Source organism: uncultured Roseobacter sp. (genome assembly GCF_947488185.1).
In the GTDB taxonomy this organism is placed as follows: domain Bacteria; phylum Pseudomonadota; class Alphaproteobacteria; order Rhodobacterales; family Rhodobacteraceae; genus Roseobacter.
This window is the reverse complement of the sequence record NZ_CANKYM010000006.1, coordinates 1-114,270: the sequence shown is the minus strand read 5'-3', so window position 1 is coordinate 114,270 and position 114,270 is coordinate 1. Positions and strand designations below refer to the sequence as shown.

The following is a 114,270-nucleotide window of genomic DNA, read 5'->3' as shown; positions in this document are numbered from 1 at the left end:
ACGGTCCGGTTGAAGGTCCCTGATTGGCGCAACCTCGCCTGCCGTTCGGTGCGCGCGACCAGCGCCTCGATCCGTTCAGGGCAGGGGGCCATTGCCTTGTTCGCGCTCTGGCCGTTGCAGGCGCGGGGGCAACCCTGGCAACCGCTTGCCCCGTGACGGCCCGCAAAGACCGTGGGTGTCGTGGCGCCATCCAACTCGGGCAAGGCGATCAGCATCGTTGTTTCGATCGGTCCCAAACCCTGCGCCGACGCGGACCATTGCTCAAGCGTCTGGAACTCCAACGGATGGGCGGCGATGTAGGGCACATCAAGCGCGGTCAGTACCTCGATTGCGGCGGCATTGTCATTATAGGCCGGTCCCCCCACGAGGCTGAACCCGGTTAGTGATACCAGCGCGTCGATCCGCACCTCCGCGCCTTCGCGGAAATAGGCCTCGATGGCGGGCCGACCGTCCAGCCCTCCGGCAAACCCTGCCAGAACCCGGATGCCGCGGGTTTCGAAGGCCCTGATGACCGCATCGTAATGTGCCGTGTCTGACGACAGCACGTAAGACCGCATCATCAGTAACCCCACAGTCATCGTGGCCCCTTTGGGCGCGGGCAGGTGAGCCGCATCCGTGGTGATCCGACCCGGCAAATCTGGGTGATAGAGCCCTGCATCGGGGTATTCGATGGGGGCTGCGGCCTCGGGCGCAGGGGTCCAACCGGTCCCTTGCGCGTAACGGTTCACCAAGAAGCGAACCATCGCCTCGACGTTATCGTCCGACCCGCCGAGCCAGTATTGCATGGTCAGGAACCAAGCGCGCAGATCCTGGCTCTTGCCGGGTATGTACTTTAGGATCTTGGGCAGACGCCGCAGCAGCGCCATTTTCTGCGCGCCGGAAGAACTCGAAGGTTTGGACGAGCCGCGCAGCCGTTTCATCAGCTTCATGGTGCCCGACTGCGGCGCCATCATGTCGAGCGATCCCATGCGCGTCAGCTTCACAATCGCTGCATCGGCGATAACGCCGATCATCGCATCACACTGGTCGCGGCGGGCCTGCAGACTGGGCAGGATGCGCGAGATATGTTCTTCGAGGAACAGCAGATTAGCGACGATGATGTCGCCGGTCTCAACGGCCTCCTTTGCGGCCTCGAAAGCCCCGGGCGTCTCACCCCATTCGGCAGCGGCATGCACCGAGACGGAAAGGCCCGGATAGTCGAGGCTCAGCCGGTCCATCGCGCGCAGGGCGGGACCTGCCGCGTGGCTGTCCAGCGTCAGGATCACGACGCGGTAGCCGGGCAGACGCCCGTTTATGGCCCGGTCATCGCGCATAATGGGCTTTGGCCTCGTAAAGCGTGTCGATGCTGATCTCTGAAACCCCACGTTCGGTGGCAAAACTCTCGGTGTTGCGCCGCGCCTTGCCGCGTACGAAGAAGGGGATCTTTTTCAATTCGCGCTCTGCATCGTCCAACCAGATGACGTTCGCGCCCTGCTTCTTCTGGCTTGAAATATCCCGGGGGGAAAGCGCAGCTTGGGGAGCTGGCCCCCCCTCCACATCGGGTTTCGGCGCGTGACCGCCGTGATGCGAAGGTCCTGCGGCATCATGGAACTCGAAATCATCGCGGAACATATGCAGCAGGTGTTCTTCCAACCCCATTACCAGCGGGTGCACCCAGGTGTCGAAGATCACATTCGCGCCTTCGATCCCCATCTGGGGAGAGTAGCGCGCAGGGAAATCCTGCACATGCACCGGCGCGGAGATGACGGCGCAGGGGATGCCCAGACGCTTACCGATGTGACGTTCCATCTGCGTGCCGAGGATCATTTCGGGCTGCAGCGCCTCGATTACGCGCTCCACTTCGAGATAGTCGTCGGTGATCAGCGCCTCGACACCGTAGTTCTTGGCCAGCGCCCGGATGGGTCGCGCCATTTCGCGGTTGTAGCAACCAAGGCCCACCACCTCGAAGCCCATCTCATCCCGCGCGATGCGGGCGGCGGCGGCCACATGGGTGCCGTCGCCAAAGAGGAAGACACGCTTGCCGGTGAGGTACGTACTGTCGACGGATTTCGAATACCACGGCAGGCGCAGGCGGCTGTCATCCAGATAGGGCTTCACGCCGGTGATTTCGGCCACTTCCTTGACGAAATCGCGGGTGGCACCAACGCCGATGGGCACGACCTTGGTGTAGGGCTGATTAAGCTCCCGCTCCATCCAGCGCGCGGCGGAGTCGGCGGTCTCGGGGTACATCAGAACATTGAAATGCGCAGCGCCCATGCGGGCGATGTCGGAGGGCGCGGCCGTCATCGGGGCCACCACGTTCACGCTGATGCCCATATCGGAGAGAAGCGAGGTCATCTCGGTGATGTCGTCGCGGTGGCGAAAGCCGAGCGCAGTCGGGCCGATCAGATTGCAGCTGATCTGGGTGGTACGATCCATAGGCTTCGCCAGCCTGCGTATGATTTGGAAGAAAGTCTCATCCGCGCCAAAGTTCTCTTTGCGCTGGTAGCTTGGCAGTTCCAAAGGGATCACCGGCACGGGGATATCCATCGTTTCAGCCATGCCCCCGGGGTCGTCCTGGATGAGTTCGGCGGTGCAGGAGGCGCCGACGATCAGCGCTTCCGGTTGAAACCGTGCATAGGCGTCCTGCAGCGAGGTCTTGAAGAGGTTGGCCGTGTCGGAGCCCAGATCGCGGGCCTGGAAGCTCGTGTAGGTGACGGGCGGGCGGTGGTCGCGGCGTTCGATCATCGTGAAGAGCAGGTCGGCATAGGTGTCGCCCTGCGGGGCGTGCAGGACATAGTGCAGACCGGTCATGCCGGTGGCGACACGCATGGCGCCGACATGGGGCGGACCCTCATATGTCCAGACGGTGAGCTTCATGGTTGGCGGTGCTTTTGCATATTTTTGGAACAATGAAGGCTCATTCGGCGGCCTCCAGTCTCAGCAGGTTGGCGCGGCGCACCGGACGGGAAAATAGCCCCGCCAGATCGCCTGCCTGTTCGTAGAAATGCACCGGGGTGAAGACCAGTTCGATGGCCCATTTGGTGGCAAGGCCGTCAGCCTCCAGCGGATTGGCAAGACCAAGGCCGCAGACCGTTAGATCGGGGCGGGCGGAGCGGCAGCGGTCGAGCTGCAGGTCGACGTCTTGTCCTTCGGAAAGGGTCGGGCCTTGGGCGAGCATGTCCAGATCGGGGCCGACGATGCCCTTGTGGATGAAGGGCGCGCCAACTTCTATCGCCTCCATGCCGCATTCACGGGTCAGGAAACGGGCCAGCGGGATTTCCAGCTGGCTGTCGGGAAAGAAGAAGATGGATTTGCCGCGCAGCACCTCGGACGCCTGTGCGATTGCTTTGCGGGCGCGGGCGCGGGGCGCTGCGGTGACACGCTCGAAGGTTTCCGCGTCGATATCGAATTCATCGGCGATGGCGCGCAGCCATGCGGTTGTGCCTTCCTCGCCAAAGGGGAAGGGGGCCGGCAGGTGGTGCGCACCGCGTCGTTCCAGCGCTGCGTGCGTGTCGCCCAGGAACGGTTGTGTCAGCGCGAAGACCGTATTTTCCCCAAGCTTGAGGGCCGTGTCGGCGCGCGAGGCAGGCAGAACCTTGATTGGGCCGATGCCCATCTGGGTTAACAGGGAGACGGCCTGTTCTTCAACTACATCGGGCAAGGCACCAACCAGAAGCAATTGCCGTTCGGAGGTCTCCGGTAGGACTGGTACCATCGACGCCAGGCAGGCATCCTCGCCTTGGGTAAAGGTCGTCTCAATGCCGGAACCGGAGAAATTCAGCACCCGGACCGAGGGAGCGTATTTTTCCGTCATGCGTTCGGCGGCGCGGCTGAGGTCGAGCTTGATGACCTCTGAGGGGCAGGAACCGACAAGGAACAGCTGTTTGATGTCGGTGCGGCGGGCCAGCAGTTGATCGACAACTTTGTCGAGTTCGGTCTGCGCATCTGCGAGCCCTGCAAGGTCGGTCTCTTCGAGAATCGCCGTTCCAAACCGTGGTTCGGCAAAAATCATCACACCTGCCGCAGATTGCAGCAGATGCGCGCAGGTCCGGCTGCCGATGACGAGAAAAAAGGCATCCTGCATCTTGCGGTGCAGCCAGATGATGCCGGTCAGGCCGCAAAAGACTTCCCGCTGGCCGCGCTGTTTCAGAATCGGTTCACTGCGGCAACCACCAGATGTTGGAAGGCGTGGGACCTCGGTCATGCGGTGAGTTCCTGCGCTGGATTTTGGGAGATCTGGGCCTGCAATCTCGCCGCCCGGAGCTTGAGCACGAACTGGGTCGCATTGATCACGTAGGCCGCATAGGCGGCCAGGGCCAACAGCATCAGCGGGACCGGGGCCAGGGCCGCGGAAAACAGTGTCCAGAGGTAGGTCGTGTGAAGGGCGATAACGGCGAAGGAAAAGATGTCTTCCCAGAAGAACGCGTCCGCGAAAAGATATTGACCGAAAACGATTTTCTCCCAAATCGCACCAGTGATCATGATCAGGTACAAAAGGGCTGTTTTCAGCAGGATCGAGACCGTTGCGATTTCATAGCCGAGTCCCGTCCAAAGATAGCGCAGGACGAGGACCAGAGAGATCAGAAAAACCACGAATTGAAGAGGTGCGAGAATGCCCTGGATCAGGGTCCATACGGTTTGGTCGCGGCGGGCGCGTTCTTCGGCAGTATAGAGCCCTGTTGGAGCGGATTTTCGAGCCTTGTGGCTGTCCATCGCGCGGATGACCTCCCTCGATTTATACCCTCAACGGTAGCGGCAATGCCGGAAAAGTGTCAACTGAAACTTACACTGCCAAGTGCTGTAGTTTACACGGTGGACTGGCTCGTTTGTGCTGAAAATCAGTGCAATACTCAGTAACATCGAGGTATGAGCCTCCTGGGGCGCCCAATTTTGCCAGGGAATACGGGCAGAATCTGTCAATTTGATTTGACATTATGGCGGTCACGACAGAAGCTTGACGCAGTCATCGACTCCACGCGGGCCTGTGTCCGTGAGCGCTATGTCCGGAGTCGGCCAAGGTGGTGCCATGTCGCAGGATGATCTATCACAGACGCGTGGCCTTCAACGCAACCGGCCGGAATACGTCGGGACACTTGCGACAAAGGTCATTTCCGTATTGCGCGACCGTCAGGTTGTGTGTCGCGACGGGGTGCGCCAGTTTGTGCTGGATCATCTGGTGCGCGCCATTCTCTCGCGCACCGTATTCGACGCCGGGTTGCTGCTGGAGGAGATGCGCGGCCATCGGCTCAGCGTCGACGCGATCATTGACCTTTATATTCCACACGCGGCCTGCGTTCTGGGGCAAAGCTGGGTTGATGATGATATCAGTTTTGCGGACGTCACGGTTGGCGCGCTGCGATTGCAATCGCTGTTGGGCGAGGCGTCGCGTCAGACCCTGATCGACCTGCCGACCGATGAAACGCGTTTGCAGGTTCTGGTTGTCCTGCCGCAGGGCGAACAGCATTTCCTGGGTATAAACGTCGTCGCGGCGCAGCTGCGTCGTATGGGCTGCGAGGTCTCGGTGTCCTTTGATGAGACGCTCGGCAGCCTTAGCGCCCGCGTCCTCAAGGAGCTTCCCGATCTCGTGATGATGTCCTGCGCGCGGCGTGAAACCCTTGAAACTGTCGTTGAGACAGTGCAAGTAATCCGCGCGGCAACCAAGAAGAGTCCCGTCATTGCGCTTGGCGGCGCGGTTCTGGACGAGGCCGATGATCTGAAGAAAGTAACGGGCGTAGATATCGTGACCAAGACTGCCAAAGACGCCGTTGCCTTCTGTACCAAAAGTGGCCGGATGCCGAACAGGAAATGACAACCGGCGCCAATACGTTCTGGAGCAGTGGCGCTGTGCCGCTGATCGAGCCTGAATTCCTGAGTAGCATTCTGGGAGCAGCCTCTGACATCGCGCTGGTGGTGTCCGCGGAGGGGGTGATCCTGTCGGTTGTGCTGAATACCCACAGCGAATCCTTTGGCAATCTCAAACATTGGGAAGGCCGGCCGGTTGTCCAGTTTCTGACCCGCGAGACAGCGCCGAAGTTCGAGGCAGCACATGCCGCTTATCTGGACGGGGAGGTGCCGACCAAGCCGCTTGAGCTGAACCACAGCGACAATGCGGTCTGGCAGTATCCCGTCCGCTATACTTTCCACCGGTTTGGTCAGGAGAACGCGGCCCTGTTGCTGGGCCGTGATCTGCGCCCGATCGCCGAGACACAGCAACAGCTGGTGCAAGCGCAGATCGCGCTGGAGCAGGGGTACGAGGCGCGCCGTGAGTTTGATGCGCGGTTCCGTGTCCTTCTGGCCAATACCGATCAGGCGATTGCCTTCGTCTCGGTTCAGTCAGGCCGGGTGGATGACGCCAATGAAGCGGCGGCGTCTCTTCTGGGTCTGAAGCTGGACTCGCTGAAAGGCAGTGCCTTTGCGCAGCAGTTTGCCGACCGCTCTACAGTAGAGCTGACCGAAAGCCTGATGAATGCCACCCTGGCGGAAGAAGGCGGCAAGGTCACATTGCGCGCCCAGCGGGGCGGCCGTGCGTTGACTGTGCGTCCCGTCATCTTCCGCGCGGGCGGTCAGCGTGTTCTGCTCTGCCGGATCGAGGAGCAGAACGAAAAGGTAAAATCCTCTGATGCGGCGGCCACACAAGCCCTGTCGCTTTTCCGGTCGGGCAGCGACGCGATGTTGTTCATGACTGGCAAGGGCGTGATTGTGTCGGTGAACGAGAGCTTTCTCAATATCATAGGAGCCGCGCATCTGTCGGATGTCGTCGGACGCAGTTTTGCGGATTTCCTGGGGCGCGGTCAGATCGATCTGGGTGTCCTGACGGACCAGCCTCAGCGGTCCGGGCAGATGCGTATCTACGCCACCAAGCTGATCAACGATCTGGGGACACGGCTGTCGGTCGAGATCTCCGCGTCACACCTGGAGGAAACGGGTGAGGCTGTGATCGGCTGTGTCATTCGCGACGTGAGCCATGTGGAGGCCGGGCGCCAGCCCATAGGTGGCGGGTCTGCGCAGATGCCCGCAGAGCCTGCGCGCAATGTGATGGAGCTGGTGGGCTCCGCCTCGCTCAAGGACATCGTGGCCGAGACGACGGATGTCGTTGAAAAAATGTGTATCGAAACCGCGGTCGAATTGACCAGCAACAACCGTGTGGCGGCGGCGGAAATGCTGGGCCTGTCGCGCCAGAGCCTCTACGTGAAGCTGCGGAAATACGGGCTGCTCAGCAAGAACAGCTGAGCAACAACTCTCCCACCTGGTTCCTCTTGCGCCGACTCAAAGTGTCAGCCATAGTTTACACATGTCTGTCACTCAGGTCATACAGTCGCGCCGTTTTCCTGACCCTGCAGCGACGCTGCGATTGATCAAACCCATCACGTGGTTCCCGCCGATGTGGGCCTACCTGTGCGGGGTGATATCCTCTGGCGTGTCGCCGTCCGGGCAATGGTGGCTGGTGATCCTCGGGGTAATCCTCGCGGGCCCGATTGTCTGCGGCATGAGCCAGGCGGCAAACGATTGGTGCGACCGCCACGTCGACGCCATCAACGAGCCCGACAGGCCAATCCCCTCGGGGCGCATTCCGGGCCGCTGGGGCCTGTGGATCGCGTTGGCGATGTCGGTGCTGTCCCTGATCGTCGGTTGGCAATTCGGGCCTTGGGGTTTTGGGGCCACCATCGTCGGCGTGCTCGCGGCCTGGGCCTATTCAGCAGAGCCGGTGCGGTTGAAGCGTTCCGGTATCCTGGGGCCGGGGCTGGTGGGCCTGAGCTACGAAACCCTGCCCTGGTTCACCGGTGCCGCCATTCTGAGCGCAGGGGCGCCGAGCCTTTATGTCATCAGCGTGGCCCTGCTCTATGGCATCGGGGCGCATGGGATCATGACACTGAACGATTTCAAGGCGCTGGAGGGGGACCGGCAAACCGGCGTGAACTCCCTGCCGGTGACCCTCGGCCCGGAAAGGGCGGCCAAGGTGGCCTGCACCGTGATGGCCGTGCCGCAGATGGTGGTCGTTGCCTTGCTGTTCCTCTGGGACAAGCCCTTGCATGCTCTCGGTGTCGCCGCCGTGTTGGGCGTGCAGTTCTGGGCGATGACCGTAATGTTCAAAGACCCCAAGGCCAAGGCGCCTTGGTACAACGGCACCGGTGTTCTGCTCTATGTCAGCGGCATGATGATCACCGCCTTTGCCGTCCGGGGTCTGATATGAGGCTGAGCTGGCTCTCCATCGTGCGGTTGGGTCTGGTGCAGATGTGTCTGGGCGCGATTGTTGTGCTCACCACCTCGACCCTGAACCGCCTGATGGTGGTGGAACTGGCCCTGCCTGCGGTGATGCCGGGCCTTTTGGTCGCCTTGCACTACGGCATTCAGATCACGCGCCCGAACTGGGGGTTTCTGTCGGACACAGGTGGCAACCGGACCCGATGGATCATCCTCGGGATGGCGGCGCTGGCGGCCGGTGCCATGCTTGCGGCCTATGGGGTTGTCGTGTTGGAGGCGCAGTTTGCTCTGGGGCTGGTGCTGTCGATCCTCGCCTATGCGTTGATTGGTCTCGGCGTCGGGGCCTCGGGCACGTCTCTCTTGGCTCTGCTTGCAACAGCCACTGCGCCCACCCGGCGCGCGGCGGCGGCAACGATCACATGGCTAATGATGATCGCAGGGATCGCGGTGACCGCTGGCGTTGTGGGCGTGCAGCTTGATCCCTATTCATCCGGGTTGCTGTTGCGGATCGTGGCCTGCGTCACCGGGGGCGCCTTTGTCCTGACGTGCCTGGCTGTCTGGGGTGTCGAAGCCCGTGTGGATGCCGCCCCCGAAGCGGCACATGTGCCCTTCCGCGAAGGGCTGGCGGAGATCTGGGCGGAGCGTAAGGCGCGCAATTTCACCTTCTTCGTCTTCCTGTCGATGACAGCCTATTTCATGCAGGAACTGATCCTGGAACCCTACGCCGGATTGGTTTTTGACTACAGCCCCGGTCAGTCAACCACGCTGTCAGGGGCGCAAAACGGCGGCGTGTTTCTGGGCATGGTGGTCGTGGGTGTCATGGCCACGGGGTTCAAACTGGGCAGCCTGCGCGCCTGGGTGATAGGCGGCTGCCTTGGATCGGCAGCAATGCTGGGCGCCTTGACCATGCTGGGGCAGCTCGGTGCCGGGGCGCCTTTGACGCCTGCCGTGGTGGGTCTTGGATTTTTTAACGGCGTTTTTGCCGTCGGGGCGATCGGGTCGATGATGGCCCTGGCCGGGCAGGGCCGGCACGCGCGGGAAGGCACGCGCATGGGGCTCTGGGGCGCGGCACAGGCTTTGGCCGCAGGCTTCGGTGGGCTGATGGGTGCGGCGCTGGTGGATGTGATGCGCGCCGGTCTGGGCCGGGACGCCACGGCCTTCGGTACGGTTTTTCTGATCGAGGCGGCGCTTTTCGTGGCCGCCGCATATATGGCGCTGCGGGTGATGGACCGACCCGCCGTGCGGCATGAGGTTCTGGTTCCGGGAGAATGAGCCATGTATGATGTGTTTGTCGTGGGCGGTGGGCCTTCCGGGGCGACGGCCGCGCTGGATCTGGTCAACTCTGGCCACAAGGTCGCCCTGCTGGACCGCGAAGGGCGGATCAAGCCTTGCGGCGGCGCCATCCCGCCGCGCCTGATGCAGGATTTCGACATCGCGGACGACCAGCTTGTGGCCAAGGTCAACACGGCGCGGATGATCTCCCCCACGGGGCGGCATGTGGATATTCCGATTGAAAACGGGTTTGTCGGCATGGTTGACCGCAAGGATTTCGATCCATTCCTGCGCGCGCGGGCGTCGGCAGCCGGGGCCAAGGTTCTGAGCGGCACCTTTGTACGGATCGAGCGCGAGGATGCGGGTGTATTCGTTGTCTACCGGGACCGCACCTCGGGCGAGGAGACGCGCGTGCAGACCCGGCTGGTGATCGGCGCGGATGGCGCGCGGTCCAAGGTGGGGCGGGCGGAAGTGCCGGGCGGCGATACGATCCCCTACGTGCTGGCCTACCACGAGATCATCAAGGCCCCCGCCAAGTCGGAGCTTTACGACCCGGTGCGCTGTGATGTGATTTACGACGGCGACATTTCCCCGGACTTCTACGGCTGGATTTTCCCGCACGGCGACAGCGCCAGTGTGGGCATGGGGACCGAAATTTCCTCCGTTGATCTCAAACAGTCCACCGCAGCGTTGCGCGCCAGTGCTGGTTTGGCAGACTGCGAGACACTGCGGCGGGAAGGCGCGCCCATCCCGCTGAAACCGCTCGACCGTTGGGACAATGGCCGCGATGTGGTGCTTGCAGGGGATGCGGCGGGGGTGGTCGCGCCGTCATCTGGCGAAGGCATTTACTACGCGATGGTCGGGGGCAGGGTGGCCGCCACGGCCTGCGCGGCAACCCTGGCCTCCGGGCGGGTGAGGGATTTACGCCTGGCGCGCAGCCTCTTCATGAAGGAGCACAAGACGGTGTTCCGCGTCCTTGGTTCCATGCAGAACGCCTATTACCGCAGTGACGAACGCCGCGAACGTTTTGTCTCGCTCTGCCATGACATCGACGTGCAGCGTCTGACCTTCGAGGCCTATATGAACAAGCGTCTGGTGCGTGCGCGACCCTTGGCGCATCTGAAAATCGGCCTCAAGAACCTTGCGCACCTGAGCGGACTTGTGGCACCGACGCGCGTATGACGATCATGATCCCGGCCTGGGTCAATGGCACGCTCACACCGGTGGAAAAACTCGAAGCGCACGTCAAGGGACTGCGCCACAAAGCTGTATCGGTCTTTGTGCTGAACGGGGATGCCGTGCTGATGCAGCAGCGCGCCATGGGGAAGTACCACACGCCGGGGCTTTGGGCGAACACCTGTTGCACGCACCCCGAATGGGACGAAGCGCCTTTGGACTGCGCCATGCGGCGGCTGGACGAAGAGATCGGCGTGACGGGCCTTGCCCCGCAGCACCGCCATCATCTGGAATACCGCGCGGATGTAGGCGGCGGGCTGACCGAGCATGAGGTGGTGGATGTCTTTGTGGCGCAGGCGCCCGCTGACCTAAAGATCACCCCAAACCCGGATGAGGTCATGGCGGTGTCTTGGATGCCATTTGGTGCGCTGCGTGCCGAGGTCGAGGCAACGCCGGAGAAGTTCACACCCTGGCTGCGGATTTACCTGCGTGAGCATGGGGAAACCATCTTTGGTGATCTTGCGATCGTCTCCGTGCCCTGAATTCGAAACGTTTCCAGACTGCATCAGCCCGCATTGAGCATCCTGCGTGCCGTGTATTCGTCACGGGACCTGTTAGACTCTGCAGTCTATGATCAGGTTCAATTAATCGTTCCAGCTAAATCAGACGGGTTGCAAAGCCATTCCAGAATCCCGACAGTCCGAGGATAATCGCGCAAAGCGCGTATCCGGGTCGGTCTTTAACTGTGCGGGCCCATTGTAAGGGACAGATCGTATGAACCAAGCCAAGGGACCGCGCTCCGGGCTGATTGTGCGCACCATGCGCATCTGGTCGGGGCTTTTCTTGCTGATCTTCGTGACCAGCCATTTGCTGAACCTTAGCCTCGGTGTGATCTCACTGGAGGCTATGGACGCGGCCCGCCCCTACCTGTCCGAAATCTGGGCATCCCCGATGCTAGGCCCACTGTTGCTCAGCGCCCTTGTGATCCATTTCTTTCTTGGGCTATGGGCGATCTATCGACGCCCCACCCTGCGCACAAACCCCCAGGATCTTGTACAGCTCCTCTCCGGTGTGATCGTTGTGCCGCTGCTGGCCACCCACGCGATTGGGGTTGCCTCCCTGAAAATCAACGGCGTGACCTTTGACTACGCCGCGGCCACACGGTTTTTCTGGCTCGCGCAGCCCCAGATTGGATTGCTGCAGGTTGTCCTGCTCTCCGTCGTCTGGGTGCATGGCTGTGCCGGTCTCTTTACCTGGCTGCGATCCAAGGAAAGCATGCGCAACATGTTGGGCTGGATCTATCCCATCGCTGTGGCGGTCCCGGTTCTGGCCCTGCTTGGATTTGCGGAAGCCGGGCGCGGGGTGCTGGTAGACGCGCAAGCCGCGCAACGGGCCAGCACGCAGGCCTATTCTGCCCCGACCGTAACGGCTGACGCACCGCGGCCCGCAGCCCCGGCGGTGCAAAGGGTGGCCTATCAGACCGTAAAGACTGCAACCAGCCAGGTGATCTGGTGGTCCCTCGCTCTGGCCGCGCTGACCTTTGTCGCCAGGTCCGTGAAACTCGCGCTCCAACCGACCCAGGTGGTTCTGTTAAAACATGGTGATGCCCAGCCCATCACCACCCAATCGAATTTGAGTATTCTGGACAGTTTCAAGCAGAACCATCAACCCCATGCCAGTCTGTGCGAGGGGCGCGGGCGGTGCGGGACATGTGCGGTGCGCATCGTCTCGTCGGAATTTCCCCTGCCGGAGCCCACGGCGCTGGAGATGAAAACGCTGCGCCGCATCGGCGCTGCGGAAGATGTGCGCCTTGCCTGCCAGCTGACACCCTCGGGCGGATTTCTGGAAGTCGATCCGCTGTATCCGGCAGATTACAGTTTCAAGGACCGGGATTTCGAACAACCGGACCCGGTCACCGCGCCTGCAGAGGCTCCGGCGTGATGGGCCTTCTGCGGATCAGGGCATGGCTTGCGGCCATCCTTCTGATACTGTCGGCCGCGCTGGCCACTGCACAGGACGCGGCACCCGCCATCGATGCCCCCTCTGCAAACGACCTGCATGAATTTACGCGGCTGCTCGCGGATGACCGTATTCAGAACTGGCTGCAGGAACAGGCAAATGACGCCGAAGCTGCCGCGCCGCAGAATATCAAATCCATTCGCGAGCAGTTGGCGGAGGCCACGGATCATGTCGGCGCGCGCGTCGCCGATCTGAGCGCGGCCTGGGCCAGTTTCAGTGAGGCACCTGAGGTCATCGCTCAGAAGTGGCGCGAACAGCTGACGCCCGACCGGCGGGTGCGCAGTCTGACCTTTGCGCTGATCTTTCTGTTCTTCGGCGCCGGGCTGGAGTGGCTGTCGCGGCAATACACCAACCCGCTGCGACGGCGGATCGAGTTCAGCACCTTCAAACGCCCCAGAGAGCGGCTCTTTGCGGCGCTGACCCGGACGGCGCTGGCCTTTGTCGGTCTGACGATGTTTGCCATCGGTAGCATCGGGGCCTTCTCCACCATCGACTGGCCGCCGCTGCTGCGCACATTGATCCTTGCCGCGCTGGTGGGGATCCTCATCGTCCGGGCGATCAATTCGCTGACCAAGCTTTTCCTTGCCCCGCGTGTGCCACAACTGCGGCTCTTGCCCGTGGGGGATAAAATGGCGCGGGTTACCGGGCAGGCCATCATGCTCTTTTCCGCGATGGTCGTCTTTGCCGTCTCGCTGATCGACGTCTTTGATCAGCTCACAACATCGGATGTGAAGGGCGGCATGGCGCCGGAAACGCTCTCTGTGGCGGTGCTCTTTGCCGTTCTGTTGTTGGTGGCTGCACTGCTGCTGATTGCCATCTGTTTTGGGCAAGCCAGGAAGCATTCCGATGCCCTTTCCGACCGGTCCATGGCCCGCTGGCGCATTCATCTCAGTCTGTTGAGTGCGCTGGTCTTTGTCACATGGCTCTTTGATGTGCGGGCCCTGATGTGGACGGTACTCAGCATTGGTCTGGCCATTCCGATCCTCAAGCTGTTGCGGGCTTGGACGGATATGACCTTTGACCAGGTCATCGCGGATTTCCGGGCAAAGGCGGAGAATGCAACGCCGCCCGCGCCATCGGAGCCAGCGGACACCACCATCGAAGAGGACGAGCTGGTCGAGCCCGCGCCCATCGTCGACCCCTACGAGACCTACCGGCCCATTGCCCAGAGGCTGATCCGCTTTGCCATGTTCATCGCCCTTGGGCTGACGCTGGCGCTGATCTGGAATGCGGGCATTTTCGAGAATTCGGAAAACCCCACCGTTGCGCAGCGGCTGTTTTCCATCCTGATCGACAGCGCGGCGGCGGTGCTGATTGCCGATCTGATCTGGACCTGGGGCAAATCGTCGATTGATCGCCGCTTGGCCGCCTACAAACCCCCCGAGGACGGGCAGGCCCCGGGGCCAGAGGCGCGTATGGCGACCCTGCTGCCGCTCTTGCGTGTCGTGCTGATGGTCACATTGCTCAGCATGGTGGTGATGTCGGTCCTGTCCTCGATGGGGGTCAACATTGCGCCGATCCTCGCGGGGGCCAGTGTCATGGGCATTGCCATCGGCTTTGGCGCGCAGTCGCTGGTCAAGGATGTGGTGTCCGGCATCTTTTTCCTCGTCGATGATGCGTTTCGCGTCGGCGAATATGTCGAGATCGACCAGCTGCGGGGCACGGTGGAGAACATCTCTATCCGCTCTCTGCAGATCCGGCACCATCGCGGCGCGGTGCACACGCTGCCCTTTGGTGAGCTGAAGTCCATGACCAACTATTCGCGCGACTGGGTGATCATGAAACTGGAGTTCCGCGTGCCCTTCGACACGGACCTGCAGCTGGTCAAGAAGATCGTCAAGAAGGTCGGGGCCGAGCTGAAGGCCAACGAGCATTATGGCGATAGTATTCTGGACACGCTGAAATCGCAGGGCGTGCGGCGGATGGAAGAGTTCAACATGGTCGTGGGTGTGAAATTCATGACCCGTCCGGGTGAGCAATGGCTGGTGCGGCGCGATGCCTATCAGAAGGTGCGCGATGCTTTCGAGGCCAATGGCATCCGCATGGCCGAGCGCAACGTGAAGGTCGAGATCGCGGGTGACCAGCCGCTGACGGAAGAAGAGCGCAAGGCTGTCACCGCTGCCGCCCAGGATGCCATTACCCAGCCCGTGGCACCGGGCGTTGTCCCGGATGAGCCCTAGGTGGCTTTGCAAGGTCCTGCCTTTACCGGGATGTTTGGCCGGGTAGGGGGCTGCAAGGTGCGCGCCTAGTCAGGGCAGGTAAAGGATCCCATCTGCGCTCTTACGATCGGCCCGGCCCATTCCAGCGGCATTCCTATCGTGTCCGCAAAACCTGCCAGCACGTTGGACAGAACGTCCGTCATCTCCGTGGCGGAGGGCTGAGCGAAATCCAAAGTGTCGCCCGTTGTGTGGGCGGTTTCGAGGTTCAATCCGGTCACGCTGTCACGGCAGCTGAAATCAATATCTCCCATCTCGATGCGCCCCTGCGATGCGGGATTGGTCAGCGTAAACTGGATGGTCTGCTCCGTCGGTGACGCCACGATCTGCCAGCGCGTTTGATCGTTTTCAACGTCCTCCAGCGCGGCAAAGGCATCCGTCGATCCGGAGTGGGTGGCGTGTGCCGCCAGGACAAACCGGTTCAGGCTGCTTGGTTCCTGCATTTTCGGGGTTGGTATTGGGGTGCTGCCGCCGAACCCCTCAAAGCTCGCCAGTCCGGCAATAAGATCGTCATAGTCCGAGTTGGTCAGTGCCGGAACGGGCATATCACGCCCCAGGTGAGCCGTCATTCCGTTGCGTGTCGGTGTGAGTGCTGCCGTCGCACCGGTGGCGTCTGCAACGAAGTAGTGGATCGGGACCATCGCCTGCACGGGGGCCTCTCGTGCAAGGGTTACGGCCTCTTCGACCGATACTGCGCAGTCCAGCAGCAATTGGATCAACTCCAGTTCATTCAGGATATCCGCACCCTCTGTCGGGGGAAACGCGGCGGCGTCGTTCCACATCAGCGAGACGAACAGCCCTGCGGTATTCATGCCCGCCGTCGGCATGCCAAATCCCATCTGATTGAAAGTGACGCTACCATGCTCGGTGGGCCAGCGCGCCGTACTGTCTTCCATGATGGACGTGCGGGTCCCACCCTGGGGGTTCACAAAGACATAACCCGCTCCGGTCGCCGAGGTGTCATAGCTATAGGCAATCACCCTCAATCCGGCGGGGCCGAGCGCCATGGTTGAACAGGCCAGCACCGCAGGCGCCACCACAGATGTGATCGCGGCCAGCGACCAAGCGGAATGTCTCTTGCCGAGCAATTCCTGAATTCGAAAAACCATGTTACGATCCTCTCTATCTGTCGGTTACAGTCCTGTGCCCGACGGGATGACGCATCGATTGACGCACACTCAAGCGGAGTTTCGTGAAATGCCTGCAGGGATCGCGAACAACACCCTCAGGGCGGTTTTCGCAGAGGCGGTTGCCGAGCTTTTTGGTACACGCAGGCGAGTTTGCGTCCTGGTTCTGATCGCCTTGTTGACGGGTCTTGTGGGACCCTTCGGGACGGATATGCATTTTCTTGAGGTGCAGCGATATCTCTACTGGGCGCTGATCGTTTTTGGCACGGCGATCCCGGTACAGTTGGTGTTTTTTTTCGTGGAACGGGCGCGCCGCCGCATGGGCTGGCCTGCTGTGATCTGGGTGCCCGTGGCGTCCCTGGTCGCGGCGGTCCCCGCGATGGCGGTCGTCAATGCCATCGCCTGTGTCTTTGGGTCCTGCATCGGCAGGGCAGGGATGGCCGAGCTATACGTGCAATGCGCCGTTGTCATCCTGTCCATCGGCACAATGATCAAACTCCTGTCGCCAGCAGATGCCGCGCCGATACCGGCGGCACCAGAGCCCATGCTGCTGCGCCGCCTGCCCGGTGCACGGCGCGGTCGGCTGATCCGCCTGGCAGCGCAGGATCATTACGTCGAGGTTATCACGGATCAGGGCCGCAGCCTTGTCGGCATGCGTTTCAAGGATGCCATTGAAGAAACCGGAGCGGAAGCGGGCGTGCAAGTGCATCGCTCCCACTGGGTTGCGCGCGCAGCGGTTGTTGCCCGACGAAATGTGGATGGCAGGGCGGTGTTGGAACTGACCGATGGCAGCCTTGTCCCCCTTGGGCGGACATTCCGCCAGAAGGCGTCCGAGGCCGGGGTTCTGTTCTGAGGCCACGGCGCGGTTGTCAGATCGCTGTGAACCGGCCGTCCCAGAATTCGCTGGACGCGCGGACCCACACGGTGCCGTCCGCATCATCATAGATCACGACAGCACTGCGATCTGCCTCCAGGATACCTTCAGACAGCACGCGGTAGAGCCCGCCTTTGCGGTGCCGATGTGTCGGTGTCCAGCTTGCATCGGGTTCTCGGCGAGCGGGGGGAGCCGTCCCCCACCAGCCGCTCAATATCCGACCGCTGATCTGCAGTACGCGTCGTATCATGTTCTGCCCCATCACCTGATTACGTCGAGAGAATAGACCCCGTGACGGCATTGGGGCGGAAGGTCGTGCACCCCTTGCAGCCGCTATCATAAGCCTTCATGTAGACGCCCTTGAAAAGCTCAAAAGGCATATCCACCGGGCAATTCACGGTCTTCGAAATGCCGCTGTCCACCCAGGCCTGTGCGGCCGCCTGCATGGCCACATGATCTGCCGGCTCGAGGTCCATCGCGGTCACGAAAGCCTCGGGCAGCGCGGCGCCCTCCCCGAAAATACGGCGGTGCAGCCAGATGGCGTAGTCTTCGACCGCTTCCAGCGACTTGCTGCCATCGGGATTGCTGAACAGCCGCTGGTAGGAGGCGGAAAAGATCGGCTCGATCCCGGAGGAGACGTTGCCCGCGTACATCGATGTGGTGCCTGTGGGCGCGATCGTGGTCAGCAGGCCGTTGCGTAGCCCATTGCGCATGATCGCCTGTCGGACGTCCGGGTCAAGCTTGCGGATGTTTTCGTGTTTCTGGTGCCGCGTACTGTCGAAGAGCGGGAAGCTGCCCCGCTCTGCCGCGAGCTTTGACGAGGCAAGGTAGGCCGCGTTTTGCAGGGTGCGCATCCACTTCGACAGTGTCTCGGCCGCCTGTTCAGAGCCGTAGCGCAGGCCGAGCATCATCAGCGCGTCCGCGACCCCGGTGACGCCAATGCCGATGCGGCGTTTGGCTTGCGCTTCGTCTTTTTGCGCCTCGACCGCGAACCGCGACACATCAATCGCGTTGTCCAGCATCCGAACGGCGACCTTGGCCAGGCGCTTCAACTCGTCAAAGTCCATCGTGGCCCCGGGCTGAAACGGGGAGCGCACCAGCCGCGCCAGGTTGATCGAGGCCAGCGGACAGGTCCCGTTCGGCGGCAGTGGCTGTTCCGCGCAGGAGTTGGTCGAGGAGATGCTTTCAAGGTAGTTGAGCGGGTTGAGCGTGTTGATCCGATCAATGAACAGGACACCGGGTTCCGCCGTTTCATAGTTCGTCGTCAGGATCTTGTCCCAAAGTTCCCGTGCCTTTACCTGCCGCAATGTCCAGCCATTCCAGGTCAGGTTCCAGTCGTCATTCCTGCGTACGGCCTGCATGAAGTCATCGGTGATCATGACAGAGAGGTTGAAGTTTCGCAGTTCTGCAGAGGCTTCCTTGGCCGAGATGAAGGCCTCGATGTCCGGGTGGTCACAGCGCAGCGTCGCCATCATCGCGCCGCGCCCCATGCCGCTGACCACCATCTTGCAGACCGAATTGCAGATATCCATAGCCGCAAGCGGCCCCGCCGCAGGGCAATCCAGACCCGCGACCCCGGTGCCCTTGGGGCGCAGGGTCGAGAAATCGAAACCGATGCCGCCGCCCATCTTCATTGTCAGCGCCGCCTGTTTGGCCGTGTCCATGATGCCTTCGACTGAATCGGGAATTTCCTGCATGACAAAGGTATTGGATAGCGTCACGTCGCGCGCGGTCCCGCACCCTGAAAGGATCCGCCCGCCCGGTAACAGTTTGTAGGATGCCATGGCATCGTAGAATTGTGATGCAACAGCCTGCCGGTCAGATGGCTTTTCATTCTCCGCCAGCCCGTGGGCGACCCGTTTCCATGTGTCAGAAACCGTTTGATCCACAACGCGCCCCTGAGAGCGATACTGGTACTTGGCGCTCCAGATACGATGCGCGATTGGATTTTCCGAGCTGTTGTTTTGCGGAACAAGATTGGTTTCTCTTAGCATTTTCGACATCCCCTTTTCTGGGGAGGACGCATAGCGAAGAGTTTGATTCAAAGTGTTAAGATCGGGTGGAAAGTTAACACATGGTAAACAAGATAGATCAAATCTGCGATAGTTTGAGGATGCTGCTCACTCTGGCATCACCTAGCCGGAAATCTTAACGATCTGAGGGCGGATTAACGTTTTTGTCACGCGTGCGAAGTGACTGCTGCCGCCGATTTTCAGGTTGCGCTTGGCCGTGAGACCGCGCCGTGTTTGAGAAAATGAGGCTGACCACGTCAGCAACTCGAAATTCTTGAGCGGTCGGAACTTGTCAAAATTTGAAAGGTATTGTCGGGAGAAACACCGGCGCCCAACCATCCTGTTCAAGGCGGGTTAACACTTGCGAAATATTAGTCTTGGGTGGTCAATTTCAATGATGGGTGTCTTCATGATCAAACTCTATGCATGCTTGGGATCGGGCAATTGCTTTAAGCCCTGGCTGGCGCTTCACCAGCTTCAAACCCCGTTTGAGCTTCGTCTGGTGGATGTTCTGGCGGGTGAGCAAAAGACCGACTGGTTTCTGGAGATCAATCCAAATGGCGTTGTCCCCTTTATGGTGACGGAGGACGGCCGCGGATTGGGTGAAAGCAATGCAATGCTCTGGTACTTGGCCGAAGGAACGCACCTGATGCCGCAGGACAAGACTGAGCGTGCACAGGCGCTGCAATGGATGTACTTCGAGCAGTCCAAGCTGGAGCCTTTCATTTCACCGGCCCGCTTTTTTACGACGATACTGCCGCAGGAAAGCAAAAATCGTTCCGCCGATATTGAAAACTGGCAAAATGCCGCTGCCCCGGGTCTTGCGCGCTTGGACGAACACCTGCGTGAGTTTCAGTTCATGGTGGGGTCTGGATACTCGGTCGCTGATATCGGGGTCTTTGGATACGTCCATGTTTTGGAGGAAGCTGGTCTTTCGATGGGCGACTACCCAAACATCGCTCGCTGGATCGGGGATGTAAGCGCGACCAAGGGGTTCCGACCCCTTGGGAAACTTGGAGTCCAGGAGGGTAAGGCCGCCTGATCTGATTTCAGAGGTAATCCCAGATGCACGCGAAGAAAGCGAAATCAGAAGGGGACATCAGCAACACTGACCATCTGGCCAGTGACGCGCATGCCGTTCTTGATCTATTTTCGGGGGCGCGGAATCTGTCGACCCCGGTCTGGGTTTATGATGTCGACAACTGCCGGGTCGTCTATGCGAATGCGCAGGCCTGTAAAATGTGGCAGGCAGAGAGCGAAGAAGACCTGTGTTCGCGAGATATGTCCAAGGGCATGTCCTCCACAGTCGCCAAAAGACTGAAGCAATACCAGACCGATTTCATCGAGCGCCAGACAACGTTCCGCGAAATGTGGACGCTCTATCCCAATGGCGAACCGGTAAGTTCCAGCGTCGCATTTCGTGGCTTTCGCCTGCTAGACGGTCGGATGGCCATGCAGTGCGAAGTCCTTGAGCGGGCCAGCGATGAACCGGACAATCTGCGCAGCGCCGAAGCGCTGCTGCACACGGATGTAAAGATCGCCCTTTTCGAACTCGATGGTCCGGCGCTCTATATGAACCCTGCAGCTCGCAACTCGATTGGCGGACCATCCAAGAGTTTCCAGCAACTCTTCGTCGATTCAAAAGACTATCACGTCATGATGTTCGAACTGGATGGCTCCGGCGAACATCGTATGGTCGCCAGGGTAACGACAGCATCAGGCAAACATTGGTTCGATTTATCCGCGAAACTATGCAGCGATGCAGTTACCGGCCAACCGGCGGTTTTGCTGACAGCCTTCGATGTGAGCGAGTTGAAAATTGCGCGAGACAAGGCACGCTACCTTGCGGACCGCGACCAGTTGACGGGGTGCTATAACCGGGCGTTCATGCACCGGCTTGTAGAAGATCTCGCCAACGCCAGTGAAGTGCGATGTACGCTGCTTTACTTTGACGTAGACCGGTTCAAGAACGTCAACGACACATTCGGGCATGAAGCTGGCGACAACGTGTTGCGAGAGCTTGCCCTGCGCGCGCAACAGGTGATTGGCCCGGAGGATATCGTGGTGCGTCTCGGTGGTGATGAATTCGCCATTCTGCTTTACGAAGATGCGGATTACGTTCACGTCCACCAAAAAGCAAAGGTTCTGTTCTGCAATCTATCGGGTCCTGTCAGATGTGGCGCAACCAGCATTGACGTCAATGTCAGCATGGGAATTGCTGATTTTACTCCAGCGCAAACAGACTTTGAGTCTGCGCTGCGCCAGGCCGATATTGCGCTTTATCATTCCAAGCGCGAAGGGCGGAACAGATACACGATTTACACAAGTGAAATGGGTGCGGCCGCGCTAGACCGGGCCAGGTTCAAAACAGAAATTGAGTCCGCATTAAAGCAGCGTGATTTTGTTTTGCACTATCAACCCAGAATCGATCTTCGATCAGGCAATGTTGTTTCAATGGAAGGCCTGGTGCGTTGGAAGCACCCTGAAAAAGGTATTGTCGGCCCCGATAACTTTATCCCGATCTGTGAGGAAACGGGGCTGATCGACAGTCTTGGGCAACAAGTCTTGGAGATTGGATTCGAGCAAGCAATGAAATGGCAGGATGCAGGTGAATACATGCATCTTTCCCTCAATATTTCTCCCCGCCAATTCGCTGACGAGCGGCTTACGGACATGTTGGCATCTTTTGCAAGAAAGCCCGGATTCCCGACCGACAGAATTGAGCTGGAAATCACTGAAAACGTTTTGATCGGCGATTTGGACGACATCGCGTCCAAACTGAAAACGATCACGGATATGGGGTACCAGATTGCCATTGATGATTTCGGAACCGGATACTCCAACCTATCATATATTTCCCGAATTCCACTCAGTTGCATCAAGATCGATCAGTCGTTTGTCAGTCAGCTGCCAAAATCGGGCCCTATCATTCGTTTGATCCTCTCCCTTGGCAAGCAGATAGGCGCAACAATCGTTGCCGAGGGTGTCGAAACGCAGGATCAGTATGATTGGCTGTCGCGTCACCATTGCGATCAGATTCAGGGATTTTTCATCGCGCGCCCAGCTCCACTAAATGAACTCGGTGGTGACACCAGCTAATGCTGTGAAGGGGTGCAAACAATTGCAGGTTGGATGCCAAACTCTGTATGCCGTCAGGATCAATCAGGGCCAATCCCGCTGGCAAATACTGCGCATATTTCGTGAAGGATGAATGGTCGATATTGAAAGCGCGATGTTGGTTCCTGTGACTGGTGCAGCACGTCACAAACCGCGAATGTATCTTAAGCTGTCGTCCAGCAGAATTGCATTGGCCGCACTGCCTACGACAAATCGGCCTGCTGTACCGGGTTGAGGCAAGACTTGCGCAGGAAACAACGTCGCCATGGCAAAGGCCCTTTCTTTCGGTATCCCCATGTTTTCGACAAGTATGGAAAGGGCGTGAGAAAGCTCCAGATCAGCCCCGGCAAGGGTACCGTCTTCCAGCGTCAATTGGCCGTTCTGCCGCAGAATGCGCCTTCCGTTCAGTTTGAGTTCAGTGATGTCGGAACCGACCGTGGACATCGCATCGGTAACAAGAAAGATGTTCCCGGGTCCCTGCTTTGACGAAAGGGCGACACGCATGCTGGCCTGATGGACATGGATGTCGTCTGCGATCATTCCGGCCGAAATGGTCGACGTGTTCAATGCGGCTCCAACCAATCCTGGCTCCCGGTTGCCCATCTGACTCATGGCGTTAAAGAGATGTGTGACGCAGCGTGCGCCTGCTTCAAACGCGGCTTCCGCTTCTGTCATGGTACAATCAGTGTGGCCCAAAGACACAATTACCCCGGCTTCGGAGAGCCGTGCGATCTGGTTGCAAGTCACGTTTTCAGGGGCAACGGTCAGCATAACATTCGCCAGGCGCTTTGCTGTTTCCACAAGAAAGGCTTCGTCGCTATCGGTCATCGGACGTATCAATTCCGGATCATGCGCGCCTTTCCGAGCCACGGATAAATGTGGACCTTCCAGGTGGATACCGATGATCCCGGGCATTTTATGCTCAATGGCGGCCTCGACGGCCTCGACCGCGGCACGTGTACGCGACGGCGTATCTGTAATCAGGGTCGGCAGGAGCGCGCGCGTCCCCGTGGTTGCATGCGCCTGTGCAATTGCTCTTAGGCCGTCGACTGAGGTTTCATCGTTGAACATCACCCCGCCGCCGCCGTTTGCCTGTAAATCCACAAACCCTGGCAGGATTGTTCCGCCGGAAAGCTCCTCAATACCGAACGCGGCGGGAACGCTTTCGGCGGGGACAATTCCGCAAAAAACGTCACCATCCAGCAGAAAAGCTTTTCCTTCATGAAGCTGCTTTCCGTCAAAAATATCCGCCCCTGTCAGCGCCCGGTTCATCAAATTGTTTCCGTTACTTTCTTGAGATGCCGTGGCTCATCTGGATTTATCCCGCGGGAGAGGGCCACCTGTTCGACCATCGCGTAGAATGAAACGATGAGAGAGATGGGATCAAGCAAAGGATGCGCAGTGCGTACGCAGGGTAAGCTGGCGGCATGAGTGGCTTGGTCAGATGTTACGAAAACCGACGCGCCCTTGCCCGCAATTTGGTCGGCCACTTCCACAAGGGAGGTTTCGGCCTGATCAGCTGCGGTCAGAGCGATGACGGGAAATTCTTGGTCAACGATGGAGACCGGGCCGTGCAGTACTTCTGCTGATGAGTAGGATTCTGCATGCAACTGGCACGTTTCTTTGAACTTGAGGGCCGCTTCGTTCGAGATGGCCAGCACTGGTCCGCGCCCGAGGCAGAAAAGCGATTGTCGTGATGTAATCTCTGCACCCAATGCGCCCCAGTCCATCTGGGTTGCATGTTCCAGCATCTCTGGCAGGGCGTGAAGGGCTTGCAACAGTATCGTGTCTTTCTGCCATTCAGCCAATAGCCATATCGCGGAGACAGCAGAGGTCACAAAGGTTTTTGTCGCCGCCACGCTGAGTTCCGCGCCGGCATGCAGATCGATAGTGTGAGTGCTTACTCTGGCAAGGTCGCTGTCCGTGTGATTGGTGAGGGCAATACTCAGCGCACTCTGACTGGTCGCCATCATGGCCAATCGAACGATATCGGGACTTTTACCCGATTGTGACACTGCAAGGCATGCACACCGTGAAAGCGAAAGCTCACGGTCGTAAATTGAGGATACCGACGGACCAACGGAAGCAACCGGAATACCGGCTACAAGCTCGCAGGCATATTTGAAATAGGTCGCTGCATGATCGGAAGATCCTCGTGCAACCGAAATCATGAAGAGAGGATCAGCCGCGCGCAGCGCGTTTGCCGCAGCCTCTATGGAGGACGCCCCTTTTGTCAGGAGTGCATCAACCGCAGCGGGGATTTCAAGAACCTCCCGTCGCATATGTGTTTGGGCAGACATTGTTATTCCTTGGATAGCCTGAGTTCGGCGACAAAATTGTAGGAATCGCCGCGATAGATCGATTGCGTGAATTCCGCGACGCGCCCGGAGGCAAGGTAGGAGGTACGTTCAATCCGCAGGCCCGCGTCCCCCGGCAAAACGGCGAGTAGTTCAGCATCCGCCGGCGCAAGATTGATCGCAGAAATTTTCTGGAGCGCCCGAACCGGTCGATGCCCGTCCAGCTCCAGCGTTTCATAAAGCGAGGTCTCGACGGCCAGCGGATTGGGCAGGATATCCGTGGGCAGCGAGGCGCGTTCAATCGCGATGGGTTCGCCATCCGCCATGCGCAATCGCGTAATACGCGCCACGGAGTCCTCCGATGACAGGCCCAGTGAGGTCATTTCATCCGGCGACGGCATGAAGAGGCCGCGCTCCAGCCAACGGGAGGTCGAGGCCTTGCCGCGCCGCTCCATATCCTCGGAGAAAGACGTCAGTCGGGACAATTTCTGTTCGATCCGCTCAGGTTTGGAGGAGATGAAAGAGCCGGAGCCCTGTCTCTGAACAATGGTGCCGTCTTCAGCCAGGGACTGGATCGCCTTGCGCACGGTCACGCGTGAGAAATCCGTGATGGAGGCTATTTCGCGTTCGGGGGGCAGGGGGCTGCCCGGCGGCAGAATGCCCTTGGACACGCCCTCGCTCAGACGCTGACGCAGTTGAACGTACCTTGGGCCGCCGTCATGGCGAAACCAATTCGCGGGCTCGAGGAAGTCGGCAACGCTCATGACACCTCACCCATGCTGTGCAGATGCTGCTGCGCCAAGTGTAGCGCGCCGTCCAGCGCGGAGCCGGCGGGTGGATGGATGTGCTTTCTGAACCCGGTGTCGATATAGGGTTCGTAGTGCGGGCCGACCCCACCTGCGAGACAGAGTTTATCGCCGTTCTTCAGACCCACCGTCGCGATGCAGGTGTTCAGATAGTCTGCGCCCCATTGCATCAGGGTCAGCGCGTTTGGATCACGCTGCCGGGCGGCCTCAACCACCAGAGGCGCAAAGCTGGCATAATCACCCGGCGCGGCGTCTTTGGTGAATTGCACAATCTCGTTCGGTGCGTCGTTGAAATGCGCCAGAAGGGCGGCGGTGAGGCCCGAATGCTCCACAAGCCCGTCCTGTGCAAGCATCGTGCGGCGCAAGGCGTTGTGGCCCAGCCACCCACCGGATGCCTGGTCGGCCAGATCGTGACCCCAGCCTCCGAAATATCGCACCGCATGGCCGGATTTCGACGCGACGATTGTCCCGGTGCCGATGGCTGCCAGTATCCCGTCGTCCTCCCTCAGCGCGCCGATGAGGGAGGTTATCCGATCATCTGTCACGGTGGTCTTTCTGAAAGGCATCGCAGCGGCAACCGACGCCGCATCCGAGGCATCCATCACGCCAGCCAGCCCCAAATGTGAAATGCAATTCCCTTGCCACCCGTCCGCGAGCCCCGCATTTGATCCAGCGGCCTGCAGGGCGGACAGGATGTTCCTCAGCGTTGCGTCCGGGTCGGTTGCAAAGTTTGCCGGGCCGCCGGGCGCTTCGCTTATCCGCGTGCCGTTCGGATCGGCAACGACAACCCGGCAGCCGGTTCCGCCGCCGTCCACGCCCGCCAGGAAATGTGCAGAGAATATGCTCATGAGATACCTATATCATACCTTTTAGCAGATACAACATCCAATTAGAAACCAAATAACGCGGATAGTGCCGAATTTTTACCCAAATATTAATAAGTGAAGAAATTGGTAGACAAAAGGTATTACTTAGGTATTGTATCTGGAAATCTGGGGAGTCGAACGTGCAAACTGATAGGTCTCAATGCAGTCGCGGCGCAGCAATAGATCAATTGTCTGACCGTGATGCGATGTCTGCAATGCTGACGTCGCATATTGCCGCTCTGGAGGCGGCGCGGTCAGCGATTGCCGAAATCTCCGCCGCCAGTGCTCTGGTCGCGCGCGCCGTTGCGGCCGGAGGGACAGTGCACTACGCCGCCGCTGGAAGCTCGGGGCTGATGGCCTTCGCAGACGCGTGCGAGCTGCCGGGCACGTTTCAAATCCCGCCGGGTCAAATAGGCATCCATATGGCCGGGGGGGTGCCCACGGAGGGCATGATGCCAGGCAGTACGGAGGACGACCGCGAGGACGCAGTTCGCGCGGCCCGTGCGGTTGATGAAAAAGATGTCGCGATCGTCGTGAGTGCGAGCGGCACAACGCCCTATGCGCTTGGCTTCGCCAATGCTGCTCGCGCAAGGGGAGCGTCCGTCATCGGGATTGCAAATGCCGCAAATACCGCGCTGCTGGAGGCGTCAGACATCGCGATTTCGCTCAACACCGCGCCAGAGGTGGTCGAAGGTTCCACGCGGTTGGCGGCAGGGACGGCGCAAAAGGCTGTCCTGAATATGATTTCTACGCAGGTCGGCGTGCTGCTCGGACATGTGCATGATGGCCTGATGATCAATCTGAACCCCGACAATATCAAGCTTCGCCAGCGGGCCACTGACATCGTTTCCCGCATTGCCGGCGTTGCCGCCGATGACGCGGGTCGCGCCCTGAGACGGACGGGGTACAATGCAAAACTTGCGACACTTGTCGCTGCCGGGGCAGACTTGAGCGAAGCGCAGGCTCTGTTGGCCCGCAACAATGGTCACCTGCGCGCATGTCTGCACCACGTCACACCAAAGACAAAAAACGAGAACAAGACTTCAATCCAAGGGAGAAACCAATGAAAACCAATATATTAAAGGGTGTTCTGCTGGCAACCACGCTGCTGGGTGCCACCGCGGCCACCGCACAACAGGCGGAGCTGACCATCGAGAGCTGGCGCAATGATGATCTCGCGATCTGGCAGGATAAGATCATTCCGGCCTTCGAGGCCGAGCACCCGGACATCAAGGTGAAATTCAGGCCCTCTGCGCCCGCCGAATACAACGCCGTGCTTAACTCCAAGCTGGACGCGGGCTCTGCCGGTGACATTATCACCTGCCGTCCTTTCGACGCCTCGCTGGCGCTCTATGAGGCCGGTCATCTGGCCGATCTGAGCGGCATGGAGGGCATGTCGAATTTTTCCGACGTGGCGAAATCGGGCTGGTCCACGGATGATGGCAGCGCCACCTATTGCGTGCCGATGGCCTCGGTGATCCACGGTTTCATCTACAACAAGGACGCCTTTGAAGAGGTTGGAGTTGCGGTGCCGCAGACCGAAGAGGAATTCTTCGCGGCCCTGGAGGCGTTCAAGGAGGATGGCACCTACATCCCGATGGCTATGGGCACGAATGACCAGTGGGAAGCGGCGACCATGGGATACAACAACATCGGTCCGAACTACTGGAAGGGCGAAGAGGGGCGGAATGCCCTGATCGCCGGAGACCAGAAGCTTACAGATGAAGGCTGGGTCGCGCCCTATCGTCAGTTGGCCAAATGGGGCGACTATATGGGTGACGGCTATGAGGCGCAGACCTACCCCGATAGCCAGAACATCTTTACGCTAGGGCGCGCGGCGATCTATCCGGCGGGCAGCTGGGAAATCTCCGGCTTCAACGCCCAGGCGGATTTCGAGATGGGTGCCTTCAACCCTCCCGTCCAGAATGCGGGCGATACCTGCTACATCTCCGATCACACGGATATTGGCATTGGTATGAACGCGGCGACGGACAGCCCCGAGGCGGCCAAAACCTTCCTCAACTGGGTTGCCTCGTCGGAGTTCTCCACCATCTTCGCCAATGCGTTGCCGGGTTTCTTCCCGCTGTCGAACGCCGCCGTAGAGCTCGAAGACCCGCTGGCACAGGAGTTCATCTCCTGGCGTGACACATGTGAAAGCTCGATCCGGTCGACTTATCAGATCCTGTCGCGCGGCACGCCGAACCTTGAGAACGAAACCTGGAACGCTTCCGTTGCGGTGATCAAGGGGGATGAAAGCCCCGAAGACGCCGGCAAACGTCTGCAGGACGGGCTGGCCAGCTGGTACGCGCCGCAGCAGTAACGCGCGCGGCCAAGAAACTCCGGGCGACGTGAGCGCGCCCGGAGACCCATAGTATTCTCCCCACATCGCCCAGGAGACGGCCCATGGCTGCGCCTTCAAAGCAAAAAAACAGATGGCATATTGCCGTTTTTCTGGCGCCCGCCGTGCTGGTCTATACGGCGGTGATGATCTATCCGCTCTTCAATACGTTGCGGTTGTCGCTCTATTCCGAGATCGATCAGGAGCGCATCTGGGTCGGGCTGCAGAACTTTCGCACGCTCTTTGGGGATGCAATCTGGTCAGAGCAGTTTTGGAATGCGCTGGCCAATAACGGATGGTTCTTTGTCATCCACATGCTGGTGCAAAACCCGATCGGTGTTGCGCTGGCTGCGATCCTGTCGTCACCCCGGCTGCGGTTCTCGGCGTTTTACCGCTCGGCGATCTTCATCCCGACCATCCTGTCCTTTGTCATCGTCGGCTTTGCCTGGAAACTGATCCTGTCGCCGATCTGGGGCATTGCGCCGGGCATGCTGGATGCGATTGGGCTGAAGTTTCTCTACCAGCCTTGGCTGGGCAAGGAGGAATACGCGCTGACAACGCTGAGCCTGGTGTCCGTCTGGCAATATGTGGGCATCCCGATGATGCTGATCTATGCCGCGCTTCTGTCGATCCCGGATGAAATCCTTGAGGCGGGGGAATGTGACGGGATTACCGGCATGGCGGCGTTCTGGAAAATCAAACTGCCGCTCATCCTGCCCTCCATCGGGATCATTTCGGTGCTGACCTTCGTGGCGAATTTCAACGCCTTTGATCTGATCTATGCCGCGCAGGGCGCGCTCGCCGGGCCGGATTTCAGCACGGATATTCTGGGCACCTTCATGTACCGCACCTTCTTTGGGTTTCAGTTGCAGCTGGGCGATCCGCATATGGGATCCACCATCGCGTCGGCCATGTTCGGGATCATCCTGATCGGTGTCTGCATTTACCTCTTCGGCATCCAGCGCCGCCTGCGCAACTACCAGTTCTAGGGGTGAGACGATGACCCAGACCCGACGCATCCCCGGCACCGCCATAGCGGCCCATGCCGTTCTGATCACCTACACGATCATCGCGCTGTTTCCGGTTTTCGTGATCCTGATCAACAGCTTCAAGACACGCCGCGCGATTTTTCGGGACCCGTTGGGCCTGCCGACTGAGGAGACGTTTTCGCTCATCGGCTACCAGACCGTGTTCAAGCAGGGGGATTTCTTTCTCTACTTCCAGAACTCCATGATCGTCACGGTGGTCTCTCTGACGCTCATCCTGCTTTTCGGGGCCATGGCGGCCTTTGCGCTGGCGGAATACCGGTTCAAGGGCAACACGCCGATGGGCCTCTATCTGGCGCTGGGGATCATGATCCCTATCCGGATCGGGACCGTGGCCATCCTCGAGATGATGGTATCGACCGGGCTGGTGAACACCCTCGTGGCGCTGATCCTTGTCTACACGGCGCAAGGCCTGCCGCTGGCGGTCTTCATCCTCAGTGAGTTCATGAAAGGTGTTTCCGACGACCTCAAGAACGCAGGTCGGATTGACGGGTTGTCGGAGTACAAAATCTTCTTCCGGCTTGTGCTGCCCCTGGTGCGCCCGGCCATGGCCACCGTCGCGGTCTTCAACATGATCCCGATCTGGAACGACCTGTGGTTCCCGCTAATCCTTGCGCCCGCCGAGGAAGTGAAAACCCTGACCCTCGGCAGTCAGGTCTTTATCGGGCAGTTCGTGACCGACTGGAACGCGGTGCTGTCGGCGCTGTCGATGGCGATCCTGCCGGTGATGGTGCTCTACGTGATCTTCTCGCGCCAGCTCATCCGCGGCATCACATCGGGGGCGGTCAAATGAAGGTTCTCATCGCAGGATTGGGCAATATGGGCCGCAGCCACGCGCTGGCGCATCATGCATTGGCGCATACGGAGATTGTTGGCCTCGTGAACCGATCTGACGTCAGCTTGCCGGATGCGTTGCAAACCTATCCGATCTATTCGGATTTCGACAGCGCCTTGACCAAGACACACCCCGATCTTGTCGTCATTGCGACCTATACCGACACGCATGCGGACTATGCCATTGGGGCAATGAAAGCGGGCGCGCATGTCTTTGTCGAAAAGCCACTGGCGATGCAGGCCGACGATGCGCAACGTGTCGTGGACACCGCAAAGCGCCTGAACCGCAAGCTTGGCGTCGGCTACATCCTGCGGCACCACCCCAGCTGGGTGCGCCTGATCGAAGAGGCGCGCGCCTTCGGCGGACCGTACGTGTTCCGGCTCAATCTAAACCAGCAATCGGACGGCCCGACCTGGGACACCCACAAGGCGCTGATGGAAACGACCTCTCCGCTGGTGGATTGTGGCGTGCATTATGTCGACGTGATGTGCCAGATCACCGATGCGCAGCCCATACGTGTTCAGGGTATCGGCCTGCGGCTGAGCGATGAAATTGCGGAAGACATGTACAACTACGGGCAGCTTCAGGTTGTTTTCGACGATGGGTCCGTGGGTTGGTACGAGGCGGGGTGGGGTCCGATGATGTCAGAAACCGCCTTCTTTGTGAAAGACGTGGTCAGCCCGCACGGCGCAGTCTCCATCACCGATGGTAACAAGGGCGCGTCGGACGATATTGACGGGCACACCAAAGTGGGAGGGCTGCTGGTGCATCGCCCGCAAGGCGATACACTGATCGACCTGCCCGATGAACCCGGCCATCAGGCGCTTTGTGATACGGAACAGGCATGGATCGTGAATGCGATCCGAAACGACATTGATCTGACACGCCATATGAATGACGCGGTGCAATCGCTCCGCATTTGCCTGGCTGCGGATGAGAGCATCCGGACCGGCAAACCCATCTACCTCGGAGACAGCGCATGACGGCTTTGAAACTGGAAAACGTGAACAAGTTCTTTGGCTCGGTGCATGTGTTGAAAGACATCAACCTGACCGTCGAGGACGGTGAATTCGTTGTCTTTGTCGGTCCGTCGGGATGCGGGAAATCAACCCTGCTGCGGGTGATCGCGGGGCTGGAGGATGCGTCCTCTGGCACGGTCACCATCGGCGATGATGTCGTGAATACCGTGCCCCCGGCCAAGCGTGGCATCGCAATGGTCTTTCAATCCTACGCGCTCTATCCGCATCTGACGGTCAAGGACAATATGGGGCTGGGGCTGAAGCAGGAAGGCCAACCCAGGGCGGTGGTGGAAGAACGGGTGTCCAAAGCCAGCAAGATGCTGGACCTCGAAGAATACGCCACGCGCAGACCTGCGGAACTTAGTGGGGGGCAGCGCCAGAGGGTGGCCATCGGTCGCGCGATCGTACGGGATCCGAAACTGTTCCTGTTCGATGAACCGCTGTCCAATCTGGATGCCGCACTGCGGATGAACACCCGCGTCGAGATCGCGGAGCTGCACCGCACATTGTCGGCCTCCATGATCTACGTGACCCATGATCAGATCGAGGCGATGACGCTCGCCGATAAAATCGTGGTGCTGCGGGATGGGCGCGTCGAGCAGGTGGGCACCCCGATGGAACTGTACAACAATCCCGCCAATCGGTTTGTTGCCAGTTTCCTTGGATCACCATCGATGAATTTTCTGGAGCGTTCAGTGCCGGATGTCCCTGACGGGCAGACCATCGGCATCCGGCCAGAGCATCTTCGTCTTGCGCAATCGGGGCGGATTTCTGGCATGGTTACTCATGTGGAGCGCCTGGGTGGCGATACCAATCTATTGGTGAATACTGATCAGGGCGAAACGGTCACCGTCCGACTCTTCGGGCAGGACCCGACAGAAGTGGGCGATGTCGTCAGACTGGAGTTTGCAGAGGACAACGCGTTTTACTTTAACGAGGCGCAGGAACGGATTTTTGAGGCGGCGGCCTGACAGGGGTTCTCCAGGGCATTTCTGGAGAACTGCGGCGCTTGACGTTGTTACATGCCCGGAATGGTCTTTGGGCTGTACGCAGAAAACTAATAGCACTTTATGGAGAAGTTGCGCTTGCAAACGGCACGCAACTTCCCTGTCATACGTCGTTCATAATGTGAATTATGTATAATTTATGCCTATTGACAGTTAAGCGTCAAAGAGATGCGGTGATCCCGCCGTCGACAAAAACTGTGGTGCCATTCACAAAGGAAGACGCATCCGAAGCCAGAAAAATGCAGGTGCCCACAAGTTCTTCTACTTTGCCCCAGCGTCCTGCCGGGGTTCGTTTTTCAAGCCAGGCGGAGAACTCGGGATCGGCTACCAGCGCTGCGTTGAGCGGTGTGTCAAAGTAGCCCGGTGCCAGACCGTTGCACTGCAGCCCGTATTTCGCCCAATCCGTGGCCATGCCCTTGGTAAGATTGGCAACCGCACCTTTGGTCATCGTGTAAGGCGCAATGCCGGGCCGTGCGAGGGCCGTTTGTACCGAGGCGATATTGATGATCTTGCCGCGCCCGCGGTCGATCATGTGGCGGGCACAGGCCTGGCCGACGTGGAAGACGCTGGCGATATTGGTCTGCATCAGCCGTTCGAAGGCATCTGCAGGGAAGTCCTCTAGCGGCGTGCGGTGCTGCATTCCGGCGTTGTTCACCAGAATGTCGATAGCACCATGTTCCGCCTCGAACCCGTCCACGGCGGTGCGCACGGCGTCATGATCGGTCGCGTCAAAGGGCAAGGTGCTGACAGATCCACCCAACTCGGCAGCGGCGGCATCGAGCTTGGTGACATCACGCCCGTTGAGGACGATGTCAGCTCCGGCAGCCTGCAGTCCTTTTGCAAGAGCAAAACCGATACCCTGCGAAGAGCCCGTAATCAGGGCACGACGCCCGCTCAGGTCAAAAAGGTTCACGCTCATGGGGTCTCTCTTTATGCTCGACGTCAATTTCAAAGCTGTTTATGTTACCGGTAACGCACGAAGTCAAGCAAGGCTGCGAAGTGCGAGGTACTATTGTGGAGAGGGAAAGATGAAATCTCTGGTTATTCACGCCCCGCGCGATCTGCGGATCGAAGACGGGCCTGACGAAACGCCCGGACCCGGTGAGGTTCAGATCGCCATTGCGGCGGGCGGGATTTGCGGATCTGACCTGCATTACTACCAGCATGGCGGGTTCGGCACGGTTCGCATCAAGGAGCCGATGATCCTGGGTCACGAGGTTTCCGGCCATATCACTGCCTTGGGGGCGGATGTGACAGGGTTGCGTGTTGGTCAGCTTGTGGCGGTCTCCCCCTCCCGGCCCTGCGGAGCTTGCAAATATTGTCAGGAAGGCACGCACAACCACTGTCTGAACATGCGCTTCTATGGGTCCGCCATGCCGTTCCCTCATATTCAGGGTGCGTTCCGGCAGGTCCTCGTCGCCAATCAGCGGCAGTGCGCGCCGGCCGATGGATTGACGGCCGGGGAAGCCGCGATGGCTGAGCCGCTGGCGGTCTGTCTGCACGGGGCGCGGCAGGCGGGCGAACTGTTGGGCAAACGGGTGTTGGTGACGGGATGCGGGCCAATCGGGCTGTTGTGCATTCTCGCTGCGCGGCGTGCCGGTGCGGCGGAGATTGTGGCAACGGATCTCACCGATTTCACCCTGAAAATGGCGGCGGAGAACGGGGCGGACCGGGTCATCAACGCGCAAAAGGAACCTGACGCGTTGAAGTCATACGAGGCGGACAAGGGCACCTTCGACGTGCTTTTCGAATGCACGGGCGCGGCCCCTGCCCTGATCGGCGGAATTGCCGCCCTGCGCCCGCGTGGCGTGATCGTGCAGCTTGGTTTGGGTGGGGACATGACCTTGCCGGTGCAGGCCATCACCGCAAAAGAATTGCGCCTGTGCGGTTCGTTCCGGTTCCACGAAGAGTTTTTCACTGGTGTGGAGCTGATGCGCAAAGGATTGATCAATGTGAAACCGCTGATCACACAGACGCTGGATCTGGCAGATGCTGTCAAAGCCTTTGAACTGGCCAGCGACCGTACGCAGGCCATGAAAGCGCAGATCGCTTTTGCTTAGACAAACAGAAAGCGCGTCACTGGCCTCTTTTGCGTCGACGCGCAGGTGATACCGTCAACAAGATAACTTGGGGGAGCAAATAACAGTGTCATTCTTTGAAGTGCACGACCCGGTCTTCGGGCAATACGTCATGGGCAATGCGCCGGTGAAACAGCTGGCAACAGGCTTCGATTGGGTCGAAGGACCGGTCTGGTTCGGGGATGCGGGCTGCCTGCTTTTCTCCGACATTCCCAACAATCGCATCCTGCGCTGGACGCCCGAAGGGGGGATCACAACCTACCGCGCGCCGTCGCATTACGCCAATGGTCATACGCGTGATAAACAAGGGCGGCTGATTTCCTGTGAACATGGCATGCGCCGCGTCACCCGGACCGAACTGGACGGGCGTATCACCGTGATCGCCGACAGCTACAACGGCAAGCCGTTGAATTCCCCGAACGATGTGATTGTGAAATCAGACGGCTCAATCTGGTTCAGCGATCCGCATTACGGGATCATGACGAATTACGAAGGGTTCGCCAGCGAACAGGAAAACCCCTGCGTCGTCTATCGGGCTGATCCTGACACCGGTGCGCTGGATGTCGTGGTGGAGGATATGAATTGCCCCAACGGGCTAGCCTTCTCGCCTGACGAAGCGCTTTTGTATGTGGCCGACACCGGCCGGATGTTCTCGGATGATGCACAGCACATTCGGGTTTACGATGTGAGTGATGACGGGGTCGCAAACGGGCGGCATTTCCACACGATTGATCCGGGTGCCGCTGACGGCATTCGCGTGGATACAGATGGCAACCTGTGGTCCTCGGCTGCTGACGGGGTGCATTGCATCGCACCGGACGGTCGGCTTCTCGGCAAGATCTTCGTGCCGGAACTGGTGTCCAACATCTGCTTTGGCGGTCGGGCGAAACATCAGCTTTACATCACCGCGACGACAAGCGTCTATCGTGTCACCTTGAACCGGGCCGGAGTACAGTTTCCATGAGCAGTGAGATCGGCCTGATTGGCCTTGGGACGATGGGATCGGCGCTGGCGCTGAACATCGCCGAGAAGGGTTTTGACATCGCGGTCTGGAACCGTACGGCACAAGTCACGCAGGATTTCCATGCGGAGGCGGGGGAACTTGCCCCCCGGATCACGCCCACCGAGACGCTCGAAGACTTCGTTGCCGCCTTGGCGACGCCGCGTGCGATCATCCTGATGGTGCCTGCGGGCGAGATCGTTGACGCGCAGATCGCGGCGCTGCGCCCCTTGCTGGACGCAGATGACCTGATCATCGATGCCGGGAATGCGAATTTCCACGATACCAACCGGCGGATGCGGGATGCCTTCGGGCCGTTCCTCGGCGTTGGCGTGTCGGGCGGCGAGGAAGGCGCGCGCCACGGCCCCTCAATCATGGGCGGCGGCAAGCGCGAGGACTGGGACCGTGTGGCCCATATTCTGGAGGCCATCAGCGCCAAATACGAAGGCACACCCTGTGCCACCTGGATGGGTGAAGAAGGCGCCGGCCACTTCGTGAAAGCCGTGCACAATGGCATCGAATATGCGGATATGCAGATGATTGCCGAAACCTACGGCGTGCTACGCGATGGCATGGGCTATGATGCGCCCGCCGTTGGCAAGGTCTTTGATCGCTGGAACGAAGGCCCCCTCCGGTCTTATCTGGTGGAGATTTCCGGCAAGGTCGCAGGCACGATAGATCCGGCCACGGGCGGCCCACTTCTGGACGTGATCGTGGATGCCGCGGGGCAAAAAGGCACCGGGCGCTGGACCGTGATCGAGGCGCAGCACCTTGCCGCCCCGATCCCCGCAATCGAGGCTGCCGTGGTTGCCCGCAACCTGTCATCGCGACGGGACACGCGGGCCTCGGGTGAGGCGCTCTTTGGCGCCGCCCCCAAGGCAATAGCCAAGGGCACGGTCAGCGAGGATGCGCTGGAACAGGCGTTGATCTGCGGCAAGATCCTCTGTTACGCGCAGGGTTTTACCATGATCTCCGCCGCGTCCGAGGCCTTTGGCTGGAAGCTGCCCCTGCCCGATATCGCCCGCGTCTGGCGGGAAGGCTGCATCATCCGCTCCGACATGCTGAACGACATGGCAGATGCGCTGACGGATAATCCGGCGCAAAACCTGATGTTTGCGCCCTATTTCGCGGATCAGTTGACGCAAACCCATGACGCCCTGCGTCAGGTCGTGGCCCAGGCCGCCCTGCATGGCATCGCAGCGCCTGCGCTTGGATCAGGTCTGGCCTATTTCGACGCCATGCGCACCGCACGCGGAACGGCGAACATGATCCAGGGCCAGCGTGATTTCTTTGGTCTGCATGGCTTTGCCCGGCTGGATGACGGCAGCACGGATCAACATGGACCATGGGCGGGGTAGCACCACCCTTGGCAGAAGCTCTTTGCGGCATATGTCTTTGTGGAAAAAGCGTGTAAATTCAGATCATGACCGCCCCTGCCGCGCCGATTCCCCGCAACGATTTAATTGTCTGCCCCCATTGCGATGCAGCCTACACGCTTGCCCGTCCGGGGCATGGTGAGAGGGCGGTGTGCTACCGGTGCCATACGGTGCTGATCATGCCGCGGCGCAAGGCGGGCCTGCAGATCATTGCCCTCTCGGTGGCGATCGTGATCCTGATCACGGCGGCTGCGATCTTTCCGTTCCTGTCGATTGCCGTGGCGGGCGCGCATAATTCGGTGTCGATCCTCGATGCCGCCCTTGCCTTCAGCGATGGGCCGCTGGTTGTGCTGTCGCTGGCAACGGCGGCGCTGATCATCTTCGTACCCTTGGCGCGTGTGTTGCTGTCTCTCTACGTGCTGGTGCCGATCGTCATGGACAGGCCCCCTGCCCCACAGGCGGCACAGGCTTTCCGTCTGGCCGAGGCGCTGCGGCCCTGGTCCATGGCGGAAATTTTCGCCATCGGCTGTGCGGTGGCTCTGGTCAAGGTCAGCGATCTGGCCGATGTAAGCTTTGGACCGGCCTTCTGGATGTTCGCGATTCTGGTCGTGCTTGTGGTGGTTCAGGATAATTTCTTGTGCAGGTGGTCGGTATGGAACGCGCTGAGCAAACCCGCGAAGTCATAAGCGCCCGCGATCTTGGGGTCGTCGCCTGTACCCGATGTCTTCAGGTCTGGCCGCAGGGGGTGCAGACCTGTGCGCGGTGCGGGCACAAACTGGTGCAGCGCGATCTGAAAAGCCTGCAACGGGTCTGGGCGCTGTGGATCATCGGGTTCATGTGCTACATCCCCGCCAACATTTACCCGATGCTACGCACCCGCACGCTGTTTCACGTGCAGGAGGACACCATCGTCGGGGGTGCCATCGAATTGATGCACCACGGCAGCATCGGCGTCGCCGCGATCATTCTGATCGCCAGCGTGGTCATCCCTCTGGCCAAGTTCATGGCGATTGCTTTCCTCGCAATTTCTGTCACGCGGCCCTCGACCGTTTCGCAAAACCAGCGCCAGCTGCTCTATGAAGTGGTGGAGTACATTGGGCGGTGGTCGATGATTGATATCTTCGTGGTTGCGATCCTGTCGTCCCTGGTGCAACTCAAGGTTCTGGTCGCCATCAATCCCGGTCTCGCCAGCCTTTTTTTTGCGCTCTCTGTCATTTTCACTATGCTCTCGGCACAGGCGTTTGACAGCCGCATGATCTGGGATGCGCAGCAGCAGGGCAAAGGACAAAAACAAGAATGAATGATGCACCTGCCCCCGTGCCGATTGATCCCGCACGCGAGAGTTTTCTGGGCCGCGCTTCCATCGTCTGGGTCATTCCGCTGATCGCCCTGGTCATCGCCTTGGCCGTTGCCTGGCAGTCCTACAATGACCGGGGACCTTTGATTGCTGTGCAGTTCGAGAATGGCGCAGGTATCGCTTCCGGTCAGACGGAATTGAGGTTTCGCGACGTGACGGTCGGCGTTGTGGAAACCATGAGCTTTGCCGAAGGTCTGGACGGGGTGATCGCCCAAATCCGGCTCGAAAAGGAAATCGCAGAGTTTGTTGATGCCGGCGCGTCTTTCTGGGTGGTCCGGCCCGAGCTGTCGGTGCAGGGCGTCTCAGGTCTCGACACGGTCTTGAGTGGTATTTTCATCGAAGGATCGTGGGACAGCGAAGTGGGCCCGACACGGACCCAGTTCAAGGGTCTTGAAACCGCGCCGCTCTTTCAACCCGGCAAGGATGGGTTGCAGCTTGCTCTGCGCACCACACCTGGCGGATCGCTGACCGACAATGCGCCCATCCTTTTTCGGGGCATCGAAGTGGGTCGCGTTGGCCCGGCTCGGATTTCCCGAGAGGGTAGTTTCGCCATTGCCGAGGCTATCATTTACGAACCACACGGTCGGTTGATCACCCGCGCCACGCGGTTTTGGGACACCTCCGGGTTCAGCGTCTCGCTGGGACCGGCTGGGGCGGAGGTGGACTTCTCCTCCATTGCGTCGCTGGTCGGCGGCGGACTGACTTTCGATACATTTGTCTCGGGCGGCGGGCGCGTCTCTGATGGCACCGTGTTCGAGGTCTACCCTGATCAGATCAGTGCGCGCAACAGCGTGTTCAATGCCTCCGAAACCGAACGGCTCGAACTGCGGGTCATCTTTGACGAGAATATCTCCGGTCTGGCCATCGGTGCGCCGGTGGAGTGGAGCGGTCTGCGTATCGGTTCTGTTGAAAGCCTGTCAGGCATCGTGGATGCGGATGCCTTCGGGGACAACCGGGTGCGTCTGGATGTGGTGATCGGTATACAGCCGGCACGGTTGGGGCTGCAGGGAGAGATCAACCCGGAGCGTGCTCTTGATTTTCTAAGTACCCGTGTCGGCGAAGGTCTGCGGGCCCGTCTTGCCACGGGCAGCCTGCTCACCGGCGGCCTCAAGGTGGAACTGGTCGAGGTGGAAGAGCCCGAGCCCGCCGCGATCATCGTGTCGCCTGACGAAATCGCCACGTTGCCGTCGACGGACAGCGAAATATCCGATGCTACGGCCACAGTTGAGGGCGTGTTCACACGTATCAACAGCCTGCCGATCGAAGAGCTGCTCAACAGCGCGATCGGGTTCATGCAAAGTGCCGAGGCGTTTGTGTCCAGTGAGGCCCTGCGCGAAACGCCGCAGGAGGTGCGCGCGCTGCTGGGGGACATGCGCGGGATTGTCGCCTCGGAAGATGTGCAGAACATCCCTGTGACGCTCAATGCAGCCCTGAGCAGAATTGAGGCGATCCTTGCCCAGATCGAAGAAGGTCAGGCTGTGGAGCGCGTCGTGGCGGCCATTGACGCCGCGACTGAAGCGGCGGGATCGGTCAATGCCTCCGTCGTGGGCGTGCCGGAATTGATCGACAATCTGAGCAGCGTGGCGGCGAAAGCGGAAGCAATGCCGCTGGAGGAACTGACTGAACAGCTGACCGAACTTCTTGGTTCTGCGGATGCTATTCTCAGTACATCCGCCGCGCAGGATTTGCCGGCGTCGCTCGGCGCGGCGCTGGACGAACTCAATGCAACGCTGGCCGAATTGCGCGAAGGTGGGGCCGTGCGCAATGTGAATGCCACCCTGTCCTCGGCCCGCGAAGCGGCGGACGCGGTTGCCTTGTCGAGCAGGGACCTGCCCGCGCTTGTTGAACGGATCACGGAAGTCTTTGATCAGGCCAGTCGCACCATCGAAGGATACAACAAAGGCGATGTCATCAGCCGTGATGCACAGGCCGCGCTGCGCGATATCTCTCAGGCTGCCGATGCGCTCACCTCGCTTGCACGGCTGCTAGAGCGCAATCCCAGCGCATTGATCAGGGGACGATGAACATGAAGATGAAACGACCAATTTGGGCCCTTTGTGTCCTGGGCGCCCTTGCGGCCTGCGGGGCTGCCCCCGACAGATACATCGTTCCAAGCCCCGAGGCGGCGGATCGTCAACGCATTGCGTTCCGCGCGGTGGAAATCCGCGAGATCTCATTGCCTGCATATGCTGCCTCGGATGAGATTTCGCTGCAGGGTCTGGATGGACGAGTGACGAGCGACGGAGCTGTTCTCTGGGCAGACACGCCGGAGCGGGCCGTGGCTCTCGAACTTGCCCGGCATCTTGCGCGTCTGAGCGGCGCGCGCGTGGCCTCGGCACCCTGGCCATTCGAGAGCTTTCCGGATGTGCGGCTGGAACTGCGGTTTGAAAGCCTTGTCGCAAATGATGCGGGGCAGTTTGTGGCAACCGGCCAATACTTCGTCGCGGTCACTGACGGCAGGCGCGAACGGTCCGGAGTGTTCGATCTGGCGGTCGCCTTTGATCCGGCGGGCGGTCCCCAGGCCATTGCCGCCGCACGGGGACAGATCATCCTCGATCTTGCGCGCTTCGTGGCGGTCAACGGATTGAGGTGATTTGGTTGTGGCGTGGTCATCTGTCCGGGCTGGGCATCTAAACAGGTGGATAGAAGGGTAGTCAAAGCATATGCCTCCCCTTCTAAAAGGTCGGCCGCTGCGCATGTTCGTGTTGGATTACGGGCTGTTCCAGGTGCATGCCAACGGACGGATCATCGGGATTTGTGGGTATCTTATCAAGACAGATGCGGATGAGACTGTGCTGATCGATACCGGTTTTCCGGCGAAATATGCGGATGATGCCGAGACCGCGAGCATCGAGGATGATTTGACCGGTTTTGGTCGCGTTTTGTCGATCACACCTGACAATCTTGCGCCTGACCAAGTGGCGTTGACGGGCACTGATCCTGCCGACATCACGCTGATGATCCAGAGCCATACGCATATTGATCACATCGGCTTTCTGCACGGTTTTCCGGGCGTGCCCCTTGTCATCGCCGCAGCGGAACGGGCCCTGCCCCGCCCGCTCTACTGGGCCGGGAAACAGGTCATTGAGTGGCCAGAGCGCGACTACATCGAGTTGAGCGGTGATACGGAAATTGGGCCGGGGTTTCATGCCTATCTGGTGCCCGGCCACACCCCGGGGCAACTGGCTTTCCTCGTCGATTTGCCAAAGACAGGCGCGGTTTTGCTGACGTCTGACGCCATCAGCCGCCCGGCAGAAATCGACGAGGGTTTTGAAGGCGCCTGGGACGCGGCGCGCGCCATCGAAAGCGGTGCGCGGCTGATGCGGATTGCCGAAGAGACCAAGGCGATGGTGATCTATGGTCACTGCCCTGTGCAATGGCCTGGCTTGAAAAAGGCGCCGGAGTGGTACCGCTAGGCGACCAGCAGGATCAGACCGGGCCAATCAGCGGCGGCTGCGCATTCAATGCGGCCACATCAAACCCGGCCAGCGATTTGTACTTGGCAGAATGTGCCGCAAGCTCGGCGCGGGGGACCACTGTTTCGATATCGTCAAACTCTCCGCCGCACCGGTCCTCTACCAGCTGCAGGATCGCATCCGGCCCTGCGCCCCGATTGGCCAATGTGACACCTGTGGTGCGGGGGCGTATCGCAGCCTCATAGGCAAGGAGCGCCTTTTCGGCAACGCCATGTTCCTTGAGACAGGCCCCCAAGGTGCGCGCGTCAATGATCGCCTGGCTCGCGCCATTGGAGCCGACCGGATAGGTCGGGTGCGCGGCATCACCCATCAGGGTGACAGGCCCCAGGGTCCAGCGATCGACCGGGTCAAGGTCCACCATAGGGTATTCGTAGACCGCTTCCGCGCCCCTGATCAGGGCGGGGACATCCAGCCATTCGAAACGCCACGCCTCGAAAGCGGGCAAGAACTCCGCAAGATTTGCCTGCCGGTTCCAGTCTTCTTTGCGCCATCCTTGTGCCGGATCAATCCGCAGCTCCGCAATCCAGTTGATCGTCGCCTGGCCGGTATCGGGGGTCGGCGACGTGATTGGATAAGCAACGAAGCGCTGGCTGTCATGGCCGGCCAAGATCATGTCGGCACCGCCCAGAAAGGGCCCCGCCTGTGTCGTGCCGCGCCAGAGCACCGCCCCGCCCCAGATCGGCGGACCTTCCACTGGGTACATCTGGTGCCGAAGCGCCGAGTGAATGCCATCCGCCGCGACGATCAGCCGGGCCTTGGTGGCAACTGGCCCGTCGACCGTTTCCATATGCAACCGCGCCGCCGAAAAGCCCGTGGCGCGATGACCGGTCACAACGCAATCGATCCCTGCGCGCGCGACAAGCGTGTAATAAAGGAGCATCTGCAGGTGACCCCGGTGCACCGAAAACTGCGGCCAATGGTACCCGGCGGCGGTGCCCCTTGGCTCGGTCCAGATCTCTCGACCGGTTTTGCTATAAAATCCAAGGCTTTGTGTGGCGACACCAATCCGCGCCAGATCATCTTCCAGCCCCAGATCGATCAATTCCCGCACCGCATTGGGTTGGAGGTTGATCCCGACACCCATGGGCTTGAGGCGCCGCACGGCCTCGTAAATCCGAAAGGGCACGCCGATCTGGTGCAGCGTCAGCCCAAGGGTCAGTCCCGCAATACCCGCACCAGCAATCGCGACGGTCATGTCAGCGCGCCCTCGTCCCGCATCCGGGCGCGTGTTTTCGCGTCGTACCCAAGGGCGCCGAGGATATCATCCGTGTCGCCACCCACGGCACGCGGGCTTGTCGGTCTGGTGGCCTGCGTTCTGCTGAAACGAGGCGCCGGACTGGCCTGCGTGACGCCGTCTTCCTCGTAAAATACGTCCCGCGCGACGTTCTGGGGATGTGCTGCTGCCTCGGAGAAATTGAGAACCGGTGCGGCGCAGGCGTCGCTGCCTTCTAGGAATGCCATCCATTCATCGCGCGACTTGCGTTTGAAAACCTCGGCAAAGACGGTGCTTTGCGCGGGCCAATGCGCCGTATCGTTTTGCGCCACCCCGTCCGGAACGGGCAGCCCCGCCTTGGCCACGAGTTCGGCAAAGAACTGCGGCTCCAGCGCGCCAACCGAGATGTATTTGCCATCGGCACAGACATAGCACCGATAGAACGGCGCCGCCCCATCGAGCCAGTTCGCCCCGCGCGCGTTCTGCCAGGTGCCCCGCGCCAGCATGCCATGTATCAAGCCCATCATCGCCGGTACTCCATCGACCATGGCGGCGTCCACGACCTGTCCCTTGCCAGAGACGCCGCGTTCAATGACAGCCGACAAGATACCCAGCAGCAGGAACATCGTGCCACCGCCAAAATCCGCCACCAGATTGAGCGGCGGTACGGGGGGCTGATCAGCAGGACCAATGGCATGCAAGGCGCCCGTCATGGCAAGATAGTTGATGTCGTGCCCGGCGATTTCCGCCCATGGCCCCGTCTGACCCCAACCCGTCATGCGCCCGTAGATAAGCCTCTCTGGGCAGTCTGACGGCCCCAGACCCAGACGTTCCATCACCCCGGGTCTGAACCCTTCGATCAGGATGTCCGCCTGGCTGAGAAGGGCTTTCGCCACCGCCAGGCCATCCGCGGATTTGAGGTTCAGCGCAACGCTGCGTTTACCGCGGCGGTTGATGTCGGTGGGGTCTGCCGGGGCGGATTTCCGGTCGATCGTGATGACATCCGCGCCGAGATCAGCCAGCAACTGGCCTGCCAGAGGCGCAGGACCAAGTCCTGAGAATTCGATGACCTGCAAGCTTGCCAGCGGGCCCGTCATGACACACCTTTATTCGGCCATGTGGCATGCCACCCGCGCGCCGCGTATTTCGCGCATCTCGGGGCGCTTCTGACTGCAGATGTCCGCGGCGAGAGGGCATCGCGGATGGTACGCACAGCCTGTTGGCGGGTTGATTGGATCGGGGATTTCGCCTGTGGGCGGTGGGACATCCCGGCCAAAGCTGTCGAGCTGCGGTGCCGCCGCCAGAAGCATCTGGCTGTAGGGATGTTTGGGATCGTCAAACAGCGCATCCGGGTCCGCCTCTTCAACCAGACGGCCGAGATAGAGTACGCCGATCCGGTCGGCCATATGCTGCACCACGGTCAGATCGTGGCTGATGAAAAGATAGGTCAGCCCAAAGCTGTCCTTCAGATCGCTCATCAGGTTCAGCACCTGCGCCTGAACGGAAACATCCAGCGCCGAGGTCGGCTCGTCACAGACGATCAGCTTGGGCTCGGAGGCAAGGGCCCGAGCAATACAGATACGCTGCCGCTGGCCGCCGGAGAACTCATGCGGAAATTTGCCCGCATCCCGGGCGGAAAGCCCCACCTGTTCCAGCAGCTTTTCGGCCATGCCGTCGGTATTGCCGCCCCGTGCGGCCACCGGTTCCACGATGATGTCGCGCACCCGCCAGCGCGGATTGAGCGAGGCAAAGGGGTCCTGGAAAATCATCTGGATGTCGCGGCGTACGGCATCGATTTTCGCTACATCGCTCTCGCGTGCAAGGTCGGTGCCGCGGATTTCAACGGCGCCCGAGCTTGGCCCGAGCAGCCCCACCAGCATCTTGCCAATGGTCGACTTGCCCGATCCGCTCTCGCCAACCAATGCGTAGACGCTGCGTTCGGCAATCTCGAAACTGACGTCCGACACGGCCGTCAGATATGATTTCTCCCGCCGCTCCACCACACGGTTCAGCCAGGGTTTCGACACGTCAAAGATGCGGGTCAGGTTACGAACATCGACAAGCGCCATCAGGCTACGGCCTCCCGCGTCATGGGGAAGAGACAAGCTGCGCGACCTGCCCCATCTTCGATCCGGGGACCCGGGGAGATGCGACAGGCGTCCTGCACACGCGGACAGCGCGGGTGAAAGGCACAGCCTTCGGGTAACGCGTCCAGACGCGGCATCGCGCCGGGGATCTGGTGCAAACGGTCCTTGCCGCGCGAGGCCAGCGGAGTCGAACCCATCAGCCCGTCGGTGTAGGGATGATGCGGTGCTGTCAGCACATCGCGCACCGGCCCAAGTTCCGCCAGCTGCCCGGCATACATGACGGCCACGCGGTCGGCGGCTTCGGCAATGACGCCCATATCATGCGTGATCAGCATGACGGCTGTGCCTCGTTCGCGGCAGAGTTTCTTGAGCAGGGCGATAATCTGCGCTTGCACGGACACATCCAGCGCCGTCGTCGGTTCGTCCGCGATGATGAGGGAAGGCTCGGCACAGAGCGCAAGAGCGATCACAACCCGCTGGCGCATACCGCCGGAGAACTCATGCGGATAACTGGCCACACGTTCCGCCGCACCCGGAATGCCCACCTCTTCCAGCGCCGCGACGGCCCGCCTATCGGCCTCGGCCCGGCTGATGTCTAGATGCGCCAACATGGTTTCGGTCAGCTGATCACCAATCCGCAGGAGCGGGTTCAGCGAGGTCAGCGGGTCCTGAAACACCATGCCGATCTCCTTGCCCCTGAGCCTGCGCATGGCATCACCTGTGAGGTGATCAATCCGGGCGCCGTTTACCCAAATCTCACCTTCAGCGATATGCGCAGGCGGGTTCAACAACCCGATCACCGCATTGCCCGCCATGGATTTGCCCGCACCGGATTCGCCCACAACCCCAAGGATCTCACCTGCACCGATGTCGTAAGACACGCCGCTGACCGGGTGCAGAATGCCGTGCCGTGTGGGGATTTCGACGGTGAGGTTGCGGATGGAAAGAATTGCAGTCATGTCGTCTGTCTGTCGTTGGTGGTGGCCGGGGCAGAGATCACCAGAAAGCGGGCATCATCTGCGCTGTCATTGCGCACCTGGTCGGGGGTTGGCGGCAGGACGGGCATGGCATCACCCGGGCCCAAATGATGGGTTTCCTGTGCGACTTCAATCGCCAGATGGCCCTCCAGAACATAAAACAACTGGGTCGCCGCGCGGTGAAAATGACGCAGCTCGTGGCTTTGTGGTGGCATCCATTCTTCGATTACGGAGAGGCCAGCCGTATCAAGCAGCCGCCACCCATCGCAGTCGTCTGACCCCCAGATATAGTGCGGCGCCGTGGTGCGGTTCGTGACCGTCGGGAGCTCCATCACCGCAGCCTCGGGTTCAGCGCGTCGCGCAGCCAGTCGCCCAGCAGATTGACGCTCAGCGCCAGCACCAGCAGCGTGACCGCCGGGAAGAGCAAAATCCACCATTCACCCGAGAACAGGAACCCCTGCCCGATGCGGATCAGTGTGCCTAGCGAGGGTTGCGTGGGCGGCGCGCCGACACCTAGAAAGCTCAACGTGGCCTCCGCGATGATCGCCAAGGCCAGCGAAATCGTCGCGATCACCAACACTGGCGACAGCACATTGGGCAGGATGTGCCGCAGCATGATCGCGCCCGACCCGCGTCCGATGAGACGGGCGGCCTGCACGTATTCCTTGTTCTTTTCCACCAGCGTGGCCCCCCGGACAACGCGGGCAAATTGCACCCAGTCGCTGAGACCGATTGCAATGATCAGCACCCAAATCGCCATCTGGTCGCGGTACTCCACCGGGGTGATGCCCTTGGCGATGCCGAAGATGAGCATGGCCACTAGGATCGCCGGGAAAGTCAGCTGAACGTCGGCAACCCGCATGATGATGGTCTCGGTCCAGCCACCCAGATACCCCGCAACAAGGCCAAGGGTCACGCCCAGAACCATGGCAAAAAGCACCGCCGCCGCGCCGACAAACAGCGAAATCCGCATGCCGTAGAGGATGGTGGAGAACACATCGCGTCCCTGATCGTCCGTGCCCAGCCAGAAGGTCTCGCCGGTAAAGGCATTGGGCTCCATCGGTTTCGAGAACCCGTTCATCAGGTTCAGCGAGGCGGGATCAAACGGATTATGAGGGGCGATCAGCGGTGCAAAGACCGCACAGAGCACCATGATCAGGACAACGGTTGCAGAGACGATGGCAACTGGGGATTTCTTGAACTGATAGGCGAAATCGCTTTCCAGCGCGAGACGGAAGCGCGAGCGTTCGACGGCCTGTACAGTGGGTTCAAGGGAGGTCTCGGACATCAGTGGGCCGCCGTTCTGTCAACGCGCAAACGCGGATCGATTGCAAAGTAAAGCAGGTCAACGATCAGGTTGATGGCCACGAACATCACCGAGATCAGCATCAGGTAGGCCGCCATGACGGGAATATCCACGAACTGAATGGCGTTGATGAACAAGAGGCCGACACCCGGCCATTGAAAGACCGTCTCAGTGATGATGGCAAAGGCAATGATGGAGCCCAGTTGCAGCCCGGTGACCGTGATGACCGGCACCAGCGTGTTTTTCAGCGCATGGCGAAAATTCACTGCGCGTTCGCGCAAGCCACGGGCACGGGCAAAGCGGATATAGTCTTGCCGCAAGACTTCCAACATCTCGGACCGCACCAGCCGCATGATCAGCGTCATCTGATAAAGCCCCAGCGTGATCGAGGGCAGGATCAGCGCCTTGAGTCCGCTTTCCGTCAGAAACCCGGTCGACCAGCCGCCAATCATCACCGTTTCGCCCCGCCCGAAACTGGGCAGCCAGCCCAATTCGACGGAAAACAGATAGATCAGGAGAATCCCGATCAGGAAGGTGGGCAGCGAGACACCGATCAGCGAGACGGACATGATCGCGTTGGCGGTAAACCCGTTGCGCCTGATGGCGGTAAAGACGCCGAGCGCGATGCCGATACTGATCGCCAGAAACCCGGAGACAGCTGCAAGCTCAAGCGTGGCCGGTGCGCGTTCCATCAGGATGTCCGAGACCGGGCGCCCTTGCCGGTAGCTGACACCAAAATTACCCTGCGCGGCACCTTGCAGGAATTTGAAGTATTGCACCGCAAATGGCTGATCCAGTCCCAGCTGGCTGCGCAAACGCTCGATATCGGCTTGCGTGCGTTCCTGGCCCAGCATGTTGTCCACGGGGTCGCCGACAAAACGGAACATGGAAAACGCGACCAACCCAACCACAAGCAGCACGAGAACGGATTGGAAAACACGGCGGATGACGAAAGCGAGCATATGTCTTATTGTTGCCTGTCTTGGGTGGGGTCAAGCGCAAAGCCTGCCCTGCCTGGGCCTACGCCGGGTCAGTTAACGGTGACCCAGCGTAGAATAAAGAAGTTATCGGGACGCTGCGTGAGCACAATGTTGGCCTGCGTGCCCCAGACCAGCGGCTGAACGTATAAGGGCACATAGGCGACCTCATCCTGCAGGATCTTGGTGACCTCATCGAGCATGGCCTGACGTTTGCCGTCATCGATCTCGGACTGGATCATCGGCAGCAATTCGTCCACACGCGCATTTGAAAAACCACCGAAATTCCAAGAGCCTAGCTTCTTTTCTTCATTCGGTGTGCTGGCAAGAAACCGCACCGGGTGTTCGGCGTCAAACGTGCCGGGTGACCAGCCCAGCAGATACATGTCGTAGTTATCGCTGCGCAGTTCCGGCCAGTAGTTCTGGACCGGCATGGCATCGAGCGTCGCGCGCATGCCCACCTGTGCCAGCATACCGGTGATCGCCTGACAGACGGATTCGTCATTCAGATAGCGGTCGTTGGGGCATTTCAGCCCGAAAGAGAAGCCATCAGGATAGCCTGCTTCCGCCAGCAATGCGCGGGCCTTCTCGGGGTCAAAGGCCGGGCGGTTGGCCAGATCCGCGCTATAGCCGCGCATGGCCGGGCTCACCAGCTGGCTGACCTCTTCGGCGTTACCGCGCATGATCGTCTGCAGGACCGCGGGCACATTCACCGCATGGGCAACTGCTTGGCGGACACGCGCATCGGCGAAGGGGTTGGCATCCGTGGTTTCCCCGGAGTACTTCAGCGCCTCCGCTTCATGTGGAAACCCAAGCATGATCACACGGGCTTCGATCCCCTGAATGACCTTCACCTGATCATTTGCAGCCAGCCGGGCGGTGTCCTGAATGGGCACCGGGTTGATGAAATCCACATCGCCCGACAGCAGGGCCGCGACCGCCGTGGCCGGGTTCTGGATCGGGGTCAGCTCGGCGCGGGTGATGTTGTGCTCTGCCTCATCCCACCAGCCGCCGAAGGGCTCCAGCACCGTGCGCAATCCCGGCTCTCGCGTCGTCAATTGAAAAGCACCAGTGCCATTGGCGTTCAGGGTGGCGAAGTTGCCATTGTCCTTATCCGGGCGCGCCGCGTTATTCGCTTCGGCCCAGCCTGAATCCATCATCATCCAGTTGGCAATGCTGTCGGGGAAAATCGGGTTCGGCGCCGTGGTCATGATGTCGACGGTGTAGTCATCGACCACTTTGACCTCGGAGACCGGCGCGAACCAGCTGCGCGTATCGGAGGCTTCATCAGAGGCGCGCTGATAGGAAAAGAGCACGTCCTGCGCATCAAACGTACTGCCATCGTGAAAGGTTACGCCCTGCCGGAGGGTAAAGCGCCAGCCTTCCCCCGCGCCAATGGGTTCCCATGCCGTCGCCAGCGCCGGCTCGATGGTCATGTCCTTGCCGCGGCGCACCAGCCCTTCGTAGACGTTGTTGAGAAACCCCAGGACGGCGGCGGAATTCACCGCATGCGGGTCCATCGTTTGCGGGTCGGTCGTCTCGGCCCATCGGAACTCCTCGGCCACAAGGGCAGAGGCGGAAACCATCAGGGCGGCGGCGAGTGAAATGGGGCGAAGCATAAGAGGAACCCTTTCAGCAGGAGATGCGGGAAAGCGGTGGCGGCGCGGCCCGGTGATCGGGCCACGCCGTTTTATGTCACAAGCGTCTCAGGTTCAGTTCAGCTTGAAGTACTTGATTTTGGGCGAATCTTCCGCTTCGACAACCGTGTCGACCCCGGATTTCATGCCCCAGTTCAGCACCTGGTGGTGGATAGGGATATAGATTTTCTCATCCTGCACCACCTGCCAGATCGCGGCGATATCGGCGTCACGCGCTTCCAGATCGGTGTTCGACGCAAGGCTCTGAATCTTGTCGTTCAGATCGTCGTTGGTGTAACGCGTCGCATTCCACGACCCGTATTTGTCGTCACGACCGTGTACCAGGAAGTTGAAGATATACTCGGAATCGTAGGTCGGCACGCCCCAGCCCAGCATGTAGAAATCCGTTTCCAGATTGCTGAGCAGCGGGAAGTGTTGCGCCTTGGGCTTGGCATCGAGGTTCACGTTCACCCCGATCTGCGCCAGCATCCCAACAGCGGCCTGACAGATCGCCTCGTCATTGATGTAGCGGTCATTCGGGCAGTCGAGCTGGATCGAGAAACCGTCACCATAGCCGGCCTCACCCATCAGCGTTTTCGCCTTTTCGAGATCGGTGGATGAGGACGCATCCATCGCCTCGTCCCAGCCGTTCACAAAGGGCGGCGCGATCATGCCCGCGGGCGCGGACTGGCCGCGCATCACCACCTGCTTGATGGCATCGCGGTTGATGGCGAGGTTCATCGCCTCGCGCACACGCACATCCGCCAGCGGGTTGGCCCCTTCGACGCTGTCGTTGGCAAGGTCTTCATCGCCCACGTTCATACCAAAGAAGATCACCCGGTTTTGCGGCGCCGTGCGCACGTCGAGCCCATCGGTACTTGCGACCCGCTCAAGATCCTGCACCGGTACGTCCTGAATGAAATCAACCTCACCGGACAGCAGCGCCGCCACGCGGGTGGCCGCGTTCTGGATCGGCGTGTAGATGATCTCGGTCACTTCGAGCGGGAATTCATCCTTGCCCCAGTAGTTCTCGTTGAGCGCCAGCACGGTCTTGACGTCGGGTTCGCGGCTTACAACCTTGTAAGGCCCTGTCCCATTTGCATTTTTCGCGGCGAACGTATCCTCGCCACCTTCATAGTCCTGCACCTTCACGGCGTTGTTCGCCTCGGCCCACTCCTGGTCCATGATGAACATATTGGTCAGGTTGTTGGGCATGATCGGGTTCGGACCATCGGTCACGATCTCGATGGTGTAAGCATCCGGCGCGCGCACCTCAGCGACGGAGGCAAGCAGTTCCTTATAGTCGGAATCCTCGGTCATGGCGCGCTCAAGGCTGAACTTTACATCCGAGCTGTCAAAGCTGGATCCATCGTGGAAGGTTACCCCTTCGCGCAGCTTGAAAATCCAGACGTTCGGATCGTCTTCGGACGGTGTCCACTCCGTTGCCAATGCGGCCACAATAGTGCCGGAATGATCACGGTGGACCAGCGGTTCCATGATCTGATGCGCCAGCGTCGAGGTTGGGCCTTCGTTCTGCGCATGTGGATCCAGCGTCAGGCTATCGCCCGCGCGTGCCCACCGCAACGTCTCGGCCGAGGCCAGCGCGGTGCTCGACAAAAGCAGCGCAACAGACAGAAGTGATGTGGTGATTTTCATTGTAGTCTCCCCTTTTTGTTTTTCTGACGACAATCTTTGGGACGGGGCACGATTTGGCAAGCCCCTTCTGCAACTTGAACGCGAAGCATGCTGATTCTATTGGCAAAAATTTGCGGATGCGAAAATCTCAGGCAGCACCGGGCAAGAGGATGCGACGCCCGCCTTCTTCGAAGTCCTTCATCGACAGCGACCAGACCGTGCCGGGCCAGCGCAACTCCATCTGACGCCGTTTTGGCCGGTAAACCGCCGTGTAAAGCGTGCCGAAACCCGCGTTGAACGCCGCGGAATACAAGGGAGGTTTGAGAAAGGCCCCGATAAACTTTTCTTCGGGGTCCCGGTGCAGGGTGAGCCGGTGCAACAGGAATCGTTCGCGTTCCACCGTGGCGGTGAACCGGGCGTGGCTGACCCATTCGACGTTTTCCTGATGATTGGTGGCAACGGCGGCATGGGTGATCAGCGCGGGCCGGTCGGGCGCCATCATCGCCGTCAGATACCGGCGCTTTTTGTCCAGCACGGTCACATTGTAGCTCATATGCGTCGGCACGCGCGCAAGCACCGCGCCCGCCTCTTCCGCCGTTTCGCAGGTCTGCAACACGTAGCGCAGGATCAGGGGCACACCGAACCCATCACCCACCACGCGCCGTCCACCGAAGGTGAGCGAAATCGACAGGCCCGCGTCATTGACGCCATCCACCAGCCCCCAAAGCCCGTCGGAGGTGCCCATGACCCGGCGCCCCTGCCATTTCGTGTGCAGAACGAGGCTGTCGAAAGCATTTGGGTTGTAGTCGTAGTTGCGCACCATGACCGGCTCCTTACCGGTCCAGATCGCCTGGCTGCAGCCCGCCAGATAGGGCGGCGGGCAGTAGAAGGACAAGAACCGCGCGGCCAGATCGCCGCCCCCCGCCAATTCGCACAGCTCATCATAAAGCGGCACGATCTCCGGCATATGCTGCTGCAAAGCAGAGCGCGACTCCGCGTAGGTCGGGCGCGTGCTTTCGCCTTCCTTCAACCACCAGTCTTTGTAGTCCGGCCAGTATTCGGCAAAAAGCCCGGACCATTTCGGCCCGGGGCTGTCTTCACTTACGGCGCGCCATAACATGGGGTGCGCATATCCTTTCGGGTCAGAGGATCTTGAACGCCGGATCGTCGAAGGCGGTCGCGGTGGGCAGCGGCTTGGCCGTCACCGATTGCTTGATGCCGTGAATCCACTTTTTAGCCCGTTCATTCAACCGGAAATTCTTGGTCATGGACCGGCCGCGCGTGACCAGAATACCGATGTCTGCCCCTTCATAGCGGTAATCCCCCGGCTGCAGGATGCGCAGGAAAAACGCCTCGTTCTCGCTCTCCACCGCCCGGCGGTGATAGTCAAACCGGTCATACACCACGCGCCCATCCTCCAGCATCTTATAGATGCCGGTTTCCGGGCTGCCGGTGCAGATGTCCACGCTATCGTCCGTGTGTTTGATCACCATCTGCGACCAGCTGTCGATATTGGCGCTGTCGGCCCAGCGGGCGTTCAGCTCATCCACATCCAGATTGAATTTCTTTTTCGAGAACTCCAGCAGGTGGAACAGGAACAGCGGCGCATCCGCATGGGCGAAGGCCGCGTGATTGGTCATGGAGGACGCGCCTGTAATGCGGGGGTTTAGCTCGCCCAGCCAGAGATCGCCGGTCTTCTTGTCGATCAGGAAATCGAGCTCAAAATAGCCACGGTAGCCTTCCTTGCGCAGCTGCTCACCGAACTTGAAGGTCAGATCGCGCGCCTTCTGCCGCACTTTCGGCGGAAAGGCGGTCGACAGGATTTCATTGCCGCACCAGCCGCCGCGATAGGGGGTGAGTTCCTTGAACCCGACCAGCTCCGTCATCAACGGCCCAACGATGGTGCCTTCCTTGGTCGCACAGGCCTCAATCGCCGATCCGCGGCAGTCGATCCGCTTCATGATCTTGATCTCGCCCTCCCCCACGATCTCATGCTCGTGACGCCGGAAATCGGCCTCGGATTTGATGAAAAACGTCGTGTGCCCACTATCCCCAAAAGCCGACTGCAACACCAGATCATGCCCGATCTTGGCCTTTTCGCAGGTCTTCTTCAGATCCTCATAGGATTTGACCTCGGCCAGCACATTGGGCACCGACGGCACACCCGCCTTGTTACCGATGCGGACTGTCTCGATCTTGTTGTCCATCTTGGTACGCAGCTTCGCTTTCGGGAACCAGACATCGGCACCCAACTCCTTCGACAGACGCTCGGTCTCCTCATCAAACATCAGGAAGACGAATTTCGGCTTGCCACCGCGCCGTTTGATGAAATCAATCACCTCTTTGTGCTGCAGCAAATAGTTGTTGATGTCCTCGATGGACTGGAATTCCGCATGCGGCTGCTCGGACGGACAGAAGACGTTCGGGTGCTTGCCGCCGTAGCAGTCGATGTAGCAGATGTATTTGAAATTCTTCACCCATTCATCGAGCCCCAACAGGTTGAAGTTCGTGGCCGAAATGAAATAAATCGGATCCTCATTGCGGTGGAAATAGCGGCGGATCTCCGAGATGTTCTTCAGAACCGTGGCTGCCATGTCATGATGTCCTCTCTGTTGGTATTATTCGGCCGCGGAGGCCAGTTTGGTGCCATTCTTGGCATCGACGAGCGCTTGCAGCGCCTCTTGGGTAAAGACCCGCAGCCCCAGATCGGGCCGGTAGCCATGGATTTCGCTGACATCCAGCGCCAGCATGAAGGCCAGGATTTCCTTGCTCACCACCTGTCCTGGCACCAGAATCGGAAAGCCCGGCGGATAGGGAATGATGAAGCTGGCCGAAACGACTTCTTCCCCCGCGTCCAGCGCTGCCCCAAGCGAGCCGTTAATGTCCAGATAGTCACATTTCTCCTCGTCATAGGCGAGGAAGAAGGCCGAACGAATGTCGCCTTCGCCAGTCACATCACATTGCCGGAAAGCATCGTGGAAACGGCTGAAATCAGGTAACGGTGGCAGCTCTTCCATGAGGTTTTGCACGCGCCGGTCAAACGACAGCCGCTCCATCCGGCTGGCATCATCCAGCCGTTCGTCAAGCGATTTGGCGATCTCCACCAGCACCTCGATGAGGTAAGCCACAGACGACCGCGTGGTGCCAATATTGGTCATGAACAGGACCGTATTGCGCGAGGTCTTGTTGATCTGGATACCGTACTTATCCATCAGGATATCGGTCTTGAACGTATCGCCGTCCCAGCCCGTGCCGCCCACGGCCAGGGTGACCCGCGTGGCATCGAGCGCGAAGTCATCCTGCTCCCAGCAATCCCACATGTCGGTCCAGCCCTGCTCCGCATCGTAGTAGCTGGTCACACCCGACTGGCGGTGGAAGTCCGGAATCATATCGCCTGCGGTCAATACCTTGAAATACTTGGACAACAGTGGATGTGTCATGATCGCGCGCCGCATCGACATCGCCGCCTCGATCTGGCGCTGCACGAACTCGAAACCTTCCAATTCGACCTGCCGCCGTCCAACATCCAGGCTCGCGATGATCTGGTAGTTCGGCGAGGTTGAGGTGTGCGTCATATAGGCCTCATGGAAGGCCTGCTCCACCTCCCCTTTAAAGTCCTGATCATAGACATGGATCATCGATCCCTGTCTGAGAGACGTCAGCGTTTTGTGCGTAGATTGCGTCGCATAGGCCCGCACGCGGGCGTTGGGCGGCGGGATCAGCCGCGTCTCCAGGAGTTTCTCGTCGTCGCATCCCTCCAGCATGCTCTGCTGCGCTTCATAGAGCCGCTCATGGGTGTCACTGCGGAACTTCTCTCTGAGGTTGCCAGCCGCAGCCATGGCCGTGCGTTGGCGATAGGTCGGGTTGAACCTCGCAAAGGCGAACCAAGCTTCGTCCCAGAGGAAGATCAGGTCAGGCTTGATCGCCAGACACTCCTCCATCACTCGCTCGACGTTATAAACCAGTCCGTCAAAGGTGCAGTTGGTAAGCAACAGCATACGCACCCGGTCGAGTTTGCCTTCGGCTTTCAGCTTAAGCAACTGGTGCTTGATCTCGCGCAGCGGCACCGCGCCATACATCGAATACTCATTGAGAGGATAGCTGTCGAGGTAACACACCTGCGCGCCCGCCAGCACCATGCCGTAGTGGTGCGACTTGTGGCAGTCGCGGTCTACAAGAACGATATCTCCTGGTCGCACAAGGGCTTGCACGACGATCTTATTGCAGGTCGAGGTGCCGTTGGTGGCAAAAAACGTCTGCTTGGAACCGAACGCCCGGCTGGCCAGTTCCTGCGCTTCCTTGATCGGCCCATGTGGCTCCAGCAGGCTGTCGAGCCCGCCAGAGGTGGCTGAGGTCTCGGCCAGAAAGATGTTCGGTCCATAAAAGGCCCCCATGTCCTGTATCCAGTGGCTGCGGCTGATGGATTTGCCGCGGCTGATGGGCATGGCGTGAAACACACCGGTGGGCTGTTTGGAGTACTCCACCAGCGCGTTGAAAAACGGTGTTTTGTTGCGTGCCTGAACCCCGCGCAAGATGTTCAGGTGCAACTCCATGAAGTCTTCCTGATTGTAGAAGACCCGCCGACAGATCCCGAGATCCAGCCCTGCGATCTCTTCTACCGACCGCTCGGTCACTAGATAGGCGTCCAGTTCGGGTCGCACCTTGGCCACCAGTCGGCATAATTCCGGCCCATAGTTCTCGGGCAGCATGTTGTCGATCTCTTCCTGCCCGCCTGCACGGGTGATGAACCGGGCAACGATCTCTTGATCCATCTTGGATTTCAGCACCAGCCCGGGGCGCACCACAATGGCTTGGATATTGTGGTTGAAGAGCACCGCAACCAGCGCGTCTTCAAGGCTTGGCACCACCAGCGCCTCGTAGACAAAAGGGTCCTCGGCACGGCGCATCCGCGTGACATTGCTGCGCAGCCAACGCTCCTGATGTTCGTTCACATTGTCAACGATCAACACTTCAAAGTAGGGCTTGGCCAGCGCCCGTGCCTCGGGTGGCAGCATCGCCTCATCGTCATGTTCTTCGGCATCGACACTATCCCGCTCCAACGGGATATGCCGCCGCCGGTAGGCCCCGGTCGTAAGTGCGCGTGTCACCCGCCCCACCGCAAAAGCCAGATCATCCAAGGAGTTATGCTCGAACTGCCGCCGCATATGGTCAAAGGCGGACATGCCCGGAAATGCCCAATAGGGTTCGATCACCGCGAGAGACTTGAAGAGCTGCTCGACCTTTTTGCGCAGTTCCGCTTCCTGTTTGGGCTTGGGACTGCGGGTCAGCGCGGCAGTTGTTTCGCGCAGCGCGCTCCACCTGTCCGAGCGCAATTGGATCGCCGAAGAGTAGTCGTTTATCGCGTGCATCAGTTGTCCTCCGCTGTCCGGGAAAACCACCGATTGATACGCCGGGCGGCAGTGACCGCCCGACAAGGCCCGGCGATCTACCCGCTAGATTGTGTTTCGCTCCCCCGAATTTCTTCGGTCGGGGGTTGGGGTGCTGCCTCTGCTTGGGCAGTTTTCGTCGTATTGGACGCAGGATGCGCGGTCACGGATCCGGACAGCGTGTCAATCGCCATACCTTTGAACGCAGGCGTTTCCTGTACTTTTTCTGCTGGCACATCCACGTGAAGTCCCGCGCGCGTCCCTTGTTGAGGTATTTCCAGTGGGCCTAACGTCTTAAGATAGGCATCGGTTCCACTGTTCCGGTCATAGACCGAGAAATCCACAGAACGGTCGCGGAAACTCTTGAGGACCTGACCCAGCCCCTTCATGCCTGTTTCGCGCTGGCGGCGCACCATCGACAGATCGACCTCGATGGGGAACATATCTTCCTGTCCCGCGGACTGGTGCAGCACATGGGCCGAGGGGTCCACGACCAGCGATTTGCCCACGCCACCCGCGCCAAGCCCGTTCACGTCAAAGACGTAGCATTGAAACTGTGCCGCCGTGGACCGCGCGATTGCCAGTTCCGCATCCCGGTCGGTTGTCCCGGTCAGCACCGGATGCAACAGCACTTCGACGCCCTGCGCTGTCAGCTGCCGCGTGGTCTCGGGGAACCAGATATCGTAGCAGATCGACAGACCGAACCGCCCGACCTCCGGCACATCGAACACACAGAATTCGGTGCCCGCAGCAATCCCAGTTTCATAAGGCCGGAACGGGAACATCTTGGCATACCGCTTGATGATCTCGCCCTCGGGGTTGATCACCACGGCGGTATTGAACACCATGCCCGTCTCCGGATCGCGCAGGAACATCGAACCCGGGATCAGCCAGATGCGATGCTTGCGCGCAGCTTCGCAGAAGGTGTCGAGCGCGTCATTCTGCGGGGCTTGGGCAAATTTGTCGAGCGGGCCATAGGGTGCCAGCTCGGAAAACAGCACCATCTGCGTCCAGGGGAACCGCGCCATCAGCACGTCCAGCCGGTGGATCATCCCTTCCACATTGGAATGCAGCGCGTTCACATACATCTGCACGCCGGCAATAGCGAATGGGGTCATAACAAAACACTCCGTCGCGGCGAAGGGGGCCAGCATGACCCACATACGACTTCGCGCCACGTTGCCTTACGCCCATCTGCTGTCAGTTGGAACCTCAGGAACAGGCGTAAAGTGAAAACGACGTTAAGGCACTTTGAGAGAATAGGCGTTTCAGCCTGCTTGCGCGCTGTACGACCGGCTGGATCGGTTAATATTTTAAACGCACGCATCACCTCTCCCTTTTGATATTCGGAAGGAAAGGCGGCCCGACGACCCCGCACGGACGGATGACGACGGTGAGGCTCCCCAATCCTCCGGCAGGTGCGCCCCGGCTTATCTTGCGGCCGGATTCGCTATATTGTTCATGCGCACCCTGTTCTCCAAAAGCGTACGAAGCTTTTGAGTGTTGTTCAAGCGCAATACCTGAATCCTGCCCACCAAAGCGTGACAGCAGGAATCCTTGCGCAAATCCGCACAATGAATCATCATTCGCGGATGTTTAATTTTTCGTGATGCCAGCAGCCCCTCGTGCCCATCGCACGCGCCCTGAAAACTGCGGCCACAGCAGGAAGATATATGCCAGATCTCGGATCCATGATGCGCTACACCACCTTCACAGGCGTGGTAGTGGCCAGTTTTCTTTGCCTGATCGCTGCGCTGATCTGGACCGGTTGGATGCTGATCCCAGCAGCGTTTTTCATCTTCCTGTCGTTTCTGGGACTGCATGATGTACGACAGCCACACCATTCGATCCTGCGCAACTACCCGGTGCTGGGCCATATGCGGTTCCTCTTCGAGGGCATCCGCCCGGAAATCCGCCAGTATCTTATTGAATCCGATCAGGATGAGGAGCCGTTTTCCCGTGATGCCCGCAGTCTGGTCTATCAGCGCGCCAAGGGTCAGGAGGACAAACGCCCCTTTGGCACGCGGCAAAGGGTGTATGATGCGGGCTATGCTTGGGTCACGCATTCCGTCATCCCGATCCATATCGAAGATACGGATTTCCGCGTGAAAATCGGGGGCGACGCCTGCAAACAGCCCTATGAAGCGTCGCTCTATAATATCTCGGCGATGAGCTTCGGCTCTCTTTCGGCCAACGCCATTGAGGCGTTGAACACTGGCGCAAAACTGGGCGGCTTTGCCCATGACACCGGTGAAGGCTCGGTCAGCCGGTACCACAAGGCGGGCGGTGGCGATCTGATCTATCAGGTCGCGTCCGGCTATTTCGGCTGCCGGGCGGAAGACGGCTCCTTTGATCCCGAAAAATTCAAGGAAACGGCCAGCCTCGATCAGATCAAGATGATCGAGCTGAAGCTCAGCCAGGGGGCGAAACCGGGGCATGGCGGCATGCTGCCGGCCTCGAAAATCAGCCCGGAGATTGCCGAGGCCCGGGGTATTCCCATGGGTGAGGATTGTATTTCTCCCGCCGCGCACTCGGCCTTTTCGACACCCATCGAGATGATGCAGTTCATCGGAGAATTGCGCAATTTATCAGAGGGTAAGCCGGTGGGCTTCAAGTTGTGCATCGGGCACCGGCGTGAGTTCATGTGCATGGTGAAAGCGATGCTGGAGACCGGGATTGCGCCCGACTTCATCGTGGTGGACGGCACCGAGGGCGGCACGGGCGCGGCTCCCGTCGAATTCTCCAACCACGTTGGCATGCCCCTGATCGAGGGGCTGACCTTCGTGCACAACACCCTGCGCGGCGCGGGCCTGCGCGATCAGGTCAAGGTGGGCGCGGCGGGCAAGATCATCTCCGCTTTCGACATCGCGCGGGCGCTGGCGCTTGGCGCCGACTGGTGCAATTCGGCGCGCGGGTTCATGTTCGCCATCGGCTGCATTCAGGCGCAGGCCTGCCACACCAACCACTGCCCCGTCGGCGTGGCCACGCAGGATCCGATCCGCCAGCGGGCGCTTGATGTCGGCTCAAAGTCGCAACGCGTCGCGCGGTTTCACGACAACACCCTGCAAGCCTTGGGTGAAATGACGGGTGCTGCCGGGCTCGAACACCCCGGGGATTTCATGCCGCAACATATGATGGTGCGTCTGGGCGACAAGGAAATGGTCGAGGGCAACGAGGCCTATCCCTATCTGCCGGAAGGGTTCCTGCTCAATACCCAGGAAGATATCGGCGCCGATTACCGCAAACGCTGGGCCCGGGCGAGCGCCAAAAGCTTCGCACCCCCACCCTGTTAAAAAGGCGCTCAAAGGCGCCCTTTCTGGTAGTGCTATAGTGGCGCGCGTCAGGCGGCCTGTTCAGCCACCGCATCTGCAAGTGCTGCCTCAAAGATCGCCATACCTTCGGCAATGATTTCGTCTGACGCCGTCAACGGCACCATGATCCGCAAGGCGTTGCCTTGCATCCCGCAGGCGAGCAGGATCAACCCGCGTTTCAGCGCATGGGCGCAGATGGATTTCACGAGCGCTGCATCCGGTGTCGCGGTCTCAAAGTCGGTGACAAATTCGACTGCCAGCATTGCACCCAGGCCGCGGATGTCCCACATACGGTAGGGCGCAACCCGCGCACCGATCTCGGCAAAACGGGCGCGGAAGGTCTCGCCCATCTCCAACGAACGGGCCAGCAGCCCTTCGCTCTCGATGGCTTCGATCGCGGCCAAGGCAGCGGCGCAGGCCACCGGGTTGCCGCCGTATGTACCGCCCAAACCACCGGGTGCCATCGCGTCCATGATGTCCGCACGTCCGATCACACCGGCAATCGGGTAGCCGCCTGCCATGGATTTCGCCACGGTGATCAGATCCGGAACCACGCCGGAATGCTCAATCGCAAACCATGTGCCGGTACGGCCGAAGCCCGCCTGGATTTCATCTGCAATCAGCAGGATGCCATGCTCGTCGCAGATCTGGCGCAGCGCCTGCATCATCTCGAAGGGCACAGGTGTATATCCCCCCTCGCCCAGCACGGGTTCGATGATGATCGCGGCAACGCGGTCTGGCTGTGCATCGGTCAGGAAGAGGTTTTGCAATCCGGTCAGCGCATCTTCCACGGTGATCCCGTCCCGCACGGAGGGGAATGGCGCGCGGAAGATATCCGACGGGAAGGGACCAACATCTTTCTTGTAGGGGCTGATCTTGCCGGTCATGCCCAGCGTCAGCAGCGTGCGGCCATGATAGCCCCCGGTGAAGGCGATCACACCCGGGCGACCTGTCGCGGCACGCGCGATCTTCACTGCATTTTCAACAGCTTCCGCGCCTGTAGTCACCAGCAGCGACTTCTTCGCATGATCACCCGGCGCCAGCGCATTCAGCTTTTCTGCAAGGGCTACGTATGGCTCATAGGGCACCACCTGAAAGGAGGTGTGCGTATACTTGTCTTCCTGTGCCTTCGCCGCCGCGACGACCGACGGGTGGCGGTGCCCGGTGTTCAGCACGGCGATGCCACCGGCGAAATCGATGTAGCGCTTGCCTTCCACATCCCAGAGCTCAGCGTTCTCCGCACGCTCCGCAAACACAGGCGCGGCAGAGGCGACGCCGCGCGGGACCGCCGCCTCGCGGCGGGCGAGGAGCGCTGCATTGCTCTGTTCGGCGGGTGTTGTGGAAACCACGGCGATCTTGCGGGCTTTTGCCACGCGGGGCTTGCGCGGCTTTTTTGCCGCAGGCGTTTTGACAGTGCTGGCCATATGCTCATTCCTTTGATGTCAGGCGAGATGTTTAAAATATCGATACGCCGTTTAATTTTGTTGTCAATCGTGATTCTGCAGGCGTTTTTATGGAATGGATGACTTCTCGTCCGCGCCTGGCAGAAAAGGGATTGAGCACAGACCCGGCTTGCTGTTTAAAAAACCAAGCAAAACCAACATGTCACCCGAAAGACGAGGAACCGGCCCCTTGGATATTGGACACAGGCTACGCACGATCCGAAAAAAACGGGGGCTTTCCCAGCGGGAACTCGCCACACGGGCGGGGCTGACCAACGGCACTATTTCCCTGATCGAGCAGAACAAGACCAGCCCATCCGTGGCCTCGCTCAAAAGCCTGTTGGATGCGATTCAGGTGTCGATGGCCGAATTCTTTGCCACGCTCGAAGATACCGGCCAGAGCAAATACTTCTACACTGCAGAGGAATTCACCGAAATCGCACCCCCCGATTTCGATGGGCCGCAGGCGCAGCTCCTGTCCCTGCGGCAATTGGGGAACGCACAAGAACATGCCCTGCAGCTGCTGCACGAGCGCTATGCCCCCGGCGCGGATACCGGGCCGGAACTGCTCAGCCACGATGCGGAGGAGGCCGGGGTGGTCATTCGCGGTCAAATCGAGATCACCGTGGACGACGAGGTCGGCACCTTGGGTCCCGGCGACGGATATCTTTTCAACAGCCAGCTGCCCCACCGGTTTCGAAACACCGGCTCCGAAGAGTGCGAGATCATCAGCGCCTGCACACCGCCCAGTTTTTGACGAAAAACCCCTGATCGCCTTGGGCAATCAGGGGTCAATCTGTTTCGGCTTTCTTCCGCCGTTACCCGGCGATGGCTCTAAAGCAAAGGCGAGCCCCTTGCGCAAAGATGACCAACAATGGTCCGTCACAACAACGATCTAGTCGTTGTCATCACCACGTCTGCCTTTGCCCTCGCTCGTCAAAACAAGAACAATCAGCGCAACCACAGTCAGAATGGAAAGCCCGAAAACGAACAGGTCAATCGACATGTCAGGGTTCCTTTCCTCAGTGTTCGTGGGAAAAACGTTATTTGCTTCGGATTTGTTCCATAGCTATCAGAATATAGTTAATAATCCTTAGTAGTCTTAACCCGATGGGGCACAGGGAAGGCCAACGTCAGGCAGTGCACCCCGTCCTTGACTTCGGTGGTGACCTCGGCGTTCAACTGCCGAGCGAAGGCATTGATCAATTGTTTACCAAGCCCCGTACTTTCTGCCTCCGTGGCCTCTCCTACGGAGTTGGAGATTGTGAAAACAGCTATCTCGCCGTCTTCCTGCGACAGTTCGATCTTGAGTTTCGCAGGGTCCCGCGCGGTGGCCTGTCCGATGTATTTCATCGCGTTGGTCACGGCTTCGGAGACCAACAGGGTTAACGGAGCTGCGTCATCCGTATCCAATTGCACGGGCGCATAGGACTGTTCCACTGTGACAGCAGAACCTGCGGGCAAACCAACCACCAGCAGCTGCCCCACGATCTCTTCGACCAGCGCGCCCGCGTCGACCCGTTCCAAACCATCGCTCTGGTAGAGGTTCTTGTGCACCGTGGCGAGGCTCAGAATGCGTTCCTGCAAGCGTTTCAGAACGAGGCGCGACTCGTCGGTCGGGGCGCGCCGAATCTGCATGTTCATGATCGAAGAGATCAGTTGCAGGTTGTTCTTGACCCGGTGATGCACTTCCTTCAGCAGGATGTTCTTTTCACGCAAGGAGTCCTCGAGCGAAGCTTCGTCCCGGATAATCGAATCCGCCATGCCCATGAACACCGTTTGAATGTCCACGAATTCCTTCGGTACACCCTGCCCCATAGCCGAGCGCGGCATCGATCGATTGTAGGCGAAGAGACGCATCTGACGGCCAAGTTTGCGAATGTAGCGAATGGCCAGACGGTTGATCGACCAGAACGCGACCACCAGGCTGGCCAGCCACATCAGAATGGGTAGAAACACGCTGAGCATACCTGTTTGGCTTGCACTGGCCAGCACATCGGCCTGCCGCCAGATACTCATCGCGTAGACGACGTCCGGCACAATGGGCACCACCGCGTAGATCCGTTCCTCCTCCTTACCATTCACATCGTCGAAGACAGACGTGTTGTCGCCCACAAGCGTTTTCAGGCTCCGGTTCAAGGGTAAATCGGCCTCGGTCACCAGCCGTGCCCGATCCGACGTCAGGACTTCGCCGGCCGCATTAAAAATAACCAGATCAGAGGGGCTGATTTCGGCCAGGGTGTCCTTGGTTTCTTCGAGAGTTGTCAGATTGATGGACAACAGCATGAAACCGCCAAAAACGTCACGCTCAAATACCGGGCTCACAACCACGAGCGTGGGTTGTTGTGTAATGGGTCCGGTGCGGCTCAGAACAACGGAGCGTTCCGGTGTTGCAAGTGCCAAGTCGAAATCCGGATAAGCGCTGAAATCATATTCTCCTCCGGCTGATGAACAGGTCATCACGCCGTCTGCCGGTAAGAAACCCACCATGGAATAGACGCCGGAGGCCGTTTGATACGCGCGCAGGAAAGAGACGCAGGCCTGCGCATCCTCCACAAACAACCGTACGATGGAACTGAGCGCCTCAGCGGCACCAAAGCCTTCCTGAATAAATTTGCGTTCCGGCCCGGAGGCCAGTTCCGTCAGGCCCAGCAGCGACAATTCCGTCCTCTCTTCGGACTGTTTGGCAATCTCCTGAGTTTGCACAACGGCGATGAGACCAAAAGGCAAAAGGGCAAGTGATAAAAAGACGAGGATGCGAAATGCGAGGCCGCGAAAGACATCGCCATCCAGAAACCCGCCTGTCATTGTCAGAAGGAGGTGGCTTTGGCCGCCGTCAGCACCGACATTGTCGCATCATCGGTCATCTCCAGCGCCTCATCATCGTCCAAGTGCATCAGTTCAGCCAGCCGCTGCCGTGCCCGGTTGGTACGGCTTTTGATCGTGCCGACTGCTACACCACACATATCCGCAGCTTCTTCGTAAGAAAAGCCCGACGCGCCAACCAGCAAGAGCGCTTCGCGTTGCTCGTCGCTGAGTTGAGCAAAGGCCTGGCGAAAATCAGTCATCTGCAAACGTCCGTCATGCGCCGGTTTTTCGGCCAAACCCTCAGTATGGGTGCCATCAACATCGGCGACTTCGCGTTTCGCCTTCCGGCGGGAGGAATAATAAGTGTTGCGCAAAATGGTGAACAACCAGGCGCGCATGTTAGTTCCGGCCTGAAACTTATCGATATTCGTCCAGGCCTTGACCAGTGTGTCCTGCACCATGTCGTCGGCTGTCGCGCCATTTCGGGTAAGACTGATGGCAAAGGCACGCATGGCGGGCAAATGCTCCACCAATGCATCGCGGGGGTCTGGCGTGCTCATTTATTGGACCCCTTGGCCTGATCCTGTTCCTTGAGCGCATTCAGCAGGTCCTTGAAGCGGTCCGGAACGCCCTCTTCCAGCGCCTCTTCGTAGACTCGCTTCAAATTTTCGTCGATTACGCTTTCACGTTTCCTGTTTCCGCCTGGCTGAGTCATACTGCCGATCATTCCCCGAGAAGGTTAAAAAATATCCCACCTGCGTCGGAACCAAACTCGCAACTGTGCGTTCGGTTCCAAGAAAAGTGAAAAAAGGAAGATTTCATATGTCGGATGCCTCTGTCTCCCCGGACATCAGTGAAGAACTCGGCACTGCCCTGCCCTATCTGCGCCGCTTTGCGCGCGCGATGACCGGCAGCCAGAGCAGCGGCGACCAATTCGCTGCGGCAGCGCTCGAGGCCATCCTGACTGATCGGTCCGTGCTGGATGGTGCAGCAGTAAAAACCGGCGTGTTTCGAGTGCTCTACGGCATCTGGTCCAGCGCCGGCGCCCCGGTGGATGACGGCGAGAGTGGCTTGAAAGCACGCGCACAGAAGCACCTGTCGCGCCTGACGGCCAATAGCCGCGAAGCTTTGCTGCTGCACAGCGTCGAAGGGTTCAGCTTTGGCGAGATTGCCAGCATCATCGGCATCGATCAGAGCGAGGCCGAAGAACTGGTGCAAATCGCGCGGCGCGAAATGGCCGATGCGGTATCCGGTTCGGTGATGATCATCGAGGACGAGGCAGTGATCGCCATGGACATCGAAAGCATCGTTTCGGACATGGGCCACCGGGTCACGGGCGTCGCCCGCACCCGGGACGAGGCCGTCGCCCTTGGGTCAGCGGACAAGCCAGATCTGATCCTCGCCGATATTCAGCTGGCCGATAATTCGTCCGGTATCGATGCCGTGAATGATCTGATGGCGAACCTTGGTGACCGTCCGGTGATTTTCATCACCGCCTTTCCCGAGCGATTGCTGACCGGTGACAAACATGAACCGGCTTTCCTGATCTCGAAACCATATACAGAGGATCAGGTGATCTCCGCCGTCAGCCAGGCGATGTTCTTCTCCTCCACGGAAACGCTGAAAGCCTGACACATACAATAGGCGCACACAAAAAACCCCGCTGCTTCCAGCGGGGTTTTTCTTTTTCTACAAATCACCCATCAGCTCTTGGCGATAGAGCGCAGCATCCATGCGGCTTTCTCATGGAACGCGGCGCGCTCGGTCGCCATATCCTCTGTCACCGGATCTCCGTTCTCACCCGCGACCTTGATCAGCGCGTGCAAGCGGTGGGCAACACGTTCATGATCTGCGGCCAGGTCTTCACACATCTCGCCTGCCGACGCTGGCGTTTCTTCATCCTGAATCACCGAGTTGGCGACAATCGACGAGAGTGTTGACGGCGCCAGCTGGCCCAATGCGCGAATGCGTTCGGCGATATCGTCGGCGGCCTTGAACAGGTCTTCATATTGTTCTTCCGTCAGATTATGCACCGAGAAGAACAGCGGACCTTCCACATTCCAATGGATAGCATGCGTTTTGAATAGCATGCGATAGGTGTCCGCCAATGCGTTTTCGAGGCCCTGCGCCATCGCTTCGGCGTCTTTCACGCCTGTGCTGATGTCGGTCGTCTCTGGTACTACATTCAATGCGCTTGTCATCGTCATTCTCCTTTTCTTCTTTCAAAGGAGAAACACGCGGCACCCGGAGTATGTTCCTGAAAACCTTGGGGCGTGACGGCTTGCCGCAGTTACTCTGCCGGTTTTGGCTCAACCTCGTCGGCGGCGTCGATCTGAGGGGAAGGTTCGGGAGAAATGGTCGGGCGGCGTCTTTCAATCTCGGCATTGAGCGCCGCGCCCAACAGCACAAGGAAACTGCTGATCCAGAGCCAGATCAGCATCGCAATGACGGCACCGATGGACCCGTAGACTTCGTTGTAATTGCCGAAATGCGCCACGTAGAATGAAAAGGCGATGGACATGACCGCCCAGCTCGTACCCGCCATCACGGCACCGGGCGTCAGCCACCCGATGCGAATGCCTTTGCGGTTGGGACCAAATCGATAAAGCATGCCGATCCCGCCGAAAATGACCACGATGGCAATGGCCCAACGCAGCAGTTCGATGGTGAAGGAGGCCAGCATACCCAAGGGAAAGAACGATAGCACAATCGGCGTCACCACGATTGTGAGCAGCGAGACAACGCCCACGCCCAGCAGGCTGACGGTCAGCAAAAGCGCACGTAGGTAGTGCTTGATGCTGGAGCGCCCTTTCTGCGCATAGACCAGATTAAGCCCGTGCATCATCGCCCCGACGCCCGCGCGCGCAGACCAGAGGGCGACACCCAAAGACACTGCACCTGCCCACCCCAGCGTGCCGGAGCTGGCACTGACCAGGGTCACGATCTGCTTGTTGAGAATGGTGTAGACCGCGTCAGGCATCAGCCCGCGGATTTCTTCCAGCTGGACGATCACCACGGCAGGATCGGCAACCAGGCTGAGGATCGCGATCAAAGCGGCGAGTGCCGGAAAAACCGAGAGCATAGAATAGAAAGCAACCCCGGCCGCAATCAGGCCGAGGTTGTTATTGGCGATTTGCTTTCCGACGGCGAAGAACACCGCCCGGTTCATCGCGAAGCTCAGGCGTCGCGGTGGCGCCATATCAAATGGCGACTTTGGACGATCTCGGCCCCGCAATCAGCCAAGCGATAAAGCCGACGATCGGCAAGACCAGTACCAGTAGAGTCCAGAGCACCTTGCTGCCGGTTGACGCGCCCGATCCGATGATCGACACGATAGCCCAGATGTTCAGGACCAGAATGATCAGTCCACCAATTCCTGCATACTCAAACATATCTTTCTCCTTTGTTCCGTCTTGCCCTCTCAACGTGCCGAAACGTCAAATGGTTCCCGAACCGGATTATTTGTCCGGCAGCTCGTCGCGCACCTGGCCCCAGGCCATCAGGGTAAAGATCACCGTCCCGCCAATGATGTTTCCGGTCAGAACCGGGATGAAAAATCCACCAATGGCTGTCGCGGCGGTGATGTCACCCATCCAGACCAGCACAGCCATCTCCACCGATCCGGCCACGATATGCGTGAAGTCCCCTGCCGCGATCAGCCAGGTGAAAACGAGGATGAGGAAGAATTTCGCACTGTCCGCCTGCGGAAGCATCCAGACGATCAGCGCCACGATAATACCTGCGGGAATGGCGCGCCAGAAGGAGGCCTCTGCCCCCATGCCCGTTGCGTGATGCGACAGATCGACGACGGACACCATGATCTCTGCCGGTATTGCAGGGGTAAACACAAAAAGGGCGGCGACTGCAAAGGCACCAATCACATTTGCCGTCATCACGATCCCCCAGAGCCGCAACATGCACCCGAATGTGTACCATGTCCGCTCCACCATGACGGGCAGCACTGTCGTGATCGTGTTTTCGGTGAAAAGCTGCATGCGCCCCATGATCACGGCGAGAAAGCCCAGCGAATAACCCAGGTTCTCGATCAGGTAACTGCTGGGCGCGTCCGGCAGATAAGTCCGGAAAATCGCTTCGCCCAAAACCGACAGGCTGATCATCACCCCCGCAGCGATGCCCGACCAGATCAACGACCGTTTGGGCCGCGCCATTTCCTCTTCGCCTTCGCGGCGGATCACCTCATAGATCAGTTTCGGCGCAAGAGCGGCCGCATTCTGAACCGAGGCTTCTTCTTTCTGTTCTTCTGCGTGGCGTGCGGTCTGGTTCATGGGAAACTCCGAAACGCACCTGTCGAGCCGGTGCCGCTTGACACTCAACTTATTATCGCCTGAATGAGTTCCACAACCTTTACTTGCGTGGACCGACATGCCCCCTTTTTCCCCTGATTTGATGTCCGATGTCCGTGCCCGATTTGCCCATGTGGACGGCTGCCCGTTTCAGGGGCCGCGCATCTTCTTTGAAAACGCAGGCGGGGCGCTGACGCTGAATTCCGTCGTCGAGACCTCGGCAAAATTCGCCGCCATTCCGGATAATCAGGGCCGCGACAACCCCGCCGCCCATGCGCTCGTTGACCTGATCGCGCAATCCAAGGCGGATATGGTGGATTTCTTCAACCCGAGGGGTGGCCAGTTCTTTGTCGGGGAAAGCGGCACCGAACTCACCTTTCGCCTGATCCGCACGGCGGTGATGGGAGCGCCTGAGGGCGGCGCGGTGATCGGCTCGACCGTCGAACATCCCGCATCGCGCTCTGCCGCAACCCATTGGGCGCAGATTGCGGGCAAAGACTATATCTCCGTGCCCCATGATGACGCCACCGGGTCGGTCAGCGCCGAAGCCTATGCGGCCCTCATGACGCCCCACGTGCGGGTCGCAACCATCCTGCATACCTCACCCGTGACCGGCATCGCTAATGACGTGGCCTCTATTGCTGCCGCAATCCGGGCCGTCGCTCCCGAGGCCTACATCTTCGTCGATGGCATCCAGCATGCAAGCCACGGTCACATCGACATCGCCGCCTATGACATTGATGGCTATGTCATCTCGCCCTACAAGGCCTTTTCGCGCCATGGCTACGGGGTCGCCTGGGTGTCGGACCGGATGACGGCGCTGCCTCTGGAACAGCTGGCGAACGGCCCACGTGCCCATTGGGAGATGGGCACCCGCGATACTGGTGCCTATGCGACATTCTCTGATGTCGTCGCCTATCTCAACTGGCTGGGCGCACAGCACAGCGACAGCGATAACCGACGCACCCGGCTGGAGGCTGCGGGGGCTGCCATACACGACCACGAACAGGCGCTGACCCAGGCGATGCTGCATGGGACCGGCAACCTGCCGGGTCTGGCGGAACTACCGGGCATCACCATTCTGGGCGGCATCGACAATCCCGCGCGTGAGGGGTTGGTCTGTTTCGCCCTGAACCACCTGCCTGCCGCCGAGATCGTCAGCGCTCTGAACGCACAGGGTATCCGCACCCATGTCCGCAAGGCAGATCACTACTCTGGCAACATCCTCAATCCCCTGGGTCTGGAGGCCGCTGTCCGGGTCTCAATGTGCCACTATAATAGTGTCGAAGAAGTCAGCACGTTTCTGGGCGCCATGAAGGACATCGCCGGGGCCGGCTGAGCGGCCGTTTTCACCTTGCCCGGATGTCGCAATTGCCTGACAGTGATTTCATGCTGAACCCCACCTCTCTGTCTGACGCCATCGATGCCAAACGCGCGAACCTTATTGCGCTGACCCGTGACCTGATCCGCATTCCCACGCTCAACCCGCCCGGCGATTGCTATCGCGATATCTGCGACTTTCTGGACAGGCGCCTGTCGCGCCACGGGTTCGAGACGAAACTGATCAGGGCGTATGAAACCCCGGGAGACAGCGACAAATATCCCCGGTGGAACATCGTCGCGCGCCGGGAAGGTGCACGTTCCGGCGACTGTGTGCATTTCAACAGCCACACGGATGTGGTTGAGGTCGGCCGCGGCTGGACCATGGACCCCTTTGGCGGCGCGGAAAAGGATGGCAAGATCTACGGACGCGGGGCCTGTGACATGAAGGGCGGGCTCGCCGCATCGATCATTGCCTGCGAGGCCTTCATCGAAACCAATCCTGACTTTTCCGGTGCCATCGAAATCTCTGGCACGGCGGATGAGGAATCCGGCGGCTATGGCGGCGTCGCCTATCTGGCCGAAGAGGGGTATTTCGACCCTGCCCGCGTGCAGCATGTGATCATCCCCGAACCGCTGAACAAGGATCGTATCTGTCTGGGGCATCGCGGTGGCTGGTGGGCGGAGATCGAGACCAAGGGCGAGATCGCCCATGGTTCCATGCCCTTTCTGGGTGACTGCGCCGTGCGCCACATGGGCGCGGTGCTGTCGGAGTTCGAAGACAAACTGTTCCCCGCCATGGCGGCGCGCCACACCGATATGCCCGTGGTGCCCGACGGCGCGCGGCAATCCACGATGAACATCAACTCCATCCACGGCGGCCAGCCGGAATTCGCCCCGGGTGACACGAGCCTGCCAGCGCATTGCGTGCCCGACAGCTGCCGCATCGTGATCGACCGGCGCTTTTTGCTGGAGGAACCGCTCGATCAGGTCCGCAGCGAGGTCACCGCACTGCTCGAAGGTCTCAAAGCCAGTCGCACCGATTTCGAGTATGAGCTGACCGAGTTGAACGCGGTCCTGCCTTCGATGACCGACCGCGACGCCCCGGTGGTGCGCACCGTGGCGCAGGCCATCGAAGACGTCATGGGCCAGCCGCCGGAATATGTCGCCTCTCCCGGCACCTACGACCAGAAACACATCGACCGGATCGGCAAGCTCAAGAACTGCATCGCCTACGGGCCGGGCATCCTTGAACTGGCGCATAAACCCGATGAATACGTCGGGATCGATGACATGATCGACAGCGCCAAGGTGATGGGCCGCGCCCTGGAAACGCTGCTGTTGCCCCCGGACTGACCGTCACAGGAGCGCAGCGGCAGGTCATATCTGGTTTACGATCCCTTGATATACTGCCCAAGGATGTGCATTTTCAGGTGGAGAAGGATACCGAAGCAATGGCCAAGACAAACAGCGCGACCGTCGCACGCACGGCAGACACCGGCAAATTCACCCTCCGCAAGGAAGGGGGGGATACATCCGTGCATGCCTCCGGCAAGAAAACACCCACGGTGGTCAGCGCCTCGATCAGCAAAAACAGGGACGCCCTGAAGCGATTGGCCAATCGGTAAGCCGCACTACCGGGTCAATCTAGGCGATGTTCTGGAAGCCCACGAACAATCACTGGAAGCTTTTGGCGGGCTGCGCGGCATCTGCAATCTCGACAGTATCCTGGGCGCAATCGGCAGACCCTACCACGGCTATCACCGTCCCATTCACAAGAAGGCCGCAGCCTTGCTGCACGGCCTGGCGACATCTCATGGCTTCAACGATGCCAACAAACGCACCGCATGGCTCACCACGGAAGTTCTCTGCCTCAACAGCGGCTACGATTTGGCGGTGCAAGCTGATGACCGGATCGATGATGTCGTGGTTGACGTCGTGACCGGCGCGATGCCGCAAGAGGCGCTCGAAGACTGGTTCCGGGCGCGCCTGTCAAAGCTGAGTGATTAGCCGGACGCAGGCATCACCGGCACGTCGATATTGTCGATCAGCCGAACCCCCGCCAGCCATGCCGCAGCAAAGAGGCGGGCGGGTTCGGTTGGCCGCTCCAGCGCCTCCAGCGCTGCACAGGACCGAAGCTCGAAATAATCGATATCGGTAAAGCCGCCTGACGTCAGCCGGGCAACCGCCGCCGCCTGAAGGGGTGCGAAACCCTCACCGACTGCAAGCTTTTCGGCCACCTCCTGCATCACTTCAGACAACAAAGGCGCCTTGACCCGCGCCCGGTCGCTGAGCAGCAGATTGCGCGAGGACATCGCCAGCCCATCTTCTTCCCGGATCGTCGGGCACCCCACCACCTCGATGGGAATATCCAGATCCCGCGCCATTCGCTGCACCACCATCAGCTGCTGGAAATCCTTTTCACCAAAAAAACCCTTGTCTGCTGAGGTCTGGGTAAAGAGCTTGCTTACTACCGTCGCCACCCCGTCGAAATGGCCGGGCCGATGGGCACCACAAAGCACATCGGTCATCCCACCCACCGAGACATTCGTGGCAAACCCGTCTGGATAGATCTGGCTCACATCGGGGGCATACACGGCATCCACCGTAAAACGCGCCAGCTTGCGCGCGTCTTCTTCCTCCGTGCGCGGATAATTGTCGAGATCCGACGCCTGATTGAACTGCTTTGGGTTCACGAAAATCGTCACGATCACCCGGTCGCATGCGGCCTTGGCCGCCGCCACGAGGCTCAGGTGACCATCGTGCAGCGCCCCCATCGTCGGCACCACCCCGATGCTTTCCCCTGCCCGCCACCAGCCTCGCGTCAGATTGCGAAGCTCCGCCAGGGTTCTTACGATCGGGGGGGTCACGCGCGCGTCCCTCCCTTGGGTGCCGCATCTGCAAACACATGCTCCGGCCCCGGAAAACGGCGGGCGCGTACCTCCTCTGCATAGGTGGCAATCGCCGCCTCGCCGGTCTGCCCAAGCTCTGCATACCGCTTCACGAACTTCGCCTTGAACGCCGTGAACAACCCCAGCATGTCATCCACCACGAGGATTTGCCCGTCACAGCCTGCAGAGGCACCGATGCCGATGGTGGGGATCTCCACCTCCGCCGTGATCCGATCCGCCAGCCCCTGTGGGACTTTCTCCAATACCACTGCAAAAGCTCCTGCAGCTGCGACGGCGCAGGCGTCTTCCATCATGATGTCGCCCTGCGCCCCCCGCCCCTGGACCGTGTAGCCCCCCAGCGTGTTGATGGATTGCGGCGTCAGGCCGATATGCGCCATGACCGGGATCCCCCGCTTGACCAGAAAATCGATGGTAGGCGCCATATGCTGCCCACCCTCCAGCTTTACCGCACCTGCGCCCGTCTCGCGCATCAGCGTCGCCGCACTCTCAAAGGCCTGCTCGGGGCCTTGCTCATAGCTGCCAAAGGGCATGTCTATCACCATCATCGACCGGCTCAGCCCCCGCGCCACCGCCCGACCATGCAGGATCATCATCTCCATCGTGACCTCCAGCGTCGAGGGCAGCCCATGCAGCACCATGCCAACGCTGTCGCCCACCAGCACAAAGTCGCAATGGGCGTCCATCATCTGCGCCATGGGGGTGGTATAGGCCGTCAGACTGACCAGCGGCACACCCCCTTTTCGCGCCTTGATATCCGCGGGCATCGGGGCTGTTTTCCGGGCTGTGGCGCTCATGATCACGGGTCCTGTGCTGTCGTTGCGGATGCCGGATAGCACGGATGCGCCGGAAATCCACGCCCTTGCCGGAAAACCCGCCCTTGATTGACGCGAGGATTGTTGGAACACTCGACGCAGGATCGCGCCCGCCGGGGAGCATGACACAGGGGACCCTTATGCAGACCTTCACACGCAGCCTTCTCGCCTTCACATTTGCCGCCGCCGGGATCGGTGCCCAAGCGCAGACCGATATCACTGTCGCAGTGCAGCTCGAACCACCGCACCTCGACCCGACCTCCGCTGCGGCGGGCGCCATCGACACGGTGCTCTATTCCAACGTCTTCGAAGGGCTGACACGCTTCATGGCCGACGGCGCGGTTGTCCCCGGTCTCGCCGCGAGCTGGGAGATTTCAGATGACGGGCTGACCTATACCTTCACCTTGCGGGACGGCGTGACCTTCCATGATGGCACCACCATGGACGCGGAGGACGTGAAATTCTCCCTCGACCGTATCCTTGCCGAGGACAGTGCAAATGCGCAAAAGGCGCTTTATACCGCGATCTCCTCTGCCGAGGTCATCGACCCGCTGACCGTGCAACTGACCCTGTCGGAGCCCAACGGCAACATGCTCTTCAACCTCGCCTGGGGGGACGCGGTGATCGTGGCCCCTGAGAGCATCGACGGCATCAAGCAAATGCCCATCGGCACTGGCGCCTTCAAATTCGTCGAGTGGGTGCAATCCGACCGCATCGAGCTCGCGCGCAACGACGCCTACTGGGGCACGCCCGCCGCCCTTGAGGCCGCGACCTTCAAGTTCATCTCCGACCCCACCGCCGCCTTCGCCGCAGTGATGGCCGAGGATGTGGATTACTTCTACGCCTTCCCCGCGCCCGAGAACCTGCCACAGTTCGAGGCCGACCCGCGCTTCCAGGTGCTCGTGGGTTCTACCGAGGGTGAGACGATCCTCAGCACCAACAACAAGATGCCGCCCTTCGATAACCCACTGGTGCGTCAGGCTGTCGCCCACGCCATCGACCGGCAGGCGATCATCGACGGGGCGATGTTCGGCTATGGCACCCCCATCGGCACCCACTTTGCGCCGCACAACCCGGCTTACAAGGATCTGACAGGCCAGTCCGCGCACGACCCCGACAAGGCCCGCGCGCTGCTGGCCGAGGCCGGGCTGCCGGACGGGTTCGAGACCACGCTGCACCTGCCGCCCCCCTCCTACGCCCGGCGCGGCGGCGAGATCATTGCGGCGCAACTGGCCGAGGTGGGCATCACTGCCAAGATTACCAATGTCGAATGGGCGCAGTGGTTGGAGAGCGTCTTTCGCGGCAAGGATTTCGGCCTGACCATCGTCAGCCATACCGAACCGATGGACATCGGCATCTACGCCAACCCGGACTACTACTTCCAATACGACAACCCGGACTTCCAGGCGCTGATCACGAAGCTCAACAGCACGACCGATCCCGAGATGCGCGCCACCATGATGGGCGACGCACAGCAGATGATCGCCGATGACTATGTGAACGGCTACCTCTTTCAACTCGCGCAGCTGTCGGTCGCCAAGGCGGAGTTGCAGGGCCTCTGGGCCAATGCCCCGACACAGGCCACGGACCTGACGGGCGTAAGCTGGGCGCAATAGCTCTAGGCCCGGGGCCACGAATCAGTGGCCCCTGGAAACCACCTCCCCGCCGGAAACGAGACTGTCCGGCTCAGTTTACACACGCTGCAAAACAGCATTTTACATACGTAGCCGTATGCGATTTGCAGCAATCCTCCAACGGTGAAAAAACGGCCTGCTTATCCTTCAATCAGGACGAAAAGTTGCGCCTATTTATTGTGCAGTTGCTTGCTCATCTACTACTAAAGCGTGTATTGTGTTCGCATTCGGAGTGGGAACATCCGAAGCTGCTGCATCCCTAAGGACAACGCCTCTTTGGACGAAAGGAGACTGCCTTGACCGACCTACAACAGCGCGCCACCCAATTGGAGCATGAAGTTGAAAACGCCTCGCACACGGAACGCATGGCGCTGCAACCTCAGATCGACCGCGTGATCGCCACGCTGAAAGCCACAGGCCAGATCGTGCCCCGCCGACTGGAGCGGATGAACAACGATCTGCGCGACGAAGCCATCGAGGACATGTTCGACAACATGCCCGTCTGACCCAGCCGGGCGCACCCGCCATGCTTTGGCACCACAGCCAGTTGTGCGCCCTGTTGAACCCCCCTTTCTGACAAAATCCCGATGCATTGCAAACATCGGCCTAGCGCTTGGTGCTGACCCATCAGGGGATGAGGTACGCCCTATGTCTTGGCCGCGCCTCTGTCCGTCGTGACAGAATACCCACCCGGTCCTTGATTGCATCTCTGACCGGCCCGTCGCGGGGCGCGTCGCGCAAGGTCGTGAACCAATGCTCCGGCGGGTTCTTCCCGCGCTTGTTGCCCTCGAACGTCAGCGCGCGCAGCACGGCTTCTGCATCCGCTGGCAAACGCTCCGGAATGGCATGACCGTTGAGCGTCGCCCAGACCCCGGTCCAGAGCCGCCCGACCGACCACGGGTTATAGCCACCCCCACCCAATACAAGCAGGCGCGGCGCCATGCCCATCAGGGCGGAAACCACAGCCCAATGCGCGTTGTTGGACAGCGACAGATGCGCCAGCGGATCTTCCTCCACACCGTCCGCACCGCAGAGCAGGACAATCGCATCCGGTCGGAACGCCTCGACCTGCGGAACAATCAGCGCGTCACGGATAAAAGCCATCTCGCTGTCATTGAGCCTCCGAGGAACCGGCAGGTTCAGCGCCGCGCCGCCTGCATCATCCTCCAGCGGCCCTGTGCGCGGCCAAAGCCGTTCTTCATGCACGGAGATCATCAGGCAGTCGGGATCGCCGTGGAACCCTTCCGCCACGCCGTCGCAATGGTGCGCGTCGATATCAACATAGGCGATCCGCCGCACCCCGTTCCGGCGCAGCGAGAGCATCGCAAGCACGGGATCGTTCAAATAGCAAAAGCCGTTGGCGCGGTCCGGCATGCCGTGGTGCGTGCCCCCAGGCGGGTTGTAGATGACACCACCTTCGCGCAGCAATTCCCCGGCCAGCAGCGAGCCACCCGCCGCCGTGGCCGGACGGCGGAAAATCTCCGGGTAAACCGGGTTTGTCACCGATCCCAGATCATGCCGCGCCAGATCCTCCGCCGTGGCCACCTGGCTGGCCTCGACCCGCTGGAGCGCTGCAACATAATCGGGCGTATGCCAGGCCATCAGCGCCTTTGGCTTGGCACGGGGCGCGGTGATGAACTGCGCCTTCGACAGCCACCCCAACGCGCGGGAGAGATCCATCACCGTGCTGACCCGCGGCACGCGCAGCGGATGCCAGCGCCCATAGCTGGAATGGCGGAAAATCTCGGCGCCGATGAAACGGGGACTGTCCATGACCTCAAGACCTAACGCATTGCGCGCGCTCAACAACCCCTCTGGACCCCATGCGAGGCACCGCCTAACGTCACCGTGATGCTGCGCTATGTGCTCAAACGCCTGCTCTCTCTCTGCATCAGCCTCGCGGTGGCGTCGCTGATCATTTTCACCGTGATCGAAGTGGCGCCGGGCGATCCGGCCTCCTTCATGCTGGGCATCAATGCACAGCCAGAAACGCTGGCCGCCCTGCGCGCGGAGCTCGGCCTAGACGTGCCCAAGGTACAGCGATACTTCAACTGGGTTCTGGGCATGCTCACCGGCGATTTCGGCACCTCCTACACCTACCGCACCCCGGTAACGGACATGGTGGCAGACCGCATTGCCGTCTCGATCCCTCTGGCGCTCTACGCACTGATCCTCTCGATCCTCATCGCCTTTCCGGCGGGCATCTTCGCCGCCTCGCGCCGGGGACACGCGGGCGATCTGGGCGTCATGGGGGCGACGCAACTGGGCGTTGCCCTGCCGAACTTCTGGTTTGCGATGATGCTGGTGCTGGTCTTTGCCATCAAGCTGCGGTGGTTTCCCGCCGGCGGTTTTGCGGGCTGGGAAAAGGGACTCTTCACCGGCCTCACTTCTCTCACCCTGCCCGCCATCGCCCTCGCCCTGCCACAAGCTGCGATCCTGACGCGCGTCATGCGCTCTGCCCTGCTCGACGTGCTGGGCGAGGACTATATGCGGACCGCCCGCGCCAAGGGCCTCACCGCGCGCCAGACCCTCTGGCGTCACGGGCTCAGAAACGCCATGATCCCCGTGCTCACCATCATCGGCTTGCAGTTCTCTTTCCTCTTTGCGGGCACCATCATCATCGAACAGGTCTTTTACCTGCCCGGCCTTGGCCGCCTGATCTTTCAATCAATCTCGGCGCGCGATCTGATCGTCGTGGAAAGCGTGGTGATGCTCGTTGTCTTCGGCGTGATCCTGATCAATTTTCTCGTCGATCTGGCCTATGCCGCCGTCGACCCGCGCCTGCGGTCGCGCACATGAGCCGCACGCTGATCATCGGCGCGGCCCTCTCTGCCCTTTTCATCGGGTTGGCGCTGCTTTCGTTTCTCTGGACACCGCACGACCACACAACGCTCAACATCCCCGGCAAGTTGCAAGCCCCCGGAGGCCCGCATCTGTTGGGCACGGATCATCTGGGTCGCGATATCCTCAGCATGATCATGGTCGGCGCGCGCACTTCCCTTGGCGTGGCGCTGCTGGCGCTCGCCATCGGCCTCACCTTCGGTATCCCGCTGGGGCTGGCCGCCGCCATGCACAAGGGCAGCTGGCTGGATGAGACGATCATGCGCGGCAATGACATCGTCTTTGCCTTCCCGCTGCTGGTCATGGCGATCCTGATCACCGCCGTCTTTGGCCCCTCGGCCACCAACGCGATCGTCGCCTTCGGCATCTTCAATATCCCCGTCTTCGCCCGCGTCACCCGCGGCGGCGCGCTGCCACTGTGGGAGCGTGAATTCATCCTCGCCGCCCGTGTCGCGGGCAAGACCCGCGCGCATATCTCGGTCGAGCACATCCTGCCCAATGTGCTGAACCTGCTGATCGTGCAGGGCACCATCCAGTTCGCCCTAGGCATTCAGGTCGAGGCCGCGCTGAGCTTCGTGGGCCTTGGCGTGCAGCCCCCCACCCCCTCGCTGGGCCGGATGCTGGCCGATGCCCAGACGCTGGTCACCCTCGCGCCGCATATCGCGATTGTGCCCGGCGTGGTCATCATCGGCATTGTCATGGGGCTGAACCTGCTGGGCGACGGCTTGCGCGACGCCCTGGACCCCCGGTTGCAGAGGCTGCGCACATGAGCCTTCTGCGGATCGACCAGCTGTCTTTGAGCATCGCGGGTATTCCCATCCTGAAAGATGTGAGCCTGTCCGTCGCCCCCGGCGAAATCCTCGCCATAACGGGCGAGAGCGGTTCCGGCAAATCGATGACCGCGCTCGCCATGATGCAACTGCTGCCCCGCGGGACGCAGGCAACGGGCACCATCACGTTGGAGCAGACCACCCTCACCGCCCTGCCCGAGGCGCAGATGTGCGCTCTGCGCGGCAATGAGATCGGCATGATCTTTCAGGAGCCGATGACCGCGCTGAACCCGGTGCATACCATCGGGCGGCAGGTGGCGGAGACCATCCGCCTGCATACGGACGCAACAGCGGCGAAAGCGGAGACGCTGGCACGCGATGTTCTTACCCGCGTCGGCCTGCCATCGGACCGCTTCCCGCTCAGCCGGTATCCGCATGAGCTGTCGGGTGGACAGCGCCAGCGGGTCGTGATTGCCATGGCGATTGCGCTGCGGCCCAAACTGCTGATCGCGGATGAGCCGACCACCGCGCTTGATGTCACCACCCAGGCGCAAATCCTCGATTTGCTGAAAGGGCTGGTGCAGGATTTTGGCATGGGGTTGATCATGATCACCCATGATCTGGCCGTCGTGGCGGGTATGGCCGACCGCATCGCCGTCATGCGCCACGGCCAGGTGGTGGAAACCGGCCCGACGCAGGACTTGCTGCACAACATGCGGCATCCCTACACGCGCATGCTGTTCGAAGCCTCCGGCCACCAGGTCGATCTGCCGGACCCGCCGGACCCCGCCCCGCTGCTGGAGGTGCAGGACGTGCACCGCAGCTACCGCCTGCCCCGTCGCCAGCTTTTTGCCGCACCCGGCCAATTCGATGCGGTGAAAGGCGTCAGTTTTACGCTGATGCGCGGCGAACGGCTGGGGCTGGTGGGCGAAAGCGGCTGCGGCAAGTCCACCCTGACCCGCGCCCTCCTCGGTCTTGAAGAGCCACAGCGGGGACAGATCACGCTGGGCGGTGCCCCGGTCACCACGCAAGGAAAGCCCAATCTTGACGTGCGGCGGCGCATGCAGGTGGTCTTTCAGGACCCGTTTGGCAGTTTCAACCCACGTCACCGCGTCGCCCGGCTGATCACCGAACCCTTCCATTTGCTGCCGGACCCGTCCAAGGGTGCCGCACGGCAGGATGCCATCGCCGAAGCCTTGACCGCCGTCGGCCTGCATCCCGACGACGCCACACGCTACATTCACGAATTTTCGGGCGGCCAGCGTCAACGCATCGCCATCGCCCGCGCGCTGATCATCAAGCCTGATCTCATCCTGTTTGACGAGGCGGTGTCGGCCCTCGACGTCTCTGTCCGGGCGCAGATCCTCGATCTGCTGGCCGACCTTTGCCGCACTCATGGGCTGACCTATCTTTTCATCTCCCATGACCTCAGCGTGGTCCGGTCCGTCACGGATCGCGTCATGGTGATGCAGGCCGGAGAGATCGTCGAAGAGGGCCCGACAGAGGCCGTCTTTACCAAGCCTCAACATCCTTACACCAAAAAGCTCATTGCGGCAGCGCCCCGGCTGCCGGACCTGAGGACTGCGCATGAAGATGCCACGCATGGCTGATCCAAGACGCTCTGCCTGCGAAAGAGCGCAACAGGCGGCCCCTGTGCATGTCTGATATTGTCCTGCGCCCGATCACCAGATCCCAAGATGCCGAAGACGCGCTTGATCTGGCGCAGCGCGCTGCGGACTACGTAACCTTGGAGGTCGGCCACGCCCCGAACATGGATTTCATCGACGGGTTTTTCACAGCCGTGCCGCCGGGCCTCAGCCAAGACGCGCTCATGACCTTTGCGGTGATGGAAGAACAGGCCATGGCCGGCATGATCTGCATCGCCGAAGGCTACGAGTTTCCCACGGATTGGTGGATTGGCCTGATGCTGCTAGACCCGGCCTTTCGCAGGCGCGGGATCGGCCGAGCTGTGCTAAGATTGGTCAAGCGAAAAGCACGCCGGGCCAAGATGACAATGCTGAAGCTCTCGGTTCTCGAGGCGAACCCGCGTGCGGTGCATTTCTGGATGCGCGAGGGGTTTGTCCCGCATCGTCATGCCCCGGCAACGCCAGAGAGCGACGGGCATGACCGGTGGGTTTTGAAGTACCATCTTTAGGGAGGACAAGATGCGACTGACAGGAAAGACGGCCGTTGTCACAGGCGGCGCCTCGGGCTTTGGCGCGGGTATCGTGCGCAAGTTCACATCCGAAGGCGCGCGGGTGATGATCGCAGACCTCAACCAACAAGGCGCGCAGGACTTATGTGACCAGATGGGGGACCATGCGCTGGCCTGTGCGGTTGACGTCTCCGAGGGCGCCTCGGTCAATGCCATGGCGCAAACGGCACTCGATGCCTGGGGACATGTCGACATCCTGGTCAACAACGCCGGTGTGACCCACCTGCCCACCGCGCTGGAAGAGGTGGCGGAGGAGGATTTCGACCGGGTGCTGGCGGTGAACGCCAAATCCGTCTATCTGACCGCCCGCGCCTTCGTCCCGCATATGAAAACCCGCAAGGCCGGGGCGATCCTCAACATCGCCTCCACCGCCGGGGTGTCGCCGCGCCCGCGGCTGAACTGGTACAACGCCTCCAAGGGCTGGATGATCACGGCCACCAAGGCCATGGCCGTGGAACTGGCCCCCGAGGGCATCCGCGTGAACGCCCTGAACCCCGTGGCAGGGGAAACACCGCTGCTCAAATCCTTTATGGGAGAGGACACGCCGGAAATGCGCGCCAAGTTCCTTGCCACCATCCCGCTGGGCCGGTTTTCAACACCACAGGACATGGGAAATGCGGCTTGCTTTCTGTGCTCGGATGAGGCCTCTATGATCACCGGTGTGGCCATGGAGGTCGACGGAGGGCGTTGCATATGAAGACGGTGAACCTGGCCGAGAAACTCGCGCAATTCACCAGCCACTGGGACCCGCATGTGGTGGCCGACTACAATGACAACGAGGTCATGGTGGTCCGGTTTCAGGGCGAATTCCCGTTTCACCTGCATGAAGACACCGATGATTTCTTTCTGGTGCTGGAAGGCGAGATGGTCATGGACCTCGAAGATGCAGCGCACCCCGTGAAAGCAGGCGAGCTCTTCATCGTGCCCAAAGGCGTGACCCACCGGCCCCGCGCGGCGGAAGAATGCAAGGTGCTGCTGATCGAGCCCAAGGGCGTGCCTAACACCGGCGACCCGGCCACAGCAACCTCGAAACCCCGCATCTGATCCGGGTGTTTCATCGTTCGTCAAATATGCAAATCGACATCGGCAGGGGCGCGCGGCGCGTGTTCCTGATCTGCACCCTATGATCCCGGGCCCGCGCAACCTCATCACCGACGTCAGCGGGCTGAGGGTCGGAAATGCCGCGGACAGCGGGCTCAAGTCAGGCTGCACGGTTGTCACCGCACGCGCGCCCTTCATGGCGTCGGCGCATGTAATGGGCGGCGCCCCCGGCACGCGCGAGACCGATTTGCTGGCCCCCGACAAATCCGTCTCCGAGGTGGATGCGCTGGTGCTTTCGGGCGGCTCTGCCTACGGGCTGGATGCCTGTTCGGGTGTGGTTGACGGGCTGCGTGCCGCCGGGCGTGGCTATCGCGTGGGCGATGCCACCGTCCCCATTGTGCCCGGGGCAATCCTGTTCGATCTGCTCAACGGTGGGGAGAAGGGCTGGGCCCGAAACCCCTACCCTACTCTGGGCCGCGCGGCCTTTGACGCTGCAGGTCCGGATTTTGCTCTGGGGACTGCAGGCGCCGGGACGGGCGCCTTGACCGCCATGATGAAAGGCGGTCTTGGATCGGCGTCGCTGGTGCTGCCGGATGGCACCACCGTCGGGGCGCTTGCAGCGGCCAATCCGCTGGGCGCCGTGACGACACCCGGCGATCGGCATTTCTACGCAGCCCCCTTTGAGATCGACGGCGAGTTCGGCGGGCTCGGCCCCGATCCGGCCTCCGGCCTCGGGCGGGACATGACCAGCCGCAAGCACACCGCCTTCTTTGAACGTGCCAATACCACCATCGCCATCGTGGCCACCGATGCCGCCTTGACCAAACCGCAGTGCTACCGCATGGCGGTGGCAGCCCACGACGGTATTGCTCGCGCCTGTGTGCCTGCCCATTCGCCGGGGGATGGCGATCTGGTCTTTGCCCTCTCAACGGGCGCGCGTCCCGACACTGATGCGGCGCGGGATGTCACGCTGATCGGCCATGCCGCGGCCCTGTGCCTGACCCGCGCCATTGCCCGCGCCGTCTATGAGGCGACCCCGGAAGACGGCGACCTGTTGCCCTGCTGGAGCGCACTGAATGCCTGATCTGGACCTGCCCGATGTCACGCTGCATTACGAGGTCATCGGCAATGGCCCACCCCTGATGCTGGTCGCGGGCATGCTCTCGGACAGCGCGAGCTGGGCACCGCTGGTCCCATTTCTGTCAGATCATTTCACCCTGATCTGCCCCGACAATCGCACCACCGGAAGAACTTTCCCGCAGGACGCCCCCGCCTCACCGAAGATCTGGGCAAAGGATGCGCTGGCCCTGCTGGCCCATCTTGGGCACGACATATGCCACGTGGTCGGCCACTCTTTGGGGGGCTACATCGCCTGGGCCATGGCCTCACTGGCCCCGGACCAAGTGCAAAGCTGCACGATGGTCGCCTCGGCCCCGCTGAGCCTTTTCCGCAACATGGACCTGTTCCGCAGCCTTGTTGCAATCCGAAGATCAGACGCACCGCCGGATACCTGGCTGCGCGTGTTCCTGCCCTGGATTTTCACGCCGGAATTCTACCAGACACCGGGCGCCATTGACGCCGCCATCGCACAATCGCTGGCTTATCCGCATGCGCAGTCTGCGGACGCCATGGCGCATCAGCTGACAGCCGTAGCAACGGCGGATCCAGCACTGTTTGAGGCGCGCCCGGATGTGCCGATGCAGGCAATTCTGGCAGAGAAAGATTTGCTGATCCCTCTGGATCTTGCCCGGCAGGCGCTGAACGGGATCCCGACAAAGGTTGTGTCGGGATGCGGGCATGCGCCCCACTGGGACGCGCCGGATCAAGTGGCGCGCGCCATAAAACGCTTCACTGACAGCCATTGACCGGCGTCAGCGCTGCAACGACACCACCTTGCGATCCCTCTGCAGCGCCGCCAGAACCGTTGCGACAATCCCTTCGGCATCGACGCCCGCGTCGCGATACATCTCTGCCGGGGCGGCGTGATCAATGAACCGGTCCGGCAGACTTAAGGTACGCACCCGACACCCGTGATCAAGCAAACCGTGCGCTGCCATGTCCTGCAGCACCATGGCGCCAAATCCACCTTTCGCGCCTTGCTCCACCGTCACAAGCGCGCCGTGCGATTGCGCCAGTCGCGCGATCAGTTCCATATCCAGCGGCTTGGCAAAGCGCGCATCTGCGATGGTCACGCTGATGCCTTCCGCCGCCAGCAGGGTCGCAGCCGCTTCACACTCGCCCAGATGGGTGCCCAGCGACAACAGGGCGACGTCGCCCTCCCCCTCGCGGATCATCCGGCCCTTGCCGATCTCCAGCACCTCGCCGACCTCGGGCAAGGCCACACCGGTCCCGTTCCCGCGCGGATAACGGAAGGCAATCGGGCCAGTATCATGCGCGGCAGCCGTGGTGACCATATGCACCAGCTCCGCCTCATCGGCAGCGGCCATCACCACCATGCCCGGCAGCGCGCCCAGATAGCCAATGTCAAACGCCCCCGCATGGGTCGCGCCATCGGCGCCAACCAGCCCGGCACGGTCGATGGCAAACCGCACCGGCAGACCTTGCAAGGCCACGTCATGCACCACCTGATCATACCCGCGCTGCAGGAACGTCGAATAGATCGCGCAAAAAGGTTTCAGACCGCTCGCCGCCATCCCGGCAGCGAAGGTGACCCCGTGCTGTTCGGCGATGCCCACGTCGAACACCCGGCCCGGGAAGCGTTTCGCCATGCGGTCCACGCCGGTCCCGCTTGGCATCGCGGCGGTGACGGCGACGACCCGCGGATCGCGCGCCGCAGCATCCGTCAGCGCATCACCGAAAACGCCCGTGTAAGAGGGTGCGTTGGCCTTGGCCTTGGATTGCACCCCGGTGCCCACATCGAATTTACTCACCCCGTGATACTTGTCAGCCGAGCCTTCGGCGGGTGCATAGCCCTTGCCCTTGACGGTACAGCAGTGGATCAGCACCGGCCCGGTTGCCCGTGTCTTCGCGGCACGCAAGACGCTCAGCAACTGGCCCATGTCATGCCCGTTGATGGGGCCAATATAGTCAAAGCCCAGCTCTTCGAAAAACGTGCCTCGGCTTTCCAGCCCGGTGACCATCTCACGCGCCCGCCGCGCGCCTTCGCGGACCGGACGTGGCGCCAGTTGCTCCATTCCTTCGGCCACGGCGACCAAACCCCCGAACGGCCCCTTGCGGGTGAGGTCCGACAGCGACGACAGGTAAGACGACATCGCCCCCACAGGCGGGGCAATCGACATCTCGTTGTCGTTGAGAATGACGAAGAGGCGCCGCCCTTCGGCACCTGCGTTGTTCAGCGCCTCATAGGCCATGCCCGCGCTTATCGAGCCGTCACCGATCACCGCGATCGCGTCCCCTGTCGGCTGGCCCATATCGCGGCCGATGGTGAACCCGAGGGCTGCGGAAATCGACGTGCTGGAATGCGCGGCACCAAAGGGGTCGTAGTCGGACTCGCTGCGCTTGGTGAACCCCGAAAGCCCCCCGCCCTGCCGCAACGTGTGCATGCGGTCGCGCCTGCCAGTGAGGATTTTGTGCGGGTAGCATTGGTGCCCCACGTCCCAGATCAGCTTGTCACGGGGCGTGTCGAAAACCGCATGGAGGGCCACGCTCAACTCCACCACACCCAGAGAGGAGCCCAAATGCCCGCCCGTCTGGCTGACGGCGTCGATGACCTCGGCGCGCAATTCATCCGCCAGCTGTCGCAGATCACGGTCTGGCATCTGGCGCAGGTCTGACGGGCCAGCGACGCGGTCGAGTGTCGGGGTTGCGGGTTTGGTCATGGCGCACATCTCCATTTCTGTGACGGGTGGCGGGCTCTTGCCAAAGCCGGGCTGCGCCCTTCAGGAAAAGATAGGCGTCGCATCCGGATTGAACCGGTTGCGACGCCAAGTTCCTGTAGCCAACAGGAAGGGAACCGGGGTGCCGAAGGACCCCGTTGCCCGAACCCAGGAAGCCAAGGGTCCGTGCACGGCTGTGCCAGGGGCAGCGTCTAGACGCCGCCCGATGGCTCATTCATAGACCGGCGCCTCTGTCGTCGCGAGCTCGGGCCAGTCTGCAATCACGTTCAACCCCTGCATCGGGCGCTGATACCCTTTGTGGCAGGTCTTGCAGGCCGCTTTCGGCGCATCGGCAAAGATCGGGCCAAGGCGCTCTGGCGGGTATGTATCCTGCAGCGGAGCGAGGTAGTCGGTGTTCAGCTCCTGCACCATCAGGATGCCAAGGGAGGCGGTGCCCCACTGCGGCGTGTTCTGCGAACCATCATAAAACGCGCGGCTGTTGTGGCAGAAAACGCAATTCACCCCGAGGCTGTTGGAAAAGTAGTTCATCAGCGAATAGGTGCGTTCGGTATCCTGAATGGAGGCATAGCCATCCACGCCCGCCACCCCGGCTTCGCGGCTTTCCAGCGAATGCACGGCAATGGTTTCGCCCTCCAGCAGGTATTTCTCAAGCGCGTCAGACGGCAGAGACGTGGACTGGCTCAGCGATGTGGCCTGGTTCTGGTTGGCTGACCAGCCTGCCGCGGATGCGTTCACCGGCGAGACCTTGAACCAGATGTCCGAGGGTACGTTTTCGCCCCGGTGGCAGGTGTAGCAATTCACGCCCACCTCGGCGACCGCGTTCACGTGACCATCCCAGTCCTCGTTGATGGCCTGCGTCATCTGAATCATCCGGCGGGACACGACCTTGGTATAGAGCGTGTCTTCGCCATAGGTCTCCAGATCGCCATCGCCGTGGCAATAGGCACAGCCCTGTTCGGGCGAGACCCATTGCGTGATGGCGTTCATCACGCGGTTGAAGTTGTCCTCCGTCAGATCGCCCAGCACCTGCACATTGTCATAGATGTCGCGGGCGAGGTCCTCGCCGCCTTCGGGCACATAGGGCGCTTCGGTATAATAGTCTTCGATGGTCGGATCCGCTGCCATGCGCACCACGTTGAATTCGGGGACCGACATGCCGGTCCCCCTTGGGCCGGTTTGCAGACTGGAGGTCTGCGCCGGATTGCCCCAGCTGACCACCATCGCAGCGATGAACACCGCAGCCCCGGCCACGCCGACCAGGATCGCCGGGCCAAAGATATTGGTCGGGTTATCCTGATTCCATTTGTTGAACCACTTGGGCAGCATGATCAGTTCTCCTTCCCGATAAAGGCTTCGTAGGAGCCGTAGTCAGCGTATCCGTAAGAGCCGTCATACATTGGCGCGAAGTTGTGCTCCTGCGCCCAGATGAACCAGTTGTCGACCACCGTGCCGGTCAGCAGGATGCCGATGCCGCCGGTGATCGGGGTCAGCACCGCGAACCACCACGCCCAGCGGTGGATACCCTCCATCGTGGCGTTGAAGCCCATGGTCCAGCGCCAGAAAAGCGCGGCGCGTTCAGTCGCCGTCCCGCGGTCGTAGATCTGCTCCAGCTCCCGGTCGCCGCCGTAGCGGGTGACGGCAAGGATCGTGCCGCCGTGCATGCAGAAGAGCAGCACAGAGCCATAGAGGAAGACGATGCTCAGACAGTGGAACGGGTTGTAATAGAGGTTGCCGTAGCGGATCGAAAACGCCGTGGTCCAGTCAAGGTGCGGGAAGATGCCGTACGGCACGGCCTCGCTCCACGATCCCATCAGGATCGGGCGGAAGAGGCCCAGCACCAGGAACAGCCAGACAGCAGCGGCAAAGCCCCAGAAGATATGTTTACCCATCTTGTGCTGTTCGGCCAGCAGATAGGCCCTGAGCAGCCAAGTCATCACCGAGACCAGCAGGAAGAAACTGGCGATGATGTACCAGCCGCCATCGTTCAGCGGAGGCATGGTCAGCCCGTATTCAGGCGAGGGCGGCTCCAGCGCCAGCCAAAAGAGCTGCCGGATGAACTGCGGGATCGACCAACCGACCTGCGCCAGCATGTTGAACCCCACGATAAAGAACCATGCAAGACCGGTGCCAAAGGCCACCATGCTGGTCCAGCCCCAGTAATAGGGACCGATCTGGCCATTGCCGAAAAGCCCGGCAAGCGTGCTGAAGAAGGGTTTGCCGACGCGTTCTTCCATCAAGTTGTTGCCGGTATCGTCCATGCCCCATTCGGGCGTGCCTTGGACCTGCACCTGCGTGAAGATGTTCTGATATTCAGGATAAGCCATGATCACATCCCTCCCACGGCGATGGGGTCACCCCAGATCGGCAGATCAAGCCACCAGTTCCACCATTCGGGCCAACCGGCCGTCCAGACCGGGCCGGAGATGATGATGCAGACCGCCGAGAAAAACACCGCGTTGATCGCCAGCAGATACCCCAGACGGTGGATGCCCAGCGTGCCGATGGAGTAGCCGATGAAATCGCGAAAGAACGTATCCTCGTGATCCGGTGTCTTGGCCTCTTCGCCCTTTTCGGGGTTGGCCGCCGACAGGATCAACCCACCATGCAGCGCCAGCGCCAGCGTGGTGGTGAAGAACAGCGTCACGGCCAGCATATGCGCCGGGTTGTAATGGAAGTGCAGATAGGCGTAGCCGGTGTTGCTGACCCAATCGAGATGGCTGAAGATCCCGTAGGGAAATCCGTGCCCCCAGGCGCCCATCAGCAGCGGGCGGAAGATCACCAGCGTCACATAGGCGAGGATCGCAAAGCCAAAGCCGACGGGCACGTGATAGCCCATGCCAAGCTTGCGGCAGATTTCCACCTCACGCAGCGCCCAGGAGATGAAGGCCCCCGTCGCGCAGATCGTGATGATCTGCCACAGACCGCCTTCCATCAGGGGCGCGAGGCCAAGCCCGTAGCTCAGGTCCGGCGGGGCGATGTTGATCAGCCAGGGGTTGAAGGTTCCCTGCTGGCTGGCACCCCAGAATATCAGAATGGTTCCCAAGAGAGCGAAGAAGACCGTCGTGACCCCGAAGAAGCCCACGTAAAAAGGCCCCACCCAGAAGTCGAACAGATCGCCCCCGATCAGCGTCCCTCCGCGGACGCGATATTTTCTTTCGAAGCTGAGCAACGCCATCTTCATTCTCCGCGTGTGTGCGGCACGCCTCGGTCAAGGCGGAGGCCGTCAGATTATTATGTCCTTGGTTCGCTGCGGGCAGAGGCGCACACTCAAGCCGCCCGCAGCATTCTTTTCGCTATCAGTTGATCAAAAGCACGCCTTGCCGCACGCCCAAGATTTACTGACCACCTGCGGCAGCTGCCGCCTCGAACCAGTTCAGGCCACTGCTGAGCACCACCAGGTGGATCATCGCAGCCAAAAGGAAAAGGAAGACGCCCTGTGCCACGAAAACGCGGCGAGGGTCGAAGATGAGCCAGATCTTGTAGAACTTTGCCATATCCATCTCTCCTTATCCGAACCAGGGACGCCAGATGTAAGTCGCCAGATGTGCGACCACAGCCACCGCCGAGAACAGCCAGAGGCCGCTCATGTAGACGGAATGCAGTTCCTGCGCCTGTTCGTCTGTGAGACCTGTAAAAGACAGGTCGGTATTATCAGCCATAAATATTCCTCCGGAACGTTATGCTGACGCCGCGCACCCCGCGGCCGGGTCCTTTGGGGGATATCCCCCTCGGGGGTCTGTTCACCTTGTTGAGAGGCGGACAGTCTTGGAACTCGACAGGCACACAACAATCGAGCAGTCGGGTCGCGCCGCTGGTCTTGCCAGCCAGTGCGGCGCGAGGTCGTTCAAGCCGAAAAGATCATCGGCGTGATGATGCGTGCCTGGCTCCAGGCACGGGCCATCGGGCCTTTCTCAGTAAAGCTGCGACTGCGGATCGCCGAGAGCGCCCAGGTCAGGGTCGCCAGCGGCAGCGTCGCCACGAAGATGATGGCAAAGTAGACCATAAATTCGGTCTTCTCGGTCTTGCGTCGGGCCTCGCGCGGCGCATCCTCCGTCGCCTCCAACATGTCGGATGTCATGTCACTCATGTCTGATCCTCCCGGGTCATGCCGGCCATAGCCGGGTCCAGCGCACGGATGGTGTCGAGCACCACCCGTTCATCTCCAGCGGCAAGTGCTGCCGCCTCTGCTGCATCGCGCAAGGTTTTTGCAGCTGAAATTCGTGTGAGTATCGGATGCGTTTCCACGATCCGGTCGAGCATCGCCTGCGCATCCGCATCCCATGGGAAATCGCGGCGCAGCGGTGTCAGCGTGGCATCTGTGGCATCCATCTCCGTGCCCAGTGGCAGGATGTGGAAAAGCGCGTCAAAGAGCCCGTTGCAGATTTCCTGAATGAGGTAGGTGGCCCCCGCATAGCCCATAAACGGCGTGCCCGTGTGCCGCCGGATCGCAGCCCCCGGAAAACTCGCCGGGATGAACGCAGGGCTCGGCCCGTGCCCGCCCTTGAGCTCGGCCAGATACATCTTCTCATTGATCGAGCCCATGACGATCAGGGGTCGCGTCTGCCCCATCAGGGCGCGCACTTCCTCGTTGTTGGTCTTCTGCCCCGCAACCCGCGCAACCGCAAAGGCGCAGGGCAGCCCCATGTCATCCTCAAGGAACAGCCGGATGCCACGCGCATAAGTCTCATTGGCCACTATGGCAAAGCTCGCCGTGGCAAAGAAATCCTGCGTCACCGACCGCCACAGATCCCAAACGGGTTTGATCGTGGAGTGTTTCTCTTGGGTGATAAAAGGTTCGGGGTCGAGGCCCACCAGGTTCCCCAGTGCGCGCAGGAACTTGGTCGTGCTCTCGACCCCTATCGGGGCTTGTAGATACGGCTTGGCAAGAAGCTCGCTCAACCCGCGCCCGAACTCGCGGTACATGCAGATGTTCACATCGGCATTTACCAAATCTCTCATCTCGGCTACATGGGCGCCCAGAGGCAGCACCATATTTACCTCACAGCCGATCCCCTCAACAAGACGGCGTATCTCAGCCAGATCCGATGGCATGTTGAACGTGCCATACATCGGCCCAAGGATATTCACGCGCGGCTTGGCGCCTTCTTCGCGTTTCTTCTCAGGCGGCATCCGGCCCTTGGTCATACCAAACTCGGTGAAGATCCAGGTCATCGCCCGATCCGCCGCTTCCCACTGATCCTCATCGATGGTGCGCGGCAGGAACCTCTGAATATTTGTGCCCTGCGGTGTGACACCCCCACCGATCATCTCGGCAATGGACCCTGTCACCACCACGGCGGGCAGCGCCGGATCCAGCGTATCCCATGCCCGCTTCATCGACTCTTCGGTGCCCGCGCCCATCTCGCCTTCGCCCAGACCCGTCACAACAATCGGCAACTCATGCGGCGGCAGGGCATCCGTGTAATGCAAAACGCTCGTCACCGGCAGGTTCTCACAGCCCACCGGCCCGTCGATCACCACCTGCAACCCCTTCACGGCACAGAAGGCATAAACCGCCCCCCAATATCCGCCCGCGCGATCATGATCCGTCACCAGCATCGGCAGAGACCTCCCTGCTTCTTCTGGCCAAAAATATCCCGGGGAGGCGCGCAGCGCCGGGGCAGAGCCCCATCAGGAAAAACAACCTGGGTGCGCACGCAGATTTCTTGCGAAACCCGCTGCCGCGCACGCGGCGCAAAATATGTATTTTGCACCGCTATCATATCATCTGCACCGCTTTGGCCGCCCGCGCGGCCTTGTCCAGCTTCTTCTGATGCTGCGCCCGGAAGTCAGGCCGCAGGTTCGGCACACCCTCCCATACACCCGCAGTGTCGCCTGCGCCGACATCTTCAAAAAACGCCTTCATCCGGCCCATGCGGTCCTTGTTGCCGATGGCCGCATTGATCACCTCCGCCAGTGATCCGGCCCCCGCAACACCCATGAGAGGCCGCGCGGAAATCAGATTGGTGAAGTAGAGACCGGGAATGCCCAGCTCCTTGGCTTTCTGAACCACCGGCGTGGTCCCAATGGCCAGATCAGGCTGCACCGCTTCCATCGCTGCACAATCATCCTCCAGCGAGGCGCGGTATTTGACCGTGACCCCCTTCGCCGCCAGCCACTCTGCGTCCGCCGCCGACCAGGGTGACTTGGCACAAGCCGTGCCCACATAAGGCACCTCCGCCCCGCTCTCGATCAGCAAGCGCGCGACCAGCAACTCAGACCCCTCATAACCCGAGAGCGTAATCGTGCCCTTGATGGGTGTCGCGGCCAGCGCGCCCCGGATCGCGGGTAAAACAGCGTTTTGCGCGACCGCAATGTCCTCTGCCGACACGCCATGGGTCTCGCCAATCGCGCGCAACCAGCTGGCCGTGCCATCGTACCCCACCGGCGCGGAGCCGACGACGGGCCGCCCGGCGGCTTTGAACTCCCGCACCGTATCCACATAGAAGGGATGGATCGCCGCGACGACCGCACAATCGAGTGCGGCATAAAGCTCGCGCCACTCCCGGCAGGGCAACACCGGCCCGGCAGCCAGCCCCATGGGCGCCAGCATCTGACCAATCATCATCGGATCGGCGGGAAACATCTCGCCCAAAAGCGCCACCGTCGGGCGAGTGGACTTACCGCCAACCGGGGCCGCGACCGGGCCTGCTTCGGCTTCAGAGCGGGCGTAGCTCAGCATCGCACCCGCCAGCACGTCTTTGGCCTCGGCATGGGTCGGCACGCCAAACCCCGGCACATCGATGCCGACAATCCGCACACCGTTGATCTCTTTCGGCAACAGCCGCAGAGGCACCCCGCTGGCCGTCGGCACGCAGAGGTTCGTCACTACAATCGCATCATAGCGATCCGGGTCCGCCAGCTCATGCACGGACTCACGAATGTCTTCAAACAGCTTGCCGGTCACCAGTGTTTCGGAGTTGAACGGCACATAGCCCACCGACCGCCGCGCGCCGTAGAAATGCGACACAAAGGTCAGCCCATAAACACAACAAGCCGACCCGCTCAGCACCGTCGCCACCCGCTTCATCCGCAAACCCACACGAAGCGATCCAAACGCCGGGCACATCGACTGCGGCTTGTCATGCGGACCCACCGGGTAATCCGCCTTGAACTTGTCGAGCAGTTCCGACTGTCCGGCCAGGCGTGCCGCCTCGGCCATCTCAGCACCCGAATGGCACCCGACGCCATCGGCAGGTGCCGTATCCGCCACACGGGTGACGTCACCATGGGGATGACCCTTGATCACCTCCACCTCGGCGGCATCATCATATGTGACTTCCTGCTTCATTTATCGACGGACCTGTAGGTCAGCGCGGGCAACTGCATAGACGCCATCAGCCGAATAGATTTTTCAATAATGTCGCGACTGACCTCACAGGCGATCAACGACCGTCGGCCCGCGTTTGTAGCACGGTCCATCGCACGGTGGGTTTTTTCGATGCACTCAGGCTTCGTCATAAACGACCTCCAGCGACGGTTTGGGCGCGGCGTTCTTGCCCCGCATATCCGCGTCAGAGGCAGGTTCGAGCACGACGTCACCCCCCGTCTCGGAGGCATCGAAGAGTCCCAGCAACCCATCCTGATCAAGCGGCGCGGGCCGCACCGGCGGAGCCACAGCGACATTGTCGCCAAGCTCTGCAAACAGCGAACCCCACTGCGATTGCGCCGTGCCGACAATCTGGTAGTTCGCGGATTTCTTGCGCAAATCGTCGTCCTGCGGAATCGCCGCGAGAACCGGAATGTCGACGGCCTCGGCAAAGGCCGCGGCCTCCCCAGTCCCATCGTCCTTGTTGATCACGAGACCCGCGACACCGACATTACCGCCCAGCTTGCGGAAGTATTCCACTGCCGAGCAGACGTTGTTGGCGACATAAAGCGATTGCAGATCGTTCGACGCAACCAAGATCACCTTCTGCGCCATATCCCGAGCGATCGGCAAGCCAAAGCCGCCGCAGACCACGTCGCCAAGGAAATCCAGCAGCACGTAGTCAAAATCCCAATCGTGAAAACCAAGCTTCTCCAGAAGCTCGAACCCATGGATGATCCCGCGCCCGCCACAGCCGCGTCCGACCTCGGGGCCACCCAGCTCCATCGCAAAGACGCCGCCGCGTTTGAAACAGACGTCGCCGATCTTCACCTCTTCGCCCGCCAGCTTCTTGGCCGTCGAGGTTTCGATAATCGTCGGACAGGCCTTGCCGCCAAAGAGCAGAGAGGTGGTATCAGATTTCGGGTCACAGCCGATCAGCAGCACGCGCTTGCCCTGTTCGGCCATCATGTGGCTGAGGTTGGCCAGCGTGAAGCTCTTGCCAATCCCGCCTTTGCCATAGATCGCGATGATCTGCGTTTTCGAGGTGGGTTCGCTCTGCGGCACTTCCAGCGTCGGCTCGGAGGCCTCCTCGCGCAGGCGCTTGTCGAAGTCCTTCAGGTCTGGCACGTCGCCCGCAGCCGGGGTCTTGGTGTCGATACCATCTTTCACGCCACGTCCTTCCAGTTCAAAATCATCTTCAGGCAATCCGCATCGGTGAAGGCCTGCCGGTACGCCGACGGGGCCTGATCCGCGCCCGTCTCATGGGTGATCAGCCCATCCAGGCTCAGCGTGCCGCTTTCCACCAGCGCGCGGGTGGCGGCCAGATCGTCATGGGTCCATTCGGCAGCAACCCGGAACCGCGCCTCCTTCATGAAGGCCGGGGGGAAATCAAAACGAATGGGTTCTTTGTAGAAGCCTGCCAGCACGACCTCACCGCCCTTACCCAGAGCGGCCACCAGATCGTTCAGCACTTCCATGCTGCCCGAGGCATCATAGACGGACATGTAGTCGCGGCGCGTATCGTCCTCGGGGGCGATCACCTCATAGCCCATGGCTCCGCCCCGCCGTGCCGGGTCGATCTCCCAGACGGTGGGCGCGGGTGCACCGGCGGCGATTGTCAGGCGGGCCAGCAAGCGACCCAGCACACCGTGACCCACGATCAGGTCGGGCACGGACTTGTTCAATCCGGCCATCGTGTGGCGCGCCGTGGCCGCCAGCGCCAGCAGCGCCCCCTGCGCGCCAAGGCCCGCATCGATTCGCGTCACACGATCTGCTGCGGTTACAATCCGGGACGCGGCGCCGCCAAAAAGCCCGAAAGCCCCGTCATAACAATTCGCCCCCGGGACAAAGACATGATCGCCGGGCCGGTACCCCGTCGCCGGGGCGGCTTCGACCACTTCGCCGACGGCCTCATAGCCCGGGACCAGCGGGTAACCCATGCCCGGAAAGGGCGGCATATCCCCTGTCCAGAAGAGCTTTTCCGTTCCTGTGGAAATACCGGAGTGCTGGATATCGACCACCAGATCCGCAGGCCCCGGCGGTGTGAGCGTCAGGGTATCTACATCAAGATCGCGTGGACCTTTCAGGAGAACGGCGGTGGTTTCCAAATCTCTCTCCTCGCTGGCGTGATCGCTTTTGATCTCCGTCAAAGACTCATCCCGCAGCTCATGCTGTCACTGTCAGTTTAATCTTACATACAATTGTGTCAACTAAATTGGACAGTTCGCCAAAGACACTATTGCGGCTTGCGCGCCGTCAGCACCCGCGTGACGTAAGCCCGCGCCGGTTTCCGGCTGCGCATGTCCACAAATCCTGCGGTCGCACAAAGGTCGGATATCTCATCAGCCGAACGCACACGCCCGGTCTGCATCGCCAGCGTGTAGAAAGCGAAATAGACGTCCCCCGCCGGATCGGGGGACGCGCCCCCACCCATCGGCTCCGAAATGATAAGACGACCACCCGGCGGCAGCGCCGCGAAGGCCGCCGCCAGCAGGTTGCGCACGGTGTCATCAGAATGATCGTAGAGCACCCGGATCAACGAAAGCGCATCTGCACCCAGCGGCAAGGGATCCTCCCGAAACGATCCGGCGTGGATGGTCACCCGGTCCCCCATACCCGCCGCATTGAGCCGCACCCGCGCCGCCGACACCACCTGCGGCAGATCGAAGAGCATCATCTGCAGCCCCGTGGCCTGTCGCCCGGCTGCCTCAAGAAAGGCGCCGGTGCCGCCGCCCACATCCAGCAAGCAGTGCGTGCCTTTGAGCGAAACGGCACGCAGCGTGTCCTCTGCCACCAGCCGCTGGCTTTGCGCCATCAGGTCGGAATATTTGGCAGCCACGTCCGGATCAATGTCCCCGCGCGCGCCAAAGACGTAGGGCCAGAATTCCGATAGCTCGGTCTGCATTGGCCCCTGCAGCAAAGCAACCGGATCGGCCAGATCGGCGTAGAAAGCGCGGTGATGACGGATCATCGCCTCCAGCCCCGGCACGCCCATCAGCGCCGCCCCCTTACGCGCCAACCGGTACGCCCCCCTGCGGTCCCGCTTGAGCAGGTCCAGCGCCGCGGCAGCCTGCAGCAGCACCCGCATCCGGTCCGCCGGAATGTCTGTCGCGCGTCCCAGCAGATCTGCGCTTTGCGGCCCCGCACGCAGACGTTTGAGAATATCGAGCTCCACCAGCGCCATCAGCACCTGGCTTTGCACGAACCCCTGCACCACATCGAAAAGCAGCGCGCCATCCTTGCGCGCCTGCCTGCGGGTCAGGGGGAATTTACTGGCCCAGCTTTGAAAGCCGGGGCGTGCGACCAGCCGGTTCAGCCAGCCACCACGCCAGCCCGGCATGTCGCCAGCGGTGTCAGACATTGCTGCGCGTGGCGGTCACATGGGGCGCGACGGGTGTCAGCCTCTCGGCATAGGTGCGCACCATCTCGGCCAGCTGCGCCTCTCCCGGACAAGAGGGGATCGAGGCAATTGCCCCGCCCAGAATATCCTTCAGCCGCGAGATCGCGCCCTGCACGCCCAGCAGCGACACCGCGTTGGGACGCCCGTGCAGATCATCCTGACCGGCGGGCTTGCCCAGAGTTTCTTCATCGTAGAGCGCATCGCGTAAATCGTCGGCCACCTGGAATGCCTCGCCAATCCGCGCGCCCAGTTCAAACCAGGGCTCTGCCTCCTGACCGGCGGCAACCGCACCCATTTGCGTCGCAGCAATGAACAGCGCCCCGGTTTTGGCCTGATGGTAGGCCGAGAGGTCGATCTCCGCCTCGCTCTCCCACCCCTGCCCCGCGCAGATGCCACCCGGCATGCCGGTACGCTGTGCCAGCGTCAGGATCATCTGTGCCACACGGTCCGGGGCGTGCGCCGACTGCCGCGCCAACGTCTCGAAGGCCAGCACGATCAGGCTGTCCCCGGTCAGCACGGCCAGTGGTTCGGAATAGGCCTTGTGAACCGACGCCTTGCCCCGGCGCACATCCGCGTCATCGAAACAGGGCAGATCGTCATGTACGAGGCTGGCGCAATGGATCATCTCCAGTGCGGAGGCGGCGGCATCGGTCAGCCCGGGCTTGTCGTCCCCGCAGGCCATCGCCACAGATGTCAGAATGGTGGGCCTTATGCGTGCGCCCCCGGGCGCGGTCGCATATCCCAGCGCCGAGGCCAGCCGGGGTGGCACGGCGCCCCTCCCCTGCCCCACGGAAACTGCCGAGGAAATTGCCGCTTCGATTCGGGAGGTCATGCCCATGGGGGATCCTTTCACCGGCAGAGTGTCATATATTTTCGACACTAAAGTGTAAATCATACTGGACACATTGCTGCTGCGAGTCAACAATCCCCTATGGCTGTTAAGACCCCTTCCCTGAGACGCCCGCGCCCGGAGGCCATCGTGATCGGTGCGGGTATTGCCGGGCTGGCCACAGCGCTCAGGCTGGCCACCGGTGGCATGTCCGTCACGCTTCTGGAACGCCACGGTCACACTGGCGGCAAGATCAGGACCCTCCCGAGCGACGCCGGACCGGTGGATGCGGGCCCCACGGTGCTGACCCTGCGCCATGTCTTCGATGCGCTTTTTGCCTGCGCGGGCGCGCGGCTCGACGATCATGTGACGCTGATCAAACAGGACATCCTCGCCCGGCATTTCTGGCCTGACGGCAGCCGCCTTGACCTGCATGCCGATGCGGACGCCACCACAGCCGCCATCGCCGATTTCGCGGGCGGCAAGGCCGCTGACGACTTCCAGCGTTTCAATGCCCAAACCGCCCGGCTGTTCGCGGCCTTTGACGCGCCGATGATGCAGGCCCCCCGCCCCCGGATGGCACAGCTGATCCCGCATGTGCTGCGCCAGCCGACGCTGATCCCCGCCATGGCCCCGCTGTCGACGCTGGCGGCATGTCTGAAAAAGCAGTTCAGCGATCCGCGTCTGGCGCAGCTTTTTGGCCGCTATGCCACCTATGTCGGCGGCGCGCCGCATCTCAGCCCGGCGATCCTGTCGCTGATCTGGCAGGCGGAATCCGCAGGTGTCTGGGTCGTCAAAGGGGGGATGCATGCGCTGACCGATGCCCTGACCCGGCTTGCGTTGGATCGGGGTGTCCACCTGCGCCGCAACACCCATGTCGACCGGATCGATGTTATCGGCGGGGCGGTCACTGGCGTAGAAATCAACGGCGGTGACCAGCTGGACGCCGACACGATTGTCTATGCCGGGGATCCGCGCGCGCTGGCCACTGGCAGCATGGGTGCCGCTCTGACCTGCGTTGCGCCGCAAACCGTCAGACTGCCCCGGTCCTTCTCGGCGCGCGTACACAGCTTTGCCGCGATCCCCTCGGGGGTCGACCTCGCCCATCACAACGTCTTTTTCGCCGATGATCCCCGGTCGGAATTCGACGACCTGATGGCCGGAAAAATCCCCCGCGACCCGACGCTTTATCTCTGCGCCGAGGATCGCGGCCAGGACAGCCCCCCTTGCACACAGGAGCGCTTTGAGATCATCTCGAACGCGCCGGCCACCTCAACACTCACCCCTCCAACGGATTTGGACCTATGGCATCATCAGATCATGCAGAGGATGGCGGATATGGGCGTGACTATGTCGCCGACACCGACCGCCACAACGATCACGACACCGCAGCATTTCGCCGAGATGTTCCCCGAAACGCAGGGCGCGCTCTACGGGCAAACGCCGCACGGGCTGACCGCTGCGCTGCAACGACCCACGGCGCAGACGCCGATCCGGGGGCTGTGGCTGGCGGGCGGCGGGACACATCCGGGCGCGGGCCTGCCGATGGCCACCCTCTCCGCCCGGCACGCGGCCGAGGCGATCTTGCGCGGCCAAACTTCGACATCAAAGTCGGGCCAAACGGCTATGCGTGGTGGTATGTCGACGGCCTGAGCGATTGCGGCACCCGCGCGGTCTCCGTGATCGGGTTCATCGGGTCGGTCTTCTCACCCTGGTACCGCTGGTCCGGGCGCAAAAACCCGCACAACCACGTCTGCATCAACGTGGCGACCTATGGTCCGGGCGGGCGCTTTGCCATGACGGATCGCGGGGCCTCCGCCCTGCGCCAGACCGCCTCGCGGCTTGAGGTTGGACCCTCCATGATGCGCTGGAATGGCGCGCAGCTGATCATCGACATCGACGAGGTCTCCGGGCCACCGCTGATCAACCGCCTGCGCGGGCAGATCCGCGTGACCCCCTCGGCGCTGACATCCGTGGAACTGCCACTGACCGAGGATGGCGCGCATATCTGGCGCCCCTTTGCGCCGAAATCACGGATCGAGGTCGCCATCGACCGACCGGGTTGGCAGTGGGAGGGCGAAGGATATTTCGACGCCAATTTCGGCACCCGCGCCCTCGAAGAGGATTTCAGTTATTGGACATGGGGTCGGTTTCCGACTGGCGGCGGGGCCACGTGTTTCTACGACGCCACCCGGCTGGACGGCTCACAGCTCGCGGCAGGGTTCCATTTTGACGGCGACGGGCACGGCACGGCGATCCCCTTGCCCCCCAAGACCCGCCTGCCCCGCAGCCTCTGGGCGGTAAAGCGCGAAACCCGGTCCGATCCGGGACCTGCGCCCAAACAAAGGCTCGGCATGCTGGACGCGCCCTTCTACACACGCTCGGCTGTGGAAATTCAGCTGGGCAAGGAACGCGTCACCGGCGTGCACGAAGCGCTGGACCTGCGGCGGTTCCGCAGCCCGTTGATCAAACCGATGCTGGCCGTGCGCGTGCCCCGCCGTCGGCAGTGGAGTTTCGACTAGCCTTTAAGACGGCACCGGCGGCGGGTGGCGCGCGACCTCCGGGTTCAACCGCCAGACGCCCGCGTTCAGCGCCGCTGCGATGGTCACCCAGATCAGGTAGGGCACGAACAGCAGGGCAGCGATCACATCCAGTGACCACATCGCCAAAATCCCGCAGAACACCGACAGCCAGAGCAGCGAGACAATCGCCATACCGAGGCGTATGTTTTTGAGACCAAAGAAAACCGGTGTCCACAACCCATTGAACGCGATCTGCAGCGCCCAGAAGGCCATCGCAACCCCGTTGTTTTCCAGCATCGCAACCCGCGCCCCGGCGGTCGCGATACAGATGTAAAGCACCATCCATGTAACCGGAAACACCCAATCGGGCGGGGTGAACCAGGGCTTGTCGAGGCTGCGATACCAGGGACCGGGCGCAAACAGCCCGCCGGTGACGCCTGCCGCCAAACAGGCCGCGACAAAGATGCAGAAGAGGAACCAGAACATGCGCCTAGGTAAGACCAGTCCTGCGACCGGTCAAGCGCTCACGTTGCGCCTGCCTGCGCGCCTCCAGCGTCGCCAGCACCGAAATCAGCGTATCGCTGCGCGATGTCGCGGTCGTGTTGCGCGCCGCCGCCGAGACCAGGAACTGCACTTCGGGCAGCGGTTTGGCATAAAGCACCGGCGATCGCGGCATCACCAGACCCGCCGCAGTCAAGAGCATCGACTGCCCCAGCCAGCCGATTTTCTGTGCCTTGCTCGTACGCGCCCGGGCCGAGATGGAATCGTACCCCATCGCCGTCAGCTGCCCACCGATCCCCGCATAGATGAACCGCGCGGCGTAAATCCCCGGCCGACACCCGCGCGGCAAAGCCCCGACCCCGGCCTCCGAGCGCATGTAAAGCCGGTTCGCCTCCATCACCAGACGTTTGACCATCTTGCGCAGGGCCTTGGTGGGTTTTGGGTTGGCAAGGAAATCCTCGACGTCCATGCCCGCCTCGTCCAGCCAGTCGAGCGGCAAGTAGATACGGTTTTCCAGGGCATCCTCGCCCACGTCGCGCGCGATATTGGTTAGTTGCATCGCCACGCCCAGATCGCAGGCCCGCGCCAGCGCATCCGCATCCCGCACGCCCATCAGCACACACATCATCGCCCCCACGGCGGAGGCAACCCGGGCGGAATACGACCGCACGTCGGACAGCGTGTGATATCGGCGCCCCTCCGCGTCCCACGCGAGCCCTTCCAGCAGGGCATCGGGCAGCGCGCGGGGCATCTGAAAATCCTCGACAATCGCAGCAAAGGCCCGGTCTGGCGCCGCATTCTGCGGCTGACCCGCATAAACCGCATCCAGCCGGTCGCGCAGCCGCAACACCGCCTCTATCTTCTCGGCCTTCAGATCAACCTCGTCATCCGCCAACCGGCAAAAGGCATAGAGCGCCAACGCCGGGTCACGCACCCGCGCGGGCAACAGACGGGACGCTGCATGAAAGGACAGCGATCCATGCCGGATCGCCTCGCGGCAGTGGTCAAGATCAGCAGGCGCAATCACTGGGCATCCTCCCTTGCATCCTCATCGGACCGGCTCCGCATCCGGCACCAGAGCGCTCAATACTTCAGCCGTGGAAATCACCCCCGGCACCCCTGCCCCGGGATGCGTGCCTGCACCTACCAGATAGAGACCCTTCGCCTCTTCGGAGACATTATGCGGGCGAAACCACGCGCTTTGGAGAATGCGCGGCTCGATGGAAAACCCAGCGCCAAAGGGGCTGAGGTAGCGGTCCCGAAAAGTTTCGGGTGTGAACACAACTTCGGTGCTGATTGTCTCCCCCAACCCGGGCAACAGCTGATCCTCCAGCACCTTGAGCATCTTCGCCTTGTAGCGTGGCTCTTCCTCCGCCCAATCGACACCGTTGTCATGCCCCAGATGCGGCACCGGGCTGAGCACATAGAAACTGTCATCACCCTCGGGCGCCACGGACGGGTCCGTCACCGACGGGCGATGTACGTAAAGGCTCATATCATCGCAGAGCTTGCCCTTGATGAAGATATCCCTGAGCAGCCCGGTATAGCGCGGCCCGTTCAGAATGGTGTGATGACCCACATCCGGCCACTGATCCGCAGTGCCTTTGGTGCCGAAATACCAGACAAACAGGCTCATCGAATAGCGTGTCCGCGCCAGACGTTTCGGCGTCCAGCGGCGTTTTTCGTGATTGCGCAAAAGGGTGTTGTAGGTGTGCCCGGAATCCGCATTGGAGATCACCACATCGGCGCCCATTTCCAGACCGGAGGCCAGCCGCACGCCGGTCACGGCGCCGTCGCGGACGACGATCTCATCCACCTCCGTCTCCATCAGCAGCGTGCCGCCCTGATCCTCGATCACATCCGCCATGGCGCGTGCCATGCCCGCCAGACCTCCCATGGCATAATGCACCCCGAATTCCTTCTCGAGATAGGCCACGAGGATATACATCGACGTGACACGCATCGGGTCACCGCCGATGAACAGTGGATGAAAACTCAGCGCCATGCGCAGTTTTTCGTCCTTCACGCGCCGCGCCGCATGGGTATAAACCGACCGATCCGCGCGGAGCATCGCAAAGGTGGGCAGCACCTTGATCAGCTCCCAGAGCTGATGCATCGACCGACGGCCCAGATCCTCGAACCCGAACCAATAGCGCGCGGCACTGTCTTTCAGAAAACGGTCGAACCCGGCAACATCATCGGGCGCAAGCTTTGCCACCTCGGCGCGCAGCTTGTCGGTGTCCTGCTGCGCAACGAAGGTCGTGCCGTCCGGCCAGCGGATTTCGTAAAAGGGATCGAGAGACGTCAGCGTCACATCCGCATCGAAATCCCGCCCGCAGGCCGCCCAGAGATCACGGTAAAGCTGTGGTACAGTCACGATTGTCGGCCCCAGATCGAACCGATGTCCGTCCTGCCAGATGGCCGACCCCCGCCCGCCGGGCACATCCAGCTTGTCGATGACCGTGACCCGGTAGCCCTTTGCCCCCAGCCGCATCGCCGCCGCCAGCCCGCCCAGGCCCGCACCGATCACAATCGCCCGGTTTCGTCCCGCCGTGGCGGCCTCAGCAGATTCGATGGGATCAACACGTGTCATCACATTCGTACAGTAGATGTGTCTAGTTAACTTGACAATTGCGTTCTTCCAATTCGGGCTTTTGCGTGTCAGACTTACTTGACACTTGGGACAAATACCGCGCGCAATGACCGACACACCCATTGTATCTTTGAGCTTTTTTCGCTTTGCGCGCCCAACCGCGCGGCTCTGGGCACTTGCGATGATGGGCTTTGCACGCTTTGCCCTGCCAAAGGCGCCGGGCATCGGTTTCTGGAAGCTCTGCGGCTCCGGTACGGGCGAAGGCTTCACGCCCCTGCCCAACACCGCCGTCTATGCGATTCTGGCCAGTTGGCCGGATGAGATGACGGCGCGCACCCAGATCGAAAGCGCCCGGATCTACACGCGCTATCGCCGTCGCGCGTCAGAAAACTGGACGGTATTTCTGGAAACCACGTCGGCGCGGGGCCAGTGGTCGGGAAAAACGCCCTTTTATGCCACTGCGAAGACGTCCAAAGGCCCCCTCGCCGCCCTGACCCGCGCAACGATCAAGCCTGCCATCGCGCTCAAGTTCTGGCGACGTGTGCCGGATATCAGCCGGATGATCGGGGCAGACCGGAACGTCATCTTCAAGATCGGTATTGGCGAGGTGCCGCTCTTACATCAGATCACCTTCTCCATCTGGCCGGATGCCAGCGCCATGGCCGGATTTGCCCGCGAAAACGGACCCCATGCGGCGGCCATTCGCGCCGTACGGGACGGGAACTGGTTTTCCGAAGAACTCTATGCCCGTTTCGCCATTCTCGGCGACACCGGCTCCTGGGGCGGAAAGAGCCCGCTCGACACGTTGGATCTGCACCTATGAACACCCCCTTCCCTTTCTCCGCCATCGTCGGTCAGGAGGCCATGAAACAGGCCATGGTGCTGACGGCGGTTGATCCCGGTATCGGCGGGGTTCTGGTTTTCGGCGACCGGGGCACCGGCAAATCCACCGCCGTGCGGGCGCTAGCGGCCCTGCTGCCCTCTATTCGGGCTGTGGAAAGCTGCCCCGTCAACTCCGCCAAAAGCGCGGAATGCCCCGAATGGGCCGAGTTAGGGTCGAAAAACCTGGTCTCCCGCCCGACGCCCGTCATTGATCTGCCCTTGGGCGCGACCGAAGATCGGGTGGTCGGCGCGCTGGACATCGAACGCGCCCTGACGCGCGGGGAAAAGGCGTTTGAACCCGGCCTGCTGGCCCGTGCCAATCGCGGCTATCTCTACATCGATGAGGTCAATCTGCTGGAGGATCACATCGTTGATCTGCTTCTGGACGTCGCGCAATCCGGCGAGAACGTCGTGGAACGCGAAGGGCTGTCAATCCGCCACGCCGCGCGTTTCGTGCTGGTCGGATCCGGCAACCCCGAAGAGGGCGAATTGCGCCCGCAACTGCTCGACCGGTTTGGCCTGTCCGTCGAAGTACGGTCCCCCAATGACGTCGCAGAACGGGTCGAGGTGATCAAACGCCGCGATGCCTTCGAGACCGATCACGCCGCGTTCATGGCCCACTACGGTGCCGAGGACGCAAAAATCCGCGACACGATCCTGAAAGCCCGCAAACGGCTGCCGAAAATCGCAACCCCTGAGCCTATTCTGGAGGATTGCGCCGCGCTCTGTATCGCCCTTGGATCCGATGGGCTGCGCGGAGAATTGACACTGCTGCGCACCGCCCGCGCGCTGGCCGCCTATCAGGGAAAGCGGAAACTGAGCCGTGACCATTTGCGGGCAGTGGCCCCCTCCGCCCTCTCCCATCGCCTGCGCCGCGATCCGCTGGATGAAGCCGGATCCGGAACCCGCGTCCTGCGCACCGTCGACGAGGTTCTGGGGTGACGCCGGACGCGGACAGCTGGGCGCGTGCGGCGCTCTGCCTGCGCCTGCTGCTGTCCGCCCCCGGATACCTGGCGGGCACAACCATCCGCATGCGTGCCAGCCCGGAGCGCGACCGGCTGCTCACCCCCCTGGAATCGCTGCACATGCGGCGACTGCACCCCTCTATTTCCGACGAGCAATTGTTTGGAGGCCTCGACCTCAGCGCAACCTTGAATTCCAGTCAAATAATTGAAAATAAAGGAATATTATCTGATCCACGCACGATGGTTATCGGGATGGCCGAGCGTTGCGGCAGCGATCTGGCCGCCAAGCTGGCCCATCAGATGGATCGCGATATCGGTCATTGCCTCATCGCGCTCGACGAGGGCGCCGAGCCGGATGAAACCCTCCCCCCTGCCCTCGCCGAACGCCTGCCGTTTCACATCGCGCCGGAGGGTCGCATGCCAAAAGACTGGCGGGTTGTCCCCGCGGGGACACTGTCGGTGACGCCCGCAGCGGTGACAGCCTCCGCGGCAGATGCAAAGACGCTGGCCTTGCTGGCGGCACAGTTTGGCATCGACAGCTTGCGCGCGCCGCTGATGGCCTTGCGTGTCGCCCGCGTGCACGCCGCCACCCATAAGCGCACTTCTCTGGAACAGACGGATCTGGAGGTCGCAGCACGTCTCGTGTTCCCGCACCGGGCAACACGCCTGCCGCAAGCCGAACCAGAAAGCGAGGCGCCCCCGCCCCCCAATCCCGAAACGGGCCAAGAAGCTGAAAGCGACGCGTCGCCCCCCATGCCAGAAGGCGACATGCTGGTTGAAGCGGTGCGGGCGCTTCTTCCGCCGGACCTTCTGGCCGGGCTTGTCCCTGCGGGGACAGAACGGCGCATGGGCGGAGACGGCGCGGGTCAAAAGCGCAAGGGCAATCGGCGGGGACGGCCCCTGCCCTCCCGGCCCGGCAGGCTGGACGGCCGCAGCCGGATCGATCTCATAGCGACCCTGCGCGCCGCCGCGCCGTGGCAGCCGATCCGACGCAAGGCCCAGCCGGATACGCCGGGACTGCTGATCCGCCCGTCTGATATCCGGCTGAAACGCTATGTCGAACAGTCCGACCGGCTGTTGATCTTTGCCGTGGACGCCTCCGGCTCCGCAGCCGTTTCCCGCCTGAACGAAGCCAAGGGCGCCGTTGAACTGCTGCTGGCGCAGGCCTATGCGGCGCGTGATCACGTGGCGCTGATTTCTTTCAGAGGAACCACCGCCGACCTGCTGTTGCCGCCGACCCGATCCCTGGTGCAGACCAAACGGCGTTTGGCCAGCCTGCCCGGCGGCGGCGGCACGCCTTTGGCCACCGGATTGCAGCAGGCGCTGGCACTGGCCACACAGACACGCAGCAAGGGCCTCACGCCTACATTGATCGTGCTGACCGACGGGCGCGCGAATATCGCGCTGGATGGCAGCACGAACCGCACCCAAGCGATGGAGGACGCCGAACAGACGGCCCGTGTTTTTCGTGCCCACGGCATTCAGACGCTGGTCATCGACATGTCAACGCGCCCACAGGCGGGCCTGAAGGCCCTGGCAGGCCAATTCGACGGCCAGTACCTCCCATTGCCCCGCGCAGACGCACAGGCGCTCACAGGCGCTGTGAGCGCCGCTCTGCAGGGGTAGCGGCCCATGCGCTGGCCACCCCCTCCAGATTGGCCGAATGCGGCGCTGTCGCGCCAGGTGCTTGCCGCACCGCACAGGTGGCACATTCAGGAAACGGGCGCAGGTCCGACGATGCTGATGCTGCACGGCGCCGGGGGCAGCACCCACTCCATGCGCGGGCTGATGGCCAAGTTTCGGGAAAGCTATCATATCGTTGCGCTCGACTTGCCCGGGCAAGGGTTCACCCAGCTCGGGGCCAGACATCGATGCGGACTGAACCCCATGGCCGAAGACATCAAGGCGCTCTGCGATCAGGAAGACTGGCACCCCGACATCATCATCGGCCATTCCGCAGGTTGCGCGCTGGCGTTGAGACTGTCGCAAATGATGCTGTCCCCGCGGGGACAACCTCTCAGAATTGCCGGGATCAATCCCGCACTGGACACATTCGACGGCATCGCTGGCGTGCTCTTTCCCGCGCTCGCCAAGATGCTGGCGGCCATTCCGTTCAGCGCCAGCCTGTTCTCGGCCACCTCCGGATCGCCTGCGCGGATCAAGGCTCTAATAAGGGGTACAGGCTCTGAACTGGACGCGGAGGGCCTGGATCTTTACCGTCGCCTGGTGGCAGATCGTGATCATGTGGACGCCACATTGCTCATGATGTCGCAATGGTCCCTGACCGAATTGTCGCGCGCGTTGCCTGAGATTGCGAGCCAGGTGCTGTTCCTCGCAGGCGGCAAGGATGGCGCGGTCCCGGCAAAGGTTTCTCACGAAGCGGCAAAGCGCATGCGTGACGCACGCGTGATCGATCTGCCGAGCCTCGGCCATCTCGCTCATGAAGAAGCGCCGAAAGAAGTTGCGGCACATATCAGGGATTTCCTGAAAACCTAATCCTTGAGACTGTCCAGAAACGCGCGCGCGGCAGCCTCCAGCCGACGCGGCTCAATAGACCCGAAGTCATGATCCAGCGTCACCTCGAACCGCCCGGAGGACGCAGTACATTTCGCAACCCCCTCCGGACGGTTCAGTTTGATGGTGGTCTTGGCGGAAGATCTGGACGTCGGCGCCTTAGCCTTTTTCGGCTTAGCCTGCCCGCCACTGACGGCGCTGCGCAGCAAGGAGAGCTCCAGGGCGGCATCGCGATCCGACTGGCTGTTCAGCACCGCGCGCACCTGTCCGGCAAAGCGCTGGTTTTCCTCCAGCAGTTTCACCAGGCTCAAGCCCGTGGCCCGGGGGATCACCTCGGGGTGCTTCAAATCCCCGCCCAGCACCGTCAGCAGCTGTGCAAAATGCCGGATGTAGCTGCGTTTTTGCCGTCCGGCAGAGGCATAGAGCGCCTCGATCGCCGACGCCACGCTTTGCCCGCTCCGGCTGGCATAGGACATGGCCAGCTGCGCCATCTCCGCAAAGGAGATATCGCGCCGCACGAGGTTTTCATCCACCATGCGCCGGTAGAGGTGATCGAGCTGCGCACCGCGCGCCTGCAGCGTCGCGGGGATCTGCGCAAAGCGCGCCTCACCGGTTTCGGCAAAGAGCTCGCGGTAGGCGCTAAGACGACGAAAGCCCTGAATGAGCTCATAGCCGTCGGCAACTTCCTCTACGTGGATCGGATTAGACAGGCCCACGGCCAGAATGGAGGCTTTCAATTCGTCCAGCTCCGGATCGCGATCCGCCGACCGATCCCGGGTCAGTTTCACTGCCGTGATCTGGTCCAGCGCCACCATCCCGACAATCTGGCCGTTTTTCTTGAGCGCCACGTATTCATGAGCCAGCCGGTCATTCTCGGCCCGGATCTCGGCCTCTGCAGCCTGACGCGCGCTCAGGGCGTCGGCGTTCTCGGAAATCGCCGCTGCCATGGGTCCACGGCGGGCAGGGGCCTCGTCTGTCCCCGCGGGGACAGCCGCCTCGTCGAAGTCGATGTCAAAGACGCGCCGCTTGCTCATGCCTCATCCTCCAATTGATCCCATGCCGCGCAGAGATGTCTGTGAAACTCCCCGTAGGCCTGATCGAAACTCGCCCGGGCCCGTCGCCAGGTTTCGCGTGTCATGTCGCGGTAGTCGATCTCGTAGATCGACGACAGGAACCGGCCCGATTGCTCCACCGCGCGGGTCATTTCAATCGGGTGTTCGGCGACCCTATCGCCCCAGACCTTGATGAAGGCCTGCTGCATCGCGCGGTGCAGGTCGTTGTTGGGCTCGAACCTAGTGAGCAGGAACCGCAAGTCCAGAAACACCTTGGGCAGGTTCATTGTCCCCGCGGGGACAAGCCCGTTGAAACGGCTGAGATCCTCCAGCGCCTCGGACAGCTGACCGATGAAGGACGTGGTGCTGTCGTACTCCCAGTAGCCGGGACCGGAGGGGATGTAGAGCATGTCGGCGGCGAAGACCGCGTTCATCGACTGGTAGCCAATGGCGGGCGGGCAGTCGAACAACACCAGGTCGTAGGCATCGGCAGGCAGCTGATCGAGAAAGCGCGAGACAGCAGCAAAGAACGACCATTCGGGGTTCAGGTGCCGGTATTGGGCAGAGGCAAACTCCACAAAGGCCGCATTGGCGCAGGAGGGCACGATATCGATGGTTGGCCAGTTCGTCGGTTTGATGAAATCCGCGGCGCGCAGGTCAGCAAGCCCCATGTCGGTGATGCTGGCGGGCAGGCGGCGTTGGGGCAGGGCGGTGCCGCTCTCCGCCCCTTGGCTGGCGCGGTTCATCCGTTCCGTCTCGCTCGCCAGATCGCGCGCCATGATGCCCCAGACGGTGTACTCCTCGGCCACATCGCTGAGGCCCATCGAATGGCTGAGCGTCGCCTGCGGGTCAAAATCGACGCAGAGTACGCGGTAGCCGTCCAGGGCCGCGGCATGGGCAAAGTGCAGGGCGACAGTGGACTTTCCCGCGCCGCCTTTGAAGTTCGCAATGGCCGCCCGCATCGCCCGTTTGCCGACGGGGCGATAGGGCATCAGAGACTTGCGGTTCACCTTGAGGCGGCGGCGCAGCTCGTTGATTTCTTCGAGGCTGTACCAATGCTGGCGGCCATCGGCCTCCACGGTGCCCTGGGGCAGGGTAGGGTCCGCCGCGAGCCGTCCACGCATAGTCGACTGGTTCACCTTGAAAATCAGCTCGGCCACTTCCCAGCTGGAAAAGCGGCGCAGGGTCTTTTCGTTCTGCGGGCTATAGGTCTGCTGCCGAATGAACCCCTGCATCTTAAGAGATTGCGCCTGCAGCCGTGCCAGATCCGTATGTGTAAACATGGAATGCCTGTATTCTTATGTCCCCGCGGGGACGCTAATTCTTGTTTTTTCCAGATTTACGCGGATTTGGAGAAAAATGCAAAAGCGAATATGGTCACAAGAGCAGATTTCCGCAGACACAAGGGACGTGGGTACAAAGGGGATATGCATTACTGTGGTGATTCCCTGCAGGAGACACTGCCCCTCGTGATAGGACGAGATATTGGGGGACGGTTTTTATCACCCCACATCCTATTGGGGGACAAAACTATAGAAATAGGGGACATATTGAACGTCCCCCAATACCTTTAAACCAGTTTTTCTTTCTGATTTGAGGCGTGTCACCAGCACTCGAATTACTTCAAGCTTGACAGAATCGTTCAATCGGACGCAAATCAGGGAACCACATTGAAAAGCGGCGGGTTTTCCAGACCGAGCCGAGAGAGGCTGACACATCAGCCCGTTTCTGAGGCAGTACCGGCCAATGGCCGTACATCACATAAAATGAGGGCAGTTCCATGCTTTCCACGAAACCGGTTGGTCGTGGGGCGTCTGCACGCAAATATGATCTGTTGACCGCTTTGGGGGCTTTTGCCCTGTCGCAGGGCAAGCATGATCAGCGCAGAGCGCTCCGACTGATGACCCTGATCACCGCGCGGTACAATTGGGCCCGCGACGAGCTTGCCGTGGGGCAGCGCGAAATCGCGCGGCTGTGGTCCGTTGATGAACGCACCGTGAAACGGGAGATGGCACTGCTGCGGGGCCGGGGCTGGCTGGTGGTGAAACGCCAAGGCGCGCGCGGACGTGTGACGCAATACGGGCTGGGGATCGAGCAGCTGTTGGCGGACACTGCCGTCACATGGGCCTGCGTCGGTTCTGACTTCGAAGTGCGCATGGGTCAGGGGGATACGCCACCGCAGGTCGTGCCCTTGCCCGTACGCGGATCCGTTGCCGCCCCCGACGTCTCCAACGGTACGGAATGGGCGTTGGCGCGGCTTGTCCTGCATACCGAGGACGCAGGCACATATGCCAGCTGGATCGCGGCGCTGGAACGTGCGGAAAGGGCAGGGGGGCGTTTGACCCTGCGCGCTCCGTCCCGCTTTCACGCGGCCTACGTGCAGACGCATCTGGAGCGCCGCTTGCTGGCGGCTTGTCAGGATGTCGACGCCGATGTGGCAGAGGTCAGGATTGTCGTATGAGGTCGGTTGCCAGCCGGTTTGCACCCTATCAAGAGCTTGCGGAACACTTGCTGCAGGCCACCATCAGCGAGCCGATGGATGCAGCGCATGATGTCGGGCATCTCCTGCGCGTCTGGGGGAACGCCGAAAGGCTCATGGCAGAGGAAGGCGGTGACAGGTCGGTCCTGACAGCCGCGACATTGTTGCACGATTGCGTTCACGTGCCGAAGGATTCACCGTTGAGATTATCTGCTTCGAGCATGGCAGCCGAAAAGGCGGGACGCGTGCTGGACAGCCTGAACTGGACCGCAGGGGATGTCGAAAAAGTAAGACATGCCATTGAGGCCCATAGCTTTTCTGCTGGTATTGTACCGACTACGCTGGAGGCGAAGATACTACAGGACGCGGACCGGCTGGACGCCATAGGGCATATCGGGATCGCGCGCTGTTTTCATGTGTCGGGCCAGATGAACCGGCCAATCTGTGACCTGTTCGATCCGGGGGCAGATCGCCGGGCGCTTGATGACCGGGCCTTTGCCATGGATCATTTCCAAACCAAGCTGTTGACGTTGACCGGTTCTTTTCAGACCGCCACAGGACGGCGGCTTGCGCGGGTGCGGCACGATAAAGTGCGAGATTTCCTGAATGGGTTGCTGGAAGAGGTTTTGCCTGACGCGATGACCGTTTCACATTAAAGCGTCAAGGTGCAGGCAAAAATATAGCCACCGCCCGGGTCACGAGCGACGGCTTGTTGTGTGTTCGTCAGGTTTAGCTCTGTGGGCCTACCGAAGCGAGGTAGGCTGCAACGTCTTCGCCACCTTTTTTCAACTTGAAGGCCATGCGCGATTTGGCTTTGGAATCGTCAAGATAGGTGCGCAGGAATTCGCGGGGGTCCGCTGTGTATTCCGCCAGGGTCGTTTCATCCCAGACGAGGCCGGCTTCTCCGGCGGCAACCAGGTCATCGCCATAGCGGAAGTCAGCACTGCCGGCTTGGCGACCGATAACACCATAGAGGTTCGGGCCGGTCTTCCCGCCCTTGACGATCACCTCGCCGTCATCCGTCTCGATCATGTGGCAGGACTTGCACTTGTTGAAGGTCTTTTCGCCAGCTGCTGCGTCACCTGCCGAATGGCCGTCGGCGAATGCCGGGGCGGCAAAGCTGATCGCTATGATGGCTGCAAAGGTACGTATCATCGTTATCTCCTTAGTTGCTTGGGGTACAACGTAGGAGATATCGATCAGAGTCAACAGTCACAATGTCGCGCGCTCAGGCCACTGCGTGCGATATTGCGCATTGCTTCCACAGCTCCTTGAGCGCGAGCACAAGTTTTTCGATATCATCGACACTGTGCAGCGGGGAGGGAGTGAAGCGCAGCCGTTCGGTGCCCTTCGGGACGGTCGGGTAGTTGATGGGCTGTACGTAGATTCCGTACTGCTGCATCAGGTAGTCCGCGATCATGCGGCACTTGACCGGGTCCTTGATCATCACGGGGATGATATGGCTGGGGTTGTCCAGATGCGGGATACCCTCCATATCCAGCCGTTTGCGCAGGTAAGCGACGCGCTCGCGTTGGAGAATGCGCTCTTGGTCGGACTGCTTGAGGTGCCGGATCGAGGTTTGCGCGGCGGCCGCCACAGCGGGGGGCAGGGCGGTTGTGAAGATGAAACCGGAGGCAAAGGACCGGATAAAGTCGCATAGGGCCTCAGAACCCGTGATATAGCCGCCCACGACGCCGTAGGCCTTGCCCAGGGTGCCTTCGATCAGGGTGATGCGGTCCGCCAGCCCTTCGCGTTCCGAAATGCCACCACCGTGCGGTCCGTAGAGGCCCACCGCGTGCACCTCGTCGAGATAGGTCATGGCACCATGCTTCTCGGCCACTTCGACGATCTCTTGCATCGGGCAGATGTCGCCATCCATGGAATAGACGCTCTCAAACGCCACGATCTTTGGCGCGTTGGCGGGCAGGGCGGCCAGTTTGCGGTCCAGGTCTTCCGGGTCGTTATGCCGCCACAGCACCTTGTTGGCGCGGGAATGCCGGATGCCCTCGATCATCGAGGCATGGTTCAGCTCGTCGCTGAGGATCACACAATCGGGGATCCGCGCGCCCAGCGTGCTGAGCGCCGCCCAGTTCGAGACATAGCCCGAGGTAAAGAGCAGCGCCTGTTCCTTGCCGTGCAGGTCGGCCAGTTCCGCCTCCAGCAGTTTGTGATTGTGGTTGGTGCCCGAGATGTTGCGCGTGCCACCTGCGCCAGCGCCACAGTTGTCGATCGCCTCCTTCATCGCGTTGATGACAGAGGGGTGCTGCCCCATGCCCAGATAGTCGTTCGAGCACCAGACGGTGACGTGATCAGGGCTGTCCTCATCATGGCATTTCGCGGTCGGAAAGGCCCCTGCCTTGCGCTCCAGTTCCGCGAAGATGCGGTAGTTGCCATCGTTTTTGAGCTCATCGAGCTGTGTCTGGAACAGTGCATCAAAGTCCATGATGTCCCCCCTTGATTTTAGCTGTCGGTATAGGTTGATTTTGATTTTTTGTCGGCGCGTCAGTTGGCATCATCCAGCGCCAGAGTTTCTCGTCCGGGATCGGCAACACCATCATCCAGTGCTCGAAAAGCGCCAAGGCAGTGATGGCGGTCAGCAGGGTGAACCCTGCGGTGGCGCCTGCGGTCTCGGCGGCATAGAGCCGTTCCAGCCAGCAGGCTGCGGCAAAGGTCAGCGCGGTGATGGAGATCGGGAAAAACCAGTTCATGGCGCGGTGCCGGAAGTGGCTCGGCAGATGGGCGAGCGCTCCGGGCAGGAAATCGATGTTGATCTTGGGCACGCCGAAAAACAGGTTCAGCTTGGCGGAGAGACGCGCGAAGAACAGCACCGCAAAGGTCCAGGTGGCGAATTTGTTCTCGGCGCCCAGATTCCAGTCGATCAGCACCATGGCAATGAGCGTCGCAACTAGCAGCATCTCGTGGTAGGCGAGCGTGCCCCAGGCGCGAATAAACCGCTCCCATTCCGGGACATTCTCAGGCAGTTTGTGGTCGTTGGGCCCGGTGATGATCCCGGTCAGGAACGCCAGCTCGATCCAGCCCCAGATCGCCAGAGCCGCAACAAAGCCCATGTAGGCCCCGAAAGCCGACGTATCCTGCAGCGAGGCCCAGAAACCCAGACAGCCAAGCCCGAGGAACGGCAGACCCAGCAGCACCGCGCGTTTGCGGGCGGCAAACCCGTTGCGATCTGCAGATTTGACCACCCAAAGGATCGCACCGGTGGAAAACCACCACAAAAACAGCGCAAAAAGGGCAGGCGTCCAGAGGCTCACGGGTCACGTC

At 60.9% G+C, this 114,270-nt stretch carries 107 protein-coding genes (1 of these 107 only partly in view); 50 read left to right on the top strand and 57 right to left on the bottom strand.

What is annotated here, in order from left to right; all coding sequences use genetic code 11:
• The 4 genes in view from Q1A52_RS20990 to bchF are tightly spaced (at most 40 nt apart) and all read right to left on the bottom strand, a layout consistent with a single transcriptional unit that may run on beyond the window.
• A protein-coding gene (locus Q1A52_RS20990) for a magnesium chelatase subunit H (protein WP_300019729.1) crosses the window boundary here: on the bottom strand, positions 1-1,313 show its start. 2,260 nt of this gene lie to the left of the window's left edge; 1,313 of the gene's 3,573 nt are visible here — the first part of the coding sequence; it begins with the start codon at positions 1,311-1,313; the stop codon falls past the left edge of the window.
• Positions 1,303-2,859 (bottom strand): ferredoxin:protochlorophyllide reductase (ATP-dependent) subunit B, encoded by a 1,557-nt coding sequence (bchB, locus tag Q1A52_RS20985; RefSeq protein WP_300019727.1) that lies wholly within the window; start codon positions 2,857-2,859, stop codon positions 1,303-1,305. The genes Q1A52_RS20990 and bchB overlap by 11 nt, the downstream gene beginning before the upstream one ends.
• Positions 2,860-2,899: 40 nt before the next feature.
• Positions 2,900-4,186 (bottom strand): ferredoxin:protochlorophyllide reductase (ATP-dependent) subunit N, encoded by a 1,287-nt coding sequence (locus tag Q1A52_RS20980; protein WP_300019725.1) that lies wholly within the window; start codon positions 4,184-4,186, stop codon positions 2,900-2,902.
• Positions 4,183-4,695 (bottom strand): 2-vinyl bacteriochlorophyllide hydratase, encoded by a 513-nt coding sequence (gene bchF / locus Q1A52_RS20975; RefSeq protein WP_300019723.1) that lies wholly within the window; start codon positions 4,693-4,695, stop codon positions 4,183-4,185. The genes Q1A52_RS20980 and bchF overlap by 4 nt, the downstream gene beginning before the upstream one ends.
• Before the next feature lie 313 nt (positions 4,696-5,008).
• Between bchF and Q1A52_RS20970 the strand changes: the two genes are divergently transcribed.
• The 8 genes from Q1A52_RS20970 (at position 5,009) to Q1A52_RS20935 (ending at position 14,831) form a co-directional block, all read left to right on the top strand.
• The gene (locus Q1A52_RS20970; protein ID WP_300019721.1) at positions 5,009-5,791 is read left to right on the top strand and encodes a B12-binding domain-containing protein; all 783 of its coding nucleotides are present in this window, start codon (positions 5,009-5,011) and stop codon (positions 5,789-5,791) included.
• On the top strand, positions 5,788-7,212 hold the full coding sequence (ppsR, locus tag Q1A52_RS20965; RefSeq protein ID WP_300019719.1) for a transcriptional regulator PpsR: 1,425 nt from the start codon (positions 5,788-5,790) through the stop codon (positions 7,210-7,212). Before Q1A52_RS20970 ends, ppsR begins: the two co-directional genes overlap by 4 nt.
• A 61-nt stretch (positions 7,213-7,273) precedes the next feature.
• Entirely contained in the window at positions 7,274-8,173 is a 900-nt protein-coding gene (gene chlG, locus Q1A52_RS20960) for a chlorophyll synthase ChlG (protein ID WP_300019717.1), read from the top strand.
• Positions 8,170-9,456 (top strand): BCD family MFS transporter, encoded by a 1,287-nt coding sequence (locus Q1A52_RS20955; protein ID WP_300019715.1) that lies wholly within the window; start codon positions 8,170-8,172, stop codon positions 9,454-9,456. Before chlG ends, Q1A52_RS20955 begins: the two co-directional genes overlap by 4 nt.
• Positions 9,457-9,459: 3 nt before the next feature.
• Positions 9,460-10,638 carry a geranylgeranyl diphosphate reductase gene (locus tag Q1A52_RS20950; protein WP_300019713.1) on the top strand — a complete coding sequence of 393 codons (1,179 nt, stop codon included), beginning with the start codon at positions 9,460-9,462 and terminating at the stop codon, positions 10,636-10,638.
• Positions 10,635-11,174, top strand: a complete 540-nt coding sequence (gene idi / locus Q1A52_RS20945; protein ID WP_300019711.1) for an isopentenyl-diphosphate delta-isomerase — start codon at positions 10,635-10,637, stop codon at positions 11,172-11,174. The genes Q1A52_RS20950 and idi overlap by 4 nt, the downstream gene beginning before the upstream one ends.
• 232 nt (positions 11,175-11,406) lie before the next feature.
• Complete coding sequence (locus tag Q1A52_RS20940) at positions 11,407-12,573, top strand: 2Fe-2S iron-sulfur cluster-binding protein (protein WP_300019709.1); 1,167 nt, start codon at positions 11,407-11,409, stop codon at positions 12,571-12,573.
• On the top strand, positions 12,573-14,831 hold the full coding sequence (locus Q1A52_RS20935; RefSeq protein WP_300019741.1) for a mechanosensitive ion channel family protein: 2,259 nt from the start codon (positions 12,573-12,575) through the stop codon (positions 14,829-14,831). The genes Q1A52_RS20940 and Q1A52_RS20935 overlap by 1 nt, the downstream gene beginning before the upstream one ends.
• Positions 14,832-14,896: 65 nt before the next feature.
• Here the strand turns inward: Q1A52_RS20935 and Q1A52_RS20930 are convergent, their stop codons facing one another.
• Positions 14,897-15,976: a carcinine hydrolase/isopenicillin-N N-acyltransferase family protein gene (locus Q1A52_RS20930; protein ID WP_300019707.1), complete on the bottom strand. Its 1,080-nt coding sequence runs from the start codon at positions 15,974-15,976 to the stop codon at positions 14,897-14,899.
• Between the two features lie 88 nt (positions 15,977-16,064).
• On the opposite strand from Q1A52_RS20930, the gene Q1A52_RS20925 reads away from it, so the two are divergent.
• Entirely contained in the window at positions 16,065-16,847 is a 783-nt protein-coding gene (locus Q1A52_RS20925; RefSeq protein ID WP_300019705.1) for a LytTR family DNA-binding domain-containing protein, read from the top strand.
• Between the two features lie 16 nt (positions 16,848-16,863).
• On the opposite strand, the gene Q1A52_RS20920 is transcribed toward Q1A52_RS20925, so the two are convergent.
• Positions 16,864-17,118 (bottom strand): DUF1653 domain-containing protein, encoded by a 255-nt coding sequence (locus tag Q1A52_RS20920; RefSeq protein ID WP_300019703.1) that lies wholly within the window; start codon positions 17,116-17,118, stop codon positions 16,864-16,866.
• Between the two features lie 19 nt (positions 17,119-17,137).
• Positions 17,138-18,862, bottom strand: a complete 1,725-nt coding sequence (locus Q1A52_RS20915; protein ID WP_300019701.1) for an adenosylcobalamin-dependent ribonucleoside-diphosphate reductase — start codon at positions 18,860-18,862, stop codon at positions 17,138-17,140.
• 415 nt (positions 18,863-19,277) lie between these two features.
• Here Q1A52_RS20915 and Q1A52_RS20910 point away from each other — a divergent pair, with 415 nt between their 5' ends.
• Together Q1A52_RS20910 and Q1A52_RS20905 are read left to right on the top strand one after the other, a co-directional pair.
• The gene (locus Q1A52_RS20910; protein ID WP_300019699.1) at positions 19,278-19,922 is read left to right on the top strand and encodes a glutathione S-transferase family protein; all 645 of its coding nucleotides are present in this window, start codon (positions 19,278-19,280) and stop codon (positions 19,920-19,922) included.
• Between the two features lie 23 nt (positions 19,923-19,945).
• Complete coding sequence (locus Q1A52_RS20905; protein ID WP_300019697.1) at positions 19,946-21,979, top strand: EAL domain-containing protein; 2,034 nt, start codon at positions 19,946-19,948, stop codon at positions 21,977-21,979.
• 162 nt (positions 21,980-22,141) lie between these two features.
• On the opposite strand, the gene nagA is transcribed toward Q1A52_RS20905, so the two are convergent.
• Genes nagA through Q1A52_RS20885 form a run of 4 tightly spaced genes read right to left on the bottom strand, consistent with a single transcriptional unit; the run spans position 22,142 to position 25,948 of the window.
• Positions 22,142-23,269 (bottom strand): N-acetylglucosamine-6-phosphate deacetylase, encoded by a 1,128-nt coding sequence (nagA, locus tag Q1A52_RS20900; protein WP_300019695.1) that lies wholly within the window; start codon positions 23,267-23,269, stop codon positions 22,142-22,144.
• On the bottom strand, positions 23,269-24,297 hold the full coding sequence (locus tag Q1A52_RS20895; RefSeq protein WP_300019693.1) for an SIS domain-containing protein: 1,029 nt from the start codon (positions 24,295-24,297) through the stop codon (positions 23,269-23,271). The genes nagA and Q1A52_RS20895 overlap by 1 nt, the downstream gene beginning before the upstream one ends.
• Before the next feature lie 2 nt (positions 24,298-24,299).
• Positions 24,300-25,058, bottom strand: coding sequence for a GntR family transcriptional regulator (locus Q1A52_RS20890; protein WP_300019691.1), 759 nt, complete (start codon positions 25,056-25,058; stop codon positions 24,300-24,302).
• Positions 25,055-25,948 (bottom strand): BadF/BadG/BcrA/BcrD ATPase family protein, encoded by an 894-nt coding sequence (locus Q1A52_RS20885; RefSeq protein ID WP_300019689.1) that lies wholly within the window; start codon positions 25,946-25,948, stop codon positions 25,055-25,057. The genes Q1A52_RS20890 and Q1A52_RS20885 overlap by 4 nt, the downstream gene beginning before the upstream one ends.
• A gap of 158 nt (positions 25,949-26,106) precedes the next feature.
• On the opposite strand from Q1A52_RS20885, the gene Q1A52_RS20880 reads away from it, so the two are divergent.
• The 6 genes from Q1A52_RS20880 (at position 26,107) to Q1A52_RS20855 (ending at position 32,175) form a co-directional block, all read left to right on the top strand.
• The gene (locus Q1A52_RS20880; protein ID WP_300019686.1) at positions 26,107-27,033 is read left to right on the top strand and encodes an N-acetylmuramic acid 6-phosphate etherase; all 927 of its coding nucleotides are present in this window, start codon (positions 26,107-26,109) and stop codon (positions 27,031-27,033) included.
• On the top strand, positions 27,030-28,286 hold the full coding sequence (locus Q1A52_RS20875) for an ABC transporter substrate-binding protein (protein ID WP_300019684.1): 1,257 nt from the start codon (positions 27,030-27,032) through the stop codon (positions 28,284-28,286). Before Q1A52_RS20880 ends, Q1A52_RS20875 begins: the two co-directional genes overlap by 4 nt.
• Positions 28,287-28,369: 83 nt before the next feature.
• Positions 28,370-29,293, top strand: a complete 924-nt coding sequence (locus Q1A52_RS20870; RefSeq protein ID WP_300019682.1) for a carbohydrate ABC transporter permease — start codon at positions 28,370-28,372, stop codon at positions 29,291-29,293.
• A 10-nt stretch (positions 29,294-29,303) separates the two neighbouring features.
• Positions 29,304-30,143 (top strand): carbohydrate ABC transporter permease, encoded by an 840-nt coding sequence (locus Q1A52_RS20865; RefSeq protein WP_300019680.1) that lies wholly within the window; start codon positions 29,304-29,306, stop codon positions 30,141-30,143.
• Positions 30,140-31,168, top strand: coding sequence for a Gfo/Idh/MocA family oxidoreductase (locus Q1A52_RS20860; protein ID WP_300019678.1), 1,029 nt, complete (start codon positions 30,140-30,142; stop codon positions 31,166-31,168). Before Q1A52_RS20865 ends, Q1A52_RS20860 begins: the two co-directional genes overlap by 4 nt.
• Positions 31,165-32,175, top strand: coding sequence for an ABC transporter ATP-binding protein (locus tag Q1A52_RS20855; RefSeq protein WP_300019676.1), 1,011 nt, complete (start codon positions 31,165-31,167; stop codon positions 32,173-32,175). Before Q1A52_RS20860 ends, Q1A52_RS20855 begins: the two co-directional genes overlap by 4 nt.
• A 196-nt stretch (positions 32,176-32,371) precedes the next feature.
• Here the strand turns inward: Q1A52_RS20855 and Q1A52_RS20850 are convergent, their stop codons facing one another.
• Complete coding sequence (locus tag Q1A52_RS20850) at positions 32,372-33,130, bottom strand: SDR family oxidoreductase (RefSeq protein WP_300019674.1); 759 nt, start codon at positions 33,128-33,130, stop codon at positions 32,372-32,374.
• 109 nt (positions 33,131-33,239) lie between these two features.
• Between Q1A52_RS20850 and Q1A52_RS20845 the strand changes: the two genes are divergently transcribed.
• The 8 genes from Q1A52_RS20845 to Q1A52_RS20810 all read left to right on the top strand — a co-directional run bounded on the left by Q1A52_RS20845 (position 33,240) and on the right by Q1A52_RS20810 (position 41,438).
• Positions 33,240-34,271, top strand: a complete 1,032-nt coding sequence (locus Q1A52_RS20845) for an L-idonate 5-dehydrogenase (RefSeq protein WP_300019672.1) — start codon at positions 33,240-33,242, stop codon at positions 34,269-34,271.
• An 85-nt stretch (positions 34,272-34,356) separates the two neighbouring features.
• The gene (locus tag Q1A52_RS20840) at positions 34,357-35,253 is read left to right on the top strand and encodes an SMP-30/gluconolactonase/LRE family protein (protein ID WP_300019670.1); all 897 of its coding nucleotides are present in this window, start codon (positions 34,357-34,359) and stop codon (positions 35,251-35,253) included.
• Positions 35,250-36,647, top strand: coding sequence for an NADP-dependent phosphogluconate dehydrogenase (gene gndA / locus Q1A52_RS20835; protein ID WP_300019669.1), 1,398 nt, complete (start codon positions 35,250-35,252; stop codon positions 36,645-36,647). Before Q1A52_RS20840 ends, gndA begins: the two co-directional genes overlap by 4 nt.
• 65 nt (positions 36,648-36,712) lie before the next feature.
• Entirely contained in the window at positions 36,713-37,351 is a 639-nt protein-coding gene (locus tag Q1A52_RS20830) for a paraquat-inducible protein A (RefSeq protein WP_300019667.1), read from the top strand.
• Complete coding sequence (locus Q1A52_RS20825; RefSeq protein WP_300019665.1) at positions 37,318-37,965, top strand: paraquat-inducible protein A; 648 nt, start codon at positions 37,318-37,320, stop codon at positions 37,963-37,965. Before Q1A52_RS20830 ends, Q1A52_RS20825 begins: the two co-directional genes overlap by 34 nt.
• The gene (locus Q1A52_RS20820) at positions 37,962-40,046 is read left to right on the top strand and encodes an MlaD family protein (protein ID WP_300019663.1); all 2,085 of its coding nucleotides are present in this window, start codon (positions 37,962-37,964) and stop codon (positions 40,044-40,046) included. The genes Q1A52_RS20825 and Q1A52_RS20820 overlap by 4 nt, the downstream gene beginning before the upstream one ends.
• Positions 40,047-40,054: 8 nt before the next feature.
• Positions 40,055-40,615, top strand: coding sequence for a membrane integrity-associated transporter subunit PqiC (locus Q1A52_RS20815; RefSeq protein WP_300019661.1), 561 nt, complete (start codon positions 40,055-40,057; stop codon positions 40,613-40,615).
• Between the two features lie 70 nt (positions 40,616-40,685).
• Entirely contained in the window at positions 40,686-41,438 is a 753-nt protein-coding gene (locus tag Q1A52_RS20810) for an N-acyl homoserine lactonase family protein (protein WP_300019659.1), read from the top strand.
• 13 nt (positions 41,439-41,451) lie between these two features.
• Here the strand turns inward: Q1A52_RS20810 and Q1A52_RS20805 are convergent, their stop codons facing one another.
• The 13 genes from Q1A52_RS20805 to Q1A52_RS20745 form a co-directional block, all read right to left on the bottom strand.
• Entirely contained in the window at positions 41,452-42,693 is a 1,242-nt protein-coding gene (locus tag Q1A52_RS20805; protein WP_300019657.1) for a flavin-dependent oxidoreductase, read from the bottom strand.
• Positions 42,690-43,808 (bottom strand): CaiB/BaiF CoA-transferase family protein, encoded by a 1,119-nt coding sequence (locus tag Q1A52_RS20800; protein ID WP_300019655.1) that lies wholly within the window; start codon positions 43,806-43,808, stop codon positions 42,690-42,692. Before Q1A52_RS20800 ends, Q1A52_RS20805 begins: the two co-directional genes overlap by 4 nt.
• A 9-nt stretch (positions 43,809-43,817) precedes the next feature.
• The gene (locus Q1A52_RS20795; RefSeq protein ID WP_300019653.1) at positions 43,818-44,780 is read right to left on the bottom strand and encodes an ABC transporter ATP-binding protein; all 963 of its coding nucleotides are present in this window, start codon (positions 44,778-44,780) and stop codon (positions 43,818-43,820) included.
• Positions 44,780-45,757, bottom strand: coding sequence for an ABC transporter ATP-binding protein (locus Q1A52_RS20790; protein WP_300019651.1), 978 nt, complete (start codon positions 45,755-45,757; stop codon positions 44,780-44,782). Before Q1A52_RS20790 ends, Q1A52_RS20795 begins: the two co-directional genes overlap by 1 nt.
• Complete coding sequence (locus Q1A52_RS20785; protein WP_300019649.1) at positions 45,754-46,107, bottom strand: cupin domain-containing protein; 354 nt, start codon at positions 46,105-46,107, stop codon at positions 45,754-45,756. Before Q1A52_RS20785 ends, Q1A52_RS20790 begins: the two co-directional genes overlap by 4 nt.
• A complete protein-coding gene (locus tag Q1A52_RS20780) occupies positions 46,107-47,063 on the bottom strand; it encodes an ABC transporter permease (protein WP_300019647.1) in 957 nt (318 codons plus the stop codon). Before Q1A52_RS20780 ends, Q1A52_RS20785 begins: the two co-directional genes overlap by 1 nt.
• Positions 47,063-48,043: an ABC transporter permease gene (locus tag Q1A52_RS20775; RefSeq protein WP_300019645.1), complete on the bottom strand. Its 981-nt coding sequence runs from the start codon at positions 48,041-48,043 to the stop codon at positions 47,063-47,065. Before Q1A52_RS20775 ends, Q1A52_RS20780 begins: the two co-directional genes overlap by 1 nt.
• A 68-nt stretch (positions 48,044-48,111) precedes the next feature.
• The gene (locus Q1A52_RS20770; RefSeq protein ID WP_300019643.1) at positions 48,112-49,677 is read right to left on the bottom strand and encodes an ABC transporter substrate-binding protein; all 1,566 of its coding nucleotides are present in this window, start codon (positions 49,675-49,677) and stop codon (positions 48,112-48,114) included.
• 93 nt (positions 49,678-49,770) lie between these two features.
• Entirely contained in the window at positions 49,771-51,351 is a 1,581-nt protein-coding gene (locus tag Q1A52_RS20765; RefSeq protein ID WP_300019641.1) for an ABC transporter substrate-binding protein, read from the bottom strand.
• A gap of 127 nt (positions 51,352-51,478) precedes the next feature.
• A complete protein-coding gene (locus tag Q1A52_RS20760; RefSeq protein ID WP_300019639.1) occupies positions 51,479-52,450 on the bottom strand; it encodes a C45 family peptidase in 972 nt (323 codons plus the stop codon).
• Between the two features lie 22 nt (positions 52,451-52,472).
• Positions 52,473-53,924: a biotin carboxylase gene (locus Q1A52_RS20755; RefSeq protein ID WP_299784039.1), complete on the bottom strand. Its 1,452-nt coding sequence runs from the start codon at positions 53,922-53,924 to the stop codon at positions 52,473-52,475.
• A 24-nt stretch (positions 53,925-53,948) separates the two neighbouring features.
• Complete coding sequence (locus tag Q1A52_RS20750) at positions 53,949-56,699, bottom strand: aminotransferase class I/II-fold pyridoxal phosphate-dependent enzyme (RefSeq protein ID WP_300019637.1); 2,751 nt, start codon at positions 56,697-56,699, stop codon at positions 53,949-53,951.
• Between the two features lie 77 nt (positions 56,700-56,776).
• Positions 56,777-57,835, bottom strand: coding sequence for a carbon-nitrogen hydrolase family protein (locus Q1A52_RS20745; protein WP_300019635.1), 1,059 nt, complete (start codon positions 57,833-57,835; stop codon positions 56,777-56,779).
• A 555-nt stretch (positions 57,836-58,390) separates the two neighbouring features.
• Between Q1A52_RS20745 and Q1A52_RS20740 the strand changes: the two genes are divergently transcribed.
• The gene (locus tag Q1A52_RS20740) at positions 58,391-60,010 is read left to right on the top strand and encodes an FMN-binding glutamate synthase family protein (RefSeq protein ID WP_300019633.1); all 1,620 of its coding nucleotides are present in this window, start codon (positions 58,391-58,393) and stop codon (positions 60,008-60,010) included.
• A 47-nt stretch (positions 60,011-60,057) separates the two neighbouring features.
• Here Q1A52_RS20740 and gabT read toward each other — a convergent pair whose 3' ends face one another.
• Entirely contained in the window at positions 60,058-61,452 is a 1,395-nt protein-coding gene (gene gabT, locus Q1A52_RS20735; protein WP_300019631.1) for a 4-aminobutyrate--2-oxoglutarate transaminase, read from the bottom strand.
• Between the two features lie 208 nt (positions 61,453-61,660).
• Between gabT and Q1A52_RS20730 the strand changes: the two genes are divergently transcribed.
• A complete protein-coding gene (locus tag Q1A52_RS20730) occupies positions 61,661-62,227 on the top strand; it encodes a cupin domain-containing protein (RefSeq protein ID WP_300019629.1) in 567 nt (188 codons plus the stop codon).
• A gap of 326 nt (positions 62,228-62,553) precedes the next feature.
• On the opposite strand, the gene Q1A52_RS20725 is transcribed toward Q1A52_RS20730, so the two are convergent.
• From Q1A52_RS20725 to Q1A52_RS20715, 3 genes are read right to left on the bottom strand one after another with little or no spacing between them, the layout of a single operon-like run.
• A complete protein-coding gene (locus Q1A52_RS20725; RefSeq protein WP_300019627.1) occupies positions 62,554-64,278 on the bottom strand; it encodes a histidine kinase dimerization/phosphoacceptor domain -containing protein in 1,725 nt (574 codons plus the stop codon).
• A 2-nt stretch (positions 64,279-64,280) separates the two neighbouring features.
• Positions 64,281-64,838 carry an RNA polymerase sigma factor gene (locus Q1A52_RS20720; protein WP_300019625.1) on the bottom strand — a complete coding sequence of 186 codons (558 nt, stop codon included), beginning with the start codon at positions 64,836-64,838 and terminating at the stop codon, positions 64,281-64,283.
• Positions 64,835-64,954, bottom strand: a complete 120-nt coding sequence (locus Q1A52_RS20715; protein WP_367278079.1) for a NepR family anti-sigma factor — start codon at positions 64,952-64,954, stop codon at positions 64,835-64,837. Before Q1A52_RS20715 ends, Q1A52_RS20720 begins: the two co-directional genes overlap by 4 nt.
• A gap of 146 nt (positions 64,955-65,100) precedes the next feature.
• Here Q1A52_RS20715 and Q1A52_RS20710 point away from each other — a divergent pair, with 146 nt between their 5' ends.
• Positions 65,101-65,910 (top strand): response regulator, encoded by an 810-nt coding sequence (locus tag Q1A52_RS20710; protein WP_300019623.1) that lies wholly within the window; start codon positions 65,101-65,103, stop codon positions 65,908-65,910.
• Positions 65,911-65,981: 71 nt separating this feature from the next.
• On the opposite strand, the gene Q1A52_RS20705 is transcribed toward Q1A52_RS20710, so the two are convergent.
• From Q1A52_RS20705 to Q1A52_RS20690, 4 genes are all read right to left on the bottom strand, one after another.
• A complete protein-coding gene (locus tag Q1A52_RS20705) occupies positions 65,982-66,479 on the bottom strand; it encodes a DNA starvation/stationary phase protection protein (RefSeq protein WP_300019621.1) in 498 nt (165 codons plus the stop codon).
• An 89-nt stretch (positions 66,480-66,568) separates the two neighbouring features.
• Complete coding sequence (locus tag Q1A52_RS20700; protein ID WP_300019619.1) at positions 66,569-67,477, bottom strand: YihY/virulence factor BrkB family protein; 909 nt, start codon at positions 67,475-67,477, stop codon at positions 66,569-66,571.
• 1 nt (position 67,478) lies between these two features.
• Positions 67,479-67,670 (bottom strand): PLDc N-terminal domain-containing protein, encoded by a 192-nt coding sequence (locus tag Q1A52_RS20695; RefSeq protein ID WP_299831592.1) that lies wholly within the window; start codon positions 67,668-67,670, stop codon positions 67,479-67,481.
• A gap of 66 nt (positions 67,671-67,736) precedes the next feature.
• Positions 67,737-68,564 carry a formate/nitrite transporter family protein gene (locus Q1A52_RS20690; RefSeq protein ID WP_300019617.1) on the bottom strand — a complete coding sequence of 276 codons (828 nt, stop codon included), beginning with the start codon at positions 68,562-68,564 and terminating at the stop codon, positions 67,737-67,739.
• A 97-nt stretch (positions 68,565-68,661) separates the two neighbouring features.
• On the opposite strand from Q1A52_RS20690, the gene Q1A52_RS20685 reads away from it, so the two are divergent.
• From Q1A52_RS20685 to Q1A52_RS20670, 4 genes are all read left to right on the top strand, one after another.
• A complete protein-coding gene (locus Q1A52_RS20685) occupies positions 68,662-69,921 on the top strand; it encodes an aminotransferase class V-fold PLP-dependent enzyme (protein WP_300019615.1) in 1,260 nt (419 codons plus the stop codon).
• A 50-nt stretch (positions 69,922-69,971) separates the two neighbouring features.
• Positions 69,972-71,258, top strand: coding sequence for an acetylornithine deacetylase/succinyl-diaminopimelate desuccinylase family protein (locus tag Q1A52_RS20680; protein ID WP_300019613.1), 1,287 nt, complete (start codon positions 69,972-69,974; stop codon positions 71,256-71,258).
• A gap of 98 nt (positions 71,259-71,356) precedes the next feature.
• Entirely contained in the window at positions 71,357-71,530 is a 174-nt protein-coding gene (locus tag Q1A52_RS20675; protein WP_300019611.1) for a hypothetical protein, read from the top strand.
• Entirely contained in the window at positions 71,523-71,912 is a 390-nt protein-coding gene (locus Q1A52_RS20670; protein WP_195822209.1) for a type II toxin-antitoxin system death-on-curing family toxin, read from the top strand. Before Q1A52_RS20675 ends, Q1A52_RS20670 begins: the two co-directional genes overlap by 8 nt.
• On the opposite strand, the gene panC is transcribed toward Q1A52_RS20670, so the two are convergent.
• Positions 71,909-72,772: a pantoate--beta-alanine ligase gene (gene panC / locus Q1A52_RS20665; protein ID WP_300019609.1), complete on the bottom strand. Its 864-nt coding sequence runs from the start codon at positions 72,770-72,772 to the stop codon at positions 71,909-71,911. The genes Q1A52_RS20670 and panC overlap by 4 nt on opposite strands.
• The gene (gene panB / locus Q1A52_RS20660; RefSeq protein WP_300019607.1) at positions 72,769-73,608 is read right to left on the bottom strand and encodes a 3-methyl-2-oxobutanoate hydroxymethyltransferase; all 840 of its coding nucleotides are present in this window, start codon (positions 73,606-73,608) and stop codon (positions 72,769-72,771) included. Before panB ends, panC begins: the two co-directional genes overlap by 4 nt.
• 158 nt (positions 73,609-73,766) lie before the next feature.
• Here panB and Q1A52_RS20655 point away from each other — a divergent pair, with 158 nt between their 5' ends.
• Both Q1A52_RS20655 and Q1A52_RS20650 read left to right on the top strand, forming a co-directional pair.
• On the top strand, positions 73,767-75,242 hold the full coding sequence (locus Q1A52_RS20655; RefSeq protein WP_300019740.1) for an ABC transporter substrate-binding protein: 1,476 nt from the start codon (positions 73,767-73,769) through the stop codon (positions 75,240-75,242).
• 314 nt (positions 75,243-75,556) lie between these two features.
• Positions 75,557-75,766, top strand: a complete 210-nt coding sequence (locus Q1A52_RS20650; protein WP_195822159.1) for a hypothetical protein — start codon at positions 75,557-75,559, stop codon at positions 75,764-75,766.
• A gap of 121 nt (positions 75,767-75,887) precedes the next feature.
• Here Q1A52_RS20650 and Q1A52_RS20645 read toward each other — a convergent pair whose 3' ends face one another.
• On the bottom strand, positions 75,888-77,033 hold the full coding sequence (locus Q1A52_RS20645; protein ID WP_300019605.1) for an acetoin utilization protein AcuC: 1,146 nt from the start codon (positions 77,031-77,033) through the stop codon (positions 75,888-75,890).
• Between the two features lie 78 nt (positions 77,034-77,111).
• Here Q1A52_RS20645 and Q1A52_RS20640 point away from each other — a divergent pair, with 78 nt between their 5' ends.
• From Q1A52_RS20640 to Q1A52_RS20605, 8 genes are all read left to right on the top strand, one after another.
• Entirely contained in the window at positions 77,112-78,059 is a 948-nt protein-coding gene (locus Q1A52_RS20640) for an ABC transporter permease (protein ID WP_300019603.1), read from the top strand.
• Positions 78,056-78,871, top strand: coding sequence for an ABC transporter permease (locus Q1A52_RS20635; protein WP_300019601.1), 816 nt, complete (start codon positions 78,056-78,058; stop codon positions 78,869-78,871). Before Q1A52_RS20640 ends, Q1A52_RS20635 begins: the two co-directional genes overlap by 4 nt.
• On the top strand, positions 78,868-80,481 hold the full coding sequence (locus Q1A52_RS20630) for an ABC transporter ATP-binding protein (RefSeq protein ID WP_300019599.1): 1,614 nt from the start codon (positions 78,868-78,870) through the stop codon (positions 80,479-80,481). Before Q1A52_RS20635 ends, Q1A52_RS20630 begins: the two co-directional genes overlap by 4 nt.
• Before the next feature lie 47 nt (positions 80,482-80,528).
• Positions 80,529-81,026 carry a GNAT family N-acetyltransferase gene (locus tag Q1A52_RS20625; protein WP_300019597.1) on the top strand — a complete coding sequence of 166 codons (498 nt, stop codon included), beginning with the start codon at positions 80,529-80,531 and terminating at the stop codon, positions 81,024-81,026.
• 10 nt (positions 81,027-81,036) lie between these two features.
• A complete protein-coding gene (locus tag Q1A52_RS20620) occupies positions 81,037-81,783 on the top strand; it encodes an SDR family oxidoreductase (protein ID WP_300019595.1) in 747 nt (248 codons plus the stop codon).
• On the top strand, positions 81,780-82,130 hold the full coding sequence (locus tag Q1A52_RS20615) for a cupin domain-containing protein (protein ID WP_300019593.1): 351 nt from the start codon (positions 81,780-81,782) through the stop codon (positions 82,128-82,130). The genes Q1A52_RS20620 and Q1A52_RS20615 overlap by 4 nt, the downstream gene beginning before the upstream one ends.
• Positions 82,131-82,209: 79 nt before the next feature.
• Complete coding sequence (locus Q1A52_RS20610; RefSeq protein ID WP_300019591.1) at positions 82,210-83,211, top strand: P1 family peptidase; 1,002 nt, start codon at positions 82,210-82,212, stop codon at positions 83,209-83,211.
• The gene (locus tag Q1A52_RS20605; RefSeq protein WP_300019589.1) at positions 83,204-83,992 is read left to right on the top strand and encodes an alpha/beta hydrolase; all 789 of its coding nucleotides are present in this window, start codon (positions 83,204-83,206) and stop codon (positions 83,990-83,992) included. Before Q1A52_RS20610 ends, Q1A52_RS20605 begins: the two co-directional genes overlap by 8 nt.
• A 6-nt stretch (positions 83,993-83,998) precedes the next feature.
• Here Q1A52_RS20605 and dxs read toward each other — a convergent pair whose 3' ends face one another.
• From dxs to Q1A52_RS20540, 13 genes are all read right to left on the bottom strand, one after another.
• Entirely contained in the window at positions 83,999-85,927 is a 1,929-nt protein-coding gene (gene dxs, locus Q1A52_RS20600) for a 1-deoxy-D-xylulose-5-phosphate synthase (protein ID WP_300019587.1), read from the bottom strand.
• Positions 85,928-86,155: 228 nt separating this feature from the next.
• The gene (pufC, locus tag Q1A52_RS20595; RefSeq protein WP_300019585.1) at positions 86,156-87,271 is read right to left on the bottom strand and encodes a photosynthetic reaction center cytochrome PufC; all 1,116 of its coding nucleotides are present in this window, start codon (positions 87,269-87,271) and stop codon (positions 86,156-86,158) included.
• Positions 87,272-87,273: 2 nt separating this feature from the next.
• Entirely contained in the window at positions 87,274-88,269 is a 996-nt protein-coding gene (gene pufM, locus Q1A52_RS20590; RefSeq protein WP_300019583.1) for a photosynthetic reaction center subunit M, read from the bottom strand.
• Positions 88,270-88,271: 2 nt separating this feature from the next.
• Complete coding sequence (gene pufL, locus Q1A52_RS20585) at positions 88,272-89,120, bottom strand: photosynthetic reaction center subunit L (RefSeq protein ID WP_195822147.1); 849 nt, start codon at positions 89,118-89,120, stop codon at positions 88,272-88,274.
• A gap of 160 nt (positions 89,121-89,280) precedes the next feature.
• Positions 89,281-89,439 carry a light-harvesting antenna LH1, alpha subunit gene (gene pufA, locus Q1A52_RS20580; RefSeq protein ID WP_013984575.1) on the bottom strand — a complete coding sequence of 53 codons (159 nt, stop codon included), beginning with the start codon at positions 89,437-89,439 and terminating at the stop codon, positions 89,281-89,283.
• A gap of 12 nt (positions 89,440-89,451) precedes the next feature.
• Positions 89,452-89,604 (bottom strand): light-harvesting antenna LH1, beta subunit, encoded by a 153-nt coding sequence (pufB, locus tag Q1A52_RS20575; protein WP_195822146.1) that lies wholly within the window; start codon positions 89,602-89,604, stop codon positions 89,452-89,454.
• 185 nt (positions 89,605-89,789) lie between these two features.
• Complete coding sequence (gene pufQ / locus Q1A52_RS20570) at positions 89,790-90,032, bottom strand: cytochrome PufQ (RefSeq protein ID WP_367278078.1); 243 nt, start codon at positions 90,030-90,032, stop codon at positions 89,790-89,792.
• On the bottom strand, positions 90,029-91,504 hold the full coding sequence (gene bchZ / locus Q1A52_RS20565) for a chlorophyllide a reductase subunit Z (protein ID WP_300019581.1): 1,476 nt from the start codon (positions 91,502-91,504) through the stop codon (positions 90,029-90,031). The genes pufQ and bchZ overlap by 4 nt, the downstream gene beginning before the upstream one ends.
• A gap of 160 nt (positions 91,505-91,664) precedes the next feature.
• Positions 91,665-93,236, bottom strand: coding sequence for a chlorophyllide a reductase subunit Y (gene bchY / locus Q1A52_RS20560; protein WP_300019579.1), 1,572 nt, complete (start codon positions 93,234-93,236; stop codon positions 91,665-91,667).
• Positions 93,237-93,392: 156 nt separating this feature from the next.
• The gene (locus Q1A52_RS20555; RefSeq protein ID WP_300019577.1) at positions 93,393-94,424 is read right to left on the bottom strand and encodes a chlorophyllide a reductase iron protein subunit X; all 1,032 of its coding nucleotides are present in this window, start codon (positions 94,422-94,424) and stop codon (positions 93,393-93,395) included.
• Positions 94,421-95,362 (bottom strand): chlorophyll synthesis pathway protein BchC, encoded by a 942-nt coding sequence (bchC, locus tag Q1A52_RS20550; RefSeq protein WP_300019575.1) that lies wholly within the window; start codon positions 95,360-95,362, stop codon positions 94,421-94,423. The genes Q1A52_RS20555 and bchC overlap by 4 nt, the downstream gene beginning before the upstream one ends.
• Positions 95,363-95,490: 128 nt before the next feature.
• A complete protein-coding gene (locus Q1A52_RS20545; RefSeq protein ID WP_300019573.1) occupies positions 95,491-96,615 on the bottom strand; it encodes a methyltransferase in 1,125 nt (374 codons plus the stop codon).
• The gene (locus tag Q1A52_RS20540) at positions 96,608-97,492 is read right to left on the bottom strand and encodes a polyprenyl synthetase family protein (RefSeq protein ID WP_299783898.1); all 885 of its coding nucleotides are present in this window, start codon (positions 97,490-97,492) and stop codon (positions 96,608-96,610) included. Before Q1A52_RS20540 ends, Q1A52_RS20545 begins: the two co-directional genes overlap by 8 nt.
• A 93-nt stretch (positions 97,493-97,585) precedes the next feature.
• Here Q1A52_RS20540 and crtD point away from each other — a divergent pair, with 93 nt between their 5' ends.
• A complete protein-coding gene (gene crtD / locus Q1A52_RS20535) occupies positions 97,586-99,136 on the top strand; it encodes a 1-hydroxycarotenoid 3,4-desaturase CrtD (protein ID WP_300019571.1) in 1,551 nt (516 codons plus the stop codon).
• The gene (crtC, locus tag Q1A52_RS20530; RefSeq protein ID WP_300019738.1) at positions 99,133-100,005 is read left to right on the top strand and encodes a carotenoid 1,2-hydratase; all 873 of its coding nucleotides are present in this window, start codon (positions 99,133-99,135) and stop codon (positions 100,003-100,005) included. The genes crtD and crtC overlap by 4 nt, the downstream gene beginning before the upstream one ends.
• Before the next feature lie 3 nt (positions 100,006-100,008).
• Here crtC and Q1A52_RS20525 read toward each other — a convergent pair whose 3' ends face one another.
• The 3 genes from Q1A52_RS20525 to Q1A52_RS20515 are packed head-to-tail and all read right to left on the bottom strand — an operon-like array spanning position 100,009 to position 103,099.
• On the bottom strand, positions 100,009-100,491 hold the full coding sequence (locus Q1A52_RS20525) for a TspO/MBR family protein (protein ID WP_300019569.1): 483 nt from the start codon (positions 100,489-100,491) through the stop codon (positions 100,009-100,011).
• Positions 100,492-100,495: 4 nt separating this feature from the next.
• A complete protein-coding gene (crtB, locus tag Q1A52_RS20520) occupies positions 100,496-101,533 on the bottom strand; it encodes a 15-cis-phytoene synthase (protein ID WP_300019567.1) in 1,038 nt (345 codons plus the stop codon).
• 21 nt (positions 101,534-101,554) lie between these two features.
• On the bottom strand, positions 101,555-103,099 hold the full coding sequence (locus Q1A52_RS20515; protein WP_300019565.1) for a phytoene desaturase: 1,545 nt from the start codon (positions 103,097-103,099) through the stop codon (positions 101,555-101,557).
• Between the two features lie 106 nt (positions 103,100-103,205).
• Here Q1A52_RS20515 and crtA point away from each other — a divergent pair, with 106 nt between their 5' ends.
• Genes crtA through bchO form a run of 4 tightly spaced genes read left to right on the top strand, consistent with a single transcriptional unit; the run spans position 103,206 to position 107,442 of the window.
• Positions 103,206-103,922, top strand: a complete 717-nt coding sequence (gene crtA / locus Q1A52_RS20510; RefSeq protein ID WP_300019563.1) for a spheroidene monooxygenase — start codon at positions 103,206-103,208, stop codon at positions 103,920-103,922.
• Complete coding sequence (gene bchI / locus Q1A52_RS20505; RefSeq protein ID WP_300019561.1) at positions 103,919-104,923, top strand: magnesium chelatase ATPase subunit I; 1,005 nt, start codon at positions 103,919-103,921, stop codon at positions 104,921-104,923. The genes crtA and bchI overlap by 4 nt, the downstream gene beginning before the upstream one ends.
• The gene (locus Q1A52_RS20500) at positions 104,920-106,572 is read left to right on the top strand and encodes a magnesium chelatase subunit D (RefSeq protein WP_300019559.1); all 1,653 of its coding nucleotides are present in this window, start codon (positions 104,920-104,922) and stop codon (positions 106,570-106,572) included. The genes bchI and Q1A52_RS20500 overlap by 4 nt, the downstream gene beginning before the upstream one ends.
• A 6-nt stretch (positions 106,573-106,578) precedes the next feature.
• Positions 106,579-107,442 carry an alpha/beta fold hydrolase BchO gene (bchO, locus tag Q1A52_RS20495; RefSeq protein WP_300019557.1) on the top strand — a complete coding sequence of 288 codons (864 nt, stop codon included), beginning with the start codon at positions 106,579-106,581 and terminating at the stop codon, positions 107,440-107,442.
• On the opposite strand, the gene Q1A52_RS20490 is transcribed toward bchO, so the two are convergent.
• Both Q1A52_RS20490 and Q1A52_RS20485 read right to left on the bottom strand, forming a co-directional pair.
• On the bottom strand, positions 107,439-108,494 hold the full coding sequence (locus tag Q1A52_RS20490) for a ParB N-terminal domain-containing protein (RefSeq protein WP_300019555.1): 1,056 nt from the start codon (positions 108,492-108,494) through the stop codon (positions 107,439-107,441). The genes bchO and Q1A52_RS20490 overlap by 4 nt on opposite strands.
• Entirely contained in the window at positions 108,491-109,795 is a 1,305-nt protein-coding gene (locus tag Q1A52_RS20485) for an AAA family ATPase (RefSeq protein WP_300019553.1), read from the bottom strand. Before Q1A52_RS20485 ends, Q1A52_RS20490 begins: the two co-directional genes overlap by 4 nt.
• A 497-nt stretch (positions 109,796-110,292) precedes the next feature.
• Between Q1A52_RS20485 and Q1A52_RS20480 the strand changes: the two genes are divergently transcribed.
• Complete coding sequence (locus Q1A52_RS20480) at positions 110,293-110,973, top strand: hypothetical protein (protein ID WP_300019551.1); 681 nt, start codon at positions 110,293-110,295, stop codon at positions 110,971-110,973.
• A complete protein-coding gene (locus Q1A52_RS20475; RefSeq protein WP_300019549.1) occupies positions 110,970-111,647 on the top strand; it encodes an HD domain-containing protein in 678 nt (225 codons plus the stop codon). The genes Q1A52_RS20480 and Q1A52_RS20475 overlap by 4 nt, the downstream gene beginning before the upstream one ends.
• A 73-nt stretch (positions 111,648-111,720) precedes the next feature.
• Here the strand turns inward: Q1A52_RS20475 and Q1A52_RS20470 are convergent, their stop codons facing one another.
• The 3 genes from Q1A52_RS20470 to puhE all read right to left on the bottom strand — a co-directional run bounded on the left by Q1A52_RS20470 (position 111,721) and on the right by puhE (position 114,260).
• Positions 111,721-112,146, bottom strand: a complete 426-nt coding sequence (locus Q1A52_RS20470) for a c-type cytochrome (protein ID WP_299783925.1) — start codon at positions 112,144-112,146, stop codon at positions 111,721-111,723.
• 73 nt (positions 112,147-112,219) lie between these two features.
• Complete coding sequence (gene hemA / locus Q1A52_RS20465) at positions 112,220-113,434, bottom strand: 5-aminolevulinate synthase (protein ID WP_300019547.1); 1,215 nt, start codon at positions 113,432-113,434, stop codon at positions 112,220-112,222.
• Positions 113,424-114,260, bottom strand: a complete 837-nt coding sequence (puhE, locus tag Q1A52_RS20460) for a putative photosynthetic complex assembly protein PuhE (protein WP_300019545.1) — start codon at positions 114,258-114,260, stop codon at positions 113,424-113,426. The genes hemA and puhE overlap by 11 nt, the downstream gene beginning before the upstream one ends.
• Positions 114,261-114,270 lie beyond the last annotated feature (10 nt).

Excerpts from the sequence above, each read along its gene's own strand:
- bchB (WP_300019727.1), bottom strand. The coding sequence starts at position 2,859 with ATGAAGCTCACCGTCTGGACATATGAGGGTCCGCCCCATGTCGGCGCC.
- Q1A52_RS20980 (WP_300019725.1), bottom strand. The coding sequence starts at position 4,186 with ATGACCGAGGTCCCACGCCTTCCAACATCTGGTGGTTGCCGCAGTGAA.
- bchF (WP_300019723.1), bottom strand. The coding sequence starts at position 4,695 with ATGGACAGCCACAAGGCTCGAAAATCCGCTCCAACAGGGCTCTATACT.
- Q1A52_RS20970 (WP_300019721.1), top strand. The coding sequence starts at position 5,009 with ATGTCGCAGGATGATCTATCACAGACGCGTGGCCTTCAACGCAACCGG.
- ppsR (WP_300019719.1), top strand. The coding sequence starts at position 5,788 with ATGACAACCGGCGCCAATACGTTCTGGAGCAGTGGCGCTGTGCCGCTG.
- chlG (WP_300019717.1), top strand. The coding sequence starts at position 7,274 with ATGTCTGTCACTCAGGTCATACAGTCGCGCCGTTTTCCTGACCCTGCA.
- Q1A52_RS20955 (WP_300019715.1), top strand. The coding sequence starts at position 8,170 with ATGAGGCTGAGCTGGCTCTCCATCGTGCGGTTGGGTCTGGTGCAGATG.
- Q1A52_RS20950 (WP_300019713.1), top strand. The coding sequence starts at position 9,460 with ATGTATGATGTGTTTGTCGTGGGCGGTGGGCCTTCCGGGGCGACGGCC.
- idi (WP_300019711.1), top strand. The coding sequence starts at position 10,635 with ATGACGATCATGATCCCGGCCTGGGTCAATGGCACGCTCACACCGGTG.
- Q1A52_RS20940 (WP_300019709.1), top strand. The coding sequence starts at position 11,407 with ATGAACCAAGCCAAGGGACCGCGCTCCGGGCTGATTGTGCGCACCATG.
- Q1A52_RS20935 (WP_300019741.1), top strand. The coding sequence starts at position 12,573 with ATGGGCCTTCTGCGGATCAGGGCATGGCTTGCGGCCATCCTTCTGATA.
- Q1A52_RS20930 (WP_300019707.1), bottom strand. The coding sequence starts at position 15,976 with ATGGTTTTTCGAATTCAGGAATTGCTCGGCAAGAGACATTCCGCTTGG.
- Q1A52_RS20925 (WP_300019705.1), top strand. The coding sequence starts at position 16,065 with ATGCCTGCAGGGATCGCGAACAACACCCTCAGGGCGGTTTTCGCAGAG.
- Q1A52_RS20920 (WP_300019703.1), bottom strand. The coding sequence starts at position 17,118 with ATGATACGACGCGTACTGCAGATCAGCGGTCGGATATTGAGCGGCTGG.
- Q1A52_RS20915 (WP_300019701.1), bottom strand. The coding sequence starts at position 18,862 with ATGCTAAGAGAAACCAATCTTGTTCCGCAAAACAACAGCTCGGAAAAT.
- Q1A52_RS20910 (WP_300019699.1), top strand. The coding sequence starts at position 19,278 with ATGGGTGTCTTCATGATCAAACTCTATGCATGCTTGGGATCGGGCAAT.
- Q1A52_RS20905 (WP_300019697.1), top strand. The coding sequence starts at position 19,946 with ATGCACGCGAAGAAAGCGAAATCAGAAGGGGACATCAGCAACACTGAC.
- nagA (WP_300019695.1), bottom strand. The coding sequence starts at position 23,269 with ATGAACCGGGCGCTGACAGGGGCGGATATTTTTGACGGAAAGCAGCTT.
- Q1A52_RS20895 (WP_300019693.1), bottom strand. The coding sequence starts at position 24,297 with ATGTCTGCCCAAACACATATGCGACGGGAGGTTCTTGAAATCCCCGCT.
- Q1A52_RS20890 (WP_300019691.1), bottom strand. The coding sequence starts at position 25,058 with ATGAGCGTTGCCGACTTCCTCGAGCCCGCGAATTGGTTTCGCCATGAC.
- Q1A52_RS20885 (WP_300019689.1), bottom strand. The coding sequence starts at position 25,948 with ATGAGCATATTCTCTGCACATTTCCTGGCGGGCGTGGACGGCGGCGGA.
- Q1A52_RS20875 (WP_300019684.1), top strand. The coding sequence starts at position 27,030 with ATGAAAACCAATATATTAAAGGGTGTTCTGCTGGCAACCACGCTGCTG.
- Q1A52_RS20870 (WP_300019682.1), top strand. The coding sequence starts at position 28,370 with ATGGCTGCGCCTTCAAAGCAAAAAAACAGATGGCATATTGCCGTTTTT.
- Q1A52_RS20865 (WP_300019680.1), top strand. The coding sequence starts at position 29,304 with ATGACCCAGACCCGACGCATCCCCGGCACCGCCATAGCGGCCCATGCC.
- Q1A52_RS20860 (WP_300019678.1), top strand. The coding sequence starts at position 30,140 with ATGAAGGTTCTCATCGCAGGATTGGGCAATATGGGCCGCAGCCACGCG.
- Q1A52_RS20855 (WP_300019676.1), top strand. The coding sequence starts at position 31,165 with ATGACGGCTTTGAAACTGGAAAACGTGAACAAGTTCTTTGGCTCGGTG.
- Q1A52_RS20850 (WP_300019674.1), bottom strand. The coding sequence starts at position 33,130 with ATGAGCGTGAACCTTTTTGACCTGAGCGGGCGTCGTGCCCTGATTACG.
- Q1A52_RS20845 (WP_300019672.1), top strand. The coding sequence starts at position 33,240 with ATGAAATCTCTGGTTATTCACGCCCCGCGCGATCTGCGGATCGAAGAC.
- gndA (WP_300019669.1), top strand. The coding sequence starts at position 35,250 with ATGAGCAGTGAGATCGGCCTGATTGGCCTTGGGACGATGGGATCGGCG.
- Q1A52_RS20830 (WP_300019667.1), top strand. The coding sequence starts at position 36,713 with ATGACCGCCCCTGCCGCGCCGATTCCCCGCAACGATTTAATTGTCTGC.
- Q1A52_RS20825 (WP_300019665.1), top strand. The coding sequence starts at position 37,318 with ATGGAACGCGCTGAGCAAACCCGCGAAGTCATAAGCGCCCGCGATCTT.
- Q1A52_RS20820 (WP_300019663.1), top strand. The coding sequence starts at position 37,962 with ATGAATGATGCACCTGCCCCCGTGCCGATTGATCCCGCACGCGAGAGT.
- Q1A52_RS20815 (WP_300019661.1), top strand. The coding sequence starts at position 40,055 with ATGAAACGACCAATTTGGGCCCTTTGTGTCCTGGGCGCCCTTGCGGCC.
- Q1A52_RS20810 (WP_300019659.1), top strand. The coding sequence starts at position 40,686 with ATGCCTCCCCTTCTAAAAGGTCGGCCGCTGCGCATGTTCGTGTTGGAT.
- Q1A52_RS20805 (WP_300019657.1), bottom strand. The coding sequence starts at position 42,693 with ATGACCGTCGCGATTGCTGGTGCGGGTATTGCGGGACTGACCCTTGGG.
- Q1A52_RS20800 (WP_300019655.1), bottom strand. The coding sequence starts at position 43,808 with ATGACGGGCCCGCTGGCAAGCTTGCAGGTCATCGAATTCTCAGGACTT.
- Q1A52_RS20795 (WP_300019653.1), bottom strand. The coding sequence starts at position 44,780 with ATGGCGCTTGTCGATGTTCGTAACCTGACCCGCATCTTTGACGTGTCG.
- Q1A52_RS20790 (WP_300019651.1), bottom strand. The coding sequence starts at position 45,757 with ATGACTGCAATTCTTTCCATCCGCAACCTCACCGTCGAAATCCCCACA.
- Q1A52_RS20785 (WP_300019649.1), bottom strand. The coding sequence starts at position 46,107 with ATGGAGCTCCCGACGGTCACGAACCGCACCACGGCGCCGCACTATATC.
- Q1A52_RS20780 (WP_300019647.1), bottom strand. The coding sequence starts at position 47,063 with ATGTCCGAGACCTCCCTTGAACCCACTGTACAGGCCGTCGAACGCTCG.
- Q1A52_RS20775 (WP_300019645.1), bottom strand. The coding sequence starts at position 48,043 with ATGCTCGCTTTCGTCATCCGCCGTGTTTTCCAATCCGTTCTCGTGCTG.
- Q1A52_RS20770 (WP_300019643.1), bottom strand. The coding sequence starts at position 49,677 with ATGCTTCGCCCCATTTCACTCGCCGCCGCCCTGATGGTTTCCGCCTCT.
- Q1A52_RS20765 (WP_300019641.1), bottom strand. The coding sequence starts at position 51,351 with ATGAAAATCACCACATCACTTCTGTCTGTTGCGCTGCTTTTGTCGAGC.
- Q1A52_RS20760 (WP_300019639.1), bottom strand. The coding sequence starts at position 52,450 with ATGTTATGGCGCGCCGTAAGTGAAGACAGCCCCGGGCCGAAATGGTCC.
- Q1A52_RS20755 (WP_299784039.1), bottom strand. The coding sequence starts at position 53,924 with ATGGCAGCCACGGTTCTGAAGAACATCTCGGAGATCCGCCGCTATTTC.
- Q1A52_RS20750 (WP_300019637.1), bottom strand. The coding sequence starts at position 56,699 with ATGCACGCGATAAACGACTACTCTTCGGCGATCCAATTGCGCTCGGAC.
- Q1A52_RS20745 (WP_300019635.1), bottom strand. The coding sequence starts at position 57,835 with ATGACCCCATTCGCTATTGCCGGCGTGCAGATGTATGTGAACGCGCTG.
- Q1A52_RS20740 (WP_300019633.1), top strand. The coding sequence starts at position 58,391 with ATGCCAGATCTCGGATCCATGATGCGCTACACCACCTTCACAGGCGTG.
- gabT (WP_300019631.1), bottom strand. The coding sequence starts at position 61,452 with ATGGCCAGCACTGTCAAAACGCCTGCGGCAAAAAAGCCGCGCAAGCCC.
- Q1A52_RS20725 (WP_300019627.1), bottom strand. The coding sequence starts at position 64,278 with ATGACAGGCGGGTTTCTGGATGGCGATGTCTTTCGCGGCCTCGCATTT.
- Q1A52_RS20720 (WP_300019625.1), bottom strand. The coding sequence starts at position 64,838 with ATGAGCACGCCAGACCCCCGCGATGCATTGGTGGAGCATTTGCCCGCC.
- Q1A52_RS20710 (WP_300019623.1), top strand. The coding sequence starts at position 65,101 with ATGTCGGATGCCTCTGTCTCCCCGGACATCAGTGAAGAACTCGGCACT.
- Q1A52_RS20705 (WP_300019621.1), bottom strand. The coding sequence starts at position 66,479 with ATGACAAGCGCATTGAATGTAGTACCAGAGACGACCGACATCAGCACA.
- Q1A52_RS20700 (WP_300019619.1), bottom strand. The coding sequence starts at position 67,477 with ATGGCGCCACCGCGACGCCTGAGCTTCGCGATGAACCGGGCGGTGTTC.
- Q1A52_RS20695 (WP_299831592.1), bottom strand. The coding sequence starts at position 67,670 with ATGTTTGAGTATGCAGGAATTGGTGGACTGATCATTCTGGTCCTGAAC.
- Q1A52_RS20690 (WP_300019617.1), bottom strand. The coding sequence starts at position 68,564 with ATGAACCAGACCGCACGCCACGCAGAAGAACAGAAAGAAGAAGCCTCG.
- Q1A52_RS20685 (WP_300019615.1), top strand. The coding sequence starts at position 68,662 with ATGCCCCCTTTTTCCCCTGATTTGATGTCCGATGTCCGTGCCCGATTT.
- Q1A52_RS20680 (WP_300019613.1), top strand. The coding sequence starts at position 69,972 with ATGCTGAACCCCACCTCTCTGTCTGACGCCATCGATGCCAAACGCGCG.
- Q1A52_RS20675 (WP_300019611.1), top strand. The coding sequence starts at position 71,357 with ATGGCCAAGACAAACAGCGCGACCGTCGCACGCACGGCAGACACCGGC.
- panB (WP_300019607.1), bottom strand. The coding sequence starts at position 73,608 with ATGAGCGCCACAGCCCGGAAAACAGCCCCGATGCCCGCGGATATCAAG.
- Q1A52_RS20655 (WP_300019740.1), top strand. The coding sequence starts at position 73,767 with ATGCAGACCTTCACACGCAGCCTTCTCGCCTTCACATTTGCCGCCGCC.
- Q1A52_RS20645 (WP_300019605.1), bottom strand. The coding sequence starts at position 77,033 with ATGGACAGTCCCCGTTTCATCGGCGCCGAGATTTTCCGCCATTCCAGC.
- Q1A52_RS20640 (WP_300019603.1), top strand. The coding sequence starts at position 77,112 with ATGCTGCGCTATGTGCTCAAACGCCTGCTCTCTCTCTGCATCAGCCTC.
- Q1A52_RS20635 (WP_300019601.1), top strand. The coding sequence starts at position 78,056 with ATGAGCCGCACGCTGATCATCGGCGCGGCCCTCTCTGCCCTTTTCATC.
- Q1A52_RS20630 (WP_300019599.1), top strand. The coding sequence starts at position 78,868 with ATGAGCCTTCTGCGGATCGACCAGCTGTCTTTGAGCATCGCGGGTATT.
- Q1A52_RS20625 (WP_300019597.1), top strand. The coding sequence starts at position 80,529 with ATGTCTGATATTGTCCTGCGCCCGATCACCAGATCCCAAGATGCCGAA.
- Q1A52_RS20620 (WP_300019595.1), top strand. The coding sequence starts at position 81,037 with ATGCGACTGACAGGAAAGACGGCCGTTGTCACAGGCGGCGCCTCGGGC.
- Q1A52_RS20615 (WP_300019593.1), top strand. The coding sequence starts at position 81,780 with ATGAAGACGGTGAACCTGGCCGAGAAACTCGCGCAATTCACCAGCCAC.
- Q1A52_RS20610 (WP_300019591.1), top strand. The coding sequence starts at position 82,210 with ATGATCCCGGGCCCGCGCAACCTCATCACCGACGTCAGCGGGCTGAGG.
- Q1A52_RS20605 (WP_300019589.1), top strand. The coding sequence starts at position 83,204 with ATGCCTGATCTGGACCTGCCCGATGTCACGCTGCATTACGAGGTCATC.
- dxs (WP_300019587.1), bottom strand. The coding sequence starts at position 85,927 with ATGACCAAACCCGCAACCCCGACACTCGACCGCGTCGCTGGCCCGTCA.
- pufC (WP_300019585.1), bottom strand. The coding sequence starts at position 87,271 with ATGCTGCCCAAGTGGTTCAACAAATGGAATCAGGATAACCCGACCAAT.
- pufM (WP_300019583.1), bottom strand. The coding sequence starts at position 88,269 with ATGGCTTATCCTGAATATCAGAACATCTTCACGCAGGTGCAGGTCCAA.
- pufL (WP_195822147.1), bottom strand. The coding sequence starts at position 89,120 with ATGGCGTTGCTCAGCTTCGAAAGAAAATATCGCGTCCGCGGAGGGACG.
- pufA (WP_013984575.1), bottom strand. The coding sequence starts at position 89,439 with ATGGCAAAGTTCTACAAGATCTGGCTCATCTTCGACCCTCGCCGCGTT.
- pufB (WP_195822146.1), bottom strand. The coding sequence starts at position 89,604 with ATGGCTGATAATACCGACCTGTCTTTTACAGGTCTCACAGACGAACAG.
- pufQ (WP_367278078.1), bottom strand. The coding sequence starts at position 90,032 with ATGAGTGACATGACATCCGACATGTTGGAGGCGACGGAGGATGCGCCG.
- bchZ (WP_300019581.1), bottom strand. The coding sequence starts at position 91,504 with ATGCTGGTGACGGATCATGATCGCGCGGGCGGATATTGGGGGGCGGTT.
- bchY (WP_300019579.1), bottom strand. The coding sequence starts at position 93,236 with ATGAAGCAGGAAGTCACATATGATGATGCCGCCGAGGTGGAGGTGATC.
- Q1A52_RS20545 (WP_300019573.1), bottom strand. The coding sequence starts at position 96,615 with ATGTCTGACACCGCTGGCGACATGCCGGGCTGGCGTGGTGGCTGGCTG.
- Q1A52_RS20540 (WP_299783898.1), bottom strand. The coding sequence starts at position 97,492 with ATGGGCATGACCTCCCGAATCGAAGCGGCAATTTCCTCGGCAGTTTCC.
- crtD (WP_300019571.1), top strand. The coding sequence starts at position 97,586 with ATGGCTGTTAAGACCCCTTCCCTGAGACGCCCGCGCCCGGAGGCCATC.
- Q1A52_RS20525 (WP_300019569.1), bottom strand. The coding sequence starts at position 100,491 with ATGTTCTGGTTCCTCTTCTGCATCTTTGTCGCGGCCTGTTTGGCGGCA.
- Q1A52_RS20515 (WP_300019565.1), bottom strand. The coding sequence starts at position 103,099 with ATGACACGTGTTGATCCCATCGAATCTGCTGAGGCCGCCACGGCGGGA.
- crtA (WP_300019563.1), top strand. The coding sequence starts at position 103,206 with ATGACCGACACACCCATTGTATCTTTGAGCTTTTTTCGCTTTGCGCGC.
- bchI (WP_300019561.1), top strand. The coding sequence starts at position 103,919 with ATGAACACCCCCTTCCCTTTCTCCGCCATCGTCGGTCAGGAGGCCATG.
- bchO (WP_300019557.1), top strand. The coding sequence starts at position 106,579 with ATGCGCTGGCCACCCCCTCCAGATTGGCCGAATGCGGCGCTGTCGCGC.
- Q1A52_RS20490 (WP_300019555.1), bottom strand. The coding sequence starts at position 108,494 with ATGAGCAAGCGGCGCGTCTTTGACATCGACTTCGACGAGGCGGCTGTC.
- Q1A52_RS20485 (WP_300019553.1), bottom strand. The coding sequence starts at position 109,795 with ATGTTTACACATACGGATCTGGCACGGCTGCAGGCGCAATCTCTTAAG.
- Q1A52_RS20480 (WP_300019551.1), top strand. The coding sequence starts at position 110,293 with ATGCTTTCCACGAAACCGGTTGGTCGTGGGGCGTCTGCACGCAAATAT.
- Q1A52_RS20475 (WP_300019549.1), top strand. The coding sequence starts at position 110,970 with ATGAGGTCGGTTGCCAGCCGGTTTGCACCCTATCAAGAGCTTGCGGAA.
- Q1A52_RS20470 (WP_299783925.1), bottom strand. The coding sequence starts at position 112,146 with ATGATACGTACCTTTGCAGCCATCATAGCGATCAGCTTTGCCGCCCCG.
- hemA (WP_300019547.1), bottom strand. The coding sequence starts at position 113,434 with ATGGACTTTGATGCACTGTTCCAGACACAGCTCGATGAGCTCAAAAAC.